Below are 87804 nucleotides of genomic sequence, written 5' to 3'. Positions count from 1 at the left end.
GGCCTGCGCCGGGTCCGGGGCGCCGCCCGTGGTGGTGGCCGGGAGGCCCGCTGGTCCGGGCGGGGCCGTGTGCGAGGCGCCGCCCGTGGTGGTGGGTGAGGGTCCCCCTGGTCCGGGCGGGGCCGGGTCCGAGGCGTCGCCCGTCCGGGTGGGTGAGGGGCCTGCCGGGGCCGGGTCCGGGACGCCGTCCGTGGGCGTGGGTGAAGGCCCCGCCGGGACCGGCTCCGGGTCCGGGACGCCGTCCGTGGGCGTGGGTGAAGGCCCCGCCGGGACCGGCTCCGCGCCCGGAACGCCGCCCGGGGGCGTGGGTGAAAGCCCCGCCGGGGCCGGATCCGCGGCCGGGACCTCGACGTACGGGCGTATGCGTAGCGGGTCGAAGTCCTCCGCCGCCGCCAGCTCGGCCGTGCGGGTCTCGCGCAGGGCCCTGGCGGCCCGCTCGGCGCAGTCGCACGACGGCGTGCGGTCCGAGCCCCTCGGCGCCCCGCACTCCGGGCACCCGGTGCCCTGTTCTCCCGTCACGTCTGAACCCCCTCCCCTCGGGAATTCAGAGACTATGCGGATCCCCTCCACCCCCGCAGGACTCAACGAGCCATAAGCGGTGACACCCACCACGATGGTAGAGGTGCACCCGAGCCCCGGGAGGTCTCCATGGCCCTGGACACGCACGGCACGGCGAGGGACGTGAGCAGCGGCGAACACGTTCCGGGCAGTGTGCTGGTCCCCATCGGCGCCCTGCTGCTCGGGCTCCTGCTCGCCGCCCTCGACCAGACCATCGTGGCGACCGCGCTGCCCACCATCGTGAGCGACCTCGGCGGGCTCGAGCACCTGTCCTGGGTGGTCACCGCGTATCTGCTGGCCTCGACCGCCGCGACCCCGCTGTGGGGCAAGCTCGGCGACCAGTACGGCCGCAAGCGGCTGTTCCAGACGGCCATCGTGATCTTCCTGGTCGGCTCGGCGCTGTGCGGCATGGCGCAGAACATGCCGCAGCTCATCGCCTTCCGGGCGGTGCAGGGCCTCGGCGGCGGCGGGCTGATCGTGCTGTCCATGGCGATCGTCGGCGACCTCGTGCCGCCCCGCGAACGCGGCCGCTACCAGGGCCTGTTCGGGGCCGTGTTCGGCGCGACCAGCGTGCTCGGGCCGTTGCTCGGCGGACTGTTCACCCAGCACCTCAGCTGGCGCTGGGTGTTCTACGTCAACCTGCCCGTCGGCGTCGTCGCGCTCGCCGTGATCGCCGCCGCCCTGCACATCCCGCGCCGCACCGCCCACCACGTCATCGACTACCTGGGCACCGTCCTGATCGCCGCCGTCGCCACCTGCCTGGTGCTCGTCGCCTCGCTCGGCGGTACGACCTGGGCCTGGGACTCGGCCCGGATCATCGGGCTCGCCGTACTCGGCGTACTGCTGGCCGTGGCGTTCGTCGCCGTCGAGCGCCGCGCCGCCGAACCCGTGCTGCCCCTGAAGCTCTTCGGCATCCGCACCTTCAGCCTGGCCGCCGTCATCAGCTTCATCGTCGGCTTCGCCATGTTCGGCGCGATGACCTACCTGCCGACCTTCCTCCAGGTCGTGCACGGCATCTCGCCGACCCTGTCCGGCGTGCACATGCTGCCCATGGTGGCCGGTCTGCTGCTGTCCTCCACGGTCTCCGGGCAGATCGTCAGCCGCACCGGCCGCTGGAAGGTCTTCCCCGTCACCGGCACCGCCGTCACCACGCTCGGCCTGCTGCTCCTGCACCGGCTCGACGAGCACAGCACGACCGCCGAGATGAGCGTCTACTTCTTCGTCTTCGGTCTCGGCCTGGGCCTGGTCATGCAGGTCCTCGTGCTCGTCGTGCAGAACGCCGTCTCCTACGAGGACCTGGGCGTCGCCACCTCCGGCGCCACCTTCTTCCGCTCGATCGGCGCCTCCTTCGGCGTGGCCGTCTTCGGCTCGGTCTTCGCCGGCCGCCTCGGCGACAAGCTCACCGACGCCTTCCGGGGCGTACGCCTGCCGGCCGGTGCGAGCGCCGACGCGCTGAAGGCCGACCCGCGGGGCATCGCCGCCCTGCCGCCCGCGCTGCGCCCGGCGGCCCTGCACGCGTACGCGTCCGCCATCACCGACGTCTTCCTCTACGCCGCCCCCGTCGCCCTCCTCGGCTTCCTGCTGGCCTGGTTCCTGAAGGAGGACCGGCTGCGCGGCTCGGTCACCGCACCCGACGTCTCCGAGACCATCCCGCCCAACCCCGTCGCACGCTCCTCCCACGACGAGGTGTCCCGCGCGCTGTCCGTGCTCGGCACCCGAGAGGGCCGCCACGAGGTGTACCGGACGATCACCGAACGCGCCGGGTACGACCTGCTGCCCGCCGCCAGCTGGATGCTGCTGCGCATCCGCCGCTACGGCTCCGTGGAACCGGCGGTACTGGCCGAGCGCAGCCCGGTCCCGCTCCAGGTGGTGATGGCCGCCGCCCGCCAGGTCGAGGAACGGCGGCTCGCCGAACGCCGGGGCCTGGACCTCGTCCTGACCGACGCCGGCCGCGAGGTCGCCGAACGGCTCGCCACGGCCCGCGAGGAGTCCCTGGCCGAACTGCTCGGCGACTGGTGGCAGCCCGGCCGCGAGACCGACCTCACCCGGCTGGTCCGCGACCTCACCGGCGAACTCTGCGGCGCCGAGAGCGAGCGCCCCCACAACGGCAGTACGGCGAAGGTCAGTTGACGGCCTCCGTCGGCAACAGCTCCTTGCGGAACCAGTGTTCGGCGTACGGGTCGGAGTTGTGCGGGCCGGTCTCGGTGTAGCCGAGCCGGGCGTACAGGGCGCGGGCCTCGACCAGGTCGCTGCGGGTGTCGAGGACGATCCGCCGGGCGCCCAGCGCCCGCGCGGCCTCCTCGGCGGCGGCCACGAGCAGCGGGGCCCCACCCCGGCCGCGCCGCTCCGGCAGCACGAACACCCGGGTCAGCTCGGCGGTGGCCGGGTCCAGCAGCCGTACGCCCGCCGAGCCGGCCGGCGTGCCGTCGTACCGCCCGACGAGCAACCGCCCGCGCGGTGGCGTGAGTTCGGAGCCCGGGTGGGTGGCGATCATCCGCTCCAGCTCGGCCGGGTCCGTGCGGCGCCCCTCGTGCAGCAGGTACCAGCGGTCGCTGACCTCCGTGTAGTACGCCCTCCACAACGCGGCGGCGGCCGGGGAGTCGTACGGTTCCTGCGCGATCGTCCATGCCATGCCGGACATTGTCGGCAGCCGCCCCGCACCCCCGCGAGTCGTTTGCCGGCCTGGTTCCCGAGCCGTCCGTGGGCCTGCTCCCCGAGCCGTCCGTGGGCCTGCCCCCGAGCCGCCCGTGGGCCTGCCCCCGAGCCGTTTGTGGGCCTGCTTCCGGGTCACCCGAAGGGGGAACCGGCCAGCGGGGCCGGTCCTAGCGGAAGGCAACCATGTCCACAGGCCTGATCATTCTGCTGATCGTGATCGCAGCGGTCGTGGTCGTCGGCGCGGCCGCCCTGGCCGTGCGCAGCCGTGGCAGGCACGGCGGGACCAGCCTGAAGCGGCGCTTCGGGCCCGAGTACGAACGGGCCGTGGCCCTGCACGACGGGGACACCACGGCCGCCGAACGAGAGCTTGCCGAGCGCGTCGAACGTCATGGCGCCCTGCGGGAGCGGCCGCTGGACGGCACCGAGCGGCAGCGGTACACGGACCGCTGGACCGCCGTGCAGGAACACTTCGTCGAATCGCCCCGCGAGGCGGTGGCCGAGGCCGACCGGCTGCTCGGTGAACTCGCCGTGCTGCGCGGCTACCCGGACGGCGGGCGGTACGAGGAGCAGCTCGCCGCGCTGTCCGTGCACCACCCCGAGCACGTCGACGGCTACCGGCAGGTGCACCGGGCGGCCCGCGTGGGCGAGCCCGGCGCGGGGACCGAGGAACTGCGCTCGGCGCTGCTCGGCGCGCGCGCCCTCTTCGACGAGCTGACCAGTGCCGAACCCGGCCGGCACCGGGCGACGGCCGGTGCGCGGCGCCCGGCGCCGGACACCGCGAACCGCTCCCACGCCCGCTCCCAGGCGCCGTGGGCCCCGCACCGGAGCCGACCGAAGGAGAGCTGAACACCATGACGGACAGGACGAGCGGACCCGGCGGCGAGCGCTTCACTCGTCCCCAGGGCGACGAGTGGACACCGGAGCAGGAGACACCGGACCGAGAGACACCGGTCCGCGGGACACCGGACCGGAAGACACCGGACCGGGAGACACCCGACCGGGAGATACCGGGCAGGGACGAATGGGCGCCGGATGACGGCTCCGCGGCCCACCGCACCCCGGGTGCGGATGCGGGCGCGAGAAGTGGGGTCCCGGGCGAGGGCGCTCCGGTGCCGCCCCCGGGCCCCGCAGGGGTGCCGGAGGACGGCGCGTCCGTCCCCGCGCGGTCGCACGGCTCCGAAGGGTTGCGGCCCGGGACGGAGGGGCTGGGGCCGGAGACGGGCGGTACCGGCCGGGCGAAGACGCCGGTGGAGGGCGCCCGCACGGACGACGACGCGAGCATGCCGGACGACGGGCTCGGCGCGCCCGCCGTCGGGGCGGCCAGCGGGCGTGAGGCCCGTACGGTCAACGGGCGCGGCACGGACGCCTGGCCGGCGGCTCCGGGGGGTTCTGCCGCCTCGGACGCTCCGGCGGCTCCGGCGTCCTCCGGCACCGACGCCCCCCTGCTGCCGCACGAGGAGACGGACCGGTGGGAGCGCCGGCTGCGGGAGGTGGCCGTAGGGTTCGTGGACGATCCGAGGGAGGCCGTGGAGGAGGCCGACCGGGCCCTGGAGGAGATCACCACGCGGTTCACCGAGGCCGTCACCAGGCGCCGCCGCACCCTGCGGATGTCCTGGCAGGGCACCGAGGAGCGCGGCCCCGCCGCCGAGACCGACACCGAGCAGCTGCGGCTCGCCCTGCGCGACTACCGGGAGCTGGCCGGGCGGCTGCTACACGGCTGAGCCGGCCACACCCCCGTCCCCCCTGGCGGCAGCCCTGCGCTGCCGCCATTCGCGTACGACCTCCTCGACGTCGTACGGCTTCTTCCCCAGCGGCGGTCCGGGCGGCGGCTTGAACATCATGTCCCGGATCCGGACGTTGACATCCTCGATGATCTTCCGCGCGAGCCGCTCCGAGGGCGCCGCGTACGCCGCCTCCAGCGCGTCCTCCGCCTCCTTGCGCAGCGCGAGCGCGGGCGGCAGCACGGCGAGTCCTTCGCGCACCAACTTCCGCTTGACCCACCACAGTTCGTCGTACGTGGAGTCGACCTCCGGGGGGAGCGGCGCGCCCGCGCCCGGCAGCCGGTCGAACTCCCCGCGCCCCTGCGCGTCCCGGATCTGCTTGTCCACCCAGGACTCGAACGGCACACCCGGTGGCTTTCGCTCGGTCATGAACCCATTGTGCCGGACGCGGCCCCGCCGGGCGTTTTATCATGCGGCGGCGGTACGGCACCGCGCCCGCCGCAACCCAGCACCGCACCAGGACGTTTCAGGGGGAACGCTCGTGCTCGAACTCACCATGGCCGCCGTGTCCGGGGCCGACACGGGCGCCACCGCCGGCATGACGATGGCCGAGGCCCCCAGTGAGCCCGGCGCCGTCCTGCGGGTCGGCCGGGACGCGGCCCTGTGCCGGCTGGCCACCCCCGAGGACTGGCTGTTCGTCTCCCGCGTCCACCTGGAGTTCCTGTGCGGCCCGGACGGCACCTGGCAGCTGACCTGGCTGCGCGGCTCCCAGCCCGACCCCGCCTCCGAGGTCCGGCTCACCGCCGGGGAGCAGGTGCGGCCCGTCGGCTACGGCGCGACCGTACCGCTGCCGCACGGCGGGTCCGGCGAGATCGTCATCCGGGACCGCACCGCGCGGCGCAGCGTCAACGTCGGCTTCTACCACGACCTCTGAGCCGGCGCACGGCGCGTGCGCGCCGTCAGCCCAGCACCCGGGCCAGCGCGAACCCGTCGTAGCCCTTGGCGCCGACCGTCTGGATCGCCGTACCGGTCAGCCGGGGGTGGCCGGCGATCAGTTCGATCGCGGCGCGGGTGCCGAGCACGTCCGGCTCGGTGTTGTCCTGGTCGGCCACCCGGCCGCCGCGCACCACGTTGTCCAGGACGATCAGGCTGCCCGCGCGGCTGAGCCGGAGCGCCCACTCCACGTAGTGCGGGTTGTTGACCTTGTCCGCGTCGATGAAGACCAGGTCGAAGGGGGCCGGGTTCTCGTCGGCGAGCTTGGGCAGCGACTCCAGGGCCGGTCCCACCCGCACCTCCGCGATCCGCTCCAGGCCGGCGCGCGCGATGTTCCGTACGGCCACCTCGGCGTGCTTGGCGCTGTACTCCAGCGAGATCAGCCTGCCGTCCTCGGGCAGGGCGCGGGCCAGCCAGATGGTGCTGTACCCGCCGAGCGTGCCGATCTCCAGGATGTTCCGGGCGCCCTGCACCTGGGCCAGCAGCTGGAGGAACTTCCCCTGCGCGGCCGTGACGGCGATGGCGGGCAGCCCCGCGGCGTCACTCTCGCGCAGGGCCGCGCGCAGCGCCTCGTCGTCCGGTGAGAGGTTGCTGATGAAGTAGTCGTCGACGTCGTCCCAGACCTGCGACCCGCTCATGGTGTCTGCTGCCTTTCCCGAGAGTCCTGCTCCCATGATCGCAGCAGAGCGCCGTCCCCCGCAGGCCTGTTTCGAAAGGCCGGGGACGGCGCTCTGCGGAGCACCTCGTACGCCGGTGTCGACCGGCGGCGGCTAGCTGCCTTCCACGGACGGGGCGGAACCGGGCAGCGGGCGGCGTGCGGACTCCGTCATCCGCCAGACGGCGACACCGCCGACGACGGCCGCGCCCATCATGTAGTACGCGGGCATCATCATGTTCCCGGTCGCACCGATCAGCGCGGTGACGACCAGCGGAGTGGTCCCGCCGAACAGCGACACGGAGACGTTGAACCCGACGGACAGGGAGCCGTAGCGCACCCGGGTGGGGAACAGCGCGGGCAGCGCGGCCGGCATGGCCGCCGTGAAGCACACCAGCAGCAGGCCCAGCGCGCCCATGCCCAGGCCGACGGCCAGCAGGCTGCCCTGGCGGATCAGCAGCAGGGCCGGGACGGACAGCAGCAGGAAGCCCGCACAGCCCGCCGCGATCACCGGCCGCCGCCCGACCCGGTCGGTCAGCGCGCCGACGAACGGCTGGACGATCATCATCAGGGCCATCACCGCGAGCACGACCAGCAGCCCGTGGGTCTCGTCGTACTTCAGCTCGCTCGTGAGGTAGCTCGGCATGTACGACAGCAGCATGTAGTCGGTGACGTTGAAGACCAGGACCAGGCCCATGCACAGCAGCAGGGACTTCCACTGGCCCGTGATCATCTCGCGCAGCGGCACCTTCGGCCGGGACGCCTCGGACTTCTCGACCTCCGCCGCGAACGCCGGGGTCTCCTCCAGGCGCATCCGCAGGTACAGGCCGATGATGCCCATCGGGCCCGCGATCAGGAACGGGACGCGCCAGCCCCAGGACGTGAGGTCGTCCGTGGACAGCAGGGCCGTCATCAGGGTGACCAGGCCCGCGCCGCCGATGTAGCCGGCGAGGGTGCCGAACTCCAGCCAGCTGCCGAGGAAGCCGCGCTTCTTGTCGGGCGCGTACTCGGCGATGAAGGTCGTGGCGCCCGCGTACTCACCGCCGGTGGAGAAGCCCTGCACCAGCCGGGCGGCGAGCAGCAGCAGCGGCGCGCCGACGCCGATGGTGGCGTAGGAAGGGATGAGTCCGATCGCGAACGTGCCCGCCGCCATCATGATCATGGTGACGGCGAGGACCTTCTGCCGGCCCACGCGGTCGCCGAGCGGGCCGAAGACGAGGCCGCCGAGGGGGCGGACCAGGAAGGCCGCCGCGAAGGCGCCGAACGTCGACAGCAGCTGTGCGGTCGGGTTGCCGGACGGGAAGAAGACCTTGCCCAGGGTGACCGCGATGTAGCTGTAGACACCGAAGTCGAACCACTCCATCGCGTTGCCGAGCGCGGCCGCCTTCACGGCGCGCTTGACGAGCGCGGGGTCGGTGACGGTGACGTCGTGGGGCTTGGAGGCCCGCCGGGTCTTCTGATGCGGGAGAACGGCTGCTGTGGCGGTCGCCAAAACGGGGCTCGCCTACCTTTCGACGGGGACACGGACGCGCCCGGACGGCGGCGGTGACGTGCGACGGGCTGAAAAACGACGATAGAGGGTGTTGCGCCCCTTACGCGTTGTATGCACTTAGATGCAGAGTGCAGCTAAAGTGCGGACACGCAGGGACGTCTGCCCACTCACGCACGGCCATGCCACTTGATCACTGTGATCCTTATCGCGTCCCGGACGCGGAACCGGCCGGCGAGGCGCGCCCGTCGGTGGCACGAAAAGCGGGGCGCCCCTGGGGGCGCCCCGCGGTCCTGCTCCGGTCTCAGTAGATCCTGATCGAGAGAATCTCGTGGACGTGACCCGGGTTCCACGAACTCCACTTCTGGAGGGTGACGCTTTCGAGTCGCGGGTCGCTCAGATTCCGCTGGAACTGGAGGGTCACGACATTGTTTCCGGACTCGACCCAGTTCACCCCGTAGATGGCGACGGGTATCGACCCGGCATTGGCGAAGCAGAGCGTGTCGCGGCCTTCGTTGTTGTGGATTTCGAGGTAGCCGTTCTCGTTGCAGTCCGTACGGTTGATCGCCGGTCCGACGGTGGAGGCCGTGGTGGGCGACGCGATGGCCGCCGCGGCGGGCGTGATCGTGGCGGCGAGTGCGGCGGCGACGACCGAGGCAACGCCGAGGGAATGGCGCACGGAGAGCTTCATTCGCTCCTCTTTCAGGCGGGATTGGTGCCATAACCGTTGCATGCGCCCCTGCTCCCGGGAAAGCGCTTACCGGCCAGAACGATCCATTTGTTTGTGCTCGTGCGAATAAGGTGATCGATGCCACGTTTGGGTCCACCGGAGGCGTCATCACCAGTTCGGGAGCGTGACGGGACAACCCCCTCCGCCGGGGAGGGAAGCCGCGCCACGGACGAGTGGCGCGGGGGTCGCCGTGGACGGCACGTACGTGATCAGGGGCGATGTGGGGATGCTCCCGGGGGCAGGGGTCAGCCGAAAATCATGGAATAAGGTCGTGCCCGCGTGGCGGCGCGGACGAGTCGCGCCCGGCGGGCACGTCCTGGAGCCCGCACTCGAACCAGACCGTCTTCCCGCCGCTGGCCCCCGGCGACACGCCCCACTTGTCCACCACGGCGTCGAGCAGTGCCAGACCCCGGCCGCCCTCCGCCTCCCGGTCCGCGTCGGGCTCCAGCCGGGGACGCCCGGCGAAACCGTCGGTCACCTCCGCTCGGACGCCCGCGGTCTGCCGGGCCACCACGAGGGTGCAGCGCCGGTCGGGAACGTGCCGTACGACGTTGGTCACCAGCTCGCTCACGCCCAGCTCGACGGCGAACGCCAGCTCCTGCAACCGCCACTCGTCCAGCAGGGAGCGGACGATGCGGCGGATGTGGCGTACCGAGTGCTCGCCCACGGTGAGCTGCATGCGGTACTGGGGGGTATGGGGAAAGTTCAGGTTCACAGGACGAGGCTGACGTCGTGTCACTACGCTGGGCTACCGGCTGAACACAACGCGTCCTGGAGGGGACTTGCCGTGGTGAACATCAACACCCTCGACCCCGGCGCCTCGCCGCTCGACTACTACGGCTTCGAGTTGCGGCGGTACAGGGAGGCTGCCGATCTGACGCAGCGGCAACTGGGGGAGATCGTCAACTACACGGGTTCGCTGATCGGTCAGATCGAAACGGCGCGGAAGCTGCCATCCCTGGAGTTCAGCGAGCGGGTGGATGCGGCGCTGGGGACGGGTGGGTTGCTCTCGCGGCTCGTTGAACTGGTGCTCCGAAGTCAACTCCCGGCCTGGTTCAGGGAGACGGCAGAGCTGGAGACACGGGCGCTGGAGATCTGCACTTTCCAGATGGGCATGGTTCACGGTCTCGTGCAGACCGAGGCCTACGCACGCTCGGTCCTCGGAGTGCTGGACGAGACCAAGCTGGACGATAGAACCGCCGCGCGAATGGGTCGTCAGCGGATCTTCGAGAGGTCGAAGCCACCGATCTTCTGGATGGTCCTCAGTGAGGCTGCGCTGTACCAGGAGATTGGTGGCCCGGATGTCATGCGCGAACAGATGGCTCGCTTGTTGTCGTTCGCGGCCGACCCCCGGACCAACGTTCAGATCCTGCCGTTTGCGGCTGGGGCACATGCAGGATCGCAAGGCTCGTTCAACGTCTATCGCTTCGCCAGTGACCCAACCATCGTCTACACCGAGGGGTACGGCAGTGGGCATCCGACCGCGAACCCGGACACGGTCCAGGACTGCTCGCTCCGTTACGATCATCTGCAGGCCGCCGCACTCTCCCTCAAGGACTCGGCGGAGCTGATCCGACGGGTGATGGAGGACCGCTATGGAGAGCAAGTGGCGTAAGTCGAGCTACAGCGGTGACCAGGGCGGCGATTGCGTAGAAGTCGCCGAGACCCCCGCCGCCACCCTCGCCATCCGGGACTCCAAGGCTCCGGCGGGGCCGATCCTCACCGTCGACCCCGCCGCCTTCACCCGCTTCATCGCCTGGACGTCGGCTACAGCCGCTGAATGATCGTCCCGGTGGCCAGTCCGCCGCCCGCGCACATCGTGATGAGGGCGAACTCCTTGTCCCTGCGCTCCAGTTCGTGCAGGGCGGTGGTGATGAGGCGCGCGCCCGTCGCGCCGACCGGGTGGCCCAGGGCGATCGCACCGCCGTTGACGTTGACCTTGTCCAGGTCCTGCTCGAAGACCTGGGCCCAGCTCAGGACGACCGAGGCGAACGCCTCGTTGATCTCCACGAGGTCGATGTCCTTCAGGGACATGCCCGCCTTGCCCAGCACCGCGCGCGTCGCGTCGATGGGGCCGTCGAGGTGGAAGTGGGGGTCGGCGCCGACCAGGGCCTGGGCGACGATGCGGGCCCGGGGCTTCAGCTTCAGGGCCCGGGCCATCCGCTTGGACGCCCACATGATCGCCGCCGCGCCGTCGGAGATCTGGGAGGAGTTGCCGGCGGTGTGCACGGCCGTCGGCATGACCGGCTTCAGGCCCGCCAGCGCCTCGGGGGTGGTGTCCCGCAGGCCCTCGTCCTTGTCCACCAGGCGCCACATGCCCTGCCCGGCGTACTGCTCCTCCTCGGTCGTCGGCACCTGTACGGCGAAGGTCTCCCGCTTGAAACGTTCCTCCGCCCAGGCGTGGGCCGCCCGTTCCTGAGACAGCAGTCCCAGCGCGTCGACGTGCTCGCGGGTCAGGCCCCGGTGCCGGGCGATGCGCTCGGCCGCCTCGAACTGGTTGGGGAGGTCGACGTTCCACTCGTCCGGGAACGGTTTGCCGGGACCGTGCTTGGAGCCGGAGCCCAGCGGGACGCGGGACATCGCCTCGACACCGCAGCTGATGCCGACGTCGATCACGCCGGCCGCGACCATGTTGGCCACCATGTGGGAGGCCTGCTGCGAGGACCCGCACTGGCAGTCGACCGTCGTGGCCGCCGTCTCGTACGGCAGTCCCATGGTCAGCCAGGCCGTGCGCGCCGGGTTCATGGACTGCTCGCCGGCGTGTGTCACCGTGCCGCCGACGATCTGCTCGACGGCGTCGGCGGGAATGCCGGTGCGGCCGAGGAGTTCACGGTAGGTCTCGCCCAGGAGGTAGGCGGGGTGCAGGTTGGCGAGCGCGCCGCCGCGCTTGCCGATCGGGGTGCGGACGGCTTCGACGATCACGGGTTCGGCGGCCATGGGTGCGGGTCCTCTCCGAGAGGGCTCTCCTCCAGAACTAGTACGCGTTCTAGTTCTGTTCAGCAGTCTGCTGACGTGACGTCCACCACCGCAAGGGTCTTGCAGGTGCCGAGAGTGCGATCTGCGCGTGTTCCGCACCGATTGGGGGTGTCGTGCCTCTTGCTACTTGTAGAACCCGTTACTACCTTCACCGCACCCGCTGATGGACCGTCAGATGGCTGGAGCCGCCGATGCCCTGTCCAGCGCTGCCCGACGGGTTCGACCTCACCGACCCCGATCTGCTGCACCACCGTGTGCCCCTCCCGGAGTTCGCCGAGCTGCGCCGTACCGAGCCGGTCCGCTGGATCCCGCAGCCGCACGGCGTCGCGGGTTTCGCCGACGCCGGCTACTGGGCCGTGACCCGGCACGCCGACGTCAAGTACGTCTCCACGCACCCGGAGCTGTTCTCCTCCTCCCTCAACACCGCGATCATCCGCTTCAACGAGCACATCCGGCGCGAGGCGATCGACGCGCAGCGGCTGATCCTGCTCAACATGGATCCACCGGAACATACGCGGGTCCGGCAGATAGTGCAGCGCGGGTTCACGCCACGCTCGATCCGGGCGCTGGAGGAGCGGCTGCGGGTCCGCGCCGAGGCGATCGCCGCGGCCGCCCGCGCCCGCTCGGGGCCCTTCGACTTCGTCACCGAGGTCGCGTGCGAGCTGCCGCTCCAGGCGATCGCCGAGCTGATCGGGGTCCCGCAGGAGGACCGGTCCAGGATCTTCGACTGGTCCAACAAGATGATCGCCTACGACGACCCCGAGTACGCGATCACCGAGGAGGTGGGCACGCAGTCGGCCGCCGAGATCATCGCGTACGCCATGAACATGGCCGCCGAGCGCAAGCGGTGTCCGGCGCGGGACATCGTGACGACGCTGGTGGCGGCCGAGGACGAGGGCAACCTGAACTCCGACGAGTTCGGCTTCTTCGTGCTGATGCTGGCGGTGGCCGGCAACGAGACGACCCGCAACGCCATCACCCACGGCATGCACGCGTTCCTCACCCACCCCGACCAGTGGGACCTCTTCCGCCGCGAGCGCCCGTCGACCACGGCCGAGGAGATCGTCCGCTGGGCGACCCCGGTCAACTCCTTCCAGCGGACGGCGACCCAGGACACGGAGCTGGGCGGGGTCCTCGTCCGGAAGGGCGACCGGGTCGGCCTCTTCTACGCGTCCGCCAACCACGACCCCCAGGTGTTCACCGACCCCGACGGCTTCGACATCACCCGCGATCCCAACCCGCACCTGGGCTTCGGCGGAGGCGGTCCCCACTACTGCCTCGGCAAGTCCCTCGCGGTCCTGGAGATCGACCTCATCTTCAACGCCGTGGCCGACGCCCTGCCCGGCCTCCGCATGACCGACCCGCCGCGCCGCCTGCGCTCGGCGTGGATCAACGGTGTGAAGGAACTCCGGGTCAGCCACGGCTGAGGGGGGCACCGGGCCGGCCCGGGCTCACTCCCGTACCGGCCTCCCCTCCGTTGCGCTCACTCCCGGCCCGACGCGAGCGTCGCCATGACCGCCGACGCCAGGGCCGCGAGCAGGAGGGGGACGGCCAGGCCGTGGTGGAGGACCAGCCACGCGCCCAGGCAGGCGCCGCCGGCCATGGCGAGGACCGAGGCCGAGCGGCGCGGGGAGCGGTGGCCGGTCCCGTCGCCGAGGCGGGACTCGGAGGCGAGGGCGGTGAGGGTCATCGTCAGGACGGTGGTGGTCAGGTCGGGCACGCCCAGTTTGCGGACCGTCGCGTTGCGCAGGCCCATCGCGAAGGCGGTGAGGGCGATCAGCGCGTACCGGGTGCCGGTGGCGCCCGGCCAGGCGAAGGCCACCGCCGCCGACCCGCCGACCAGTACCGCCTCGGCCGCCAGGGTCAGCCGGGCCCAGAGGCGCCGGGATCCTCCGCCGAAGCGGATCGCGGTACGGCCGCCGGCGACCGCGCCGAGCAGGAAGCAGACCAGGGAGGTGGCCGTGTGCGGTACGGAGAAGCCGGGGGCACCGGCCGCGGCGAAGCCGAGCACGACCACGTTTCCGGTCATGTTGGCCGTGAAGACGCGGCCCAGGCCCAGGTAACCGACGGCGTCGATCAGGCCGCTGACGACGGTGAGGGTCAGGAGCACGGCCACCAGCCGCAGCCCGCGCCTCTCCGGATCCGGTGGCTCGGGCGTCCTGGGCGGCGTGGGCGTCGTCATCGTTCCTCCGCGGTCCTGCGAGGTTCCACCACGGGGACACGGTAGAGAACGGCGGTCGGGCGACGGGTGCGGACATGCGCGCGCACCCTCGCCGAGCGGAGGCGAGGGTGCGGGGGCCGGTCCGGGCGCGGGTGTGGCGCCGGGTCGGCAGGGTCAGCCGGGGGTGGTGGCTCAGTACCAGCCGTTGGCCTGCCAGAAGCTCCAGGCCTTGGCCGGGCTGCCGTAGCGGGAGTTCATGTAGTCCAGGCCCCACTTGATCTGGGTGGCCGGGTTGGTCTTCCAGTCGGAGCCCGCGGAGGCCATCTTCGACGCCGGCAGGGCCTGGACCAGGCCGTAGGCGCCGGAGGCGCTGTTGGTGGCGGCGGGGTTCCAGCCGCTCTCGTGCTCGACGATCCTGCTGAAGGCGTTGAACTGCGCGGCGTCCGGGATCATCCGGTGCGCGATCGCCTGGGCGGAGGAGGCGTTGGAGGTGGCGGCCTGGGCGGGAGCCGCGGTGAGCGCCAGGCCGGCGGTGGCGGCGGCCACGGCGGCGGTGGTGATGGCCTTCTTCGGGGAAGCGATGCGGCGGATGAAGGAGACGGACACGGAGAACCTCTTGCGTCGGGGACGGTGGATCGCCCGCATGGAAGGACCACACACTGTGGCCGTATGCGTCGGCGCCGCGGCCCGGGTGGGCTCGTGGTGCCTGGCGACGTCGTCCAGAGAAGCAGGCCCGGAAGGCGTCCGCAATGACCCCTTTTACTAGTTGTGGCCGGATGGGCGAGGAACGTCCACTCTGTGACGTGGGTCGTAATCCGCAGGTCAGAAGGGGTGCACGGAGGGATGTATCGGACAAACGGGACTACGGCCCCGGCTCGTAGGTGACGTGCGTCATGTGGGGTGCTTCACCGTCCCGCTCGCCCTCCGCGAGCGAGTCCTCACCCGGCGGGACCGTCGAATGTGACCCGGGACCGTCGAATGTGACCGCCGTCTCGAAGGCGGCCCGCCGTGTGGCCCGGCGCAGCGCGCGCAGCACCGCCGGGCCGAGCGCGGCGGTCAGCACCACCGTGCAGACCGCCCGGCCCAGGTCCCAGCCGAGCGAGGTGGCCACGCAGTACGCCACGAAGTGGGCCAGGTTCACCGCGACCGGGGCGCCGGCGGCGAACGAGATGTTCGAGGCGGCGCTGTCCAGGAAGGTCCAGCCGGCCAGGTTCATCACCGTGCCGTAGGCGAAGGCCGCGAGGAAGCCGTACCCGGCGAGCATCAGCAGTTCGAGACGGCCGCGCACCCGCACCGGGCCCGGCAGCAGCCCCGCGCCCATGGTGAACCAGCCCATCGACAGCATCTGGAACGGCAGCCACGGCCCGACCCCGCCGGTGAGCAGCGCGGACGCGAACATCGTCACCGAGCCCAGCGCGAAGCCGAAGCCGGGGCCGAGCACCCGGCCGCTCAGCACCATCAGGAAGAACATCGGCTCGATGCCGGCCGTGCCCGCGCCGATCGGCCGCAGTGCCGCGCCCGTCGCGGCCAGCACGCCCAGCATGGCGACGGCCTTCGGGCCGAGGTCCGACTCCGAGATCGTCGCCGACACGACCGCCACCAGCAGGATCAGCAGGCCGGCGAAGAGCCAGGGCGCGTCCTGGGCGTGGGCGCTCAGATGCGAGGTGGGCGGGGCGAGGAAGGGCCAGAACAGGGCGGCCGCCCCTACGGCGCTGGTCAGCGCGAGCGCGGCCAGCGAGCGGGGGCCGAGGCGGACGGCGTGGAGGCGTGCGGGCGCCGGTGCGGCCGGTGTGGTCCGGCTCATGCCAGGGCCTCGCGGACCTCGGCGACCGTCAGCCACCGCTGCGGGGCCAGGATCTTCGTCACCTGCGGTGCGAAGGACGGGGAGGACACCACGATCTCGGCCGTCGGGCCGTCCGCGATCACCTCGCCCTCGGCGAGCAGCACGACCCGGTGGGCCAGTTCGGCGGCCAGCTCCACGTCGTGCGTGGCCAGCACGATCGCGTGTCCCCCGGCGGCCAGGTCGCGCAGTACGGCGACCAGCCGGGCCTTGGCCGCGTAGTCCAGGCCGCGGGTCGGCTCGTCCAGCAGGAGCAGGGGAGGGCGGGCGGTCAGGACCACGGCGAGCGCGAGCGCCAGGCGCTGGCCCTCCGACAGGTCCCTGGGGTGGGTGTCGTCCGCGATGTCCGGCAGCAGACCCGACACCAGCGACCGGCAGGTGCCGGGCTCGGCCCCGGCGTCCCGGTCGGCCGCCGCGCACTCGGCGGCGACCGTGTCGGCGTACAGCAGGTCGCGCGGGTCCTGGGGGACGAGACCGACGTGACGTACGAGGTCCCCGGGCGGGGTGCGGTGAGGGGCGACCCCGCCGACGGTGACGCTCCCCGAGGCGGGCGCCAACAGCCCGACGAGCGAGCCGAGCAGGGTGGACTTCCCGGCACCGTTGCGGCCCATGAGCGCGATGGTCTCCCCGGGGGCGACGGTCAGATCCACCTGACGGAGGGCGTGGACGCGGTCCCGCCACACGGACAGACCCCGCACCTCGGCGCTGAGCGCGCGCGGGGTTTCCTCGGCGGGGGAGGGCCGACGACGGAAGAGGGAGCGCCGGGATCTGCCGGCCGGCGTCCGCTGTGCCCGGCCGGGGGCGGCGAAGAGGCCGGAGTCCGCGGCCTTCGCGCCCGTGGTGGCCGCAGCCGGGGCGTCCCCGGAGTCCGCCGTCCGGGAGGAACCCGTTGCGTGAGCCAGGCGGGCCCGCAGGGCCGGGGCCTGGCGGCGGGCGTTGCGGATGGTCAGCGGGAGGGGGGACCAGCCGGCCAGGCGGCCCAGGGCCACCACCGGGGGATGGACCGGGGAGACGGCCATGACCTCGGCCGGGGGACCCACGACCGGGGCGGCGCCCGGAGCCGGGAGGAGGACGACGCGGTCGGCGTACTGGATCACCCGCTCCAGGCGGTGCTCGGCCAGCAGGACCGTCGTCCCCAGGTCGTGCACCAGCCGTTGCAGCACGGCCAGCACCTCCTCGGCGGCGGCCGGGTCCAGCGCCGAGGTCGGTTCGTCCAGGACCAGGACCTGCGGGTGCGGGGTGAGGACGGAGCCGATCGCGACGCGCTGCCGCTGTCCGCCGGACAGGGTGGCGATCGGCCGGTCCCGCAGTCCGGCGAGGCCCAGCAGGTCCAGGGTCTCCTCGACCCGGCGCCGCATCACCGCCGGAGCAATCCCCAACGACTCCATGCCGTAGGCGAGTTCGTCCTCCACGGTGTCCGTCACGAAGTGCGCCAGCGGATCCTGGCCCACCGTGCCCACCACATCGGCCAGTTGCCTCGGCTGGTGGGTGCGGGTGTCCCGGCCGGCCACCGTCACACGGCCGCGCAGGGTGCCGCCGGTGAAGTGCGGGACCAGCCCGCTGACCGCGCCCAGCACGGTCGACTTGCCGACCCCGGACGGACCCGCGAGCAGCACGAGTTCACCCTCGGGCACCTCGAAGTCAACGCCGTCCACGGTGGGTTCGGCGGCGCCCTCGTACGTCACGCCGACCTCTTCGAAGCGGATCACGGATGCTCCTCGGGGACGAAGGCGGGCAGCAGGGCGAGCAGGACGGCCGCGGCGGGCCAGAGCGGCAGGGTGGGCGCGACGAGGGGGACGACCCCCGGGTGCAGCGCCTGCGGGTCACGGACGGAGGCCAGCGTGAGCAGCGCGGCCACCACGGCGCCGGAGCCCGTGACCAGCCAGGCGCGCGGCCCCCACGGATCCGGGCGGTACCGCGTCCGCAGCGAACGCCGGCCGCCCAGCCGCAGCCCGGCGAGCGCGGCGACGACTCCGGCGAGCAGCACGGGAAGCCCGTACGCGCCCCCTTCCGCCGTCAGCAGCCCGTACGTTCCCGCGCACACGCCCAGCAGGCCGCCGAGGGTGAGCGCGGTCGTCGTGCGGCGGACCCGCGCGGGCACCTCGGCGGTACGGCCGTAGCCACGCGACTCCATCGCGGCCGCGAGCGCGACCGACCGCTCCAGCGCGCCCTCCAGGACCGGCAGCCCGACCTGGAGCAGCCCGCGCACGCCCCGGTCCGGGCGGCCGCGCAGCCGGCGGGCGGCGCGCAGCCGCTGCACGTCGGCGATCAGGTGCGGCGCGAAGGTGAGCGCGACGACCACGGCCACGCCCGTTTCGTACAGCGCGCCGGGCAGGGACTTGAGCAGCCGGCCCGGGCCGGCCAGGGCGTTCGCCGCGCCGACGCAGATGATCAGGGTGGCGAGTTTCAGGCCGTCGTAGGCGGCGAAGACGACCGCCTCCGCGGTGACCCGGCCGCCCAGCCGGATGCCCTGCGCCCAGTGCGGCAGCGGCACTTCGGGCAACGTGAGCAGCGTGTGCGTGCCCGGGATGGGGGAGCCCAGCGCCACCGCGAACAGCACGCGGACGACGAGGACGGCCAGGGCGAGCTTGAGATACGCGGTGTAGGAGCGGCCCCGGGGGGTGGGGGAGCGGTGCGTGGCCACGACGTACGCGGAGACGGCCGTGAGCAGGCCGAGCAGCAGGGGGTTGGTGGTACGGGTGGCGGCGGTGCCGAGGGATATCGCCCACAGCCACCAGGCGCCGGGGTGCACGGGCGCCCGGCGCCGGGTGGGGGAGCCGGCGTACTCACCGGGACTCATCGGGACCCGTCGCGCCGCCGCCGTGCCTGCCACACCGCCGCCCCCGCCAGCAGGGCGACTACTCCCGCACCGATCGGCAGCCCCAGCGAGGGCCCGCCGTCCGACCCGGCCCTGTCCTGGGCCGACACCTGCTCCCCGCACCCGGTCCGGGGATACCCGGCGATCGCGCACAGCAGGGCGTTGGTGTCGTACCGCAGCGGCTTGGCCACGGCGGCCAGCGCGTCGGCGCTGGTCGCGTCCTCGGGCACCCGCGCGCAGGCCGTACGGCGGCCCGGCGGCGTCTCACCGGACGGCGCGTCCGCGCGGGTGCCGAAGTCGAGGACGAGGGCGACACGCTTCGTACCCGAAGCGGCGGGCGTGCCGGCGCAGACGGCGGTGAAGTCCGCCGTACCGCGCGGCCGGGCGGCGTCCGCCGAGTCCGCGCTCACCGCGAACCGGAAGCCCTGGACCGCGCCGTCGTCGGGGCGGACGGCCGCCGGGCCCTGGGTGGCGTACGTCCAGTGCCCGCCGGCGCGCTCCCAGAACGACCAGTAGCGGTATCCGGTGGCCCCGGCCGGCCCGGCGGAGGCGAGGAGCAGCAGCGCGGCGAGTCCGGCGAGGAGCACCGGCGCGGCACGGCGGACGAGGGTCACGGCCGGGGCTTCTTCCGGCTGCTCAGCAGGAAGCCGATGCCGATGCCGGCGACGAGTCCGACGCCGACGATCCACCAGACACCGCTGCCGGAGCCGTCGGACTTCTCCGTGCTCTCCGAGTGCCCCGCGGCGGAGTCCGTGTGCGGGGCCGGGCCGAGCGCGTCGAGGGCGTCGACCAGGCTGGTGCCGTGGAAGTCGCCCGGCTGCTCGCCGAGCGCGTGGGCGGCGAGGATCAGCTGCGCGTACGCGGCGGGTCCGCTCTGCACCGCCCAGGGGCCGGCGTTCTTCTCCAGCCAGGCGTACGCCTTCCGCGCCGGCTCGGTCCGGCCGTCCGCGGCGAGCGCGACGACGGCGTCCGCGGTGTTGCCGTAGTCCGGCTGGTCCTTGGCGCCGGGCAGGGCCGACTGCAGGTGCCCGGTCTTGGCGAGGACCGTCGCCAGGTACGCGCCGGCGTTGTCGGCGACCTGCTCGCGGGTCGGGTGGTCGGCCTCGGCGCAGGCGTCCTGCGCCGGGGGCTTGCCGGCCTCCGCCGCGAACCCCTTGCCGAGCGCGCCCAGCACGCCGGCCGCCGTCGCGTCCGCGTTGGCGAGCAGCCTGCCCTTCTTGTCGGGCTGGTAGGCGAGGGCGCCGCCGCCGTCCTGGTCGCAGGGGATGGACCAGGTGGGCAGCGCGTCGTACGGCGACTTGCCGGAGGTGCGGACGGCCGCCGGGTCGGTGCCGGCCGCGGTGAGCGCGCCGACGACGACGGAGGTGGAGTTGGTGTCGCTGGGGGCGCCCGGGTAGTAGCCCCAGCCGCCGTCCTTGTTCTGCGCGGACTTCAGCCAGTCCACGGCCTTGCCGACGGCGCCGCCGTGTCCGCCGGTCGCGGCCAGGGCCTGGACGGCGGCGGCCGTGCTGTTGGTGTCGGGCTTGGCCTTGGCGTCGCAGGGCTTGGCGGGGTCGGCGCGGAAGGCGGTGAACGAGCCGTTCGCGCACTGCTGCCCGGTGAGCCAGTCCACGGCCGCGGCGGCGGGCCGGTAGCCGAGGGTGCGCTGGGCGACCAGCGTGAGCGACTGCCGCCACACGCCGTCGTACGTCGGGTCGCTCTTGCCGTACAGGCCGTGCGGGACCGTCGCCCCGGCGGACGGCGACGAGCCGGCGGCCGTGGCGGGCGCGGCGGCGGCCAGCACGCCTACGGCGGCGAGAGCCGCGGCGCTGCGGCGGACGTTCATGGTCGGCGACTGCCTCTCCTGTGGGGGGCCGGGCAGCGCACGGGACACCCCGGGCGGCTCGGCCCCGTAGACCTCGACGGTGCCGTGCGCGGCGGACCGCCGGCGCACGCGAGCCGGTCAACGTCCCGTCCGGGGCAGCCCGGCTCACCGCCGTTTCCGGCGGCACACGGATGGGGGTGCCCCCGGCGCGAGCGCGGCCGGGAGCTGGGGAAGGGCCGACGCCGGGATTGCACCGGCTTCCCCCCGTACGGGTGATGACGACCCCGCCACTTTACCGGCCGCCCCGCGCGGACCGAGGGGTGGCCGTGGGCACAGGCAGGAGGTGACGGGGGTCACGGGCCGGGGAGCGGCGAGCGGGGGCGGGAAAAGGGGTGTGCCGGGAGGGGGTGCGCTGGAGGCGGGTGCTGTGAGGGGGCGGCGAGAGGGGTGCGCCGGGAGCGGGCGCGGAAGGAGGGGTGCGTCAGGCCGCGTACACGTCCGTCGCCGGGCGGACCGTCGCCGTCAGATGGCGGGCCAGCCGGCGCAGGGCCGTCTCGCAGTCCGTGGGTGTCTCGGCCGTGACCACCCAGTGGGCCAGGCGGTCGGTGGCGTCCGCGTGCGGGGCCGCCGTCACCGGGGCGCCGGGGCGGTGGGTGAGCAGCATCCGGTCGGCGGCCGGGTCGTGGTCGGCGGCGGGGTCCAGGTGGAGGTGGGTCAGGCGGCCGGTCACGGTCGGGTAGGCGAACTGGACGGCGGCGGCCCGCTGGCGCGTCGGGGTCAGTTCGGGGTGCCGGCCGGTGGCGAGGGCGGCCGCGGCCCCGGCCAGGTCGACACCGGTGGCTAGTTCCACCAGCAGGGGGACCAGGTCGCCGGGCAGGTGCGGGGCGACGTCGAGGACGCGGGGGCCGCGGGCGGTCAGCCGCAGGACGACGTGCGCGACGGTGTGGGTCAGGCCCAGGGCGCGGATGGTCCGCTCGACGCACTGGCGCAGGAAACGGTTGTGCAGCAGGCCGTCGTGGGCGTGGACGTGGTGGCGCAGCGCGACCCGGGCGGGCGGCGGGCCCGGGGTCGTACGGGTGAGGGCGACGATGCGGACCTCGTCGTCCAGGACCACGGTCTCGGCGGACACCAGCGCATCGGGCGCCTCCTCCGGATCGCCGGGGCCGGCCGTCGGCAGCCGGTGCCGCAGCAGCAGGGCCCGTAACGCCACCGGGTCGGCGCAGGCCAGGGCCGTCTCGTACGACAGGCCCGGTAAGCCCAGCCGGCCGGTCAGCCACGCGGCGGTGGCCAGGTGAGCCGTGCACCAGGTCAGCACGCCGGCGACCGGGTGCCCGGCCGCGTGCGCCAGGACCGCCCGCGTCGCCTCGGGCTGCCGGGCCGGGTCGGCCGCGAGGTGCGCCGAGAGGTACGGCCGCGCCCAGTCGGGCGGGTCCGGGTCGACCAGGACGACCGGGCGGAGCGCGGCGATCCGGGCCAGCGCAAACGCGTCGCACGTCTCCCGGCGGCCGGCCCCGAGGAGCACGACGGGCAGCGCCATGGTGCCTGGACCTTCCTCGGGGAGAGGGCGGACGAGGAACGCCCCGGGTGCCGCTCCCCCATCGGCGGCACCCGGGACGGGTCGGATCTTGCTCTCCGTGCAGTGATCCTCACCCAGGGCACCCCCAACTGTCAACAATTGCTGCCCTCTTCCGCAGGGAGCCTTGTCACGTCTGGTCGCCGACCGGGCGAACGGGTAGCCTCGCCGTCAGCCCAGCCACCGAACGGACGACACGCCCAGGGGGGACCTCGGTGAGTGACGCCTACGCCTCGCTGGCCGATGTCCTGGACCGGCTCGGCGAGTTGACCGGCCGCCCCGGCCGCCTGCCCGAGACCCTCGACGTGGCCGGCCTCTCCTACCGCACCGGCATCCCCGTGGGCGTCGTCGTCGAACTGCTCTCCGGCGGCCGGGCCCCCGAGACCTGCCTGGCCCAACGCGTCCGCCAGCGACTGGACTTCATCCGCGAGACCCGGCGCCGCCCGGACGGCAAGCGGTACTCGCTGGACGAGCTGGCCCGGATCGCCGGAACCAGCCGGCAGTGGCTGAGCGAGTGGCGCAAGAGCGGGATGCCGAGCCTGGAACACGCCGACCGGCTGCGCCGCTTCTTCTGCCTGCCCGCCGGCTTCTTCACGGCCGACGAACCGGAGGCGCTGCACGAGGCGCTGCAACCGGTCCTCCAGGGCCTGGAGGCCGAGGCCGACCCGCTGCTGCGGCTGCGCGAGAGCGGGCTGGTACGACTGGCCGCCCGGGCCCCGCAGATGAACGCCCGGCAGCTCGCCACCCTCGCCGACCTCGCCGAGATGATCATCACCTCCGAGCGGGCGGAGGGTACCGGGCGTGCCTGAACCCACCGTCGGAACCCCGGAACCGGCCAGGCGCCCCCGGCCGGCGGCCCCCGCCAAGCACCCCGGGTCGCCGAGGCGCTTCCTCGACCGGCTCGTCCGCGACACCGTCCGCGGCCTCACCCCGCCGACCGACGCCAAGGCCTTCCTGCACGCCCTGTGCGCCACGCTCAGCCCCCGGCTGGACCGTCCCGTCCGGCTCAAGTTCGTCGCCTTCCCGCCGGGCCTCGACGTCTCCGGGATCACCCTCGCCCGGGACGAGGACTACATCGTCGTGGTCGAGGAACGGGCCCCCGACCCCCACAAGTTCGTCATCGCCGGACACGAGCTCGGCCACATCCACTACGGCACGCTGGACGTGCACTACCCGGCCGGACTGCCCGCCGCCGCCCGCCGGCTGCTGTCCCGCGCCGAGCACGACGTGCCCTGGGACCGGGTGGCCGCCATGGCCACCCGCTCGCCCGCCGCCGCGGCCGCCGAGGCCGAGTGGGAGGCCGAGGAGTGCGGGCTGCGCCTCGCGGCGAAGTTCCACAAGGTCGTCGGGCCCGGCGCGGCTGGCCGGATGACCCAGGACACCCTCACCGACCGGCTGTCGTCCTCCCTGGGCAACATCGGCGGGCCGTGATGCGCTGGGACATCTCCGGCTGCTTCGCCGCCTACGCCGTTCCGGCCGCCCTGCTCGCCGTGGCCTTCGTGATCAAGCTGCCGCTGCTGCGGCGCGCCTGGCAGGACCCGATCCTGCGGGCCACCGCGCTGCTCCTCGGCATCGGCGCGGTCGTCTTCGCCTCGCTGCCGCCGGCCAACCTGCACCGCATCAACGCGATCGCCGGCATCCCCAACTTCGCCGGCCTGTGGGTGTACTCGCTGCTGACCGCGTACTGCGGCGCCTGCCTGTGGCTCATCATCACCTGGCGGGAGCCGCCGTCCGCCGTGCGCCGCCGGCGCACCCGGCTGGTCTGGAGGGCGTACGGCGTCATCATCGTCGGCCTGTGGACGACGTTCCTGCTCGGCGACCACCACGTGGAGCGCACCCGCGACCTCGACACCTACTACGCCGGCACGCCCTGGATGCGCGAGTTCGTCCTGCTCTACCTCGTCGCCCACCTGGTGTCCGCGCTGGTCGCGGCCGGCATGCTGTGGGCCTGGTACCGGGAGATCGAGGACACCTGGCTGCGCCGGGCGGTGATCTCCCTCCAACTGGCCTACGCCCTCGGGCTCCTCTTCGACCTGGGCAAGCTCGCCGCGATCGGCGCCCGCTGGAGCGGCCGGGACTGGGACTGGCTGTCCACGTACGCGGCCCCGCCGTTCGCCATCGCCGAGGCGGTCCTGGTGGCCGTCGGCTTCATCGCCGGGCAGGCCGGGCCCTGGGCGGCCGAACACCGGCGGCTCGTGCGCACCCACCGGCGCCTGAAGCCGCTGTGGCAGACCATGCTGACCGTCACCGCGCCGGCGGCGCCCGCGACCGGCCGGGTCAGCGGTGCCGCCCTCCGGCTGGAGCTGCGCCGGGCCGCCATCAACGACGGGCTGCTCAAGCTGGCCCCCCACCTGTGCCCCGACCGGCGGGAGCGGACGCGGCGGACGGCGACCGCGGTGGGCTACCCGGAGTCCGTCGCCCGGGGCATCGCGGCCGCCGTGGACATCCTCGTCGCGGCCGACGCGCTGCACGCACCCGAGGACCGCGATCCGCCGCCGTCCGACGCGGGCCCCGGGTACGTGTCCGTCCCGGACAGCGAACTGGACTCCGTCGCCCACGCGTTGCGGTTCCACGCGGCGGCCGTAGAGAGGTTCCGCCGGCAGGCGGCCGCCACGGAAGGTCTCACCGCGCATGCCTGACATACCCACCGCCCGCCGCAGCGCGCTGGTCGTCGGCGGCAGTACGGCCGGCATGCTCACCGCGTCCGTGCTCGCCAGCCGCTTCCACGAGGTGACGATCGTGGAGGCCGACCGGCTGCCGGCGGGCCCCGAGCCGCGCAGGGGCCTGCCCCAGGCGCGGCACGCGCACCTGCTGTGGTCCGGCGGGGTGGCCGCGCTGGAGGAGCTGCTGCCGGGCATCACCGGGGAGCTGACCGCGCGGGGCGCCGGACTCGTCGGCGTGACGCGCGACCTGGTCAGCAAGGCGCCGTCCGGGCAGTGGTTCCGGCGGTTCACCGACTCCCGGCACCACATGATCGTGTGCAGCCGGGACCTGCTGGACGCGGTGATCCGCGCCGACGTCCTCGCCCGGCGCCGGATCACCCTGCGCGAGGGGACCCGGGTGGCGGGCCTGGCCGGCGACCGGCACCGGGTGAGGGGGGTCCGCCTGCCCACGGGCGAGACGCTCCACGCCGACCTGGTGATCGACGCCGGCGGGCGCGGCTCCCAGGCGGACAACTGGCTGCGCGCACTGGGCCACGCCCCGGTCGAGGAGCGGGTGGTCGACGCGGGCGTCACCTACGCCAGCCGGCTCTACGCGGCCCCCGGCGCCACCTCGACCCTGCGCTACCCGGTGGTGAACGTGCAGGCCGACCCGCGCGACGCGCCCGGCCGGGGCGGGGTCGTCGTACCGATCGAGGGCGACCGCTGGCTGGTCACGCTCTCCGGCACCCGGGGCGGCGAACCCTCCGCCGACCCCGACGCGTTCGAGCACTTCGCGCTCACCGGTCTGAAGGACCCGGTGATCGGCCGGCTCCTCGCCCAGGCCAAGCCGCTGACCGACCCGGTGATCACCCGCAGCACGGCCAACCGCCGCCGCTTCTACGAGAAGGCCGCGGTCTGGCCGGAGGGCTTCGCGGTCCTCGGGGACGCCGTCGCCGGCTACAACCCGGTCTACGGCCACGGCCTGTCCGTCGCCGCGCAGAGCGCCCTCGCCCTCGGCCGGACCCTCGACCGGTACGGCCCCACCGCCCCCGGCACCGCCCGCCGCGTCCAGCGCGCGGTGGCCCGGCCGGTCGGCAACGCGTGGAACCTCGCGGTCGGCCAGGACGCCTACTACCCCGGGGCCGCGCCCCAGCCGCCGACCCTCGTCGAACGCCTGCTCACCGCCTACGTCGACAAGGCCGTGGCCGCCGGCTCCGAGAACCCGCACGCCCTGCGCGGCCTGCTGGACGTGATGAGCCTGCGCACGCCGGCGGCCCGCCTGTTCGCCCCGGACATGCTGTGGAACGTCTGCTTCGGCCCCCGCAAGGGCCCGCTGCCGGGCCCGCCGCTGACACGGGCCGAGCGGGAGTCGGCGGGGCTGGACTGAGGGCAGCCTGTAGAGGGCCGGCAGCGGGGGAGGGGTGCGGGCCGGGGCGAGTGGTCGAGGGGTGCGGGCCGGGGCGAGTGGTTGAGGGGTGCGGGCTGGGGCGAGTGGTCACACCGCCCTGTACGTCACCGGGTCGCTGCCCGGTACCGGTTCCGCCCGGCCCAGTTTCACCAGGCGGCGCAGGTGGGACTCGGCCTCCGAGACGGCGATGGTGCGGGAGCCGTGGGGGATGCCGGCCCACGGGCGGTTCCACTCCATGCGCTCGGCGAGCTGCCAGGGCGTGAGGGGCTCGCGGAGCAGGGCGAGGAGGCCCGCCAGGCGGCTGCCGTGGTGGTCGAGCAGGGCGCGGACGCGGCCCGGGGCGTCGGTGAAGGGGTGCTGGTGGGCCGGGAGGACCTCGGCGGGGCCCAGCCGGCCGATCCGCTCCAGGGAGTCGAGGTAGTCGCCCAGGGGATCGGTGACCGTGAGGTCGTCCGGGTCCTCGTACAGGCCGATGTGCGGGGTGATCCCGGGCAGCAGGTGGTCGCCGCTGAACAGGCGCCCGTGGCCCGCGAGCCGGTCCGGGTGCGCCTCCTCCAGGTGCAGGCAGACATGGCCCGGCGTGTGCCCCGGGGTCCAGATCGCGCGCAGCCGGCGGCCGGGCAGGTCGAGGAGTTCGCCGGGCACGATCTCCCGGTCGGGCAGCGCCGGGGAGAGGCCGGGCAGGGTCCCCGCGCGGGGCGTCCGCAGCGGCGCCACGTGTTCCTCGGGCGCCCCGGCCGCCGCCAGTTTGGCCGCCATGTACGACAGCCACCGCTGCGGCCTGGTCTCCCGGGTCCGGCGTACGATCGCCGCGTCCGCCGCGTGCAGTGCCACCCAGGCGCCGGAGGCCTCCCTGACCCGCGCCGACAGGCCGTGGTGGTCCGGGTGGTGGTGGGTGACCACGACGCCGTACACCTCCCCGGCCGTCGTACCGCAGTCCGCGAGCCCCGCCGCGAGCGTGTCCCAGGACCCGGGGTCGTCCCACCCGGTGTCGACCAGCACCGGCCCCCGGTCGGTGTCCACCACGTACACCAGCGTGTGCCCGAGGGGATTGTCCGGGATGGGCACCCGGACGGACCGTACGCCCCCGCCGTGATCGAACGTCGTCGCCATCGGACCTCCGCCCCTCGGCCCTCATGGCCATTGCCCACTATAACTAGAACTGGTTTCAGTGGATGCCCAAGTCGGCCGATGCTGTTATGCGTTGGCCTGACATGCGCGGACGTGCGCGCTATCTGTCGTCGCCTGTCGACGTTGGTCACTGCCGGACGGCCCAGAGACGGCCCGAGGAAGCGCACTCCGGGATGCAATGATCTCTAGGGAGGCGTGCAGATGGACATGCTTGAGCTGATGGGGTGGCTGGCCGAGCGCGGGGTCACGACCGTGTTCAAGGTCGACGGTGACCGCATGGTTGAGCACCGGAAGGCATGGATGGTCATCGTCAGCGGTGGGTCACTCGGTGAGGACTCGTTCTTCCGTGCAGACATGGCCACGGTGGATGCATGCCTTGACTCGCTGCTCGCTCACCTGGAGAGCAAGGGCTTGTCGCCCTTTGCATGATCGGCATCTCTGTCTGCCCGCCGCTGGCACTCGATCTTGAAAACCGTCGTGGCAGCGATGTCACCGTGGGTTCAAATCCCACCGCCTCCGCCGGATGAACAGTGAGAACGGCCCCTGGCCTGGGTGTTTGGTCGGGGGCCGCAGCTACCGTGACTGCCCGGTGTTCCCCGGGGTTTCCCGCTCGATCGGGCACGGCTGGGGCACGGCTGTCAGTGCCGTGCCTGAGACTCGTTCGCACAGTCGGTCTGATGAAGGAGTTTTGGTGGGGGTATGGGTCACTGCAACATTTGCGTTGGTCGGCGTGATCACTGGTGCGATGGTGAGTCCGTGGGCAGCGCGTCGGCAGGCATGGGTCACGGCTAGGCGCGAGGCACTGGACCGAGCCATCGTCGCAACCCGAAGGGCCGACCTGCGGCGCAACTACATGCGAGGCGTATCAAGGGCTCAGTTGTTGCCAGTGCAGGTGGGAACGTTGGCAGAGGACCGCTGGCCAGAACTGACGGATGAGCACCTTGCTCTGGCCCACGCGGCACGCGTCCAGCTACCTCTTGACGGTTTCGCAGAGTTCAGAGCTGCTGTTGTAGAGATGCGTGACGCTCTTGCCCTTGTCGAACCTTATGTCGAGCTCGAGTGGGAGTCGGAGCGGGAGTGGCTTCCTCAGCCAGCGACGTTTTCGTCCTTGCTCGCGCAGTTGAAGAAGGCTCGGAGGCGTAGTGCTTGGTGGCGTTCAAGTAGGACCAGGACGCCAAGACTGGCGCGGACCCGCAGTGGGTGGTGGCGTCGTACCCGGTCGTGAACGGAGTGGCGGCTGGTCGGTGTAGCCGTCGCTTGAAGCTGACCTCACCCACCACTCACCCCAGCTCCCATCCCGTCCGCCGTCGACCCACACACCGTGGAGCGGGCGTGGTTCCTGGCGTCCAGGTGGAGCGCGCCACTGTACGAACGACCTGGACGCCAGGGGCCGCGTCTGCTCGGCTCTGCCTGGGTCGACGGTGGACGGGGTGGGAGCTCCCCGCGCACGCCACAACGGACTTGCAGTCGGCGACGGCGCCCCCTCCATCCCGGTGCCGGCCGATCCCCCGCCGGAGGCATTGTTCTGACCTCGGCTGTGCCGTCTCAGTCTTGCCCCGGCCTGGTCTTCGCCCCCCTTGTGGGCGCGGGCGGGCGACGGCGCGCGGCCCCGGTGACGGAGGCAAGGAGGGGCGGCGCGGCGGCGACCGACCGGCGCCGCCGCGCTGTGCGCGGCACCTCCGATCTTCGATCGGACTGCTTGCAGTTCAGGAGGCCGGGAGCGACGGCGAGCGAAGCGAGCCTTGATGATGTAGGGAAAGTTGTACCGCACCCATGATCGAAACCGCTCGATCGTGGCCTGTCGGCCCCCCGCTCGTCTCGGCTACCGTTCCATGCATGCCTTCTGCACTGGACACGCCTCAGGGAGCGGCCGAACTCGCCGAGTCTCTGCTTCCTCAGCTCGGGAACCGCTGGCTGCACACTCAGGCGGTGGCCGCTCGGGCTCAAGAGGCTGCCGTGGCTGTGTCCGAGGCTGACCGGGATCTCCTCGTCGCCGCCGCATGGCTGCACGACATCGGCTACGCACCCGAGCTGCGTGACACCGGGTTCCATCCCCTCGACGGTGCCCGCCACCTGGAAACGCTGGGTGCGCCGGCGCGCCTCGTGCGGCTGGTCGCCCACCACTCCGGGGCCGCCTATGAAGCAGAGCAGCGCGGTCTCTCGGCAGAGCTGGCCGTCTACGAGCGGGAGGACTCCCCCGTCCTCGACGCACTGATCTTCGCCGACATGACGACCGGCCCCGCCGGGCAGTCCTTCGCGTTCGACACCCGGATCGACGAAATCCTGGTCCGCTATGAGCCGGGCAGCGAGGTGCACAACGCGATCAGCAAGGCGCGTCCGTACCTCCAGGCCGCCGTCGAGCGAACCGTCGACCGCATGGCCGCTCAGCCGATGTAGGGCTCGGTCCGGCCGGCCAATCCGTGGTCGATCCGCATGCGCATCGACGGGTGGATGGTCAGCTCGTCCAGCCTGCTCGGATCGACGAACGCGACTTCCTTGCTCTCGCTGCTCGTCCGCAGCTGGCCGCCGACGATGCGCGCGTGGAAGCAGATGGAGAACTGCTGGCGAACCTCGCCGTCGTCGTATGCCATGACGTGCCCGGGGTTGGTGTAGATCCCGACCAGACCGGTGACCTCGACGTCGAACCCTGTCTCTTCCTTGGTCTCGCGTACCGCCGCGTCGGGAGCTGACTCGCCCAGGTCGATGCCGCCCCCGGGCAGAGCCCACAGGTCGTTGTCGGTCTTGTGGATCAGCAGGACCTTCCCGGCCTCGTTGCGGGCCACGGCGGTCACAGAGGGAACGAGGCTGTTCGCCTTCGGGGCGTTCGGATCGTTGAAGTAGTCGACGCGTGCCATGCGTTCAGCGTCGCACGCCGGGAGCCTGTTACGCCGCCCGGCCCTGCTCCCATGCGTAGTCGAAGCTCCGCATGTAGTGCCGGAACGTCCGCGCTCCCGGCAGGTACTTGAAGTGCATCACCGGGTTCTGTCCTGCGGGAGCTCCCAGGACGTGGGGGTTCACCAGCACGTCGTCGTCGAACCGGTAGATCGAGTTGTAGAGGATCGTGTCGTGCAACCGGATCTCAACGCCGGGCGTCGACATGGCGGGCTGCAAGTACCGGCGAGTGATCCGCGCTCGCGCCGCCAGGTCGTCGCCGATCCCTTCCTCTGCGCCACGCTGGCGCACAGCCGCGGACTCCGGGTCGCCCAGCAGGATGCGGACCTGGGCGCCGGCCTTCGCCTTCTCGGCCAACTGGTCCGGCAGGTCCGGGTGGCTGTCGAAGAGGAACAGTCCCGCGTACACCAGGATGTCGACCTGGTCCGTCGCCTTCTCGATCAGGGAGGACCAGAGCGGGACAGGGACCGCACCGCGGTGTGGGTAGTACGTGATCAGCTCCGATGCGCTCGCCTTCTCGGCCTGCTTCTCGACTGACGGCCAGATGTAGACCTCATCGGCCCCGAGGAAGTTCGCGGTCTTCCAACGGTGCCCCCGGTGAGGAGTCCGGTTCGTGGTGATCCAGCGCTCGACGGTCTTGGGGTCGACCCCGACGTGTTCGGCGACGGACTGGATCGTCTCGCCCTTCGCTGAAATCGCTGCGCGCAGACGCTCGTTCGCCATGACGTGCCCTTCCTCGGGACCCGTAGGGACGTTTTGACGGTATCTCAGACGTCCCTAAACGTCCAGACGGGCCGTGATGTGTCCACCCCCTCTCGCGGTCTCCTGGTCTCACCGACGGGACGTCGGGCAAGAACCCACCACAGCAGGAGAAAAGACGATGCGTCAGATCCCCGTGGACACCTCCGCCGCGACCGTGATGGTTGCCAAGCCCCCGCAGCCCAAGGTGAAGGACCGTCGTACCGGCGAGCTCGCCACCGACGTCGAGACCGGCGCGAAGCTGATGACCGTCGACGTGATGTTCGCGGCCAATGACGAGGTGGAGATCCTGTCCATCACCGTCCCCGAGCCGGGCATCTCAGGTGAGCTGGCCATGGGCACCCCGGTCGCGCTCACAGGCCTGATCGCCCGGCCGTGGGAGAACGACTTCAACGGGCAGAAGCGGCACGGCATCGCCTTCCGCGCCGTCGCGGTCACATCCCTGGTCGCCGCTGCCGCGAACTCCAAGGCGGCCTGATCATGACCGGCTTCACGGTCGCTCTGGTGCTGGTCGTCGCCGCTGCGGGTCTCCTGCGGTGGCGGCGCCCCGCCTGGTACTGGATGACCTTCGGCGTCACCCTGGCCAGCCTGCGGGTCCTGGTCCGCTACGCCTCGGTCATGGACGCCTGCGGCCTGACGGTCCCGCCCTCGCGCTGGCGCCTGAACCTGGCGCGCCTCACCAACCGGCCCGTACCGGACTCCCGCCCGCCACGCATCCTGCGCTTCCGCCCGACCCGGACCGGCCTGGTCCTCCGGCTGGGCCTGCGCCCCGGCCAGGACGCCTTCGACGTCACCGCCGCCACGGACCGGCTCCGCCACTCCTTCTCCATGTACGGGGTCACCTCACGTGAAGTGCGCTCGGGTGTCGTAGAAGTGCGGATGACCGGCTACGACGTCCTCAAGCGGGTGCAGATGCCCGCCAAAGTCGACACCCGCCCCATGCGCGTCCCCGTCGCCCTACGCGAAGACGGCTCAGTGCACTACCGCGACTACCGGGCTGTTCCACACGCACTCACCCTCGGCGCCACGGAGTCGGGCAAGTCTGTCTACCAGCGCAACCTGGTCGCCGGGCTCGCCCCGATGGACGTCGCCCTGGTCGGCATCGACTGCAAACAGGGAGTCGAACTGTTCCCGCTGGCCCGCCGCTTCTCCGCCCTCGCTGACAACCCCGACACCGCTCTGGAGCTCCTGGAAGCGCTCGTGTCCCGCATGGAAGGGGTCTACCAACTCATCCGGGCCGAGCAGCGCATCACCGCTGCCGTGCCGGATGCGGAGATAGCCGCCGACATCTGGGACCTGCCCGAACATCTGCGGCCGGTGCCGGTCGTGGTCCTGGTCGACGAGGTCGCCGAACTCGCCCTGTTCGCCAGCAAGGACGAGGAGAAGCGGCGCGACCGCATCATCACCGCCCTGGTCCGCCTCGCCCAGCTCGGCCGCGCGGCCGGCATCTATCTGGAGATCTGCGGGCAGCGCTTCGGCTCCGAACTCGGCAAGGGCATCACGATGCTCCGCGCCCAGCTCACCGGCCGTACCGCCCACCGCGTCAATGACGAGACCTCGGCGAACATGGCCTTCGGTGACATCTCTCCGGACGCTGTCCTGGCCGCCATCCAGATTCCGGCCGAACTGCGCGGCCTTGCTGTTGCCGGGGACTCCACCGGTGGCTGGCACCGTATCCGCGCTCCCCACACCTCCCTGCGCCAAGCCGTGAACATCTGCAACCGGCACGCCGATCGCACCCCGGTCCTGCCTGAACTGGTGCCTTTCCGGCCTGAGGTGATCGGCTCCTCTGAGGCCCCGGTGCCGCTGTCGAAGACGGCTCCCGTCACGGCCTAACCCTCCCGCCCCACGGTCGGCGCGACCGCCTTCGCGCCAGGTCCCTACCCCCGCCATGCCTCATGAAGGGAGGAAGCCCCCCATGTGCCCGAACTGCGAGGACTTCGCCCGCACCGTGCTCATGCTCGGCCAGCTCGCCCTCTACGGCGACTCCGCTGGAGCCGATCAGGACTTCATTGAGATCGTCGGCACGTCGCTGGCGGCCTCGCTGCCCGAGCCGCCGCCGGGGACGTTCCCGCCCGGCTACGACCCCAACAGCGGCCCGCCCTACCCCGGGGAGGGATCCTGATGGCCTGGCCCGCCCTGCGCGTCGACGCGGTCCTGGTCCAAGCCGTCATCGCCGGAGCTCTCTCCTTCGCCCACCTGCACGACCTGGCCGCCGCTGCCGGACAGACCGGCTGGAAGGCCTGGGCGTACCCGGTCTCCGTGGACCTGCTCCTGGTCGCCGCCTGGCGACGGCTCCGCAGCGAGGGCCCGTCCCGGCTGGCCTGGTGCTGGTTCCTGATCGCACTGGTCGCCTCGCTCGGCGCCAACGTGGCCACCGCCGGATTCCTGAACCTGGCCAACCCGCCCGCCCTGCTCCGCCTCGGCGTCGCCGGATGGCCCGCCCTCGCCTTCCTCGGCGGCACCCTCTTGGCCCACTCCGCCGCGGACCGGATGCCGGATCCGCCGGCACCCGCGACACCGGCCCCCGAACCCCAGACAGAGCCCGAACCGGCTCCGGCTCCCGAGCGCGAGGCCGTCACAGCGGAGGACGACATCCCCGCTCTGCCGGTCCCTCCTCCGGCGCCTACCCCGGCTTCGACTCCGGCCGTGCCCGTCCCGGCCGCCCTGGTCGATCACGCCCGCAAGGTCGCCGAAGCGCACCAGGCCCGTACCGGCTCGCCCATCGACACCGACACCCTTCGCACCCGGCTCGGCGTCCCGCCCCAGCTCGCCGACGCCATCGCCGCCCAACTCGCCTGACCCGGGAGGAGACCACCGCCATGCCTGCCCGCGACCACTTCCACTCCGTGATGAGCATCGGCCCGGTACAGATCGGCACCCACCGCGACCGTCACGGCCGGACCAAGCACGCGGCCGTGTGCACCGCCGACCGGTGCGGCTGGTCCGCCGACTACACCAGCCAGTCGGCCGCCCAGCTCGCCGCCCGCACCCACCGCTGCAAGGCCCGCTAGGAGACGCCATGCAGGTCCCGCTCTGGTTCGCCCTGCTCATCGTCGGCTGGCTCGGCGTCAAGCTCATCCGCCCGCCCTGGTGGCTCGTCGCCGTGCTGCTCCTTGGCGGCTACCTCCTCGCCGACAGCCTCTTCGCCCCCGTGATCGACACCGCCGTCAAGTAACCGTCCACGCAAGGGAGACCGACCATGCTCCGGCCCAAGATCCCTACCATGCCCACAGTCACCGGCCACGCCAACCCGCCCGCGGCCGTCACCGAGCAGACGTCCACAGTCCACCAGCCCGCGGCACCCGCTCCGGCCGCGCCGTCCCGCCCGACCATCCAGCTCACGCCCGGCAGCGTGCTCGCCCTCGTCGGCGGCGGCACCGCCGTGGTCTTGGTCGTCGGCGCCGTCCTCGTCTCCATGCTCCTCGCGGTCGCCATCACCGGCGTCTCCCTCGCCATCTGCGCCCTGGTGATCCGCTCCCTGGCCAACGCCGACGCCAAGCGCCGCTGACCGGCTCCCAGGGGCGACGCACAAGCCGCCAAGCACGCCGCCGCTCCTTGGACCGGGTTCCGCCAACCCAACCGCCCTCGCCAAGGGACAAAGACATGAACCTTCACATGGCCGCGAGCATCGTGCCGTTACTCGGCTGGGCCGTGCACGGCGGCATCCTCACCCGCCGCCTCGTCTCCGCCCGCCGTGACCCGCTCACCGGCCTCCTCACCCGCGCCGGATGGACCACCCGTGCCGAACACTGCATCCGCCGGCACCCGACCGCCGCCGTCCTCCTGGTCGACCTCGACCACTTCAAGACCCTCAACGACACCCACGGCCACGCCGCCGGAGACGCCGCCCTCGTGGAGACCGCCGCCCGGCTGCGCGCCTGGTGCGGACGCAACGGCACCGCCGGCCGTCTGGGCGGGGACGAGTTCGTCGCCGTGATCCGGGACCTGGCCGCCGTCGACCTCGACGCGTTGACCGCCGCACTTCACCGGCCGCTGTCCTACGGCGGGACGTTGCTCCCGCTGGCCGCCTCGGTCGGCGTCTGCCCCGTCGCGGAACTGGCGGTGCCGCTCCTCACGGACGCGCTCGCCGCCGCCGACGCAGCCATGTACGCGACCAAGGGCCGTACCCGCCGGGGCTCCCGCACCACTCGCTGAAGGGCCACCGGGTGGCGCACAAGCCGCCAAGCACGCCGCCACCCGGGGCCGTTCCTTCCAACCGCAATCGAAAGGAACCACCATCATGGCCCACCCCACCCCGCCGCGGGCGAGGATCTGCCCGGCCTGCGACGGCTTCGCCTCCGTCGCCGTCACCCTCGGCGGCCGCGACCACCGTGGCCACCTGCGCACCGTCACCGCCCACTGCCCGGCCTGCCAGGGCACCGGCACCGTCACCGCCCGCCGCTCTCCGGAGGGCGCCCGTGTCTGAGCAGCTGCTCGACCGTGCCACCCTCGGCGACCTGCTGAGGGTGGCTTCGGCCGATGACTACCACCGCTGGCACGAGCAGATCCGCCGCACCGGCGGCTGCGCCGACCCCATCCACCTGACCGGCTGGGTCCTGCTCAAGGACAAGACCACCGGCGAGACCCTGCACCACTACTCCACCGAGGGCGAACCCGGCGGACGGCTCCGCCTGGCCTGCGGAAACCGCCGTGCCTCCCGCTGCCCGTCCTGCGCCTGGACCTACGCGGGCGACACCTACCACCTCATCCGCGCCGGGCTCGCCGGGGACGACCGCCGCGACATCCCCGCCACCGTCCGCGACCATCCCCGCGTCTTCGCGACCTTCACCGCCCCTTCGTTCGGCCGCGTGCACAACCGGCCCGACCGGGGCGTCTGCCGCTGCGGCACCCGCCACGCCGCCGACGACCCCGCACTCGGCACGCCCCTCGCCCCGGAGACGTACGACTACGCGGGCGCCGTGCTGTTCAACAACCACGCCGGACAGCTCTGGCAGCGCTTCACCAACCGGCTCCGCCGGGAAGTCGCCGCACGCGCCGGCCTCTCACAGCGGGAACTGAAGGAAGCCGCCCGGCTTTCATACGGCAAGGTCGCAGAGTTCCAGAAGCGCGGCGCCCTGCACTTCCATGCTGTGATCCGCATCGACGGACCGGACGGCCCCGGCACCCCGCCGCCCGCCTGGGCCACGGTCGACCTCCTCACCGACGCGATCCGGGCTGCCGCCGCGCATTCCTACACCTCGGTCTCCGTCCCGGCCGCCGCCGACCAACCTGCCCGCACCTTCCGCTGGGGCCGACAGCTCGACGTCCGGCCGGTCAAGGCCTTCGGGGACGGCTCCGACATCACCGAACAGGCCGTCGCCTCCTACGTCGCCAAGTACGCCACGAAAGCCGCCGAGAACACCGGCACCCTCGACCGCCGCATCGGTGAACTCGCCGAACTCGACCGCCACGGCGTCCCCGACCACACCCGCCGTCTGATCGAAGCCTGCAAGCTGCTCGACCCGCTCTACCCGGACCGGCGCCTGTGGGCCTGGGCTCACATGCTCGGCTTCCGCGGCCACTTCTCCTCCAAGTCCCGCTGCTACTCGACCACCCTCGGCGCTCTCCGCCAGGCACGCGCCGACTACCGCGCCGCCCAGGAGCAGGCCGCCCTCGGCCTCAAGGACCAGGAGCCGGACACCGTCCTGGTCCTGGCCGACTGGCAGTACGCCGGTCACGGCCACACCCCCGGCGAATCCGTCCTGGCCGCCACCATCGCCCGCGACCTCCAGCTCAACCGCGAGACCGCCCGCGAAGCCCTGCAAGACCTGACCCTGGAAGGAGCCCCCGCATGACCGTCCGCACGCTTCCCGAGCGGTACCTGACCCCGGCCGACGTCGCCGAGCTGCTCGGTGTGCCCGTCGAGACCGTGTACCAGTGGCGTCGGAAGCGCACCGGCCCACGCGGCTTCCGAGTCGGCCGGCATCTGCGCTACGACCCCAACGACGTGCGCGCCTGGGTCGGCGCCCTCATGGAAGGGGCGGCGTAGTGGCTGGACACATTCAAGACCGCTGGTACAAGACCGAGGTCACCCCGGACGGAAAGACCCGCAAGGTCAAGACAGACCGCCACGGCACCGGCATGCGTTACCGCGCCCGCTACGTCGGCCCCGACGGGACCGAGAAGTCCAAGAGCTTCCCTGATGGCAAGAAGCGGCTCGCTGACCAGTGGCTCGCGCGTATCGAGGCGGACATGTCGCGTGGCCAGTACCTCGACCCCGAGGCTGGGAAGGCCACCTTTCAGCAGTACGCCACCGAGTGGCTGGCCGGGCAGACAACCGACCCGACGACTCGTGAGAACACAGAACGCCGCCTTCGGCTTCATGCCTTCCCGTACCTCGGGAGCCGTCCTCTCTCCTCGCTCCAGCCGTCCGACATCCGAGCCTGGATACGCAAGCTGGAGGAGACAGGGAGCGCTGGATCATCCCGTCGCGTGATCTTCGGGAACGTGTCGGCGGTGCTCGCTGCCGCAGTTGATGACGGCCGCCTTGCGCGCAACCCCTGTGGAGTGCGCTCGGTACGGCGCCCGAAGCCCGCGCCTGGTCGTGTAGCTCCGTGGTCCGCAGAGCGCGTGTTCTCCGTGCGGCGGGGGCTGCCCGACCGCTTCCGGGCCATGGTCGACGTCGGGGCTGGATGCGGGCTTCGGCAAGGGGAGATCTTCGGGTTGGCCGTCGACGAGGTGGATCCACTGTCCGGCGTTCTGCACGTCACCCAACAGGTCAAGGTCGTGGAACGGAAGCTGGTCTTCGCTCCGCCGAAGAACGGCAAGCTCCGCGATGTGCCGCTGCCGGACTCGGTCGCCTTTGCGCTCGCCGAGCACATGACGGCCTTCCCGCCGGCCGAAGTCACGCTGCCCTGGATGCGCCCCGACGGAGAGCCGGTGACCAGGCTTTTGTACTTCACGGGTGCTGAGGGCGGGGCGGTCTGGCGCAACGCCTTCAACGTGCACGCCTGGAAGCCTGCGCTCGCCGCGGCCGGAGTGATTCCCAAGCCCGGGCCGGGGGAGCGGTACAAGGAAGCCCGCGAAGACGGCATGCACGCGCTACGGCACTTCTACGCTTCGGTGCTCCTCGACTCCGGGGAGAGCATCAAGGCCCTGAGCGCCTACCTCGGCCATGCCGACGCCGGGTTCACGCTCCGCACCTACACCCACCTCATGCCGAGCAGCGAGACGCGCACGCGGAGGGCCGTCGACGAGATGTACCGGACGGCCCGCGAGGGCCCGACGGCCCCCTGACGGCCCACACCTTCTGCACCCGCCCCTGATCATCGGGAAACCGCTGGTCAGGGGCATTCTCGTACTATCCGTGGACTAGTTTAACTAGAACTGATATCAGTTCTGAAACAGTGTCAGAAACGACGGACGCGGTGCGGAGCGGCGGGAGGCAGTCGGCCATGACCGAGCTCGTGGAACACGGACAGCTGTTCATCGGCGGGGAGTTGACCGACCCGCTGGGCCGGGACGTCATCGAGGTGATCTCGCCGCACACCGAGGAGGTCATCGGCCGGGTGCCGCACGCGTCCCGGGCGGACGTCGACCGGGCCGTGGCCGTCGCGCGCCGCGCCTTCGACGAGGGGTCCTGGCCCCGGGCCACGTTGGAGGAGCGGATCGAGGTCGTCGCCCGCATCAAGGACGGGATCGCCGCCCGGCACGAGGAGATCGCCCGGGTGATCTCCGCGGAGAACGGCTCCCCGTACTCCTGGAGCGTCCTCGCCCAGGCGCTCGGCGCGATGATGGTGTGGGACGCGGCGATCCGGGTCGCCCGGGACTTCACCCACGAGGAACGCCGGGACGGTGCGCTGGGCCCGATCCTGGTCCGGCGGGAACCGGTGGGCGTGGTCGCCGCCGTCGTGCCCTGGAACGTGCCGCAGTTCGTCGCCGCCGCCAAGCTGGCGCCCGCACTGCTGGCCGGCTGCACGGTCGTCCTCAAGCCGTCCCCGGAGGCACCGCTGGACGCCTACCTGCTCGGCGAGATCGCCCGCGGGGCCGGCCTGCCCGAAGGCGTGCTGTCCATCGTCCCCGCCGACCGCGAGGTCAGCGAGTACCTGGTCGGCCACCCCGGCGTCGACAAGGTCTCCTTCACCGGCTCGGTCGCGGCCGGCAAGCGCGTGATGGAGGTCGCCGCCCGCAACCTCACCCGGGTCACCCTGGAACTGGGCGGCAAGTCGGCGGCCCTGGTGCTGCCGGACGCGGACCTGGAGACGGCCGTCTCCGGGATCGTCCCGGCGGCCTGGATGAACAACGGGCAGGCCTGCGTGGCCCAGACCCGCATCCTCGTCCCGCGCGCCCGCTACGCCGACTTCGCCGACGCCTTCACGCAGGCGGCGCGCACCCTCGTGGTCGGGGACCCGCTCGACCCGGCCACCCAGGTCGGCCCGCTGGTCGCCCGGCGCCAGCAGCGGCGGAACCTGGACTACATCCGCATCGGCCAGGAGGAGGGCGCCAAGGTCCTCACCGGCGGCGGCCGCCCGGACGGGCTCGAACGCGGCTGGTACGTCGAGCCCACCCTCTTCGGTGACGTCGACAACGCCATGCGCATCGCCCGCGAGGAGATCTTCGGCCCGGTCGTCTGCCTGATCCCGTACGGCGACGAGGCCCAGGCCGTGGAGATCGCCAACGACTCCGAGTACGGCCTGTCCGGCAGCGTGTGGACGGCCGACACCGAGCACGGCGTCGACATCGCCCGGCAGGTCCGCACCGGCACCTACTCCGTCAACACCTTCAGCCTCGACATGCTCGGCCCGTTCGGCGGCTACAAGAACTCGGGCCTGGGGCGGGAGTTCGGCCCGGAGGGGTACGGCGCGTACCTGGAGCACAAGATGATCCACCTCCCGGCGGGGGCGTAGCCGATGGGCGACCGCTGGCACATCGAGGTCGACCGGTCGCTCTGCATCGGCTCGGCCCAGTGCCTCCACCACGCCCCGGCCGGCTTCCACCTCGACGCCGCCCGCCAGTCCCACCCGTCCGCCCCGGACGCCCCCGCCAACGAACAGGTCCTGGCGGCAGCCGAGAACTGCCCGGTGGAAGCCATCCTGATCACCCTGAGCGACAACGGGGAGGCGGTGTTCCCGCCGGAGGAGTAGACACCGGAGCGGCTTCCTCACCCCCCCGGGCACGGTGTTGGGAAATGGTGAGAATTGCCCGGTTCCGTCATGGGTGAGTCGTTCTATCCTGAAAACAGCCTACGAGACGAGTGAGGGAGCCCCACCGGTGTAGCCGACTTCGGCGTGACGCTCAGGCATCCGCCCGGGCCGACGGCGGCGGTAGGGCTGAGAGGCCGGAAGGCAGCAGTCGGGCCGAACGGCGACCCCCATCACCTGATCCGGACCATACCGGCGAAGGGAACCCGTCTCGTAGGTCTTCCCGTGTGGGTCTCCGTGCGTGTCACGGGCCGCGCCAGGCCCGCTCCACGCGCTCGAAGCGTTCGGTGTGGGCACCCGGTGGGAGGGCCGCGCGCAGGCGGGGGAGGTCCGAGGGGCGCAGGAGGCCGAAGGCCGTCGGCGGCAGCGCGGCGAGGATCTCCGCCGTGTGGGCGGCCAGCCAGTCGTCCAGACCCAGCTCCGCCGCGTGGCGCAACAGGTCCACGAGGGCCGCGGGGTGCGTGGTGCCGACCACGGGCAGGTCCAGGCTCGCCAGCAGGTGGTCCAGGTGCTGGGCGGCGGCCGTGCCGGTCAGGGGGCCCGACCAGTACCACGTGTGCGTGGAGTGGCTCAGGCGGGTGATCTCCAGGAGGGACCGCAGGGGCGACGGAGCGTCCCGGGGGAGGGGCGGGGGCGGTATGGCCTGCGCGTCGGCCAGGCTCGGGCTCCCTCGGTCGACGGCGTGGGCCAGGCACTCCAGGAACGCGCGCTCCATGCGTTCCGTGAGGCGTATCCCGCCCTCGCTCAGCACGTGCCGCAGCAGGTTGAGGACGGACGCGAGAGCCTCGTCCGGCAGGGCGGGCGCGTCGTGGGCGAGCTGGCGCAGGACGGCTTCGAGGTAGGCGGTGCGTTCGTCCCCCTCCGGCACCAGCGCGTGGTGCAGGCAGTCGAGGTACATGTCGGGCAGTTCCCCGGGCTCGTAGACGTCGCGGGTCAGCAGGGCGAGCAGCGGCTGCAGCGCCGACCGGTGTCCCGTGCCCGCGAAGTCGGCGGTGTGGGACTGCGTGGTCGGGAACTGGAGCAGCACGGGATAGCCGATGTGCACCAGGCGCTCGATGTCGCGGTCGCCGACGAACGAGACCCGCCTGATCAGTTGCGTGACGTGCTGCGCGGAGGCCGGCCACCGGTCCAGCTCGGGCGACAGGGGTCTGGTCCGGTGGGGTGGGTTTGTGCCGATCGACCAGTTGAGCACATGGTCGGCGAGCGGAGCCGGACGCATGCTGATCCTCACGTCCCGCCGCTGCCCGCTCCGTTTCCCCGGATCGGGCGGCCAGCAGCGTTCGACATGGAGCGTCGAGGTCAGCGCGGTCCAGGACTCCCTGGTCAACTGCCCCTGCCACTGCAGCGCGTGCCGCCGCCACCCGTCCGCCGCGTCCTCGTCCTCGTCGGCGAGCTGCGCGCCGAGTACCGCTTCCGCCGCCAGTACGGCGAGCAGGACGAGGTTCACCTCGTGGACGGCGTCCCGGTACGCCCTGCGCAACCGCACCGGCGCGTACGCGACGGGCGTGCGGTGTGCACCGTCCCAGCCGGCGGCGCGGAACAGGTCGAGCAGCACCGGGACCAGGACGGTTCGGGCGCGCTCCGCCGGCCATGCCGCGAGCATGTCCCCCAGGTTCTGCACGAGTTGCGCCCGGTCGGTGAGCGGGGCGAAGGACAGCAGCGCGTACAACTCGCCGTCGTCCTTCGGTGTCCGGTCCGCGACGAGCCGGTGCAGCGCCTGCTCGACCAGCCGGGCGGCCAGGTGTTCGCCGAAGGTCGCGTGCATGAACTCGTAGCTGCGCAGCCGCTCCTCGGTGACGACGGCCTGCGCTTCGTGGACGAAGAAGAAGCGGCCGAACAGCAGGCCCGAACCGTCGTCCGCCGCACCGGCGGCCGCGGCGCCGAGTGCCCGCAGGTCCCGGTCGGCGTCCTCGCCGCTGATCGCCTGGGCACCCCGGTGGAACATCGACAGGGCCACCACGGACAGCCGGTGCAGTTCACGGTCGACGGCGGCGGTCACCTCGGCCGGGGACAGCGGGCCGTCCTTGTCGACCTGGCGGCGGACGAACTCCCGCAACAGCCGGTCGTACAACTGCGTGCGGTTGATGTCCTCGTCCCCCAGCAGGCGCAGGGCGTGGCCGGTGGAGTCGTACAGTGCCAGCATGAGCAGGAGCAGTGGCTGCGCGGCCAGTTCCCGGTGGGGGAGGACGACTTCGAGGGTCAGCGGCAGCTGGGCGTGCCGGGCGAAGTGATCCCGGTTGGTGGCGTTCCAGACGGCCAGCCACCGTTCGATCTCCGGTTCGTCGAAGGGTTCGAGGCGGATCACCTGACTGGTGCGCGGAATGTCCGCGCGGTCGGCGACCACCGTGCGGCTCGTCACGATCACGATCAGCGGGCGGCCGAGCCCCGCCTCGCGCGTCTGGAAGTCCTTGATCTCGTGCAGGTAGCCCCACTGCCGCCCGTGACCGAGCTTGTGCGCGCCGGCCTGGAGCAGTTCGTCGAAGCCGTCGAGCAGGACCACGGGCAGCGGGCCGCCGGGCTCCTGGTCGTACCAGTCCGGCCAGCTCGTGTCCCGCCCCGTGCTCCGCTTCAGCGCGTGTTCCAGCTGGGTCTGCACGTCCGTCTCCGCCGGTGTGTGCCGCAACTCCACGCGCAGGGCGCGGAACTCACCGGCGGGGAGCCGGGCCGCCAGCAGCTTCGTGAGCAGGGACTTGCCGGAGCCTGGGTGGCCGAGCACGAGGAGCGGCGCCAGCAGGGCGGGGAGGCCGAGGACGTGGGCGGCGAGGAACCGCTCGATGTCGTCGTACAGGGGCTGACCGCCCCACCACTTGTCCGAGGCGGCCCGTTCGCCCGGGTGCGGACGTGCGCGCCGGTAGCGCGGGGTGACGTAGCCGTCCGCCAGGCTGGGCAGCCGCGGACCCGGGGCGTCGATGGACGCGATCGGGGCCCGGAGCAGCGCTCCCACGGGCGCGAAGGCCCCCGGCCGGCCGGAGAACTCCGACAGGAGGTCACCGAGTCCGGCCAGCCCCAGGGGAGCGGATCCGCCCGCCGGGCCGGCCTCCACGGCTGAGGGAGTGCCCGCCACCAGCGTGAACTCGGGGCAGGCACCGGCCAGTGCGGCCGCCAGGCGCTGGTACTCGGTGGTGATGCGCGAGGCCCGGTCGGCCTCGATGGTGACCCTGAAGGGCGCGAGCGGGGACTCATGGGTGGCGTGGGACCCGTCCGCCAGGTCCCGGATCAGCGGGAAGGGGTCGGCGGCAGCCGTGGACCTCGCCACGGCGGCGGCCACCAGCACCACCCGCGCGGCCTGGATGAGCGCGGCGCGCTCGACACCCCGGGCCGCTCGTACGCGCGCCGGGAGGTGGCGCAGAAGGCCGGCCAGGGCGTGCGGCTCTCTCCGGTCGCCCCGTGGCGGGGTCATCAGCGTGTCCATCGCGGCCGACGACTGCTTGCGGTCCCCGGCCAGTAACCGTACCGCCTCCCCGACGCCCATCTCGACGCAGTCCGTCGCGCGGACGTGGTGCGCGGGCACCGGCGCCACGGGGTCGGGACCCGGCTCGCCCCGCTCGCGCGCCGCCTCCGCCGTCCGTTCCAGTTCCGCGTGCCGGCTTTTCCAGTACCCGGTGTCGAGGCTCATCCCCACCGGCGGCGCCTTGGAGCCGTGCCGCTCGGCGCACAGGCCCACGATCTTCCGCACGACGTCCCAGTCCGGGACCCTCCGCCGCCGCCCGTTGAGCAGCTCCGAGACCGTACTGGTGCTGCGCAGTCCGAGGGCGTCGGCGATCTCCCCCTGCGCCACACGGCACTTGCGGACCAGGAGGCGCAGCTCGGCGCAGAAGTCCGCGACGGGACCCGCCGGTGGTGCGGTCAACTCCCCACCCCTTCGGTGCGATGCGGTGGATGTCTCCGAAGGGTACGGCCCGACCTGCGGGTTTCGCCGGGAGTTCGGGGGGATTCGGCGTGCGGCCGGGACGGAGCGCGAGGGGGCGACGGTCGTCGTGCACGTCGTCGGCCGTTCGTCCGGAGGGAACGTCATGACCTTTCAGCTGCCGGGTGCCGCCCAGCCGCCCGTCCTGCTCGCCGCGCTCGTCTTCCTCGCCGTCTACGCCGGCGTCGTGCTGCCCGCCGTGTGGTCCCGCCGGCCGGCCCGGCGTACCGCGGCGCTCAGGGTGCTCGACCGGCTCCTGGGGGCACCGCGGCACCGACGGCGACGGTGATCGACCGCGCGGGCCGGCTCCGTGGGACCGGTCAGGGGCGGTCGGCCGGTTCCGTCAGGGTGATCAGGCGGCAGACCGTTTCGATGTCTATCTTGACCTGGGCGATGGAGGCGCGGCCCGAGAGCCAGGTGATGAGGGCCGAGTGCCAGGTGTGTTCGATGACCCGGACCGCGGAGAGCTGCTCGGGGGTGGGGTCCGCCAGGCCCATCGCGTCCAGGATGATCGCGGTGGTCTGGCGGGAGACCTGGTCGACCTCCGGCGAGACGCTGCGGTCCGCGAAGGTGAGGGCGCGGACCATCGCGTCGGCCAGGTGCGGCTCGCGCTGGAGGGCGCGGAAGGCCCGCATCAGGGTCTCCGCGACACGCCCGGCGGCCGTGTCACCCGCCGGCGGCTTCTTGCGCAGGGTGCCGTGCATGTGCTCCAGCTGGTCCTGCATCGTGGCGACCAGCAGGTGCACCTTGGACGGGAAGTAGCGGTACAGCGTGCCGAGGGCCACCTGGGAGGACTCGGCGACCTCGCGCATCTGCACCGCGTCGAACCCGCCCCGGCTGGCCAGCTGCGCGCTGGCGTGCAGGATCCGGCGCCGGCGGGCCTCCTGCCGCTCGGTGAGGGGTGACGAGGCCGGACGCGAGGAGCTGGCTTCCGCAGGCATGGGTCCCGTTCCGTGACAGTCGGTGAGGGTGTCGGCAGGGCTCGTGATCACACCGGCCGGCAGGGCCGCGCGCCGTGGCGTGAATCACCTGATCCACTGCTCACAGCGCTCCTACCTGCCGGTAGATTCAGAGCCTCTTGAACGATCAAGTCTGAAACTTGTTCTAGATTAGCGTCCCGTCGTAGTCTCGCGGGACAGTGCAGGCAGAAGGGGGCACGGAGTGACCGCTGAGGCCCGGGAAGCGAGCCTCCAGGAGGACCCCGCGTCCGACGGCGAGCGACCGCTCGACATCGCGCTCCTCACCTACAAGGGGAACCCGTTCTGCGGCGGCCAGGGTGTCTACGTACGACACCTCTCGCGCGAGCTGGCCCGGCTCGGCCACCGTGTCGAGGTCATCGGCTCGCAGCCGTACCCCGTCCTCGACGAGGGCCACCCCGGCCTCACCCTCACCGAGCTGCCCAGCCTCGACCTCTACCGCCAGCCCGACCCCTTCCGCACCCCGGGGCGGGACGAGTACCGGGACTGGATCGACGCCCTGGAGGTCGGGACCATGTGGACCGGCGGCTTCCCCGAGCCGCTGACCTTCTCGCTGCGCGCCCGCAGGCACCTGCGCGCCCGGCGCGGCGCGTTCGACGTCGTCCACGACAACCAGACCCTCGGCTACGGCCTGCTGGGCGACATCGGCGCCCCCCTGGTCACCACGATCCACCACCCCATCACCGTGGACCGGCAGTTGGAGCTGGACGCCGCCGGCACCTGGCAGCGCCGCTACTCGGTGCGCCGCTGGTACGCCTTCACCCGCATGCAGAAGCGCGTCGCCCGCCGGCTGCCCTCGGTCCTCACCGTCTCCGGCAGCTCCCGCCAGGAGATCGTGGACCACCTCGGCGTCCGCGACGACCGCGTCCACGTCGTCTACATCGGCGCCGACACCGACCTGTTCGCGCCGAATCCGGCCGTCCCCGAGGTGCCGGGCCGGATCGTCACCACCTCCAGCGCCGACGTGCCGCTGAAGGGGCTGGTGTTCCTCGTGGAGGCGCTCGCCAAGGTGCGCGCCGAGCACCCGGCCGCGCACCTCGTCGTCGTCGGCAAGCGCCCGCAGGAGGGCCCGGTCGCCCAGGCCGTCGAGCGGTACGGCCTCGAAGGCGCCGTCGACTTCGTCAAGGGCATCTCCGACGCCGAACTGGTCGACCTGATCCGCTCCGCCGAGGCGGCCTGCGTGCCCTCCCTGTACGAGGGCTTCTCGCTGCCCGCCGCCGAGGCCATGGCCACCGGCACCCCGCTGCTCGCCACCACCGGCGGCGCGATCCCCGAGGTCGCCGGACCGGACGGGGAGACCTGTCTGGCCGTACCGCCCGGCGACGCGGGGGCGCTGGCCACCGGGCTGAGCCGGCTGCTCGGCGACCCGGAGCTGCGCGTGCGGCTCGGGCGGGCGGGCCGCGAGCGGGTGTTGCGCAACTTCACCTGGGCCCGCGCCGCCGAGGGCACCGTCGCCCACTACCGCGAGGCCATCGCCCGCTCCGCGGGCCCCCGGCGCACCGAGGCGCCGTCACCGGACCGGGCACCCGCCCGGACCACCGGCCGCTCCGCGGCCCCGGCAAGTGTTGCAGGCGTCTCCTCCGAAAGCAGGGCCACGTGCTGACCGTCGACTTCTCCCGGTTCCCGCTCGCCCCCGGCGACCGTGTCCTGGACCTCGGCTGCGGAGCCGGCCGGCACGCCTTCGAGTGCTACCGGCGCGGCGCCCAGGTGGTGGCGCTGGACCAGAACGGCGAGGAGATCCGCGAGGTCGCCAAGTGGTTCGCGGCGATGAAGGAGGCCGGCGAGGCGCCGGAGGGCGCCACCGCCACCGCGATGGAGGGCGACGCGCTGGCCCTGCCCTTCCCCGACGAGTCCTTCGACGTCGTCATCATCTCCGAGGTGATGGAGCACATCCCCGACGACAAGGGCGTCCTCGCGGAGATGGTCCGCGTGCTCAGGCCCGGCGGCCGCATCGCGGTCACCGTGCCCCGCTACGGCCCCGAGAAGGTCTGCTGGGCGCTGTCCGACGCCTACCACGAGGTCGAGGGCGGCCACATCCGCATCTACCGTGCCGACGAGCTGGTGGCGAAGGTCCGCGAGGCCGGCCTGAAGCCGTACGGCACCCACCACGCGCACGCGCTGCACTCGCCGTACTGGTGGCTGAAGTGCGCGTTCGGCGTCGACAACGACAAGGCGCTGCCGGTGCGGGCGTACCACAAGCTGCTGGTCTGGGACATCATGAAGAAGCCGCTCGCCACCCGGCTCGCCGAGCAGGCGCTGAACCCGCTGATCGGCAAGAGCTTCGTGGTCTACGCGACCAAGCCGCACCTGCCCCGGCTCGCCGACACCGACGGGGTGGCCGCCCCGTGACCACTCCCCGGACAGAACACCTCGTCCTGCCCGGGGTCCTCACCGCCGAGCAGGCCGCCGCGACCGTCCGCGGCATCCTCGCCGTGCAGCGGGAGGACGGCGCGATCCCGTGGTTCCGCGGGCACCACCTCGACCCGTGGGACCACACCGAGGCCGCCATGGCCCTGGACGCGGCCGGCGAACACGAGGCCGCCGAGCGGGCCTACGACTGGCTCGCCCGGCACCAGAACGAGGACGGCTCCTGGTACGCCGCCTACGCCGACGGCGCCCACGACGACGTCACCGACCGCGCCCGCGAGTCCAACTTCGTCGCCTACATAGCCGTCGGCGTCTGGCACCACTACCTCTCCACGGGCGACGACACCTTCCTGGACCGGATGTGGCCGTGCGTCTACGCGGCCGTCGAGTGGGTGCTGCGCCTCCAGCAGGCGGGCGGGCAGATCGGCTGGCGCCGCGGGGACGACGGCACCCCCACCGCCGACGCCCTGCTCACCGGCAGTTCCTCCATCCACCACGCCCTGCGCTGTGCCCTCGCCATCGCCGAGGAACGCGAGGAGCCCCAGCCGGACTGGGAGTTGGCGGCCGGTGCGCTGCGGCACGCGATCCGCCGCCACCCCGAGCGCTTCCTGGACAAGGACCGCTACTCGATGGACTGGTACTACCCGGTCCTCGGCGGCGCGCTCACCGGAGCGGAGGCCAAGGCCCGCATCGAGGCGGACTGGGACCGGTTCGTCGTCCCCGGGCTCGGCGTGCGCTGCGTGGTGCCCAACCCGTGGGTGACCGGCGGCGAGTCCGCCGAACTGGCCCTGGCCCTGTGGGCGATGGGCGAGTCCGACCGCGCCCTGGAGATCCTCCAGTCCATCCAGCACCTGCGGGACCCGGAGAGCGGCCTGTACTGGACGGGCTACGTGTTCGAGGACGCCGCGATCTGGCCCCGCGAGCTGACCACCTGGACGGCGGGCTCCCTGCTGCTGGCCGTGGCCGCACTGGGCGGCCACGACGCCACGTGCGCGGTGTTCGGCGGCGACCACCTGCCGACGGGGCTCGATCCCGACTGCTGCCGCTGAGCCGTCAGTGCCGGTGCATCCGGTTGGCTATGGCGTGGCCCACGAACAGGTAGACCACGGCGGCCAGACCGTATCCGGCGACCACCCGCGCCCACGCCTCGTCGAAGGTGAACAGGTCGTGCGACCACCCGGCCAGCCAGGAGGCCGCGTCATGGACGAACTGGACCAGGCTGTTGGCCCGGTTCGCGTCCAGCAGGTACATCAGGATCCACAGGCCGAGTATCAGCGCCATGATGTCGGCGACGACGGCGATGACCGTCCCGGCCTGATTCGCACCGTTGCGATATCGAGGGGACATACCCTCCGGATTGCCGGGCGACGGCCCGTGAAACCCCGGACACGGCCCGGAGACGACCCGGATCGCACCCGGACGGCGTCCCCCGGGTGGCGGACGCGGCGGGTTCGGGTGAGGCTGCCGGAGGAAGCAGACCGCTCGGGGAGGACACGTCCGGAGGACCTCGTGCCCGTACCGATACGGCGCCTCGTCGTGGCGCTCACCCTGTGCTGTGCTCTGGTGGCCGGTGCCACGGCCTGCGGCGGTGAGCAGGCGAACAGTTCCAGGACCAGCACGAAGAGCAGTGCCCAGCCAAGCGGGGAGGTGCGGGCCGAGCCCGCCGCCGACACCCCCAGCCCGTCCACGTCCGCGGAGAAGCGCAAGTTCGCCAAGACCCGTTTCGTGGTGGACGCGGGCCTCGCCGCCGGAGCGACCTACCAGTGGATCGTGAAGCCCTGGAAGGCCGGCAAGTTCAAGAAGGGCGCCAAGGGCCGCAAAGTGGCCCTGGTCAAGGCCGGCCTGGCCGGCGCCTTCACCTACAACCGGCTCAAGGCTGCCCAGAAGAACGCCCAGGCCGACCCGACCCTGGCCAAGGCGCTGGCGCCGCTCAGCGCCGGCATCGCGGCCCTGAAGGACCTGCCGTCCAAGCTGCGCAAGGGTGACGGGAACGCGGCGGGCATGTTCGACGACGTCATCGGCAACGTCAAGGACGCGGGGAAGAGCGCGGGAGCCCCGGTCAAGGACAAGGTGCCGACCGCGTCCCAGCTGGCCAAGGGCTAGAAGCCTGGGAGCCTAGGAGTTCAGCTCCGCCAGCACCCGCAGGCTGTGCGGGTCCGGTGACAGGGCCAGCAGGTCCGTCACCGGGCCCGCGCGCCACGACTGAAGGCGTTCGGCGATGCGTTCGCGCGGGCCGACGAGGGAGATCTCGTCGGCGAAGGCGTCCGGCACGGCCAGCACGGCCTCCTCCCGGCGTCCGGCCAGGAACAGCTCCTGGATCCGCCGGGCCTCGGCCTCGTACCCCATGCGGGCCATCAGGTCGGCGTGGAAGTTGCGGGCCGCGTGCCCCATCCCGCCGATGTAGAAGCCGAGCATGGCCTTCACGGGCAGCAGCCCCTCGGCCACGTCGTCGCACACCTTCACCCGGGCCATCGGGGCCACCATGAACCCCTCGGGCAACTCCCGCACCACGTCCCCGTACACCTCGGGCCGGCTCGGCGCCCAGTACAGCGGCAGCCAGCCGTCGGCGATCCGGGCCGTCTGGGCGACGTTGCGCGGGCCCTCGGCGCCGAGCAGGACGGGCAGGTCGCGGCGCAGGGGATGGGTGATCGGCTTGAGCGGCCTGCCGAGGCCGGTGCCGTCCGTGCCCCGGTAGGGCAGGGGATGGAACCGGCCGTCCACCGCCACGGGCGCCTGACGGCGCAGCACCTGCCGTACGACGTCCACGTACTCCCGGGTCGCGGTCAGCGGCGACGCCGGGAACGGGCGGCCGTACCAGCCCTCCACCACCTGCGGCCCGGACAGGCCGAGCCCGAGCAGCACCCGCCCGCCGGAGAGGTGGTCCAGGGTGAGCGCGTGCATCGCGGTGGCGGTGGGCGAGCGGGCGGCCATCTGGGCAACCGCCGTACCCAGCCTGATCGTCGACGTCCGCGCCGCGATCCAGGTCAGCGGGGTGAAGGCGTCCGAGCCCCAGGACTCCGCCGTCCACACCGAGTCGTAGCCGAGCCGTTCCGCTTCCCGGGCCAGCGGCACATGGCCGGCGTCCGGGCCGCGTCCCCAGTACCCGAGTGCGAGACCGAGCCGCATACAGCTGCCTCCTGACGTACCGTCAGACACGGTCGGGGGGCGACTGTACGACAACGGCCCCCCGCCCGGAAGGGCGAGGGGCCGGTGCGCCGCGGCGGCCGGTTCAGCCGCGCTGGATGCCGGAGGTGTCCTGGAGCACGCCACGGCGGCCGTCCTGGGTCTGCGCGACCAGCGCGGCACCGCGCTGCTCGACGGCCAGGTACCAGGTGCCCGGCGCCAGCTCGGCGATCGGCGAGGGCGAGCCGTCCTCCGGGAACAGCGGGCGGGCCACCGGCACGGCGAACCAGAACGGCGAGAAGTCCGCGACGGCCGGCTGCGGCGCCGGGGCGGCCTGCGGCTGCTGACCGTACGGCTGCGGCTGCTGCTCGTACGGCTGCCCCGGCTGCGGCTGCGCGCCGTACGGCTGCTGCGGCTGGGCGCCCGGGTAGCCGTAGCCATGGGCCGGCTGGGCGCCGTAGGGCTGCGGGGCGGCCGGCTTCGGGGCCGGGATCAGGGCGGCCTGGAGGGCGGGGACCAGGGGGGTGGCGACCGCGGCGGCGGCCAGGACGAGAGCGGCGATGAACCCCAGGACCAGGCCGGCGCCGGCGTCCACGCCGTCGAGGTCGATCAGCGTCCACAGCAGCGTCCAGGCGGCCAGGATCGCGAACGCGGTGCCGACGACGGAGAGGTCGAGCCCGGCCACCTTGCGCGGCTGCGGCAGACAGCGGTTGACGACGATGAGAACGGCACCGATCACCGCGCCCATGTAGGTGCCCAGGCCCGTGCCCAGGTTCTCCCACGCGCTCCGGCCGACTTCCGTGCCGTAGGCGGAGTATGTGTAGAAATCGAGGAACGACGCGATGAACAGCACCACCGCTGCTCCGATCACCACGCCGTCGCCTCTAGTGAGGGAGCGGATATTCACTTCAGGTCCTTCGTAGGTCGTCTCGTCGTCGGTAGACACTATCGCCCACAAGATCCGGCTGTCCGGCCGGTTCCACCCGCCGGTCACGACCCGCGCAGGAAACTCACGATTCCCTCAGAGATCCCCTGCGCCGCCCGCTGCCGCCAGGCGCCACTGGTCAGCAGTGCCGCGTCCTTGCTATCGCGCATGTTGCCGCACTCGATGAACACCTTGGGAACCGTTGACAGATTGAGACCACCGAGGTCCGTGCGCGTGACGAGCCCGGTACCGCCGCCGAGATAGTTGGAGGGCGGCTCGCCCGTCTCGCGCAGGAAGGTGCCCGCGACGCGCACCCCGAGGTCGTGGGACGGGCCGACGATGGCACGGGTGTCGGCGGCGCCGGCGTGCACGGATCCCGGCAGGATGACGTGGAAGCCGCGGTCGCCGGCGGCCGCGCCGTCGGCGTGGATCGAGATCGCCGCGTCCGCGCGCGCGGTGTTGCCGATCCGGGCCCGCTCGTCCACGCACGGACCCCACGCCGGGCTGTCGCCGTCACGCGTGAGCTTCACGGTGGCGCCCTGCCGCTCCAGCAGCGCGCGCAGCCGGTGTGCCACGTCGAGCGTGAACCGCGCCTCGGTGTAGCCGTCGTCGGTGGACGTCCCGGTGGTGTCGCACTCCTTGTGATGGGTGCCGATGTCCACCTGGCGGCCGATCTCGGCCGTGTGCCGGAAGTTGCCCTGGTTGTGGCCCGGGTCGACGACGACGACCTTGCCGGCGAGGGGGCCGGGGCCGTCCGGCCGGGCGGAGGGCCCGCCGGACGCCTTGGCGTCGTCGCCCGGGGAGGCGGCCCGCGTCGTGGTGCCTGCCGTGGCGCTGCGCGGGACGGGCGCGGGGGAGGCCGTACGGCCGTCGCCGCCGGAGCCGCCCACCGCCTCGTACACCAGCCAGCCGAGGAGCGCGCCGGGCACCAGTGCGGCGAGCGCCACGGTCAGCGGGCCGCGCCGGGGCCGGCGCTGGTGCGGAGGATCGAGTTCCGGGCCTGTGTACGACACGTCTGCGACTCTAACCGGGGCCTCAGATCCCCGCTCCCGTTCGCCGCAGGACGCGCAGCGAGCCGGTCGCCGACACCTCGGTGAACGCCCCTGACCGCAGGGCCCGCAGGTAGATGCGGTACGGCGCCTGGCCGGTGAACTCGTCCTCCGGATGGGGGAAGACGTCGTGGATGACCAGCAGCCCGCCCTCGGCGAGGTGCGGCGCCCAGCCCTCGTAGTCGGCGGTGGCGTGCTCGTCGGTGTGGCCGCCGTCGACGAACACGAACCCGAGCGGGGCCTGCCAGACCGCGGCGACCTGCGGGGACCGGCCGACGAGGGCGATCACGTGCTCTTCGAGACCCGCCTTGAACAGGGTGCGCCGGAAGGCCGGGAGGGTGTCCATGAGGCCGATTTCGGGGTCGACCGTCTCCGGGTCGTGGTAGTCCCAGCCGGGCTGCTGCTCCTCGCTGCCCCGGTGGTGGTCGACGGTCAGCGCGGTGACCCCGGCCGCGCGGGCCGCGTCGGCCACCAGGAGGGTGGAGCGCCCGCAGTAGGTCCCCACCTCCAGTACCGGCAGCCCGAGCCGGCCGGCGGTGACGGCGGCGTCGTAGAGGGCGAGTCCCTCGTCGAGGGGCATGAACCCCTTCGCCGCCTCGAACGCGGCGAGGATCTCGGGCTGGGGAGCGGCGGGCATGGGGCGCCTTTCGGTCGTACGACTCTCCGGACGCCGCCCATGCTGCCGCACCCCCTGCCGACCGGGTGACAGGGGGTGCGTGAGGCGACCGGCTCCGGCGGCGCGGTGGTCGCCGGACGACAGGCCGGGGCGCCGCGTCAGGCGCTGACGGACTCTCCCGGCAGCGACAGGTCCAGGTCGACGGCCCGCCGAGCACCGGAGTGCGTCACCGAGGAGGCCAGCGGCCCGTGGCCGAGGGCCTTCGCGGCCAGGACGTACGCCCCCTCACCCGGCACCGCCAGCACGTAGCTGCCGTCCGCCTCGGAGAGGGTCGCGCCGGCCTGCCGCCCCCGGCGGTCGATCAGGGTGACCTTGGCCCGGGCGACGGGCGCGCCGCCGGCGTCCAGGACCCGGCCCCGGAACCCGCGCAGCACCTCCTCGGCCCGCTCCAGGTTGGCCTCCTCCTCGCTGCTGGCCCGCAGCTGCGTGTGCTGAACCGGCCGGGCGGCCTTCGGCAGGCACAGCGCGAGCAGCAGGCCGACCGCGACGGCGGCCGTGGCGATCAGGAAGGAGACCCGGAAGCCGTGCATGGTCGGCACCGCGACACCGCCCACGTCGTGCGCGGTGTTGGCCAGCACCATGCCGATGACGGCACTGGACACCGACGTGCCGATGGACCGCATCAGGGTGTTCAGGCCGTTGGCCGCGCCGGTCTCGGAAGCCGGGACCGCGCCGACGATCAGCGCGGGCAGCGAGGAGTAGGCGAGGCCGATGCCCGCGCCGAGCACCACGGAGGTGACGACCGTCTGCCAGGCCGCGTCCATCAGGCCGAGGCCGCCGCCGTAGCCGATGGCGATGATCAGCAGGCCGGTGATCAGGGTGAGCTTGGGGCCGTAGCGGGCGGACAGCCGGGCGTAGACCGGTGCCGTGAACATCATCGTCAGGCCCAGCGGGGCCACGCACAGGCCCGCGACGACCATGGACTGGCCGAGGCCGTAGCCGGTGGCGGTGGGCAGCTGGAGCAGCTGGGGCAGGACGAGCGAGACGACGTAGAACGCGACGCCGACCATGATCGACGCGAGGTTGGTGAACAGGACGGCCGGGCGCGCGGTGGTGCGCAGGTCGACCAGGGGCGCCCGGTGCCGCAGCTCGAACAGGCCCCACAGGACGAGGACCACGACCGACGCGGCGAACAGGCCGAGCGTCGTGCCCGACGACCAGCCCCAGTCGCTGCCCTTGGTGATGGGCAGCAGGAGCAGGACCAGGCCGGTCGAGAGGCCGAGGGCGCCGAGCAGGTCGAAGGAGCCCTCGGCGCGCATCGGGGACTCCGGTACGGCGAGGAGGGTGAGGGCGATGGCGAGCACGCCGAGGCCGGCGGCGCCGTAGAACAGGGCGTGCCAGTCGGTGTGCTGGGCGACCAGGGCCGCGGCGGGCAGTGCGAGGCCGCCGCCGACGCCTATCGAGGAGCTCATCAGGGCCATGGCCGAGCCGAGCCGTTCGCGGGGCAGCATGTCGCGCATCAGGCCGATGCCGAGCGGGATCGCGCCCATGGCGAAGCCCTGGAGGGTACGGCCCACGATCATGATGAGCAGCTGGCTGGTGACCGCGCTGACCAGTGCGCCGGCCACCATCACGGCGAGGCTGAGGATCAGCATGCGGCGCTTGCCGTAGAGGTCGCCGAGCCGGCCCATGATCGGGGTGGCGACGGCGCCGGACAGCAGGGTCGAGGTGAGCACCCAGGTGGCGTTGGAGGGGGCGGTGTCCAGGAGCTGCGGCAGGTCCTTGATGACCGGCACGAGCAGCGTCTGCATCACCGCGACCACGATGCCCGCGAAGGCGAGCACGGGGACGACGGCGCCGCCCGCTCGCCGGGTGGGCTGGTCGGTCGTCGTGTCTGGCATGGGGTGAGGCCTTCCGCGTGTCATAAGTGCCGGGTAAACCTCGTATGCACAGGCAACTATTCCGTTGCTTCGAGCCTCTAACGAATTCTTGACCGTTTCATGAGAATGTGACGCATCGTCAGGTCTGCACGGGGTCGGAGGCACTCACAGCCAGCCCTGCTGCCGCGCCTCCCGCACCGCCTCCGCCCGGTTGCGGGTGCCGGTCTTGCCGATCGCGGAGGAGAGGTAGTTGCGCACGGTGGACTCGGACAGGTGCAGCCTCCCGGCGATGTCGGCGACGGTCGCCCCGTCCACCGACGCCTGGAGCACCTCGCGCTCGCGGGCCGTCAGCGGATTCGGCCCCGCGGTGAGCGCGGCGGCGGCCAGCGCCGGATCGACCACGGTCTCCCCGGCGAGCACCCGCCGGATCGCCGCGGCCAGGTCCTCCACCGGCCCGTCCTTGACGAGGAAGCCGGCCGCGCCGGCCTCCATCGCCCGGCGCAGATAGCCGGGCCGGCCGAAGGTGGTGAGGATCAGCACCCGGCACCCGGGCGCCCGGCCCCGCAACTCGGCCGCCGCGTCCAGCCCGCTGCGGCCCGGCAACTCGATGTCCAGCAGCGCCACGTCCGGTCGGTGCGCGAGCACGGCGTCCACGATTCCGTCGCCCGTCCCCAGTTGGGCCACGACCTCGATGTCGTCCTCCATGCCGAGCAGCAGGGCGAGAGCGCCCCGCATCATCCCCTGATCCTCGGCGAGCAACACCCGGATAGGGGTGGCGGGCCGGCGGGGAGGGGGCGTCTCGTCCATGGGGGTCAGGTTACGGCGGGGTGGGGGGAGTCGAGCGGCGGGGAGGGCGCGGGACGGCCGTTAAGAGGGGAGGGGGTTGGGGCGGCCGTAAAGAATCGGCATGGGCCCGTGCGGCGGGGGTTGACGGTGCCGGATGGGCGCCGAACAATCGCCCCTGCCTTCGCAGGAATCCCGGGAAATCCAGCATGTGAACAGGTCCGGTATATCGCTCGAACAGCGTCCGATATACCGAACGTCCCTTTGAGCAACCCGAGGTGCACCGTGCTCCTGAGTACCCCCCGCGCCGCCCTCCTCTCCCTCCTGGCCGTCTGCGCCACGCTGGCCGCGCTGCTGCTCGGCACCGGCGCGCCGCCCGCCGCCGCCGCGGGTTCCCTGCCCTGTGATCTCTACGGCGCCGCCGGCACCCCCTGTGTCGCCGCGCACAGCCTGGCCCGGGCGCTGTACGGGTCGTACAACGGACCGCTCTACCAGGTGCAGCGGGCCTCGGACGGGGCCCGGAGGAACATCGGGCTGCTGGCCGCCGGCGGCTACGCCGACGCCGCCGCCCAGGACTCCTTCTGCTCCGGCACGACCTGCGTCATCACCGAGATCTACGACCAGTCCCCGCGCCACAACGACCTCACCGTCGAGGGCGCGGGCGGCGCCGGGGCCGCCGACGTGGGCGCGCCCGCGGACGCCCTGCCCGTCACCGTCGGCGGCCACCAGGTCTACGGCCTGGAGATCTCCGCCGGCATGGGCTACCGGGACAACTCCACCTCGGGCGTGGCCGTCAACGGACAGGCCGAGGGGATGTACATGGTGACCTCGGGCACGCACGTCAACAACCGCTGCTGCTTCGACTACGGCAACGCCGAGACCAACAACCTGGACACCGGCAACGGCCACATGGACGCCATCAACTTCGGCACCGAGTGCTGGTTCTCCCCCTGCTACGGACAGGGCCCCTGGGTGCAGGCCGACCTGGAGAACGGGCTGTTCCAGTCCGACGCCGGCTACAGCAGGAACACCGGCAACACCGGGACCGGGCCCCTGCCGTTCGTGACCGCGCTGCTGAAGAACAACGGGCAGAACCACTTCGCGCTCAAATACGGCAACGCCCAGTCGGGTGGGCTGAACACCACCTATTCCGGGGGTGAGCCGACCGCCGGCGGATACGCGCCGATGCACCAGGAGGGCGCCATCGTCCTAGGCACCGGTGGGGACAACAGCAACGGCTCCATCGGCTCCTTCTTTGAGGGTGTCATGACCTCCGGCATCCCGACCGACGCCGCCGACGACGCCGTCCAGGCCAACATCGTCTCCGTCGGCTACGGCGGCCCGACCGGCAGCACCGGCACGCTCAACCCCGGTGCGGAGACCTCCCTGCGCGCCACGACCTCCTGCTGCACCAACGACTACCTCCGTCACCAGAACGACGCGGCCGTCATCTCGCCGGTCACGTCGGCCAGTTCGTCCGTCGACAAGGGCGACGCCACCTGGATCGTCCGCCGGGGCCTCGCCGACAGCGCCTGCGTCTCCTTCGAGTCGCGCAACTACCCCGGTGACTTCCTGCGGCACTACAACTACCGGGTCTACCGGCAGCCCATGGACGGCACCGCCCAGTTCCGCGCCGACGCCACCTTCTGCCCGCAGACCGGCAAGAGCGGCACCGGCACCTCCTTCGCCTCGTACAACTACCCGACGAGGTACCTGCGCCACTACGACTACAACCTGTACATAGCGAGCAACGGCGGATCCAACGCCTTCGACAGCGCCACCTCCTGGGCGAACGACGTCAGCTGGGCGGTCGGTTCGCCCTGGGCGCCGTAACCCCGGCCGCCGCCTGCGCGGCACCGCCGGCCGGGAGGTCGGCGGTGACCGTGAAGCCGCCGCGCGGCGCCGGGCCGGCCGTGAGGGAGCCGCCCGCCGCCGCGAGGCGCTCGGCCAGCCCCTTCAGCCCGGTACCGCCGACACCGACACCGACACCGCCGCCGACACCGCCGCCGGTGCCGGGCCCGCCGCCGGTGCCGGGCCCACCGCCGTCGTCCGCCACCGTCAGCCGGACCCGTTCGGCGGACCCCTCCACGGTGATCTCGCAGCGGCTCGCGCGGCTGTGCCGGACGACGTTGGTGACCGCCTCGCGCACCACCCAGCCCAGCAGCGCCTCGGCCTGCGGCGCGAGCGGCGCCCCGGACTGGCGGACCACCGGCTGCACGCTCGCCGCGGACAGCGCCGACCGGGCCCGGGTCAGCTCGGTGGCCAGGCTGCCCTCGCGGTAGCCGGTCACCGCCTCCCGGATCTCGGTGAGCGCCTGCCGGCCCACCGACTCGATGTCGGTGATCTGCCCCAGCGCCGCCTCCATGTCGCGCGGCGCCAGCCGGCGGGCCGCCTCCGACTTCACCACGATCACCGACAGGGTGTGCCCGAGCAGGTCGTGCAGATCGCGGGAGAAGCGCAGCCGCTCCTCCTCCACCGCGCGCCGCGCCAACTCCTCGCGGGCGGCCCGCAGTTCCCTCACCGCCTCGGACAGGCCGAGGATGGCGGCGGTCACCATGCTGGAGATGAAGGTGGCGTACCCGATGCCCGACGCGTCCCCCCAGCCGCCGCGGACGTAGGAGACGGCCGCCGCGTACACCGCGAGCAGCAGGCCCGTACGGCCCAGCCACGGGCCGCGCAGCGAGGCGCCGGCCGCCAGCCCCAGCAGCGGGAAGAAGGCCAGCCAGTCCCCGCCGTAGCCGAGCGCCAGACCCGTGGTCAGCAGGCCCATCAGCGCCAGCGCCACCCGCGTGGACACCGACTCCCGCCTGCTGCGGTCGAAGGCGCGGAAGGTGACGTAGATGTACAGGGAGTTGAAGGCCAGCAGGCCCAGGCCGCCGATCCACGGGTTCGGGGTGCGGCCCTGGAGCAGGTTGGAGAGGGAGCCCATGCCCATCAGCAGCCAGGGCAGCAGGGTGAACCCGGTGGGCGGCGGGCCCGGGTGGTCCACGTGCGGGGCCCCGCCGTTCCTGCGGGCCGCCCGCTGCGCGGTCTTGAACCGCTCGAACTCCGCCCGCCACCGCCGGCGTTCCGCCCGCAGCTCCGCCACCCGGCAGCACAGACTTCGCCACCACGTCATCCCGGTGCTCCCCCGTGTCATCCCGTCGTCCCCCGTCTGTCCCCGGTTCGTCTGAGCCCCCCCGGCAGCGGGAGAGCAGCACAGCGTACGAGTCGAACGGTACGGAACCGGACCCCGCCCCGGCAGACACACATGTACGGAACCGGACGGGACACATGTACCGGTCGCCGGTGGCCTGCCGGTACGCCCACCGACACGCTGTCTGACGCGCCGTCAGGAGCCTTCACAACTGCGGAGGGCTGGGCTATACAGGGGGCGCCGGACTGGAACGCGTTCTAGATCGGCCCGCAGCGACCCCGGTGCGGCCGACGGTGCGGACGTCCGCGCCGGGGTCTTCGCAGCCACCGTGTCAGGAGCCCCATGCCCATCGACGCAGCGAAGGCCCTCGCGGCCGAACCCCGGATCAGCGAGATCAGCTGGGACCACAAGGACGTGCAGCTCTACCACCTCGGCATCGGCGCGGGCGTCCCCGCCACGGACCCGGACGAACTGCGCTACACCCTGGAGTCCCGGCTGCACGTCCTGCCGAGCTTCGCCACCGTCGCGGGCAACGGCTCTCCCGGAGTGATCGGCGGGCTGTCCATGCCGGGCGTCGAGGTCGACCTGGCCCGCGTCCTGCACGGCGGGCAGAGCCTCGACCTGCACCGCCCCATCCCGGCACGCGGCGCGGCCACCGCCACCGGCCGGATCGCCGCCGTGTACGACAAGGGCAAGGCCGCCGTCCTGGTCATGCGCACCGAGGTCGCCGACGCCGACGGGCCGCTGTGGACCAACGACGCCCAGATCTTCGTCCGCGGAGAGGGCGGCTGGGGCGGCGACCGCGGCCCGTCCGCCCGCCTGGAACCACCCGCCGGCGAACCCGACCGGACCGTCGAACGCCCGCTCCGCGAGGACCAGGCCCTCCTCTACCGCCTCTCCGGCGACTGGAACCCGCTGCACGCCGACCCCGACTTCGCCAAGCGCGCCGGCTTCGAACGGCCCATCCTGCACGGCCTGTGCACCTACGGCTGCACCCTCAAGGCGGTGGTGGACACACTCCTCGGCGGCGACGTGACCCGGGTGCGCGGCTACCGGACCCGGTTCGCCGGGGTGGTGTTCCCCGGCGAGACCCTGCGCATCCGCATGTGGCGCGAGGAGGGCCGGGTGCGGGCCACGGTGGGCGCCGTGGAGCGCGGGGACGCTCCCGTGCTCGCCGACACCATTGTTCAGCACTCCTGAGACACCTGTGAGGGGAGCCGCACCATGCGCGCAGCCGTACTGCACGAGATCGGCCAGGAAAAGCTGGAGGTCCTCGACGACGTCGAGGCGGTGGGCCTCGGACCCGGCAGGGTCAGGGTCCGGGTGCGCGCCACCGGGCTGTGCCACTCGGACCTGTCCGCGATGAACGGCGTACTGCCCCAGCCGGCCCCCTTCGTGCCCGGCCACGAGGGCGCCGGCGAGATCCTCGACGTGGGCGACGGCGTACGGCACCTCGAGCCCGGCGACCGGGTCGTGTTGTGCTGGCTGCCGGCCTGCGGTGCCTGTCCCGCCTGCAGGCGCGGCCAGACCCAGCTCTGCCTGGCCGGGTTCATGAACGCGGGCACCCCCAACTTCCGCCGCCCCGGCGGCGATGTGTTCGGCTTCGCGGGCACCGGCACCTTCGCCGAGGAGGTCGTGGTCGACGCCGGCTGCGCCGTGCCGATCCCCGAGGACGTGCCCTTCGACATCGCCGCCCTGATCGGCTGCGGGGTGACCACCGGGCTCGGCGCCGCCCTCAACACCGCCGACGTGGCCGCCGGTTCGTCGGTCGCCGTCATCGGGTGCGGAGGCGTCGGCATCTCCGCCGTACAAGGGGCGCGGCTGAAGGGCGCCGCCGAGATCGTCGCCGTCGACCCGGTCGCCTCCCGGCGCGAGTCGGCCCTCCGCTTCGGCGCCACCAGGGCCGTCGCACCCGGGGAACTGGCCGACGCGAAGCAGCAGCTGACCGGCGGTGAGGGCTTCGACTACGTCTTCGAGGTCGTCGGCCGGTCCACCACCGCGCGCACGGCGTACGAGAACACCCGGCGCGGCGGCACCCTCGTCGTGGTCGGTGCCGGGGCCATGGACGACTGCCTCCAGCTCAACATGTTCGAGCTGTTCTTCGACGAGAAGCGCATCCTGCCGTCCCTGTACGGCGGCGGTGACGTGCTGCGCTCCTACGAACGCACGATCGCCCTGTGGCGGGCCGGCCGCGTCGACCTCGCGGGCCTGATCACCCACCGGGTGCCGCTCGCCGGGATCAACGAGGCGCTGGACCAGATGCGCACCGGGACCGCCCTGCGCACCTGCATCGAGATCTGAGGACCCCGCCCATGTCACAGCCACTCGCGGGCCTCACCGCGATCGTCACCGGCGCCGGACGCGGGCTCGGCCGGGCCGAGGCCCTGGAACTCGCCCGGCTCGGCGCCGCGGTCGTCGTCAACGACTACGGGCAGCCCGGCCGGGACGGCTCCGGCGCCGCGTCGGCGGGCCCCGCCGAGCAGGTCGCGGCGGAGATCCGGGCGGCCGGCGGCACCGCCGTACCGCACACCGGAGACGTCTCCGACTTCCCGCAGGCGCGTGAACTCGTCGAGTCGGCGATCGCCGGGTTCGGCAAGCTGGACATCCTCGTCAACAACGCCGGTATCCTGCGTGACCGCATGGTGTTCTCCATGACCGAGGACGAGTGGGACTCGGTGATCCGCGTCCACCTCAAAGGCCACTTCAACACCACCCGCTTCGCCGCCGCGCACTGGCGGCAGCGGGCCAAGGCCACCGGGGCGGCGGTGTACGGGCGGATCGTGAACACCTCCTCGGAAGCGTTCCTCGCCGGGTCCGCCGGACAGCCCAACTACGCGGCCGCCAAAGGCGGGATCGTCGGCCTGACCACCTCCACCGCCCTCGCCCTCGCCAAGTACGGCGTCACCGCCAACGCCATCTGCCCGCGCGCCCGGACCCGGATGACCGAGGACGTCTTCGCGGGCCTGCGGAAACCGGACGAGGGCCTGGACCCGCTCGCGCCCGAGCACGTCGCCCCGCTCGTCGGCTACCTGGCCGCGCCGGCCGCCGCCGGGGTCAACGGCCAGCTGCTCGTCGTCCACGGCGGCATGGTGGCCGTGATCGAACGGCCCCGGGTGCGGGCCAGGTTCGACAGCAAGCAGGAGACCTTCACCTACGACGAACTCGACGCGCTGCTCACCCCGCACTACGCGGACCGGCCGCCGGGGGAGACCTTCGCGGCGGCGGAGGTGCTGGGGCTCCGGCGGGAGTAGCGCGGGCAGAGCGAAGGGGGCGCCCGCCGAGCGGACGCCCCCTCTTCTTCACTGCCGTCAGGCAGCCGCCTCGACCTTCTCCTGGACCGGCTTGCGGTGCCGGCCGTGCGGAGCCGAGTCGCTCTCCTGGGCCGCGACCGGGCCGCGGTGCCGGCCGTGGCCGGCGGTCTGGAAGTCGGCAGACAGCTGCTCAGTCGTGCTGGTGTCGCTCATCGGACGTATTCACCCCGTCAACCATGATCTTTCGTACAGCCGGGCGAGTCTAACCGGCCCACCACGGCCCCGATCCAGGCGCACACGCCAACCGGCACTAGTTCGTTACAAGACGTCCCAGAGGTGCCTGCTGCAAGGGCACGGGCCGGGCCACCGGCCGTACCGCAGGCTCCGGTCCGGCCCCCGCGGACCCCGGTCCGGCCCCCGGCGGGCCCGGCGCGTGCACCGGCCTTCCCGGTCCGGCCGCCGGCGCGGCCGGCTCGGGCGCCGGGCCGGTGACGCTCTCCCGGCCGGGGGAGACGGCCGTCGTCACGTCCGCCACACCGCACGGCGTCTCCCGCGTCGCGTACGGCAGTCGCAGCCGCCCCTCCCGCGTCCACACCCCGGCCCCCGCCAGCCAGCCCTCGGGCGCCGGAAGGTGCCGGACCCGGCGCTCGGCCGGCCGCCAGGTGCCCACCCAGGTGCCGAACGCACCGTCGATCCGCAGGCCCACCGCGCAGGTCTCCGGCAGCAGCACCTGCCCCGGCTGGATCGCGAACGGGACCACCGCGCACTCGGGCATCCGCAGACAGTCCGGGAACCGTACCGGCAGGGTGCTGCCGAGCACCCCCCAGCCCAGCCGCTCCCGCCCCGGGGAGGGCGCGTCGGAGGAGATCAGCAGCAGGCCGCTGTCCGGGTCGGCGAGCAGCAGCCGGTCGTCACTGCCCTCCGCGATCTGGAGCAGCGGCGAGACCTCCCCGCGCGCCAGGTCCACCACCACCGTCTTGGTGCGCCCGTCCAGCTCCCGGTCGAGCGCCAGCAGCCGCCCGGTGCCGTCCAGCCAGACCCCGCCCGCGCAGCGCCCCGGCACCTCGGCGAGCCGCTCCGGGCCGGACGCCCCGCCCGCCACCAGCCACACCACGCTGGAGCGCGGCCCGACGGCGAGCGCGTACGCCCGCACGCCCCCCGGGGCCGGCGGCAGCAGGGTGAGCCGGGTGCCGGGCTCCGGGCACTCCACCGCGCCGAGCGGCAGCTCGCCGGTGCCCGGCCCGGTCGGATACAGCAGCGCGAAGGCGTGCCGGGCCGCCACCAGCCGGTGGATCAGCACCCGCCCGTCGCCCATCGGCTGCACCTCGGTGCCGGGCTCCTCCGGCTGGTCGCCGGGCAGCGGCACCGCGTACGGCTCCGGACCGTCCAGCGTCCAGCGCTCCGGGAACCAGGAGTCACCGTCCCGCGCGAGCCGGGCGGCGTACGCGCCGTCCGCCGTGATCGCGCACCCCGCTCCCGGGGTGCCGTCGGCCCCACCCGTGGACGGGGGTTCGAGAGCACAGACCGTCATCGTTCGGTCACCTCCGGCGACGAAGCTAGTTTTCGCACGCACAGGCGGGGGACCTCCCGTCTCCCTCTTCACACGTACGGGTGGCGCAGAAGCGATTCACCTGAGGAAACCGGGGCGTCTGTGCTGAGCGGGGGCAGACCGGACGCATGCGGTACAGGGCCGCCGAACAGCCAGGTAGCCTTGGGCCGTGCCCCGTCTGTCTGAAGTCATCGCCGCGCTGGAGAACCTGTGGCCCGCCGAACGGGCCGAGTCCTGGGACGCAGTCGGCACGGTGGTGGGCGACCCCGACCAGGAGGTCACCCGGGTCCTGTTCGCCGTCGACCCCGTACAGGAGATCGTCGACGAGGCCGTGCGACTCGGCGCCGACCTGCTCGTCACCCACCACCCGCTCTACCTGCGCGGGACGACCACCGTCGCGGCCACCCACTTCAAGGGCCGGGTCGTGCACACGCTCATCAAGAACGACATCGCGCTGCACGTCGCCCACACCAACGCCGACACCGCCGACCCGGGTGTCTCCGACGCCCTCGCCGGCGCCCTCGACCTGCGCGTCGTACGACCCCTCGTGCCGGACCCCACCGACCCGCAGGGGTGCCGGGGCCTGGGCCGCGTGTGCGAACTCGACCACCCGCTCACCGTCCGCGAACTGGCCGCCCGCGCCGCCGAGCGGCTGCCCGCCACCGCGCAGGGCGTCCGGGTGGCCGGCGACCCCGACGCCGTCGTCCGCACGGTCGCCGTCAGCGGCGGCTCCGGCGACAGCCTCTTCGACCAGGTCCGCGCGGCCGGCGTCGACGCCTTCCTCACCGCCGACCTGCGCCACCACCCGGCGTCCGAGGCGGTGGCCCACGGCCCCCTCGCGCTGCTCGACGCGGCGCACTGGGCCACCGAGTGGCCCTGGTGCGAGCTGGCCGCGAGCCAGCTCGACGAGATCTCCGACCGCCACGGCTGGGACCTGCGCGTCCACGTCTCCAAGACGGTCACCGACCCCTGGACCGCCCACGCGGCGTCCACCACCCCCGCTAGCCCCACAGGAGCCCCCAACTGAACGCCGCGCCCGCCGACCAGATCCGCCTCCTCGACGTCCAGGCACTCGACGTCCGCCTGCAGCAGCTCGCGCACCGGCGGCGGTCCCTGCCCGAGCACGCCGAGATCGAGTCGCTGACGAAGGACCTCACGCAGCTGCGCGACCTGCTCGTGGCCGCGCAGACCGAGGAGAGCGACTGCGCCCGCGAGCAGACCAAGGCCGAGCAGGACGTCGACCAGGTGCGCCAGCGCGCCGCCCGCGACCAGCAGCGCCTGGACTCCGGCGCGGTCACCTCGCCGAAGGACCTGTCCAACCTCCAGCACGAGATCGCCTCCCTCGCCAAGCGGCAGGGCGACCTGGAGGACGTCGTCCTGGAGGTCATGGAGCGCCGCGAGGCCGCACAGGAGCGGGTGAACGAGCTGACCGAGCGCGTCGCCTCCGTGCAGTCGAAGATCGACGACGCGACCGGCCGGCGGGACGCGGCGTTCGAGGAGATCGACGGCGAGGTGGCCACGGTGACCAAGGAGCGCGAGGTCGTCGCCGGGTCCGTCCCCGCCGCCCTGCTGAGCCTGTACGACAAGCTGCGCGCGCAGCAGGGCGGCATCGGCGCGGCCAAGCTGTACGCCCGCACCTGCCAGGGCTGCCGGCAGGAGCTGGCCATCACCGAGCTGAACGAGATCCGCGCGGCGGCGCCGGACACGGTGGTCCGCTGCGAGAACTGCCGCCGCATCCTGGTGCGTACGGCGGAGTCGGGTCTGTAGGCAAGGAGCGGGGCCGGTGCGGGAGTTCATCGTCGAGGCGGACGGCGGGTCACGAGGCAACCCCGGGCCCGCGGGCTACGGGGCCGTGGTCCGCGACGCGGCGACCGGACAGACCCTGGCGGAGGCGGCCGAGTACCTGGGCGTCGCCACGAACAACGTCGCCGAGTACCGCGGCCTCCTGGCCGGCCTGCGCGCCGCCCACGCCCTCGACCCCACCGCGCGGGTGCACGTCCGCATGGACTCCAAGCTCGTCGTCGAGCAGATGTCGGGCCGCTGGAAGATCAAGCACCCCGACATGAAGCCCCTGGCCATGGAGGCCCGGGCGGTCTTCGCGCCGGACCGGGTCACGTACGAGTGGATCCCGCGCGAGCGGAACAAGCACGCGGACCGCCTGGCGAACGAGGCGATGGACGCGGGGGCGAAGGGCCGGCCGTGGTCCCCGTCCGACTCCCGGGCGGCCCTGGACACCCCACCCGCCGTCCCCGAACCGCCGGCCCCGCCCGGAGACGCGGCAGCGGGCGCGGCGAAGGCCCGCGCGGCGCTGACGGAGGGCCGGGCGGCGCGGACGGAGGGCCGGGCGGAGGGTGCGGGGGAGGCCGACGTGACGCTGACGGAGGGCCGGGCGGCCGGCCGGGCGGAGGACGCGGGGGAGGCCGGCGTGGCACGGGCGGAGGGCACGGGGACGGCCCGCGCGGCGCGGACGGAGGGCCGGGCGGAGGGTGCGGGGGAGCCCGACGTGACGCCGACGGAGGGCGCGGGGAAGACTGGCGCGGCGCTGACGGAGGGCGCGGGGAAGGCCGGCGCGGCGCTGACGGAGGGCCGGGCGGACGGCCGGGACTCCGGTCGGACCGGCGGTCGGGTGGGGCCGGTGGCGGCTCCGGCCGAGGACGATGTCGAGGCGACGGCGACGGCGGCTGCTGCGGTACGCGGGAGCGAGACCGCCGCGGCGACGCCCCCTGGCGAGCGAGCGCAGCCCAGCACCCCCGGCTGGAGTGCCGCCCCCGACCTGGGCGCACCCGCCACCCTCGTGCTCCTGCGGCACGGCGAGACCCCGCTGACGCCCCAGAAGCGTTTCTCCGGCAGCGGCGGCACCGACCCCTCCCTGTCCGCCGCCGGCCGGGAGCAGGCGCACCGGGCCGCGGCGGCACTCGCCCGGCGCGGCACGGTCCAGGCCGTCGTCGCCTCGCCCCTCGCCCGTACCCGGGAGACCGCCGGCATCGTCGCCGCCCGGCTGAACCTGGACGTCACGATCGAGGACGGCCTGCGCGAGACGGACTTCGGCGCGTGGGAGGGCCTGACCTTCGGCGAGGTCCGTGAACGCTACCGGGACGACCTGAACGCATGGCTCGGCGACCCGGAGGCGCACCCCACCGGTGGCGGCGAGAGCTTCGCCGAGACGGCCACCCGGATCGCCGCCACCCGGGACAAGCTGGTCGCGGCCCACGCGGGCCGTACGGTCCTGCTGGTCACGCACGTCACTCCGATCAAGACCCTGGTCCGGCTCGCCCTCGGCGCCCCGCCCGAGTCGTTGTTCCGGATGGAGCTGTCGGCGGCCTCGCTGTCGGCGGTGGCGTACTACGCGGACGGCAACGCGAGCGTACGGCTGTTCAACGACACCTCTCACCTGCGTCCCTGAGCCCGGCCGCGGCCCGCGCCAGCCCCTCGATCCGGGCCCAGTCCCCGGCGGCCACCGCCTCCGCCGGGATCATCCAACTGCCGCCCACGCAGCCGACGTTGGGCAGACCGAGATACTCCGGCGCGCTCCGCGGCCCGATCCCGCCGGTGGGACAGAACCGGGCCTGCGGCAACGGCCCCGCGAGCGAGCGCAGATACGCCGTACCGCCCGCCGCCTGCGCCGGGAAGAACTTCATCTCCCGCACCCCGCGCTCCAGCAGCGCGACCACCTCCGAGGCGGTCGACACCCCGGGCAGGAACGGCACCCCGGACCCGCGCATCGCCGCCAGCAGCGCCTCCGTCCAGCCGGGACTGACCAGGAACCGCGCCCCGGCCGCCGTACACGCCTCCACCTGCTCCGGCGTGAGCACCGTGCCCGCCCCGACCACGGCGTCCGGGACCTGCTCGGCGATCGCCCGGATCGCCTCCACCGCCGCCGGGGTCCGCAGGGTCACCTCGATCGCGGGCAGCCCGCCCGCCACCAGCGCCCGCGCGAGCGGTACGGCGTCGGCGGCGTCGGCGAGCACCACGACGGGCAGGACGGGGGCGAGATCCAGCACGGAGGCAGCCGGGGAGGAGGGCAGCGGCGAGGTCATGCGGTCATCGTGCCCAGCACGTGCAGGACCCGCAACGACCGTTGCGTATGCTGCAACGACAGCTCAGCGGCTGCTCCAGTGAACGCTCGTCCGGCTGCTCAGTGGATCTGCTCCACCAGCACGTCCAGTGCCCACGCCCTGCCCGCCTTCCCGGGCGCCTCCGCCTCCACGGCGTACCCCAGGTCCCGCAGCGCCGCGACCAGCTCGGCCGGGTTCTCGGGCACGGCTCCGGCGGTCAGCAGGCTGCGCACGATCCGGCCCTTCGTCGCCTTGTTGAAGTGGCTGACGACCTTCCGGGTCGGCGCGTGCAGCACCCGTACCGTCGCCGTCCGCCCGGCCACCTCGCCCTTCGGCCGCCAGGCCGCCGCGTACGCCGAGGACCGCAGGTCCAGCACCAGTCCCGCCCCGGCCGCCTCCGGCAGCACCCCGGCCATCGGCGCCCGCCAGTGCCCGGCCAGCGCGCCGAGCCCCGGCAGCTTCACGCCCATCGAGCAGCGGTAGGAGGGGATCCGGTCCGTCACCCGCACGGCGCCCCACAGCCCGGAGAACACCAGCAGCGAGTCCGCCGCGCGCCGACGGGCCGCCGCGTCCAGCGTGGCCAGCCCCAGGGCGTCGTAGAGCACACCGGTGTAGATCTCCCCGGCGGGGCGGGCACCGGCCGTACGCAGCCCGGCGTTCTTCGCCACCTCGCCGCGCAGCCCCTCGCTCAGCCCGAGCACCTCCCGGGCCTTCTCCTCGTCACCGGAGCACAGCTCCACCAGCTCCCCGAGCACCGCCTCCCGGGCGACGGCCAGCCCCGGCAGGGACAGCGACCCGAGCTCCAGCGGGGCGCCCCCGCCCGAATGCGCCTTGCCTTCCGAGGGCGGCAGCAGGACCAGCACACGTACTCCTCACGTAGACCTCCGCGCCAGCGTACGACGGCCCGGGAAGGGGGCCGTACGGTGTCGCACCCCGGCGGCGGGCGTCCGCCGGTCCGCGGCGCGGCTGCCGCCGGGTACCATGGTCGACACGGCAGACGAGCCGGGCGGACGGCCGCGTGGAGTCCCCCTAGGGGGCTTCCCGAGGAACGTCCGGGCTCCACAGGGCAGGGTGGTGGCTAACGGCCACCCGGGGTGACCCGCGGGACAGTGCCACAGAAAGCAGACCGCCCGGGGCTTCGGCCCCTGGTAAGGGTGAAACGGTGGTGTAAGAGACCACCAGTGCCCAGGGTGACCTGGGCAGCTAGGTAAACCCCACCCGGAGCAAGGTCAAGAGGGGACACCCCGGTGTCCCTGCGCGGACGATCGAGGGCTGCCCGCCCGAGTCCGCGGGTAGACCGCACGAGGCCGGCGGCAACGCCGGCCCTAGATGGATGGCCGTCGCCCCGGCGCCCGCGAGGACACCGGGGAACAGAACCCGGCGTACAGCCCGACTCGTCTGCCCCTGCGGCCCTGACCAGGGGAAACTACCTGGCCAGGGCCGAGTGCATGCTGTGGGAGTCCCGCCCGTATCTGCGGTTGCCCGGGAGTTCCCGCGTGGTTGCACGTGATGTGAACGCTGGCCGGGAACGGGATCGCGCGGCTACTTCCGCAGCCATGAAAGCAGCCATGCCTCGGGGGTCAGAGCTGGGCGACACGCATTGTCATGTGATGGGTGCGCCGTCGCGGAGGTACCGCGGCCGTCCCGCGTCCAGTGCCTTCAGAGCGTGCTCGAACCGGCGCCGGGTGCGGTCCCTGAGGCGACCGGCGGCTTCGGCGGCCGTGACGAAGGCGGCTTCGGACAGCTCGTCGTCTCGTGGCCGTAGCCGGTCCGCCTGGTCCTCGTCCAGGGTGCCGCCGTCGAAGACGAACGCGAGCTGGTCGTCCCAGGGGCCGTGCGGGGCCACCCAGTCCACCACCAGCAGCCCGAGCAGCGTGAGGCGTATGCCGAGTTCCTCCATCAGCTCACGGCGTGCCGTGTCCTCCGGCGGCTCGTTGGCCTCCGCCATTCCGCCGGGCAGATCCCATCCCGGTTTGTAGGTGGGGTTCACCAGGAGCACACGGCCGTACGGGTCCCGCAGCAGCACGTCGGCCGCCACCCGCTTGCGGGCCTGCTTGGCGTTCCCCTCCGCGAGGTACGCATTCCACGCGTCGGTGTCGGCGGGATCGGGTGCTGTGGGCTTCATGTGGTGGTGCCTCCCGGAGACGGCGGGATCAGATCGGCCAGCAGGAGCATTCTGGCGCGGCGTGCATCATCGAACCGCGCCAGGTACTCCCGGACCGGCCGGTACCCCCGGTGTGGCTCCAGCAGCCGGCGGAGACCGTCAAGCTGCTGCACCACCCGGACCGAACCGAGAGTCGGACTCGTGCTCAGTAAGTCGTGACCGACGCTCACCGCAGCGTCCAGGTCACCCCGGCGCACGTGGATGTCCACCAGACTGATCCGGCTGAGAGCCAGGGACCGCGCCCGTCCCGCCTCGCGCAGCGCAACAGCCTGTCTGGCGTGAGACAGCGCCTCGTCGTACTGCTCCAGGTCACGCAGGACCAAAGCTGACTCGCTGGCCAGCGCGGCAGCGTCGAACGGGCTCAGCCACGGGTGGTCAGCAGCAGGCGATGCCTCCAGGTCGCGGTGAGCGGCCTCCAGCGCCTGGGCGGCTGGGGTGCGTTGCGCCGCGACCGCCAGCGCACGCGCCTGCATGGTGTGCAACCGCGCCGTCAGCGCGGGAATCCGACGTCCCCGCGCGGCCATTTCGAGCCCGGTCCGCGCCCAGCCGACAGCCCCGGCCGCATCCCCGGTCTCAAGGGCAAGGTGGCTGCTGCTCGCAGCGACGTGCGCGGCCAGCGGGAGGTCACCAGAGGTGCGGGCCAGAGGGAGAGCGCGGGCGAAGTGCCGGGCCGCGCGGTCATCATGACCGGAGTCGTGAGCCATCCAGCCCGCCATCTCGGTCAGCGCTGCTGCGGCGGCGAACACCTGTGGACCGCTGCCGATGTCGACAAGCCGGGGAGCCACCCGGTCCGACAGGTGCCGGATGACAGCCCCGTACAACCTGCTGCCGCCGGTCTGCCGGTCAGCGCTGCGGAAGTGATCCATCGCCACCAGGTCGTCACCGTCCGGCGGCGGCCGGTCCGTCCGCTCGTGCTCGGCGGTCGCCGGCGCGGGCTCCCACGAGCGTCGAGCCAGCCCCAGCAGATGGCCGGGAATATGGAAGGCGTCGGCGATCTGCTCGAACAGGGTCAGCTTCTCCACCCGGCTCTTGCCGTTCATGTAGTCGTACAGGCGTCCCTGCGTGATGTCGACGGCGGCAGCAATGCGCCGCGTACTGACACCGCGCGCATTGAGCATCCGGAACACGGCGCCCATGTCCCGCTCGGTGCACGCATGAAGCAGGCGTTCATCCCCAAGCAGACCGGCGACGACCTCACGCGGGTCCGGTGACAGACGGTCCACCTGCAACTCCTCCGGGTAGCGAATGGAGTCGATGCTAAGGCCAACGCCGCTGATGTGACTCCGCGTTGGAGTCACCACCTTGGAGTCTCCCCATCCCCTTCTCCACGCGTTGACTGACTATCAGCCGCCGGGACGCGCACCCGTGAACGCACCTCGGCGCCACCCCGCCCGCAGGCTTCTCCCCCGAGGCCCGCGGGCGGGGGCCTCCCTCCCAACCGCCCCGACCAAGGCGTGACGATGACCACGACCAACGAGCAAGTGAGTCCAGGGCAATACCCGCACCAGAGCGCCACCCTCGCGAGCGAGGCCGCCAGTGTTCCGGTGGCGCGTCGGATAGTCCGCGAGGCATGCGCGGAGTGGGGCATGGACCAGGACGTCGCAGAGACCGGCATGCTCCTGATCTCCGAAATCGTCACCAACGCAGTCCGCCACGGTCACTCTCACAGCGTCCGGGTGATCGCCGAGCAGCCGCGCCCTGACCGGTTCCGCGTCGCCGTGGTCGACAAGTCCCGCAGCATGCCCGGGCTGCGCATCGTGGGACCAGACGCCATCGGCGGTCGTGGCCTCCTCCTGGTCGACGCCCTCTCCGACCGCTGGGGAACCGATCTCCTTCCCTGGGGTAAACGCGTCTGGGCTGAGATTGCGATCAAGGTTGGCGACCAATGACCGGCCGCCACCGCATGCTGCGAGCCGACGGGGCAAACACCGGCACCGGACTCCTTGGAGCCGTCGCTGTCGGGCTCGGGCTGGTGGTGTCCCTGGTCTGTGATGAACTCCGCACGGGGTCTGCCCCGACTGCGTCCCCCGTTCCCGACAAGGAGCCGCATGTAGCGGCTCTCGCCACACCGGACCGCCCCCAGCCGTCCCTGCCGGTGCGCGCAGCGCCATAGCCCCTTTCCCTGTCCCTGTCCCGGACCAGACGACTGGCCACTACGCCCCCGGCCACCGGGACGCACCACCCCCCGGCGCGCATCCGTCCGCCGACCGTCGGCAGCGCGCGTGACGGTCCCTCACGCCCGAGGGGGGAGACCGCAACGGCCGCCCGCCCGATCCCCTGGAGCGGATGGCCCAACTATCCCTGGCCGGGGCGCAACGCTTGTTCACACCAGCTGCCCCGGCCGAGCCCCTCTCGCCGTCCGCAGGCCCTACGCGGCGGCCGCCGCTGTCGGATCACCGGGGAAACGAGGAGACTCCTGACCGTGGACCCGGACGGCACCCAACGGGTGTGGCTCGGAGCACCCGACGGCCGCTCCTGGAACCTTCCGGTGTGACCTGCCCGCCGTCCCGGCACGCTGTCCCTGGAGGACTGCCCGCGTCTGCACCACGGGAAGGCGTGAGGTTCCTCGGAGTGGCCCTTCACCGTTACGGGACGTCCGCGGATGCCGTGTGCGGGGGCGGCGTCCGGGTGAGGTTCTCCTCGAGGCGGCTGAGCGCGCGCAGGACGATGTCGCGTTCCTCCGGGGCGAATCCGGCGGTGGTGTGCTCTTCGAGTTCGGCCCAGATGCCCTCCACCGCGGTGCGCAGGGCGTGACCGGCCGGAGTGACCTCGATGAGGAAGGCCCGCTTGTCGGTGGGGGAGGGGCGGCGGCGTACGAAGCCCGCGTGTTCCAGGCGCCGGATGGTACGCGTCATGGTGGCGGCATCGGAGTCCAGCAGGCGCACCAGATCGGTCTGGCGCTGGGGTCCCTCTCCCCACAGGTGCATCATCACCAGTTCCTGGCCGGGGTGCAGTCCGACGCTGCGCAGGAGCTGGCCGGCGAGCATGCGATGCAGGCGCGCGACTCGGAAGATCGCATGACTGATCTGCCCGGTGCGGGCGGCGGACGGCAGGGGAACCGACGCGGCGCCGCGCGTCTCCTCCTTCGCTCGGGCGTCTTCTCCCGGCGGTGTCCTTCTCGCCACGTGCGACCTCCCTGCAGTCATCGACGTCATTAACTGTCCGAACAGTTTCAGTCTAGTCCCTGCGGTGGCCAAGGGGGTCGAAGGTGTCGACTGCCCGGCCTGCGTTGAGGACGCCCCGTGGCGAGCGTCACTCTTCCCAAGGGATGCGGCACGGGCATTTACTTGTTCGGACAGGTAATTGTCATCGCTTGAGCGGCATGGGGCTGCCCCTGTGGCTTCGGGTGGCCCAGGCCGCCGGTCCAGCCGCCTCTCACCGAAGGATTTTGATCATGACTGCTGCTTTCGACTCGTTCCTGCTGGGGGGCAGGCGCCTGGCCAACCGGATCGTGATGGCCCCCATGACCCGCAGCCGCGCCTACGGTGCCGGTGCCGTCCCCACCACCCTGATGGCCGAGTACTACGCCCAGCGGGCCAGTGCCGGACTGATCATCACCGAGGGAGTCCAGCCGTCGGTGGTCGGTCAGGGCTACCCGGACACCCCGGGCCTCCACTCGCCCGAGCAGATCGCCGGGTGGCGGGAGGTGACCGACGCGGTTCACCGCCAAGGCGGCGTGATCTTCGCGCAGCTGATGCACACCGGGCGCGTCGGACACCCCAGCCTGCTGCCCGAGAGCATGGTCCCGGTCGCCCCGTCCCCGGTCGCCGCCAAGGGCCAGGTCTTCACCCACCAGGGGCCGCAGGACATGGTGACCCCCAAGGAGCTGACGGAGTCGGAGATCCTGCAGACCGTCGACGACTTCGCCGCCGCCGCACGCAACGCGATCACCGCCGGATTCGACGGCGTGGAGATCCACGGCGCGAACGGTTACCTCGTCCACCAGTTCCTCGCCCCCAACGCCAACCGACGCACCGACGGCTGGGGAGGCACCGTCGAGGGCCGGATCCGCTTCGCCACCGAGGTGACGCGGGCGGTGGCGGACGCGATCGGTGCCCACCGCACCGGCCTCCGCCTGTCCCCGGGCAACCCCTACAACGACATGGCCGAGCAGGACCTGGACGCCACCTACGGCGCGCTGGTGGACAAGCTCGCCCCCCTGGGCCTGGCCTACCTGCACCTGATGGAGGGCCCGGACCGTGACCTCACCCATCGCCTGCGCAAGGCGTGGCCGACCACGTTCCTCCTCAACCCCTTCACCCACCCCCACCCCACCGGGCCTGACGCGCTCGCGCTCATCGAAGACGGCACCGCGGACCTGATCAGCTTCGGCATGTTGTTCCTGGCCAACCCCGACCTGCCACGCCGCCTGCGGTCGGGCGGCCCCTACAACAGCCCCGACCAGGCCACCTTCTACGGCGGTGACGACCGCGGCTACACCGACTACCCCGCCCTGCCCGCCTGACCGCAGGCACCCGCCCCGGATCCGATGCGGCGCACCCCGCACGCGGCCGGGGTGCGTGGCCCGGGCGGCGGAGGGATGGTGAAGGCATGGTCGGCTTCAGCGCGCAGGAGCGCGGATACCTCACCGGACAACGCCTGGGCCGCCTGGCCACGGTCGATCCCTCCGGGCAGCCCCAGGTCAACCCTGTGGGCTTCTTCCTCCAGGACGACTCCACCATCCTGATCGGCGGCCGGAACATGGGGGAGACGAAGAAGTGGCGCAACCTGCGCGCCAACCCGAGGGCGGCACTCGTCGTCGACGACATCGTCAGTCTGGATCCGTGGCGGGTGCGGGGCGTCGAGATACGGGGCGTCGCCGAACTGGTCACCGACGACACCGCGCTCGGGCCGGGCTACAGCCCCGAGGTCATCCGCCTGCGCCCGCACACCATTCATCGATGGGGCCTTGACTGACAGGGGCGCACCGAGACGCCCTCCCCGTGCCCGTCGGCTTCCACCGCCTGTCCAACCGGAGGGCGGCCGTGCCTCAGGTGACGAGGTGGGCCGTCATCTCCTCGTGGGTGGGTGGGGCCGGCAGGGCGCGCGTGTGCTCAGGGCGGAGTCCGTCGAGGAAGACACCGAGGTGCCGGGTGGCGAGCGTGGCCGCCTGGCCGGGCGGGAGGTGGGGCAGGGGGCGGCAGATCAGCGCGGCGGTGGCGATCAGGTCGACCGCCGTGATGTCACCTCGGATGACCTTGTTCCCTCGCCCCTCGGCCAGGATGTCCTCGAGGCAGGCGGCGATCTGCTGTTGCAGTTCACGGGCGCGCGGATCATCCGTCATGGGGCCGCCGATCAGCGGAAGGGACAACAGGTCCCGGTTGTCGACCATGGCCTGCAGGAAGGTCTCCACGGCCGCGAGCGGATCGCTCTGCGCCGTCCTGGCCGCTGCGCGGGCGGTGTCGAGGACGAGGCCGAAGCCGTCCAGGACGACCTGGCCGACCAGGGCATCGCGGTCGGGGAAGCGCCGGTACAGCGTGGCGATGTTCACGCCTGCCCGGCGGGCGATCTCGTCCAGGGGCACAGCGGTCCCCGACTCGCGGAAGGCCGCGCGGGCCGCGGCCAGGATCTGGGCGCGGTTGCGTGCGGCATCGGCCCGCAGCCGCGGGGCGGGCCGTCCGCTCGGGGTACTGCCAGTCACCGTGTCCACCTCTGCTGTTCCTTCCGCTGTGTGTCGAGGGTACGGCCCCTCGATTAAGTGAAGGATTTCCTGCGTTTAAGTGGTAGCGTCGTCTGTGTCGGCATACGGCGCACGGTCACGCCGTCCGGGACCCCCCGGCCGGTGACCGGATACGAAAAGGACAGCTCTCATGGCAGCAGTGGACAGCAGGCGCTTCACGGGCAAGGTCGCGGTGGTGACGGGCGGCAGCCGGGGTATCGGAGCGGCGGTCGCCGCTCGTCTGGCGGCGGAAGGGGCGGCCGTCGCCATCGGCTACCGCGGCAACCAGCAGGCCGCCGACCACCTCGTCCAGTCGCTGGTGGCCGACGGCGGCAAGGCCATCGCCCTGCGCGCGGACGTGGCCGACCCCGACCAGACCTGGTCCCTGATCGACCGGGCGGTCGCCGCCTTCGGTCAGCTCGACGTCCTGGCCTCCTGCGCCGGCGTCGAGCACTTCGACGCGCTGGAGAACATCACCCCCGCCGACTTCGACCGCGTCTTCACCGTCAACACCCGCGGTCAGCTCTTCGCGGCCCAGCACGCCGCCGCCCACATGGGGGCGGGCGGCCGTATCGTCCTCACCTCCTCGGTCAGCGCCTCCCGCGCCGTCTTCCACCACACCCTGTACGCCGCGTCCAAGGCCGCCGTGGAATCGATGGTCCTCAACCTCTCCGCCGAACTCGGCCGGCGCGGCATCACCATCAACGCCGTCGCCCCTGGCGGCACGGCCACCGACATGGCCGCAGAGCACGGATCCAGCTACCAGCACCCCCAACTGCGCGGCACGCAGCCGATGGAGCAGTGGCTGGCGGTCCACGGAGCGCTCGGACGCCTGGCCGAGCCGGAGGAGATCGCCGCGGGCTACGCCTTCCTCGCCAGCGACGACGCCGCCTACATCACCGGCCGCACCCTGCCCGCGGACGGCGGCTTCTTCTGAGAAGCCGGACGGCAGCGTGGCGATGTTCACTCTCGCTCGCGAGAGGTTGCCCGTTATGTACAGCAATGATTTCTGGATCTTCATTTTTTTCTTACGTAGCATTCGCCCGTTGACCATTCCCTCAGTGATCTCTCACCTATCTCTCACTGATCTCTCATCAAGGGGCTTGAATGCGGGGGCGCGTGCTGACGCGAAGACACAGCCGAGTGATGGCCTTGGCGCTGACGCTGGTGACGGCCGTGGGGGCCGCGCCGGCGGCCTCGGCGGCCGGCGGCCCCGGAGCGGCCTCGCTCCGGACGGACGCGGCCACCGGGACCGGCGGCGATCCGGCGTCACCGGCCACCACGGACGAGGCCTTGGCACAGGCCAAGGCGACGAAGAAGAACGTCGAGGTGGGTTCGCTCCGCTCGGAGAGCGGTGACGTCTACGCCACACCTGACGGGAACCTGGAAGCCCGCGAGTACCTGCGTCCCGTCCGGACCCGGGTCGACGGCACGTGGAAGCCCGTCGACACCGACCTGGCCAGGACGCCGCAGGGGACGGTGGCTCCGGGCGCCACCACGGTCGGGCTGGAGTTCTCCGCCGGCGGGGACGCCCCGCTGGTACGCATGGAGAAGGCGGGCCGCGAACTGAGCCTGTCCTGGCCGGGCAGGCTGCCCGCTCCGGTCCTGGACGGCTCGACGGCCACCTACCAGAACGTGCTCCCGGACGTGGACCTGCGGATGGGTGCCCAGGAAGACGGTTTCACCCAACTGCTCGTCGTCAAGTCCGCCGAGGCCGCGGCCAGTGAGAAGCTGGCCGAACTGCGGCTGAAGCTGTCCGCCGACGGCATGGACGTGCGGGAGAACGCCCAGGGTGGCCTGGAAGCGGTGGACCGGGGTGCCAAGAGCGCGGTGTTCGAGGCACCCCGGCCCGTGATGTGGGACTCCAGCCCCGGCGCCGCGCCCGCCAAGGACACCGCGACGCAGTCCGCCGGCCCCCAGCCGTCGACGCCGAAGTCCGCGTCGCCGAAGTCCGCGTCGCCGAAGTCCGCGTCGCCGAAGTCCGCGTCGCCGAAGTCCGCGACGGTGAAGTCCGCATCGGTGAAGTCCGCGTCCGCGATGCCTGCAACGGCGAAGTCCGCGTCCGCGAAGCCCGCGTCGCCGAGCACCGCTCCGAGCACCGCTCCGCGTGCCGCCGCCCTGGCGGACGAGCCGGCCGCCGGAGCGCAGGACGAGCCCGCGGCGGGGGAGTCGGCGAAGCTCGCTCCGGTCGCCGTGGACGTCCCCGCCGGTGACAAGGAACTGGTGCTGACCCCGGACGCGGACGTGCTGAAGGGCAAGGACACCGTCTACCCGGTCTTCATCGACCCTCAGTGGTACTCGCCGCGCGCCTCGGCGTGGACCATGGTCTCCAAGTACTGGGCCTCCTCACCGCAGTGGAAGTTCAACGGCGAGAACAACGCGGGCCTCGGCTACTGCGGCTGGTACTACTGCAAGCCGTACGACACCAAGCGGCTCTTCTACCGCATCCCGGTGTCGAAGTTCGCCGGCAAGACCATCCTCGAAGCCGAGTTCGTGGTGCGCAACGTCTGGTCGGCCTCCTGCAGCGCACGCAGCGTGGAGCTGTGGCGGACCAAGGACATCTCCTCGTCGACCACCTGGAACTCCCAGACGGCGAGCGGCTTCTGGATCGACAAGCTGAAGACGGACTCCTTCGCGTACGGCTTCGAGGGCTGCTCGGCCAAGGACGCGGAGTTCGACGTCAAGTCGGCGGTGCAGTCGGCCGCCAACGGCAACTCGTCGACGATGACGTTCGGTATGCAGGCCGCCAGTGAGACCGACATCTACGGCTGGAAGCGCTTCTCCGACAAGGCCTACCTGCGGGTGAAGTACAACCGCCCGCCCGCACAGGTCAAGATGTCGCAGCTGACCATGGAGTACGGCGGCACCTGCAAGAAGCCGGCCGACGCCGCACGCGTGCGCACCCTCGGCAAGATCTACGCCAACAACGTCACCGACCCCGACGGCGACAACATCGCCGTCGAGTTCCAGGCGGCCTGGGACACGGGAGACGGCAAGGGCAGCATCGGACGCTGGAAGCCGGCGCGCACCGGCTACAAGAAGTCCGGCTCGGACTTCGCGATCGGCCTGCCCTCCTCCATACCGGAGAACAAGCAGATCAGCTGGTACGTGCGCAGCTACGACGGCGCGCAGTACTCGCCGTGGTCCTCCACCGGTGACCCCACCGCCTGCTACTTCACCTACGACACGAAGGTGCCGAAGGCCCCCTCGATCACCTCCGGCGAGTACCCGGCCTCCGATCCGGAGAACCCGGACGACCCCTGGTACGACGGAGTGGGCGCGTACGGCTCGTTCACCCTCAAGGCCGCCGACACCGACGTGACGAAGTACTGGTTCGGCGTCAACGGTGACCCCACCTCCAAGAACACCATCACCACCGCCGCCGGCGCGGCGAAGGTCGCCCGGATGCTGCCGGCCAAGGCGGGCCTGAACTTCGTCACGGCCCGGGCCTTCGACACGGCGGGCAACGCCGGTGAGATCCGCACCTACCAGTTCCGCGTCAAGGCCGGACAGCCCGAACGCGCCGCCTGGCAGCTCGACGACGCCGCCGGATCCACCGCGGCCGAGGGCGAGGCCCCCGAACGTACCGCCGAGCTGCGCGGCGGCCCCACCCCGCACGTCGAGGGGGCGAAGGGTACCGCCGTGTCCTTCGACGGGGTCGACGACTACGCCGTCACCGACATCCCCACCGTGGACACCTCCGTCGGCTTCTCCGTCTCGGCGTGGGTGAAGCTGTCCACCCTGCCGGACCACGCCGCGGTCATCGCCGCCCAGCCCGGCAACCACTCCCCGGGCTTCGAGCTGTACTACTCCAGCGGCTACAACCGCTGGGCGTTCAACCAGTACACCTCCGACAGCCCCGACGCGGGCATCGTCCGGGCCATGCCCGCCACCGCGGGCGGAGTCCAGGCCGGGCAGTGGACGCACGTGGTGGGCACCTTCAGCTCCACCTACGACCAGCTGAGCCTGTACGTCAACGGCACCCTCGCGGGCACCACGAAGTACGACTCGCCGTGGAACGCGCGACGCGGCCTGCAGATCGGCGCCGGCTCCTACAACGGCGAGCCCGGCTCCTTCTTCCCCGGAGCCATCGACGAGGTGCAGATCTTCGACAAGCCGCTCGCCGGCGGTGAGGTGACCCGCCTCTACGGCAAGGAGTCGCTCATCTCGGGCCGGCCCGCACGAGCCGTGTTCACGATGGACGAAGCCGCCGACGCCACCCACCTCACCGGCGTGCCCGAGGTCCCGGACGCCAGGTTCGCCGGCGGCCTGACCGCGGGCGCCCCCGGCATCGCCGGCAAGGCCCTGACCCTGGACGGAACCGACGACTACGCGAGCACCGGACGGCCGCTGCTGAACAACCAGCGCAGCTTCGCCGTCTCGGCCTGGGCGAAACTGCCCAAGACCAAGCCGGACCACGCCGCGGTCATCGCGACACAAGCCGGTGAGCACAAGCCGGGAATGGAGCTGTACTACTCCAGCGGCTACAACCGCTGGGCGTTCAACCAGTACTCGGCCGACGCCTCGGACGCCACACCGGTCCGCGCACTCCAGGCCGAGGGCCAGACCGCGTACGCCGACACCTGGACCCACCTGGTGGGCGTCCACGACGCCGTCGCCAACAAGCTCATCCTCTACGTCAACGGCGTCGAGGCGGGATCGACGGACCTGCAGGCCGACTGGTACGCGGGCGGCCCGGTGCAGATCGGCGCCGGCAACTACGAGGGCACACCCGGTTCCTTCTTCCCGGGGCAGATCGACGACGTCCGCCTCTTCGACCGGCCGGTCTCGGCCGACGAGGTGCGGCAGTTGTTCCAGCAGCGCCCCCTGCTCACCGCCCGGTGGAAGCTGGACGGCGACTCCGGCTCCGCGTCACCGGACGACACCGGCCGCGCATCCGCCCTCGCCCTGCAGGGCGGCGCACGGATCGGCACCGGTTTCATGGACGGCGGCCTGGAACTCGACGGCACGGCGGGCTACGCCACCGCTCCGGCCGTGCCGGTGGACACCGGCGCCAGCTTCACCGTGACCGCCTGGGCCCAGGCGGCCACGACACCCGCGCAGAACGCCACGGTGATCAGCGCGGAAGGCGCCAGCCAGAGCCCCTTCGCCCTGCGCTTCGTCCCGGACCCGGCACACCCCGACGGGCTGGGAAGCTGGGAGATCGCCCTGCCGAACAAGGACGGCACCGACGCCTCGACCGTGCGCCTGGCCAGCACGGAGTTCAGCAGCGTGACCGACTGGAACCACGTGGCGCTGGTCTACGACGGCTTCTCCAAACAGGCCCGCCTGTACGTCAACGGCATCCTCCAGGAGGTGCCGTGCGACGACGCCGACGGTGACGGCCAGGCGGACGACGCCTCCTGCCAGGACCTGATCGCCTGGGGCGAGAACGTCCTGACCACCAAGGCCGGCAAGTCGCTCCAGGTCGGAAGGACGAAGACCGGCAGCACGGGAGCCGAGTACTTCCCCGGCCTGATCGACGACGTCTGGTTCTTCCAGGGCGCGCTCAACGACAGCCAGGTACAGGAGCTCGCCGGCTCCTGGTTCGACGTACCCACAGAGGTCCCGGCCGGCAGCTGACGCCGCCGCAGGGTGGGGCACGCGCCACGCGTGCCCCACCCGCCGCCGCCCTCCTCCCACCGCCCTTATCGCACGGCGTCACCGGTGCACCGGCACGCGCGCACCGGCACGCCACTCAGCCATGGACGGCATCACGCATGAGACGCACCCCACCACGCCTTTCCTCCAGAGCGCTGTACCGGCCGGTCTCCCTGGCCATGTCCGCACTCATGGTCGGCGGACTGATCCAGGCCGCCGCCTCACCCGCCGCGGCCGCCACCGGCCATCCACTGCCGGGTGTGCCCAGGGCCGACAAGCCCGTGGCCGGCACCGACGGTCTCAAGCCCCGGCCCCGCAAGCTCACCAAGGGCCCGCGGACACCGGCCGAACCGCCCCGGCGCTCCTGGCCGGAGCCCGGTACCGCCACCGTGGAGATACCCGGGCACGGCTCTGGCCGGGCCGGTGACCTCCCGCTGCGCATAGCGCCGCCGAAGACACCGAAGGACGCTGCCCGAGGCACGGTCGAGGCCCGCCTGCACAGCCGCGGCCAGGCCGAACGCGCCGGCGTCGACGGACTGCTGTTCACGCTCGAAGCCAAGGACCTGCCGAAGAAGGCCGCCGTGGCCGGCTCCGCGAAGGCGACGGCCCCGGCCGGCCCGGGCAAGGTCGCCGTCACCGTCGACTACGCGGGTTTCGCCCAGGCATACGGCGGCGGCTACGCGTCCCGGCTGCACCTCGTCGAACTGCCCGCCTGCGCCCTGACCACCCCCGCCAAGGACGCCTGCCGCAAGAGTTCCCCGCTCGCCACGCGCAACGACACCGACCGCCACACCCTGACGGCGAACACGGTGAGCCTGCGCTCCGGCGCGGCGACCGTCCTCGCCGCCGCGGCGGAGACCGGTGGTGAGAAGGGCGACTTCAAGGCCACCTCCCTGTCGTCGTCGGCGACCTGGAGCACCGAACTCAACACCGGTGACTTCACGTGGTCCTACGACATGCCGGTGCCGGACGTCCCCGGCGACCTCGCACCGGAGGTGGGCCTGGACTACTCCTCGGGCTCGATCGACGGCCGCACCGGCACCACCAACAACCAGGGCTCCTGGGTGGGCGACGGCTTCGAGCTCTCACCCGGCTTCATCGAGCGCCGCTACAAGCCGTGCGCCGAGGACGGCGAGAAGAACGCCGACGGCAACAAGCCGGGCGACCTGTGCTGGTCGTACGACAACGCCTACCTGACCTTCAACGGCAAGGGCGGCGAACTGGTCCCCGTCGGCAACGACGAGTTCAGGCTCCAGCAGGACGACGGCACCCGGATCGCCCACCTGACCAGCACCGAGCGCGGCAACGGTGACAACGACGGCGAGTACTGGCGGCTCACCACCCCCGACGGCACCCGCTACTACTTCGGCTACCACCGGCTGCCCGGCTGGACGGACGGCAAGGAGACCACCGACTCGACGTGGACCGTGCCGGTGTTCGGCAACAACACGGGCGAGCCGTGCCACGCCTCGGACTTCGCCGGATCCTGGTGCCAGCAGGCGTGGCGGTGGAACCTCGACTACGTGGTGGACACCCACGGCAACGCCATGGGGTACCACTACGCCAAGGAGACCAACTCCTACGGCCGCAACCTGAAGGCCGACGCCGACACCCCGTACATCCGCGGCGGCTACCTCCAGCGCATCGACTACGGCCTGCGCTCCTCCCGCATGTTCGCCGACAAGCCGCCGGCCCAGGTGGTCTTCGACAGCGCCGAGCGCTGCCTGCCCCAGGACGGTGTCACCTGCGCGGCCGACACCATCGACAGCAAGTCGTTCTACTGGTACGACACGCCGTGGGACCTGAACTGCAAGCCCGGCACCAAGTGCGACAACGGCCGGATGACCCCGTCGTTCTGGACCCGCAAGCGGCTGACCGCGGTCACCACGCAGCTCCTGAAGTCCGACGGCTCCTACGGCAAGGTCGACTCCTGGCAGCTCAGCCACCGCTGGGGTATGGCGGACACCGACTACCAGCTGCTCCTGGACAGCGTGCAGCACTCCGGTCACACCGCCACCCCGTCGATCACCCTGCCGAAGACCACCTTCGCCTACACCCAGCTGGCCAACCGGCTGGACCGGACCGGCGACGGCTACGCCCCGTTCATCAAGGCGCGGCTGTCCACCGTCGCCGACGAGTCCGGCGGCCAGATCGACGTCAACTACTCCGCACCGGCGTGTGACGCCGACGCGCTGCCGACCCCCGAGACCAACACCACCCGCTGCTTCCCGCAGTACATCGGCGGTGACAGCAGCGACGCCCCGGACCGCGAGTGGTTCAACAAGTACGTGGTCACGTCCGTGACGTCCACCGACCGTACCGGCGGCGCCCCGGACCAGGTCACCGCCTACGACTACCTCGACGGCGCCGCCTGGCACTTCGACGAGGACGGTCTGACCAAGGAGAAGTACAGGACGTGGTCCCAGTGGCGCGGCTACGGCCGCGTGCGGGTCCAGAGCGGCGGCCAGGGCGGTGCGGCCGCCATGAAGTCGCAGGAGGAGCACTACTTCCTGCGCGGCATGGACGGCGACCGCAAGACACCGTCGGGCGGCACGAAGTCGGTCACCGTCGCGCTCGGTGCCGGTGAGGGCGACGCGATCACCGACGACGGGGCGACCGCGGGCTTCGAGTACCGCACGGTGACCTTCGACCGGCCCGGCGGCAAGATCCTCCAGAAGACCGTGAACCGGCCCTGGCACCACGAGACGGCCAGGAAGGTCCGCGACTGGGGCACCCTCACCGCCGACTTCACCGGTACCGCCGAGTCCAGGGACTTCACCTCCCTGGATGACGGCGCCGGTGCGAAGTGGCGCACCGTCGCTACCTCCACCAGCTACGACACCGTCGCCGGACGGCCCACCCGGGAGGAGGACCTCGGGGACGTCTCCACGGCGGACGACGACCAGTGCACCCGCACGACCTACGCCACCAACACCGACAAGAACATCCTCCTGCTGCCCGCACGGGTGGAGACCGTCGCCAAGGCATGTGACGCCACGGTCGACCGGACCAAGGACGTCATCGACGACGTCCGCACCGCCTACGACGGCGGCGCCTACGGCGCGGCGCCGACCAAGGGCGACGCGACGGGCACCGCTCCGCTCAAGAGCGACAACGGCACCAAGGCCACCTACCTGGAGGCCGGTGCCACCTACGACGACTACGGACGCGAACTCACCGTCACCGACCTGACGGCCGACGTGACCGTGACCGGCGGCGCCGATCCCGTGCGCACGCCGCGCACCGACGGCCGTACCACCACCACGGCCTACGTCCCGGCCACCGGCCTGCCCACGCAGACCAGGACCACCACACCGCCGGCCGACGCGGGCAACCCCACGAGCGCCCAGACCACCGTCAAGGACCTCGACCCGCTGCGCGGACTGCTGCTCAGGCAGACCGACACCAACAACAACGTCACCAACTACGCCTACGACGCGCTCGGCCGCTCCACCAAGGTGTGGCTCGCCGACCGCGCCACGAGCGGTGTGCCGACGTACGAGTACGCCTACTCGGTCACCGAGGGCAAGCCCGTCACCGTGGCCACCAAGCTGCTCGACAACGACGGCGGCCAGATCACGTCGTACAAGCTGTACGACGGGTTCCTGCGCGAGCGCCAGTCCCAGGCACCCGGCCCCGACGGCGGCCGGATCATCTCCGACATCTTCTACGACGAGCGCGGTCTGACGAGCAAGACCTTCGCCCCGTACTTCGCCACCGGCAGCCCGGTCGCCGACCTGTTCAAGCCGGACGACGCGCTGGGCGTGGAGAGCCAGACCCGCACCTTCTACGACGGTCTGGGCCGCCAGGTCGAGGAGCGGCAGATCGCCGGCAACGGTGACGGCGGCACCGTCCTGTCCACCAAGAAGACGATCTACGGCGGTGACCGCACCACCCTGATCCCGCCGGTGGGCGACACCACCGTCACCTCCCTGGTCGATGCGCGGGGCAACATCACCGAACTGCGCCAGCACCACACCCGCGACCCCGAGTCGGCCTACGACACGACCACCTACGACCACACTCCCTCGGGCGACCTGCTGAAGGTCACCGACCCGGCCGGCAACAGCTGGAGCTACACCTACGACCAGCTCGGCCACCAGACGTCCTTCAGCGACCCCGACCGGGGCCGCACCGACACCCGCTACGACGACCACGGTCAGGTGATCTCCAGCACCGACCAGCGCGGCACCACCCTGTTCAACACGTACGACGGACTGGGCCGCAAGACGGAGCTGCGCGAGGGCTCCGCCACCGGCAAGCTGCGGGTCAAGTGGACGTACGACACCGTCTCCGGAGCCAAGGGCCAGCTCGCCGAGTCGACCCGCTACGTGGACGGCCAGGCCTACACCACCGCGGTGACCGCCTACGACAGGCTGTACCGGCCCACGAAGACGGCGACCGTGATCCCGGCCTCCGAGGGCGCGCTGGCCGGCACCTACCAGTCCGGCACCGCCTACAAGCCCTCCGGCCTGGTCGCCTCGCTCAGCTACTCCGCCGCCGGCTCGCTGCCGGGCGGATCGATCAACTACACCTACGAGGACCGGACCCTTCGGCCGATCTCCGTCTACGGCCAGGGCATGACCTCGACCGCCACCTACAGCCAGACCGGCAAGCCGCTGGTGTACAGCTTCGGTCTGACCGGCGGTGGGAAGAAGACGCAGGTCACCAACACCTACGAGTTCGGCACCCAGCGGTTGGCGACCACACGCGTCGACCGCGAGGGACAGGCGGGAGTCGACCAGAACGTCACCTTCCGCTACGACGAGGCCGGCAACGTCCTCTCCCTGCGGGACGTCTCCCGCACCGGCACCGACAACCAGTGCTTCGCGTACGACTACCTGCGCCGCCTGACGGAGGCGTGGGCCCAGGGCGACCAGACCTGCGCGGACTCCCCGTCCGCGGACAAGCTCGGCGGTCCGGCTCCGTACTGGCAGTCGTACTCCTACGACAAGGCCGGCAACCGGCTGACCGACACCCTGCACGACACCGGAGGCGACGCCGCCAAGGACGTCAAGCACACCTACGAGTACCCCCCGGCGGGCAAGCCGAAGGCCCATCAGCTGTCCGCGCTCACCACGCAGGGGCCCGCGGGGACCAGCCGGACCGACTACGTCTACGACGAGACCGGCAACACCACCGACCGCGGCAGGCAGCACCTGGACTGGGACGCCGAGGGGCTCCTGGCCAAGGTCACCCAGCCCGTCGACGGCAAGCCGGCCAAGGTCACCGAGTACCTGTACGACGCCAACGGCAACCGGCTCATCGACCGCACGGGCGACCGGACCACGCTGCACCTCGGGCACACCGACGTCAGCCTCGACAAGGGGGCGACCAAGGCGAAGGCGACGCGCTACATCGACCTCGGCAGCGGCCACCAGGCCGTCCGTGCCGATGACGGCAGCTTCTCCTTCACCCTCGCCGACCACCACGGCACCGGCCTGCTGGCCGTCGCCGCCACCGACCTGGCCCTCACCCAGCGCCGGGTCACGCCCTTCGGCGAGTCCCGCGGCACGGCACCGGCCGCGTGGCCCGGAACCAAGGGCTTCGTCGGCGGCATCGACGAGACCAAGGACACCGGCCTCACCCACCTGGGCGCCCGTGAGTACGACGCCCAGACCGGCCGGTTCCTCTCCGTCGACCCGGTGATGGACCTGGCCGACCCGCAGCAGATGAACGGCTACACCTACGGCAACAACAACCCGCTGGTGTACGCCGACCCGGACGGGAAGTTCTTCGGCTTCCTGGAAATGTTCAAGCTGTTGCAGAAGACGATCGAGTACTTCCTCAACAAGGTTCCGAACAAGAACCCGGGCTTCATGCAGCGCCGCGCGAAGGCTCCCGCGGTGCACAACAACGACCTGCGCGGGGCGCTCGCGCAGATCTACCCCAAGAAGGAGCACGGTGCGGTCTTCGGCAACGGCAAGCTGTCGACGGCCATCATCCACGAGTTCAACACGGGCAAGCAGCTTCCGGGCAAGAAGCAACTGCACATCCAGAAGGGCTGGTCGACGATGAAGGCCCTCTCCAACGTGCTGGACAAGGACCGCAAGGCCAGGGAGGAGGGCAAGGCTCCCAAGAACCTCCTGTCCGACAGCGACCTGAAGATCGCCAAGGCCGAGGCGGCGGAACTGTGGGACGCGCTCAACTCGCGTGACGTCACCGGCAACATCAAGAAGGTGATGAAGGGCGACGCCGGCATGGAGAAGTCCATCAAGACGAACTTCGAGGCCGTGGCGAAGACACCCGCCGTGAAGGACCTCACGGGCACGGAGTTCAAGCCCACCCAGTACAAGGGCCCCCAGCCGGTCGGCCAGCCCACCCGGCTGCGCGGCTTCTCCAGGACCCTCGGGATCGTCGGCGGCATCGCGATGGCCGCCCAGGCTCCGTCCTACGTCCACCAGTACGGCTGGAAGCAGGGCGCCTGGGAGATGACCAAGGACATCGTGGACCCGTTCGGGTTCCACGAGGCCCTGGAGCCGCCGAAGACGAGCGGAGGCATCTGCCCTCCCGAGAACTGCGCCTGACCGTGAGGCCGGCGAGCTGTGCCGGACAATGAGGACGGGGCCCGTCGTGCACCGCGCACGACGGGCCCCGCGCCCGTGAGCACGACCACCGCACATCTCACAGAGGAAGACATGAGCGACGCCCCCGCCGGGGAGAATCCGGCCCAGGAGATCCCGTTCGAGGAGATCCCCGCGCTGCTGCTGAGCATGGTCCCGGAGTGCGCCGACTCCATCGCCGAGATGTTCCACCAGCCCGCGGAAGCCGCTGTCCTGACCGAGGACGCGGCCGTGATGCTGTACGAGCTGCT

General features: G+C 72.3%; 83 protein-coding genes, 1 other RNA gene and 1 pseudogene (1 of these 85 only partly in view). 47 read left to right on the top strand and 38 right to left on the bottom strand.

Annotated elements, in window-relative coordinates; genetic code table 11:
- A pseudogene (locus tag ACZ3ZD_RS05640) lies at positions 1-519 on the bottom strand (peptidoglycan-binding domain-containing protein); the annotation flags it as partial.
- A gap of 129 nt (positions 520-648) precedes the next feature.
- Between ACZ3ZD_RS05640 and ACZ3ZD_RS05635 the strand changes: the two are divergent.
- On the top strand, positions 649-2688 hold the full coding sequence (locus ACZ3ZD_RS05635; protein WP_467393870.1) for a DHA2 family efflux MFS transporter permease subunit: 2040 nt from the start codon (positions 649-651) through the stop codon (positions 2686-2688).
- On the opposite strand, the gene ACZ3ZD_RS05630 is transcribed toward ACZ3ZD_RS05635, so the two are convergent.
- Complete coding sequence (locus tag ACZ3ZD_RS05630) at positions 2681-3190, bottom strand: GNAT family N-acetyltransferase (protein WP_467393868.1); 510 nt, start codon at positions 3188-3190, stop codon at positions 2681-2683. The genes ACZ3ZD_RS05635 and ACZ3ZD_RS05630 overlap by 8 nt on opposite strands.
- A 206-nt stretch (positions 3191-3396) precedes the next feature.
- Here ACZ3ZD_RS05630 and ACZ3ZD_RS05625 point away from each other — a divergent pair, with 206 nt between their 5' ends.
- Both ACZ3ZD_RS05625 and ACZ3ZD_RS05620 read left to right on the top strand, forming a co-directional pair.
- Positions 3397-4059 carry a hypothetical protein gene (locus ACZ3ZD_RS05625; protein ID WP_467393866.1) on the top strand — a complete coding sequence of 221 codons (663 nt, stop codon included), beginning with the start codon at positions 3397-3399 and terminating at the stop codon, positions 4057-4059.
- Between the two features lie 5 nt (positions 4060-4064).
- Positions 4065-4934 carry a hypothetical protein gene (locus tag ACZ3ZD_RS05620; RefSeq protein ID WP_467393864.1) on the top strand — a complete coding sequence of 290 codons (870 nt, stop codon included), beginning with the start codon at positions 4065-4067 and terminating at the stop codon, positions 4932-4934.
- Here ACZ3ZD_RS05620 and ACZ3ZD_RS05615 read toward each other — a convergent pair.
- On the bottom strand, positions 4923-5363 hold the full coding sequence (locus ACZ3ZD_RS05615; protein WP_467393862.1) for a DnaJ family domain-containing protein: 441 nt from the start codon (positions 5361-5363) through the stop codon (positions 4923-4925). The two genes, ACZ3ZD_RS05620 and ACZ3ZD_RS05615, sit on opposite strands and share 12 nt — an antisense overlap.
- A 112-nt stretch (positions 5364-5475) precedes the next feature.
- Between ACZ3ZD_RS05615 and ACZ3ZD_RS05610 the strand changes: the two genes are divergently transcribed.
- The gene (locus ACZ3ZD_RS05610; protein ID WP_467393860.1) at positions 5476-5868 is read left to right on the top strand and encodes a hypothetical protein; all 393 of its coding nucleotides are present in this window, start codon (positions 5476-5478) and stop codon (positions 5866-5868) included.
- A 25-nt stretch (positions 5869-5893) separates the two neighbouring features.
- Here the strand turns inward: ACZ3ZD_RS05610 and ACZ3ZD_RS05605 are convergent, their stop codons facing one another.
- From ACZ3ZD_RS05605 to ACZ3ZD_RS05590, 4 genes are all read right to left on the bottom strand, one after another.
- The gene (locus ACZ3ZD_RS05605) at positions 5894-6565 is read right to left on the bottom strand and encodes an O-methyltransferase (RefSeq protein WP_467393858.1); all 672 of its coding nucleotides are present in this window, start codon (positions 6563-6565) and stop codon (positions 5894-5896) included.
- 132 nt (positions 6566-6697) lie between these two features.
- Positions 6698-8074 (bottom strand): glycine betaine/L-proline transporter ProP, encoded by a 1377-nt coding sequence (gene proP, locus ACZ3ZD_RS05600; protein ID WP_467393856.1) that lies wholly within the window; start codon positions 8072-8074, stop codon positions 6698-6700.
- A 301-nt stretch (positions 8075-8375) separates the two neighbouring features.
- Positions 8376-8762, bottom strand: a complete 387-nt coding sequence (locus tag ACZ3ZD_RS05595) for a beta/gamma crystallin domain-containing protein (protein ID WP_467393854.1) — start codon at positions 8760-8762, stop codon at positions 8376-8378.
- A 295-nt stretch (positions 8763-9057) separates the two neighbouring features.
- Positions 9058-9516 (bottom strand): ATP-binding protein, encoded by a 459-nt coding sequence (locus ACZ3ZD_RS05590; protein ID WP_467393852.1) that lies wholly within the window; start codon positions 9514-9516, stop codon positions 9058-9060.
- Between the two features lie 72 nt (positions 9517-9588).
- On the opposite strand from ACZ3ZD_RS05590, the gene ACZ3ZD_RS05585 reads away from it, so the two are divergent.
- Complete coding sequence (locus ACZ3ZD_RS05585; RefSeq protein WP_467393850.1) at positions 9589-10416, top strand: helix-turn-helix domain-containing protein; 828 nt, start codon at positions 9589-9591, stop codon at positions 10414-10416.
- Positions 10397-10585 (top strand): DUF397 domain-containing protein, encoded by a 189-nt coding sequence (locus tag ACZ3ZD_RS05580; RefSeq protein ID WP_467393848.1) that lies wholly within the window; start codon positions 10397-10399, stop codon positions 10583-10585. Before ACZ3ZD_RS05585 ends, ACZ3ZD_RS05580 begins: the two co-directional genes overlap by 20 nt.
- On the opposite strand, the gene ACZ3ZD_RS05575 is transcribed toward ACZ3ZD_RS05580, so the two are convergent.
- Entirely contained in the window at positions 10569-11738 is a 1170-nt protein-coding gene (locus ACZ3ZD_RS05575; protein WP_467393846.1) for a steroid 3-ketoacyl-CoA thiolase, read from the bottom strand. The two genes, ACZ3ZD_RS05580 and ACZ3ZD_RS05575, sit on opposite strands and share 17 nt — an antisense overlap.
- A gap of 230 nt (positions 11739-11968) precedes the next feature.
- On the opposite strand from ACZ3ZD_RS05575, the gene ACZ3ZD_RS05570 reads away from it, so the two are divergent.
- Positions 11969-13204: a cytochrome P450 gene (locus ACZ3ZD_RS05570; RefSeq protein WP_467393844.1), complete on the top strand. Its 1236-nt coding sequence runs from the start codon at positions 11969-11971 to the stop codon at positions 13202-13204.
- Between the two features lie 56 nt (positions 13205-13260).
- Here the strand turns inward: ACZ3ZD_RS05570 and ACZ3ZD_RS05565 are convergent, their stop codons facing one another.
- From ACZ3ZD_RS05565 to ACZ3ZD_RS05530, 8 genes are all read right to left on the bottom strand, one after another.
- The gene (locus ACZ3ZD_RS05565; protein ID WP_467393842.1) at positions 13261-13959 is read right to left on the bottom strand and encodes a YoaK family protein; all 699 of its coding nucleotides are present in this window, start codon (positions 13957-13959) and stop codon (positions 13261-13263) included.
- 171 nt (positions 13960-14130) lie between these two features.
- Entirely contained in the window at positions 14131-14544 is a 414-nt protein-coding gene (locus ACZ3ZD_RS05560) for an aggregation-promoting factor C-terminal-like domain-containing protein (RefSeq protein WP_467393840.1), read from the bottom strand.
- Positions 14545-14800: 256 nt separating this feature from the next.
- Positions 14801-15742, bottom strand: a complete 942-nt coding sequence (locus ACZ3ZD_RS05555; protein ID WP_467393838.1) for an ECF transporter S component — start codon at positions 15740-15742, stop codon at positions 14801-14803.
- Positions 15739-17487 (bottom strand): ABC transporter ATP-binding protein, encoded by a 1749-nt coding sequence (locus tag ACZ3ZD_RS05550; protein WP_467393836.1) that lies wholly within the window; start codon positions 17485-17487, stop codon positions 15739-15741. Before ACZ3ZD_RS05550 ends, ACZ3ZD_RS05555 begins: the two co-directional genes overlap by 4 nt.
- On the bottom strand, positions 17484-18578 hold the full coding sequence (locus ACZ3ZD_RS05545) for an energy-coupling factor transporter transmembrane component T (RefSeq protein ID WP_467393834.1): 1095 nt from the start codon (positions 18576-18578) through the stop codon (positions 17484-17486). The genes ACZ3ZD_RS05550 and ACZ3ZD_RS05545 overlap by 4 nt, the downstream gene beginning before the upstream one ends.
- Positions 18575-19210, bottom strand: coding sequence for an SCO2322 family protein (locus ACZ3ZD_RS05540; RefSeq protein ID WP_467393832.1), 636 nt, complete (start codon positions 19208-19210; stop codon positions 18575-18577). Before ACZ3ZD_RS05540 ends, ACZ3ZD_RS05545 begins: the two co-directional genes overlap by 4 nt.
- Complete coding sequence (locus ACZ3ZD_RS05535; RefSeq protein ID WP_467394543.1) at positions 19207-20421, bottom strand: prenyltransferase/squalene oxidase repeat-containing protein; 1215 nt, start codon at positions 20419-20421, stop codon at positions 19207-19209. The genes ACZ3ZD_RS05540 and ACZ3ZD_RS05535 overlap by 4 nt, the downstream gene beginning before the upstream one ends.
- Positions 20422-20881: 460 nt before the next feature.
- On the bottom strand, positions 20882-21937 hold the full coding sequence (locus ACZ3ZD_RS05530; protein ID WP_467393830.1) for a hypothetical protein: 1056 nt from the start codon (positions 21935-21937) through the stop codon (positions 20882-20884).
- A 251-nt stretch (positions 21938-22188) separates the two neighbouring features.
- Between ACZ3ZD_RS05530 and ACZ3ZD_RS05525 the strand changes: the two genes are divergently transcribed.
- From ACZ3ZD_RS05525 to ACZ3ZD_RS05510, 4 genes are read left to right on the top strand one after another with little or no spacing between them, the layout of a single operon-like run.
- Complete coding sequence (locus ACZ3ZD_RS05525) at positions 22189-22782, top strand: XRE family transcriptional regulator (RefSeq protein ID WP_467393828.1); 594 nt, start codon at positions 22189-22191, stop codon at positions 22780-22782.
- Positions 22775-23404 (top strand): hypothetical protein, encoded by a 630-nt coding sequence (locus ACZ3ZD_RS05520; protein WP_467393826.1) that lies wholly within the window; start codon positions 22775-22777, stop codon positions 23402-23404. The genes ACZ3ZD_RS05525 and ACZ3ZD_RS05520 overlap by 8 nt, the downstream gene beginning before the upstream one ends.
- Positions 23404-24612, top strand: coding sequence for an MAB_1171c family putative transporter (locus tag ACZ3ZD_RS05515; RefSeq protein WP_467394542.1), 1209 nt, complete (start codon positions 23404-23406; stop codon positions 24610-24612). Before ACZ3ZD_RS05520 ends, ACZ3ZD_RS05515 begins: the two co-directional genes overlap by 1 nt.
- A complete protein-coding gene (locus ACZ3ZD_RS05510; protein ID WP_467393824.1) occupies positions 24605-26002 on the top strand; it encodes an FAD-dependent monooxygenase in 1398 nt (465 codons plus the stop codon). The genes ACZ3ZD_RS05515 and ACZ3ZD_RS05510 overlap by 8 nt, the downstream gene beginning before the upstream one ends.
- A gap of 108 nt (positions 26003-26110) precedes the next feature.
- Here the strand turns inward: ACZ3ZD_RS05510 and ACZ3ZD_RS05505 are convergent, their stop codons facing one another.
- Positions 26111-27136: an MBL fold metallo-hydrolase gene (locus ACZ3ZD_RS05505; RefSeq protein WP_467393822.1), complete on the bottom strand. Its 1026-nt coding sequence runs from the start codon at positions 27134-27136 to the stop codon at positions 26111-26113.
- Positions 27137-27355: 219 nt separating this feature from the next.
- On the opposite strand from ACZ3ZD_RS05505, the gene ACZ3ZD_RS05500 reads away from it, so the two are divergent.
- A complete protein-coding gene (locus ACZ3ZD_RS05500; protein ID WP_467393820.1) occupies positions 27356-27583 on the top strand; it encodes a hypothetical protein in 228 nt (75 codons plus the stop codon).
- Positions 27584-28990: 1407 nt separating this feature from the next.
- On the top strand, positions 28991-29551 hold the full coding sequence (locus ACZ3ZD_RS05495; protein WP_467393818.1) for an HDIG domain-containing metalloprotein: 561 nt from the start codon (positions 28991-28993) through the stop codon (positions 29549-29551).
- On the opposite strand, the gene ACZ3ZD_RS05490 is transcribed toward ACZ3ZD_RS05495, so the two are convergent.
- Together ACZ3ZD_RS05490 and ACZ3ZD_RS05485 are read right to left on the bottom strand one after the other, a co-directional pair.
- Positions 29539-30009: an NUDIX hydrolase gene (locus ACZ3ZD_RS05490; protein ID WP_467393816.1), complete on the bottom strand. Its 471-nt coding sequence runs from the start codon at positions 30007-30009 to the stop codon at positions 29539-29541. The genes ACZ3ZD_RS05495 and ACZ3ZD_RS05490 overlap by 13 nt on opposite strands.
- A gap of 28 nt (positions 30010-30037) precedes the next feature.
- Positions 30038-30769, bottom strand: coding sequence for an XRE family transcriptional regulator (locus tag ACZ3ZD_RS05485; protein ID WP_467393814.1), 732 nt, complete (start codon positions 30767-30769; stop codon positions 30038-30040).
- A gap of 157 nt (positions 30770-30926) precedes the next feature.
- Between ACZ3ZD_RS05485 and ACZ3ZD_RS05480 the strand changes: the two genes are divergently transcribed.
- The 14 genes from ACZ3ZD_RS05480 (at position 30927) to ACZ3ZD_RS05415 (ending at position 39891) form a co-directional block, all read left to right on the top strand.
- Positions 30927-31283 (top strand): SCO3933 family regulatory protein, encoded by a 357-nt coding sequence (locus tag ACZ3ZD_RS05480; RefSeq protein WP_467393812.1) that lies wholly within the window; start codon positions 30927-30929, stop codon positions 31281-31283.
- 2 nt (positions 31284-31285) lie between these two features.
- Positions 31286-32641 (top strand): FtsK/SpoIIIE domain-containing protein, encoded by a 1356-nt coding sequence (locus ACZ3ZD_RS05475; protein ID WP_467393810.1) that lies wholly within the window; start codon positions 31286-31288, stop codon positions 32639-32641.
- An 82-nt stretch (positions 32642-32723) separates the two neighbouring features.
- Positions 32724-32930, top strand: a complete 207-nt coding sequence (locus tag ACZ3ZD_RS05470) for a hypothetical protein (protein ID WP_467393808.1) — start codon at positions 32724-32726, stop codon at positions 32928-32930.
- The gene (locus tag ACZ3ZD_RS05465; protein WP_467393806.1) at positions 32930-33607 is read left to right on the top strand and encodes a DUF2637 domain-containing protein; all 678 of its coding nucleotides are present in this window, start codon (positions 32930-32932) and stop codon (positions 33605-33607) included. The genes ACZ3ZD_RS05470 and ACZ3ZD_RS05465 overlap by 1 nt, the downstream gene beginning before the upstream one ends.
- 20 nt (positions 33608-33627) lie before the next feature.
- Positions 33628-33819 carry a mobile element transfer protein gene (locus ACZ3ZD_RS05460; RefSeq protein ID WP_467393804.1) on the top strand — a complete coding sequence of 64 codons (192 nt, stop codon included), beginning with the start codon at positions 33628-33630 and terminating at the stop codon, positions 33817-33819.
- Positions 33820-33827: 8 nt separating this feature from the next.
- A complete protein-coding gene (locus tag ACZ3ZD_RS05455) occupies positions 33828-33983 on the top strand; it encodes a hypothetical protein (RefSeq protein WP_467393802.1) in 156 nt (51 codons plus the stop codon).
- A gap of 24 nt (positions 33984-34007) precedes the next feature.
- A complete protein-coding gene (locus ACZ3ZD_RS05450; RefSeq protein WP_467393800.1) occupies positions 34008-34316 on the top strand; it encodes a SpdD-like protein in 309 nt (102 codons plus the stop codon).
- 95 nt (positions 34317-34411) lie between these two features.
- The gene (locus ACZ3ZD_RS05445; RefSeq protein ID WP_467393798.1) at positions 34412-34963 is read left to right on the top strand and encodes a GGDEF domain-containing protein; all 552 of its coding nucleotides are present in this window, start codon (positions 34412-34414) and stop codon (positions 34961-34963) included.
- 85 nt (positions 34964-35048) lie between these two features.
- Entirely contained in the window at positions 35049-35234 is a 186-nt protein-coding gene (locus ACZ3ZD_RS05440) for a hypothetical protein (protein WP_467393796.1), read from the top strand.
- Positions 35227-36603, top strand: coding sequence for a replication initiator protein RepSA (gene repSA / locus ACZ3ZD_RS05435; RefSeq protein ID WP_467393794.1), 1377 nt, complete (start codon positions 35227-35229; stop codon positions 36601-36603). The genes ACZ3ZD_RS05440 and repSA overlap by 8 nt, the downstream gene beginning before the upstream one ends.
- Positions 36600-36797, top strand: a complete 198-nt coding sequence (locus tag ACZ3ZD_RS05430; protein WP_467393792.1) for a helix-turn-helix transcriptional regulator — start codon at positions 36600-36602, stop codon at positions 36795-36797. Before repSA ends, ACZ3ZD_RS05430 begins: the two co-directional genes overlap by 4 nt.
- Entirely contained in the window at positions 36797-38044 is a 1248-nt protein-coding gene (locus tag ACZ3ZD_RS05425) for a tyrosine-type recombinase/integrase (protein ID WP_467393790.1), read from the top strand. Before ACZ3ZD_RS05430 ends, ACZ3ZD_RS05425 begins: the two co-directional genes overlap by 1 nt.
- A 158-nt stretch (positions 38045-38202) precedes the next feature.
- The gene (locus ACZ3ZD_RS05420; protein WP_467393788.1) at positions 38203-39654 is read left to right on the top strand and encodes an aldehyde dehydrogenase; all 1452 of its coding nucleotides are present in this window, start codon (positions 38203-38205) and stop codon (positions 39652-39654) included.
- 3 nt (positions 39655-39657) lie between these two features.
- A complete protein-coding gene (locus ACZ3ZD_RS05415; RefSeq protein ID WP_467393786.1) occupies positions 39658-39891 on the top strand; it encodes a ferredoxin in 234 nt (77 codons plus the stop codon).
- Between the two features lie 301 nt (positions 39892-40192).
- Here the strand turns inward: ACZ3ZD_RS05415 and ACZ3ZD_RS05410 are convergent, their stop codons facing one another.
- Entirely contained in the window at positions 40193-43798 is a 3606-nt protein-coding gene (locus ACZ3ZD_RS05410) for an NACHT domain-containing protein (RefSeq protein ID WP_467393784.1), read from the bottom strand.
- Positions 43799-43961: 163 nt separating this feature from the next.
- Here ACZ3ZD_RS05410 and ACZ3ZD_RS05405 point away from each other — a divergent pair, with 163 nt between their 5' ends.
- Entirely contained in the window at positions 43962-44144 is a 183-nt protein-coding gene (locus ACZ3ZD_RS05405; RefSeq protein ID WP_467393782.1) for a hypothetical protein, read from the top strand.
- Between the two features lie 31 nt (positions 44145-44175).
- On the opposite strand, the gene ACZ3ZD_RS05400 is transcribed toward ACZ3ZD_RS05405, so the two are convergent.
- The gene (locus tag ACZ3ZD_RS05400) at positions 44176-44796 is read right to left on the bottom strand and encodes a TetR family transcriptional regulator (protein ID WP_467393780.1); all 621 of its coding nucleotides are present in this window, start codon (positions 44794-44796) and stop codon (positions 44176-44178) included.
- Between the two features lie 220 nt (positions 44797-45016).
- Here ACZ3ZD_RS05400 and ACZ3ZD_RS05395 point away from each other — a divergent pair, with 220 nt between their 5' ends.
- From ACZ3ZD_RS05395 to ACZ3ZD_RS05385, 3 genes are read left to right on the top strand one after another with little or no spacing between them, the layout of a single operon-like run.
- Positions 45017-46435, top strand: a complete 1419-nt coding sequence (locus tag ACZ3ZD_RS05395; protein WP_467393778.1) for a glycosyltransferase family 4 protein — start codon at positions 45017-45019, stop codon at positions 46433-46435.
- Positions 46429-47181, top strand: coding sequence for a class I SAM-dependent methyltransferase (locus ACZ3ZD_RS05390; RefSeq protein ID WP_467393776.1), 753 nt, complete (start codon positions 46429-46431; stop codon positions 47179-47181). Before ACZ3ZD_RS05395 ends, ACZ3ZD_RS05390 begins: the two co-directional genes overlap by 7 nt.
- On the top strand, positions 47178-48248 hold the full coding sequence (locus ACZ3ZD_RS05385; RefSeq protein ID WP_467393774.1) for a prenyltransferase/squalene oxidase repeat-containing protein: 1071 nt from the start codon (positions 47178-47180) through the stop codon (positions 48246-48248). The genes ACZ3ZD_RS05390 and ACZ3ZD_RS05385 overlap by 4 nt, the downstream gene beginning before the upstream one ends.
- Before the next feature lie 4 nt (positions 48249-48252).
- Here ACZ3ZD_RS05385 and ACZ3ZD_RS05380 read toward each other — a convergent pair whose 3' ends face one another.
- Entirely contained in the window at positions 48253-48546 is a 294-nt protein-coding gene (locus ACZ3ZD_RS05380) for a hypothetical protein (protein ID WP_014672411.1), read from the bottom strand.
- Positions 48547-48708: 162 nt separating this feature from the next.
- Here ACZ3ZD_RS05380 and ACZ3ZD_RS05375 point away from each other — a divergent pair, with 162 nt between their 5' ends.
- Positions 48709-49302 (top strand): hypothetical protein, encoded by a 594-nt coding sequence (locus ACZ3ZD_RS05375; RefSeq protein WP_467393772.1) that lies wholly within the window; start codon positions 48709-48711, stop codon positions 49300-49302.
- A gap of 12 nt (positions 49303-49314) precedes the next feature.
- On the opposite strand, the gene ACZ3ZD_RS05370 is transcribed toward ACZ3ZD_RS05375, so the two are convergent.
- The 6 genes from ACZ3ZD_RS05370 to ACZ3ZD_RS05345 all read right to left on the bottom strand — a co-directional run bounded on the left by ACZ3ZD_RS05370 (position 49315) and on the right by ACZ3ZD_RS05345 (position 55599).
- Positions 49315-50325 carry an LLM class F420-dependent oxidoreductase gene (locus ACZ3ZD_RS05370; RefSeq protein ID WP_467393770.1) on the bottom strand — a complete coding sequence of 337 codons (1011 nt, stop codon included), beginning with the start codon at positions 50323-50325 and terminating at the stop codon, positions 49315-49317.
- 103 nt (positions 50326-50428) lie between these two features.
- Positions 50429-51196, bottom strand: a complete 768-nt coding sequence (locus ACZ3ZD_RS05365) for a DUF5336 domain-containing protein (protein WP_467393768.1) — start codon at positions 51194-51196, stop codon at positions 50429-50431.
- A gap of 116 nt (positions 51197-51312) precedes the next feature.
- Positions 51313-52260: an N-acetylmuramoyl-L-alanine amidase gene (locus ACZ3ZD_RS05360; RefSeq protein ID WP_467393766.1), complete on the bottom strand. Its 948-nt coding sequence runs from the start codon at positions 52258-52260 to the stop codon at positions 51313-51315.
- Positions 52261-52282: 22 nt separating this feature from the next.
- A complete protein-coding gene (locus tag ACZ3ZD_RS05355; RefSeq protein WP_467393764.1) occupies positions 52283-52933 on the bottom strand; it encodes a class I SAM-dependent methyltransferase in 651 nt (216 codons plus the stop codon).
- 137 nt (positions 52934-53070) lie between these two features.
- Entirely contained in the window at positions 53071-54813 is a 1743-nt protein-coding gene (locus ACZ3ZD_RS05350) for an MFS transporter (protein ID WP_467393762.1), read from the bottom strand.
- Between the two features lie 144 nt (positions 54814-54957).
- Positions 54958-55599, bottom strand: a complete 642-nt coding sequence (locus ACZ3ZD_RS05345; RefSeq protein WP_467393760.1) for a response regulator — start codon at positions 55597-55599, stop codon at positions 54958-54960.
- Between the two features lie 261 nt (positions 55600-55860).
- Here ACZ3ZD_RS05345 and ACZ3ZD_RS05340 point away from each other — a divergent pair, with 261 nt between their 5' ends.
- Positions 55861-57408: an alpha-L-arabinofuranosidase B gene (locus ACZ3ZD_RS05340; protein WP_467393758.1), complete on the top strand. Its 1548-nt coding sequence runs from the start codon at positions 55861-55863 to the stop codon at positions 57406-57408.
- On the opposite strand, the gene ACZ3ZD_RS05335 is transcribed toward ACZ3ZD_RS05340, so the two are convergent.
- Complete coding sequence (locus ACZ3ZD_RS05335; protein WP_467393756.1) at positions 57374-58693, bottom strand: sensor histidine kinase; 1320 nt, start codon at positions 58691-58693, stop codon at positions 57374-57376. The genes ACZ3ZD_RS05340 and ACZ3ZD_RS05335 overlap by 35 nt on opposite strands.
- A gap of 360 nt (positions 58694-59053) precedes the next feature.
- On the opposite strand from ACZ3ZD_RS05335, the gene ACZ3ZD_RS05330 reads away from it, so the two are divergent.
- From ACZ3ZD_RS05330 to ACZ3ZD_RS05320, 3 genes are read left to right on the top strand one after another with little or no spacing between them, the layout of a single operon-like run.
- Positions 59054-59911, top strand: coding sequence for a MaoC/PaaZ C-terminal domain-containing protein (locus ACZ3ZD_RS05330; RefSeq protein WP_467393754.1), 858 nt, complete (start codon positions 59054-59056; stop codon positions 59909-59911).
- A 24-nt stretch (positions 59912-59935) separates the two neighbouring features.
- Positions 59936-61012, top strand: a complete 1077-nt coding sequence (locus tag ACZ3ZD_RS05325) for a Zn-dependent alcohol dehydrogenase (RefSeq protein WP_467393752.1) — start codon at positions 59936-59938, stop codon at positions 61010-61012.
- 11 nt (positions 61013-61023) lie between these two features.
- Positions 61024-61962: a 3-oxoacyl-ACP reductase gene (locus ACZ3ZD_RS05320; protein WP_467393750.1), complete on the top strand. Its 939-nt coding sequence runs from the start codon at positions 61024-61026 to the stop codon at positions 61960-61962.
- A gap of 57 nt (positions 61963-62019) precedes the next feature.
- Here ACZ3ZD_RS05320 and ACZ3ZD_RS05315 read toward each other — a convergent pair whose 3' ends face one another.
- Complete coding sequence (locus ACZ3ZD_RS05315; RefSeq protein ID WP_467393748.1) at positions 62020-62175, bottom strand: hypothetical protein; 156 nt, start codon at positions 62173-62175, stop codon at positions 62020-62022.
- A gap of 97 nt (positions 62176-62272) precedes the next feature.
- Positions 62273-63493: a hypothetical protein gene (locus ACZ3ZD_RS05310; RefSeq protein ID WP_467393746.1), complete on the bottom strand. Its 1221-nt coding sequence runs from the start codon at positions 63491-63493 to the stop codon at positions 62273-62275.
- A 187-nt stretch (positions 63494-63680) separates the two neighbouring features.
- On the opposite strand from ACZ3ZD_RS05310, the gene ACZ3ZD_RS05305 reads away from it, so the two are divergent.
- From ACZ3ZD_RS05305 to ACZ3ZD_RS05295, 3 genes are read left to right on the top strand one after another with little or no spacing between them, the layout of a single operon-like run.
- Positions 63681-64538 (top strand): Nif3-like dinuclear metal center hexameric protein, encoded by an 858-nt coding sequence (locus ACZ3ZD_RS05305; RefSeq protein ID WP_467393744.1) that lies wholly within the window; start codon positions 63681-63683, stop codon positions 64536-64538.
- On the top strand, positions 64535-65278 hold the full coding sequence (locus ACZ3ZD_RS05300) for a zinc ribbon domain-containing protein (protein WP_467394540.1): 744 nt from the start codon (positions 64535-64537) through the stop codon (positions 65276-65278). The genes ACZ3ZD_RS05305 and ACZ3ZD_RS05300 overlap by 4 nt, the downstream gene beginning before the upstream one ends.
- A gap of 16 nt (positions 65279-65294) precedes the next feature.
- Entirely contained in the window at positions 65295-66914 is a 1620-nt protein-coding gene (locus ACZ3ZD_RS05295) for a histidine phosphatase family protein (RefSeq protein ID WP_467393742.1), read from the top strand.
- On the opposite strand, the gene ACZ3ZD_RS05290 is transcribed toward ACZ3ZD_RS05295, so the two are convergent.
- Together ACZ3ZD_RS05290 and yaaA are read right to left on the bottom strand one after the other, a co-directional pair.
- Positions 66886-67548 carry a bifunctional 4-hydroxy-2-oxoglutarate aldolase/2-dehydro-3-deoxy-phosphogluconate aldolase gene (locus tag ACZ3ZD_RS05290; protein ID WP_467393740.1) on the bottom strand — a complete coding sequence of 221 codons (663 nt, stop codon included), beginning with the start codon at positions 67546-67548 and terminating at the stop codon, positions 66886-66888. The two genes, ACZ3ZD_RS05295 and ACZ3ZD_RS05290, sit on opposite strands and share 29 nt — an antisense overlap.
- Before the next feature lie 98 nt (positions 67549-67646).
- Positions 67647-68429, bottom strand: coding sequence for a peroxide stress protein YaaA (gene yaaA, locus ACZ3ZD_RS05285; protein ID WP_467393738.1), 783 nt, complete (start codon positions 68427-68429; stop codon positions 67647-67649).
- A gap of 135 nt (positions 68430-68564) precedes the next feature.
- On the opposite strand from yaaA, the gene rnpB reads away from it, so the two are divergent.
- An RNA gene (gene rnpB / locus ACZ3ZD_RS05280) (RNase P RNA component class A) lies at positions 68565-68967 on the top strand.
- 202 nt (positions 68968-69169) lie between these two features.
- On the opposite strand, the gene ACZ3ZD_RS05275 is transcribed toward rnpB, so the two are convergent.
- Together ACZ3ZD_RS05275 and ACZ3ZD_RS05270 are read right to left on the bottom strand one after the other, a co-directional pair.
- Positions 69170-69691, bottom strand: coding sequence for an NUDIX domain-containing protein (locus tag ACZ3ZD_RS05275; RefSeq protein WP_467393736.1), 522 nt, complete (start codon positions 69689-69691; stop codon positions 69170-69172).
- The gene (locus tag ACZ3ZD_RS05270; RefSeq protein WP_467393734.1) at positions 69688-70953 is read right to left on the bottom strand and encodes an XRE family transcriptional regulator; all 1266 of its coding nucleotides are present in this window, start codon (positions 70951-70953) and stop codon (positions 69688-69690) included. Before ACZ3ZD_RS05270 ends, ACZ3ZD_RS05275 begins: the two co-directional genes overlap by 4 nt.
- 237 nt (positions 70954-71190) lie before the next feature.
- On the opposite strand from ACZ3ZD_RS05270, the gene ACZ3ZD_RS05265 reads away from it, so the two are divergent.
- On the top strand, positions 71191-71619 hold the full coding sequence (locus ACZ3ZD_RS05265) for an ATP-binding protein (protein WP_467393732.1): 429 nt from the start codon (positions 71191-71193) through the stop codon (positions 71617-71619).
- 696 nt (positions 71620-72315) lie between these two features.
- Here the strand turns inward: ACZ3ZD_RS05265 and ACZ3ZD_RS05260 are convergent.
- Positions 72316-72855 carry a MarR family winged helix-turn-helix transcriptional regulator gene (locus ACZ3ZD_RS05260; protein ID WP_467393730.1) on the bottom strand — a complete coding sequence of 180 codons (540 nt, stop codon included), beginning with the start codon at positions 72853-72855 and terminating at the stop codon, positions 72316-72318.
- A 269-nt stretch (positions 72856-73124) separates the two neighbouring features.
- Between ACZ3ZD_RS05260 and ACZ3ZD_RS05255 the strand changes: the two genes are divergently transcribed.
- On the top strand, positions 73125-74195 hold the full coding sequence (locus ACZ3ZD_RS05255) for an alkene reductase (RefSeq protein WP_467393728.1): 1071 nt from the start codon (positions 73125-73127) through the stop codon (positions 74193-74195).
- Between the two features lie 86 nt (positions 74196-74281).
- Positions 74282-74647 (top strand): PPOX class F420-dependent oxidoreductase, encoded by a 366-nt coding sequence (locus tag ACZ3ZD_RS05250; protein WP_467393726.1) that lies wholly within the window; start codon positions 74282-74284, stop codon positions 74645-74647.
- Positions 74648-74720: 73 nt separating this feature from the next.
- On the opposite strand, the gene ACZ3ZD_RS05245 is transcribed toward ACZ3ZD_RS05250, so the two are convergent.
- The gene (locus tag ACZ3ZD_RS05245) at positions 74721-75371 is read right to left on the bottom strand and encodes a TetR/AcrR family transcriptional regulator (RefSeq protein ID WP_467393724.1); all 651 of its coding nucleotides are present in this window, start codon (positions 75369-75371) and stop codon (positions 74721-74723) included.
- 169 nt (positions 75372-75540) lie between these two features.
- Between ACZ3ZD_RS05245 and ACZ3ZD_RS05240 the strand changes: the two genes are divergently transcribed.
- Entirely contained in the window at positions 75541-76326 is a 786-nt protein-coding gene (locus tag ACZ3ZD_RS05240; protein WP_467393722.1) for an SDR family NAD(P)-dependent oxidoreductase, read from the top strand.
- A gap of 688 nt (positions 76327-77014) precedes the next feature.
- Here ACZ3ZD_RS05240 and ACZ3ZD_RS05235 read toward each other — a convergent pair.
- Positions 77015-77476: a pentapeptide repeat-containing protein gene (locus ACZ3ZD_RS05235; protein WP_467393720.1), complete on the bottom strand. Its 462-nt coding sequence runs from the start codon at positions 77474-77476 to the stop codon at positions 77015-77017.
- Here ACZ3ZD_RS05235 and ACZ3ZD_RS05230 point away from each other — a divergent pair.
- The 3 genes from ACZ3ZD_RS05230 to ACZ3ZD_RS05220 all read left to right on the top strand — a co-directional run.
- A complete protein-coding gene (locus ACZ3ZD_RS05230; RefSeq protein ID WP_467393718.1) occupies positions 77427-80972 on the top strand; it encodes a LamG-like jellyroll fold domain-containing protein in 3546 nt (1181 codons plus the stop codon). The genes ACZ3ZD_RS05235 and ACZ3ZD_RS05230 overlap by 50 nt on opposite strands.
- 137 nt (positions 80973-81109) lie before the next feature.
- The gene (locus ACZ3ZD_RS05225) at positions 81110-87517 is read left to right on the top strand and encodes an RHS repeat-associated core domain-containing protein (protein ID WP_467393716.1); all 6408 of its coding nucleotides are present in this window, start codon (positions 81110-81112) and stop codon (positions 87515-87517) included.
- A gap of 111 nt (positions 87518-87628) precedes the next feature.
- Positions 87629-87804: the 5' portion of a hypothetical protein gene (locus ACZ3ZD_RS05220; protein ID WP_467393714.1), read on the top strand. The gene runs 280 nt beyond the window's last position; 176 of the gene's 456 nt are visible here — the first part of the coding sequence; it begins with the start codon at positions 87629-87631; its stop codon lies off the right edge, out of view.

Source organism: Streptomyces sp. NPDC023481, from assembly GCF_055560195.1.
This window is presented reverse-complemented; position numbering and strand designations above follow the sequence as displayed.

Excerpts from the sequence above, each read along its gene's own strand:
- ACZ3ZD_RS05635 (WP_467393870.1), top strand. The coding sequence starts at position 649 with ATGGCCCTGGACACGCACGGCACGGCGAGGGACGTGAGCAGCGGCGAA.
- ACZ3ZD_RS05630 (WP_467393868.1), bottom strand. The coding sequence starts at position 3,190 with ATGGCATGGACGATCGCGCAGGAACCGTACGACTCCCCGGCCGCCGCC.
- ACZ3ZD_RS05625 (WP_467393866.1), top strand. The coding sequence starts at position 3,397 with ATGTCCACAGGCCTGATCATTCTGCTGATCGTGATCGCAGCGGTCGTG.
- ACZ3ZD_RS05620 (WP_467393864.1), top strand. The coding sequence starts at position 4,065 with ATGACGGACAGGACGAGCGGACCCGGCGGCGAGCGCTTCACTCGTCCC.
- ACZ3ZD_RS05615 (WP_467393862.1), bottom strand. The coding sequence starts at position 5,363 with ATGACCGAGCGAAAGCCACCGGGTGTGCCGTTCGAGTCCTGGGTGGAC.
- ACZ3ZD_RS05605 (WP_467393858.1), bottom strand. The coding sequence starts at position 6,565 with ATGAGCGGGTCGCAGGTCTGGGACGACGTCGACGACTACTTCATCAGC.
- ACZ3ZD_RS05595 (WP_467393854.1), bottom strand. The coding sequence starts at position 8,762 with ATGAAGCTCTCCGTGCGCCATTCCCTCGGCGTTGCCTCGGTCGTCGCC.
- ACZ3ZD_RS05580 (WP_467393848.1), top strand. The coding sequence starts at position 10,397 with ATGGAGAGCAAGTGGCGTAAGTCGAGCTACAGCGGTGACCAGGGCGGC.
- ACZ3ZD_RS05575 (WP_467393846.1), bottom strand. The coding sequence starts at position 11,738 with ATGGCCGCCGAACCCGTGATCGTCGAAGCCGTCCGCACCCCGATCGGC.
- ACZ3ZD_RS05570 (WP_467393844.1), top strand. The coding sequence starts at position 11,969 with ATGCCCTGTCCAGCGCTGCCCGACGGGTTCGACCTCACCGACCCCGAT.
- ACZ3ZD_RS05565 (WP_467393842.1), bottom strand. The coding sequence starts at position 13,959 with ATGACGACGCCCACGCCGCCCAGGACGCCCGAGCCACCGGATCCGGAG.
- ACZ3ZD_RS05555 (WP_467393838.1), bottom strand. The coding sequence starts at position 15,742 with ATGAGCCGGACCACACCGGCCGCACCGGCGCCCGCACGCCTCCACGCC.
- ACZ3ZD_RS05545 (WP_467393834.1), bottom strand. The coding sequence starts at position 18,578 with ATGAGTCCCGGTGAGTACGCCGGCTCCCCCACCCGGCGCCGGGCGCCC.
- ACZ3ZD_RS05535 (WP_467394543.1), bottom strand. The coding sequence starts at position 20,421 with ATGAACGTCCGCCGCAGCGCCGCGGCTCTCGCCGCCGTAGGCGTGCTG.
- ACZ3ZD_RS05530 (WP_467393830.1), bottom strand. The coding sequence starts at position 21,937 with ATGGCGCTGCCCGTCGTGCTCCTCGGGGCCGGCCGCCGGGAGACGTGC.
- ACZ3ZD_RS05515 (WP_467394542.1), top strand. The coding sequence starts at position 23,404 with ATGCGCTGGGACATCTCCGGCTGCTTCGCCGCCTACGCCGTTCCGGCC.
- ACZ3ZD_RS05510 (WP_467393824.1), top strand. The coding sequence starts at position 24,605 with ATGCCTGACATACCCACCGCCCGCCGCAGCGCGCTGGTCGTCGGCGGC.
- ACZ3ZD_RS05505 (WP_467393822.1), bottom strand. The coding sequence starts at position 27,136 with ATGGCGACGACGTTCGATCACGGCGGGGGCGTACGGTCCGTCCGGGTG.
- ACZ3ZD_RS05500 (WP_467393820.1), top strand. The coding sequence starts at position 27,356 with ATGGACATGCTTGAGCTGATGGGGTGGCTGGCCGAGCGCGGGGTCACG.
- ACZ3ZD_RS05495 (WP_467393818.1), top strand. The coding sequence starts at position 28,991 with ATGCCTTCTGCACTGGACACGCCTCAGGGAGCGGCCGAACTCGCCGAG.
- ACZ3ZD_RS05490 (WP_467393816.1), bottom strand. The coding sequence starts at position 30,009 with ATGGCACGCGTCGACTACTTCAACGATCCGAACGCCCCGAAGGCGAAC.
- ACZ3ZD_RS05485 (WP_467393814.1), bottom strand. The coding sequence starts at position 30,769 with ATGGCGAACGAGCGTCTGCGCGCAGCGATTTCAGCGAAGGGCGAGACG.
- ACZ3ZD_RS05480 (WP_467393812.1), top strand. The coding sequence starts at position 30,927 with ATGCGTCAGATCCCCGTGGACACCTCCGCCGCGACCGTGATGGTTGCC.
- ACZ3ZD_RS05475 (WP_467393810.1), top strand. The coding sequence starts at position 31,286 with ATGACCGGCTTCACGGTCGCTCTGGTGCTGGTCGTCGCCGCTGCGGGT.
- ACZ3ZD_RS05470 (WP_467393808.1), top strand. The coding sequence starts at position 32,724 with ATGTGCCCGAACTGCGAGGACTTCGCCCGCACCGTGCTCATGCTCGGC.
- ACZ3ZD_RS05465 (WP_467393806.1), top strand. The coding sequence starts at position 32,930 with ATGGCCTGGCCCGCCCTGCGCGTCGACGCGGTCCTGGTCCAAGCCGTC.
- ACZ3ZD_RS05460 (WP_467393804.1), top strand. The coding sequence starts at position 33,628 with ATGCCTGCCCGCGACCACTTCCACTCCGTGATGAGCATCGGCCCGGTA.
- ACZ3ZD_RS05455 (WP_467393802.1), top strand. The coding sequence starts at position 33,828 with ATGCAGGTCCCGCTCTGGTTCGCCCTGCTCATCGTCGGCTGGCTCGGC.
- ACZ3ZD_RS05450 (WP_467393800.1), top strand. The coding sequence starts at position 34,008 with ATGCTCCGGCCCAAGATCCCTACCATGCCCACAGTCACCGGCCACGCC.
- ACZ3ZD_RS05445 (WP_467393798.1), top strand. The coding sequence starts at position 34,412 with ATGAACCTTCACATGGCCGCGAGCATCGTGCCGTTACTCGGCTGGGCC.
- ACZ3ZD_RS05440 (WP_467393796.1), top strand. The coding sequence starts at position 35,049 with ATGGCCCACCCCACCCCGCCGCGGGCGAGGATCTGCCCGGCCTGCGAC.
- ACZ3ZD_RS05430 (WP_467393792.1), top strand. The coding sequence starts at position 36,600 with ATGACCGTCCGCACGCTTCCCGAGCGGTACCTGACCCCGGCCGACGTC.
- ACZ3ZD_RS05420 (WP_467393788.1), top strand. The coding sequence starts at position 38,203 with ATGACCGAGCTCGTGGAACACGGACAGCTGTTCATCGGCGGGGAGTTG.
- ACZ3ZD_RS05415 (WP_467393786.1), top strand. The coding sequence starts at position 39,658 with ATGGGCGACCGCTGGCACATCGAGGTCGACCGGTCGCTCTGCATCGGC.
- ACZ3ZD_RS05405 (WP_467393782.1), top strand. The coding sequence starts at position 43,962 with ATGACCTTTCAGCTGCCGGGTGCCGCCCAGCCGCCCGTCCTGCTCGCC.
- ACZ3ZD_RS05400 (WP_467393780.1), bottom strand. The coding sequence starts at position 44,796 with ATGCCTGCGGAAGCCAGCTCCTCGCGTCCGGCCTCGTCACCCCTCACC.
- ACZ3ZD_RS05380 (WP_014672411.1), bottom strand. The coding sequence starts at position 48,546 with ATGTCCCCTCGATATCGCAACGGTGCGAATCAGGCCGGGACGGTCATC.
- ACZ3ZD_RS05370 (WP_467393770.1), bottom strand. The coding sequence starts at position 50,325 with ATGCGGCTCGGTCTCGCACTCGGGTACTGGGGACGCGGCCCGGACGCC.
- ACZ3ZD_RS05355 (WP_467393764.1), bottom strand. The coding sequence starts at position 52,933 with ATGCCCGCCGCTCCCCAGCCCGAGATCCTCGCCGCGTTCGAGGCGGCG.
- ACZ3ZD_RS05350 (WP_467393762.1), bottom strand. The coding sequence starts at position 54,813 with ATGCCAGACACGACGACCGACCAGCCCACCCGGCGAGCGGGCGGCGCC.
- ACZ3ZD_RS05345 (WP_467393760.1), bottom strand. The coding sequence starts at position 55,599 with ATGGACGAGACGCCCCCTCCCCGCCGGCCCGCCACCCCTATCCGGGTG.
- ACZ3ZD_RS05335 (WP_467393756.1), bottom strand. The coding sequence starts at position 58,693 with ATGACGTGGTGGCGAAGTCTGTGCTGCCGGGTGGCGGAGCTGCGGGCG.
- ACZ3ZD_RS05330 (WP_467393754.1), top strand. The coding sequence starts at position 59,054 with ATGCCCATCGACGCAGCGAAGGCCCTCGCGGCCGAACCCCGGATCAGC.
- ACZ3ZD_RS05325 (WP_467393752.1), top strand. The coding sequence starts at position 59,936 with ATGCGCGCAGCCGTACTGCACGAGATCGGCCAGGAAAAGCTGGAGGTC.
- ACZ3ZD_RS05320 (WP_467393750.1), top strand. The coding sequence starts at position 61,024 with ATGTCACAGCCACTCGCGGGCCTCACCGCGATCGTCACCGGCGCCGGA.
- ACZ3ZD_RS05315 (WP_467393748.1), bottom strand. The coding sequence starts at position 62,175 with ATGAGCGACACCAGCACGACTGAGCAGCTGTCTGCCGACTTCCAGACC.
- ACZ3ZD_RS05310 (WP_467393746.1), bottom strand. The coding sequence starts at position 63,493 with ATGACGGTCTGTGCTCTCGAACCCCCGTCCACGGGTGGGGCCGACGGC.
- ACZ3ZD_RS05290 (WP_467393740.1), bottom strand. The coding sequence starts at position 67,548 with ATGACCTCGCCGCTGCCCTCCTCCCCGGCTGCCTCCGTGCTGGATCTC.
- ACZ3ZD_RS05275 (WP_467393736.1), bottom strand. The coding sequence starts at position 69,691 with ATGAAGCCCACAGCACCCGATCCCGCCGACACCGACGCGTGGAATGCG.
- ACZ3ZD_RS05265 (WP_467393732.1), top strand. The coding sequence starts at position 71,191 with ATGACCACGACCAACGAGCAAGTGAGTCCAGGGCAATACCCGCACCAG.
- ACZ3ZD_RS05255 (WP_467393728.1), top strand. The coding sequence starts at position 73,125 with ATGACTGCTGCTTTCGACTCGTTCCTGCTGGGGGGCAGGCGCCTGGCC.
- ACZ3ZD_RS05250 (WP_467393726.1), top strand. The coding sequence starts at position 74,282 with ATGGTCGGCTTCAGCGCGCAGGAGCGCGGATACCTCACCGGACAACGC.
- ACZ3ZD_RS05240 (WP_467393722.1), top strand. The coding sequence starts at position 75,541 with ATGGCAGCAGTGGACAGCAGGCGCTTCACGGGCAAGGTCGCGGTGGTG.
- ACZ3ZD_RS05230 (WP_467393718.1), top strand. The coding sequence starts at position 77,427 with ATGCCTGCAACGGCGAAGTCCGCGTCCGCGAAGCCCGCGTCGCCGAGC.
- ACZ3ZD_RS05225 (WP_467393716.1), top strand. The coding sequence starts at position 81,110 with ATGAGACGCACCCCACCACGCCTTTCCTCCAGAGCGCTGTACCGGCCG.